103 protein-coding genes and 3 tRNA genes (1 of these 106 running past the window's edge) are annotated in these 112,634 nt (G+C 64.9%); 53 read left to right on the forward strand and 53 right to left on the reverse strand.

All coding sequences use genetic code 11. The annotated features are described in order from the left end of the window. The 8 genes from ACHWUQ_RS14770 to ACHWUQ_RS14805 all read right to left on the reverse strand — a co-directional run. On the reverse strand, positions 1–899 hold an 899-nt coding region (locus ACHWUQ_RS14770), incomplete at its 3' end, for an electron transfer flavoprotein subunit alpha/FixB family protein (protein WP_394681584.1). Between the two features lie 155 nt (positions 900–1,054). Next, positions 1,055–1,804 (reverse strand): electron transfer flavoprotein subunit beta/FixA family protein, encoded by a 750-nt coding sequence (locus ACHWUQ_RS14775; protein WP_239808951.1) that lies wholly within the window; start codon positions 1,802–1,804, stop codon positions 1,055–1,057. A 68-nt stretch (positions 1,805–1,872) separates the two neighbouring features. After that, complete coding sequence (locus ACHWUQ_RS14780) at positions 1,873–3,099, reverse strand: CaiB/BaiF CoA-transferase family protein (protein WP_312529638.1); 1,227 nt, start codon at positions 3,097–3,099, stop codon at positions 1,873–1,875. A 71-nt stretch (positions 3,100–3,170) separates the two neighbouring features. Further along, positions 3,171–3,980: an oxepin-CoA hydrolase, alternative type gene (locus ACHWUQ_RS14785; RefSeq protein ID WP_394681585.1), complete on the reverse strand. Its 810-nt coding sequence runs from the start codon at positions 3,978–3,980 to the stop codon at positions 3,171–3,173. Next, a complete protein-coding gene (locus ACHWUQ_RS14790) occupies positions 3,980–5,137 on the reverse strand; it encodes an acyl-CoA dehydrogenase (protein WP_312529636.1) in 1,158 nt (385 codons plus the stop codon). The genes ACHWUQ_RS14785 and ACHWUQ_RS14790 overlap by 1 nt, the downstream gene beginning before the upstream one ends. A gap of 11 nt (positions 5,138–5,148) precedes the next feature. After that, the gene (locus ACHWUQ_RS14795; protein ID WP_394681586.1) at positions 5,149–6,345 is read right to left on the reverse strand and encodes an acyl-CoA dehydrogenase family protein; all 1,197 of its coding nucleotides are present in this window, start codon (positions 6,343–6,345) and stop codon (positions 5,149–5,151) included. Positions 6,346–6,487: 142 nt separating this feature from the next. Next, a complete protein-coding gene (locus ACHWUQ_RS14800) occupies positions 6,488–7,684 on the reverse strand; it encodes an acetyl-CoA C-acyltransferase (protein ID WP_133858690.1) in 1,197 nt (398 codons plus the stop codon). 147 nt (positions 7,685–7,831) lie between these two features. Continuing rightward, the gene (locus ACHWUQ_RS14805) at positions 7,832–9,952 is read right to left on the reverse strand and encodes a 3-hydroxyacyl-CoA dehydrogenase NAD-binding domain-containing protein (protein WP_239810907.1); all 2,121 of its coding nucleotides are present in this window, start codon (positions 9,950–9,952) and stop codon (positions 7,832–7,834) included. A gap of 121 nt (positions 9,953–10,073) precedes the next feature. On the opposite strand from ACHWUQ_RS14805, the gene ACHWUQ_RS14810 reads away from it, so the two are divergent. The 5 genes from ACHWUQ_RS14810 to ACHWUQ_RS14830 all read left to right on the forward strand — a co-directional run bounded on the left by ACHWUQ_RS14810 (position 10,074) and on the right by ACHWUQ_RS14830 (position 15,398). After that, positions 10,074–10,985 carry a LysR family transcriptional regulator gene (locus tag ACHWUQ_RS14810; RefSeq protein ID WP_239810906.1) on the forward strand — a complete coding sequence of 304 codons (912 nt, stop codon included), beginning with the start codon at positions 10,074–10,076 and terminating at the stop codon, positions 10,983–10,985. A 177-nt stretch (positions 10,986–11,162) separates the two neighbouring features. Further along, a complete protein-coding gene (locus ACHWUQ_RS14815) occupies positions 11,163–11,600 on the forward strand; it encodes a tripartite tricarboxylate transporter TctB family protein (protein ID WP_394681587.1) in 438 nt (145 codons plus the stop codon). 24 nt (positions 11,601–11,624) lie between these two features. Then, a complete protein-coding gene (locus tag ACHWUQ_RS14820; RefSeq protein ID WP_394681588.1) occupies positions 11,625–13,169 on the forward strand; it encodes a tripartite tricarboxylate transporter permease in 1,545 nt (514 codons plus the stop codon). A 91-nt stretch (positions 13,170–13,260) separates the two neighbouring features. Beyond that, positions 13,261–13,962, forward strand: coding sequence for a response regulator transcription factor (locus ACHWUQ_RS14825; RefSeq protein ID WP_312833642.1), 702 nt, complete (start codon positions 13,261–13,263; stop codon positions 13,960–13,962). Next, entirely contained in the window at positions 13,959–15,398 is a 1,440-nt protein-coding gene (locus ACHWUQ_RS14830; RefSeq protein ID WP_394681589.1) for a sensor histidine kinase, read from the forward strand. Before ACHWUQ_RS14825 ends, ACHWUQ_RS14830 begins: the two co-directional genes overlap by 4 nt. Here the strand turns inward: ACHWUQ_RS14830 and ACHWUQ_RS14835 are convergent. Further along, positions 15,361–16,272 (reverse strand): bestrophin family protein, encoded by a 912-nt coding sequence (locus tag ACHWUQ_RS14835; protein WP_394681590.1) that lies wholly within the window; start codon positions 16,270–16,272, stop codon positions 15,361–15,363. The two genes, ACHWUQ_RS14830 and ACHWUQ_RS14835, sit on opposite strands and share 38 nt — an antisense overlap. 183 nt (positions 16,273–16,455) lie before the next feature. Next, the gene (locus tag ACHWUQ_RS14840) at positions 16,456–17,760 is read right to left on the reverse strand and encodes a replication-associated recombination protein A (RefSeq protein ID WP_394681591.1); all 1,305 of its coding nucleotides are present in this window, start codon (positions 17,758–17,760) and stop codon (positions 16,456–16,458) included. A 393-nt stretch (positions 17,761–18,153) separates the two neighbouring features. On the opposite strand from ACHWUQ_RS14840, the gene brnQ reads away from it, so the two are divergent. Both brnQ and mqo read left to right on the forward strand, forming a co-directional pair. Next, the gene (gene brnQ, locus ACHWUQ_RS14845; protein ID WP_394681592.1) at positions 18,154–19,473 is read left to right on the forward strand and encodes a branched-chain amino acid transport system II carrier protein; all 1,320 of its coding nucleotides are present in this window, start codon (positions 18,154–18,156) and stop codon (positions 19,471–19,473) included. Positions 19,474–19,698: 225 nt separating this feature from the next. Beyond that, positions 19,699–21,426: a malate dehydrogenase (quinone) gene (gene mqo, locus ACHWUQ_RS14850; protein ID WP_239810898.1), complete on the forward strand. Its 1,728-nt coding sequence runs from the start codon at positions 19,699–19,701 to the stop codon at positions 21,424–21,426. 113 nt (positions 21,427–21,539) lie between these two features. Here the strand turns inward: mqo and lolA are convergent, their stop codons facing one another. Beyond that, the gene (gene lolA, locus ACHWUQ_RS14855) at positions 21,540–22,172 is read right to left on the reverse strand and encodes an outer membrane lipoprotein chaperone LolA (RefSeq protein ID WP_239810897.1); all 633 of its coding nucleotides are present in this window, start codon (positions 22,170–22,172) and stop codon (positions 21,540–21,542) included. Positions 22,173–22,316: 144 nt separating this feature from the next. Continuing rightward, positions 22,317–24,725, reverse strand: coding sequence for a DNA translocase FtsK (locus ACHWUQ_RS14860; RefSeq protein ID WP_394681593.1), 2,409 nt, complete (start codon positions 24,723–24,725; stop codon positions 22,317–22,319). A gap of 511 nt (positions 24,726–25,236) precedes the next feature. Here ACHWUQ_RS14860 and trxB point away from each other — a divergent pair. The 3 genes from trxB to rpmG all read left to right on the forward strand — a co-directional run bounded on the left by trxB (position 25,237) and on the right by rpmG (position 26,869). Continuing rightward, positions 25,237–26,190: a thioredoxin-disulfide reductase gene (gene trxB / locus ACHWUQ_RS14865; RefSeq protein WP_312529604.1), complete on the forward strand. Its 954-nt coding sequence runs from the start codon at positions 25,237–25,239 to the stop codon at positions 26,188–26,190. 263 nt (positions 26,191–26,453) lie between these two features. Continuing rightward, the gene (gene rpmB / locus ACHWUQ_RS14870; RefSeq protein ID WP_021026859.1) at positions 26,454–26,687 is read left to right on the forward strand and encodes a 50S ribosomal protein L28; all 234 of its coding nucleotides are present in this window, start codon (positions 26,454–26,456) and stop codon (positions 26,685–26,687) included. Between the two features lie 11 nt (positions 26,688–26,698). Then, positions 26,699–26,869, forward strand: coding sequence for a 50S ribosomal protein L33 (rpmG, locus tag ACHWUQ_RS14875; RefSeq protein ID WP_021026858.1), 171 nt, complete (start codon positions 26,699–26,701; stop codon positions 26,867–26,869). An 86-nt stretch (positions 26,870–26,955) separates the two neighbouring features. Here the strand turns inward: rpmG and ACHWUQ_RS14880 are convergent, their stop codons facing one another. Then, positions 26,956–28,443: a PLP-dependent aminotransferase family protein gene (locus ACHWUQ_RS14880; protein WP_394681640.1), complete on the reverse strand. Its 1,488-nt coding sequence runs from the start codon at positions 28,441–28,443 to the stop codon at positions 26,956–26,958. A gap of 303 nt (positions 28,444–28,746) precedes the next feature. Here ACHWUQ_RS14880 and ACHWUQ_RS14885 point away from each other — a divergent pair, with 303 nt between their 5' ends. After that, entirely contained in the window at positions 28,747–29,136 is a 390-nt protein-coding gene (locus tag ACHWUQ_RS14885) for a hypothetical protein (protein WP_313335255.1), read from the forward strand. A 1-nt stretch (position 29,137) separates the two neighbouring features. On the opposite strand, the gene ACHWUQ_RS14890 is transcribed toward ACHWUQ_RS14885, so the two are convergent. Next, entirely contained in the window at positions 29,138–30,409 is a 1,272-nt protein-coding gene (locus tag ACHWUQ_RS14890) for an RsmB/NOP family class I SAM-dependent RNA methyltransferase (protein ID WP_394681594.1), read from the reverse strand. A 58-nt stretch (positions 30,410–30,467) separates the two neighbouring features. Next, positions 30,468–32,429: a hypothetical protein gene (locus ACHWUQ_RS14895; RefSeq protein ID WP_394681595.1), complete on the reverse strand. Its 1,962-nt coding sequence runs from the start codon at positions 32,427–32,429 to the stop codon at positions 30,468–30,470. An 84-nt stretch (positions 32,430–32,513) separates the two neighbouring features. Here ACHWUQ_RS14895 and ACHWUQ_RS14900 point away from each other — a divergent pair, with 84 nt between their 5' ends. Further along, entirely contained in the window at positions 32,514–32,759 is a 246-nt protein-coding gene (locus tag ACHWUQ_RS14900; protein ID WP_312529598.1) for a DUF1653 domain-containing protein, read from the forward strand. A 16-nt stretch (positions 32,760–32,775) separates the two neighbouring features. On the opposite strand, the gene purN is transcribed toward ACHWUQ_RS14900, so the two are convergent. Next, the gene (purN, locus tag ACHWUQ_RS14905; protein WP_369460532.1) at positions 32,776–33,357 is read right to left on the reverse strand and encodes a phosphoribosylglycinamide formyltransferase; all 582 of its coding nucleotides are present in this window, start codon (positions 33,355–33,357) and stop codon (positions 32,776–32,778) included. 120 nt (positions 33,358–33,477) lie between these two features. Between purN and ACHWUQ_RS14910 the strand changes: the two genes are divergently transcribed. Next, positions 33,478–34,797, forward strand: a complete 1,320-nt coding sequence (locus ACHWUQ_RS14910; RefSeq protein WP_394681596.1) for a methyltransferase domain-containing protein — start codon at positions 33,478–33,480, stop codon at positions 34,795–34,797. 82 nt (positions 34,798–34,879) lie between these two features. On the opposite strand, the gene ACHWUQ_RS14915 is transcribed toward ACHWUQ_RS14910, so the two are convergent. Then, a complete protein-coding gene (locus tag ACHWUQ_RS14915) occupies positions 34,880–35,437 on the reverse strand; it encodes an HNH endonuclease (RefSeq protein WP_239810888.1) in 558 nt (185 codons plus the stop codon). 202 nt (positions 35,438–35,639) lie between these two features. Here ACHWUQ_RS14915 and ACHWUQ_RS14920 point away from each other — a divergent pair, with 202 nt between their 5' ends. From ACHWUQ_RS14920 to ACHWUQ_RS14940, 5 genes are all read left to right on the forward strand, one after another. Then, positions 35,640–36,680 (forward strand): bifunctional riboflavin kinase/FAD synthetase, encoded by a 1,041-nt coding sequence (locus ACHWUQ_RS14920; RefSeq protein WP_239810887.1) that lies wholly within the window; start codon positions 35,640–35,642, stop codon positions 36,678–36,680. Positions 36,681–36,830: 150 nt separating this feature from the next. Next, positions 36,831–39,686: an isoleucine--tRNA ligase gene (gene ileS / locus ACHWUQ_RS14925; protein WP_394681597.1), complete on the forward strand. Its 2,856-nt coding sequence runs from the start codon at positions 36,831–36,833 to the stop codon at positions 39,684–39,686. Further along, positions 39,686–40,204 carry a signal peptidase II gene (lspA, locus tag ACHWUQ_RS14930; RefSeq protein ID WP_239810885.1) on the forward strand — a complete coding sequence of 173 codons (519 nt, stop codon included), beginning with the start codon at positions 39,686–39,688 and terminating at the stop codon, positions 40,202–40,204. Before ileS ends, lspA begins: the two co-directional genes overlap by 1 nt. A gap of 200 nt (positions 40,205–40,404) precedes the next feature. Continuing rightward, positions 40,405–42,063: a Na/Pi cotransporter family protein gene (locus ACHWUQ_RS14935; protein WP_239810884.1), complete on the forward strand. Its 1,659-nt coding sequence runs from the start codon at positions 40,405–40,407 to the stop codon at positions 42,061–42,063. Between the two features lie 68 nt (positions 42,064–42,131). Next, positions 42,132–42,219: transfer RNA gene (locus tag ACHWUQ_RS14940), tRNA-Ser, on the forward strand. Positions 42,220–42,283: 64 nt separating this feature from the next. Here the strand turns inward: ACHWUQ_RS14940 and ACHWUQ_RS14945 are convergent. The 4 genes from ACHWUQ_RS14945 to ACHWUQ_RS14960 all read right to left on the reverse strand — a co-directional run bounded on the left by ACHWUQ_RS14945 (position 42,284) and on the right by ACHWUQ_RS14960 (position 46,867). Continuing rightward, complete coding sequence (locus ACHWUQ_RS14945; RefSeq protein WP_394681598.1) at positions 42,284–44,842, reverse strand: TonB-dependent siderophore receptor; 2,559 nt, start codon at positions 44,840–44,842, stop codon at positions 42,284–42,286. A gap of 108 nt (positions 44,843–44,950) precedes the next feature. Continuing rightward, complete coding sequence (locus ACHWUQ_RS14950; protein WP_394681599.1) at positions 44,951–45,919, reverse strand: FecR domain-containing protein; 969 nt, start codon at positions 45,917–45,919, stop codon at positions 44,951–44,953. After that, entirely contained in the window at positions 45,916–46,431 is a 516-nt protein-coding gene (locus ACHWUQ_RS14955; RefSeq protein ID WP_239810881.1) for a sigma-70 family RNA polymerase sigma factor, read from the reverse strand. The genes ACHWUQ_RS14950 and ACHWUQ_RS14955 overlap by 4 nt, the downstream gene beginning before the upstream one ends. A 79-nt stretch (positions 46,432–46,510) precedes the next feature. After that, on the reverse strand, positions 46,511–46,867 hold the full coding sequence (locus tag ACHWUQ_RS14960; protein ID WP_394681600.1) for a hypothetical protein: 357 nt from the start codon (positions 46,865–46,867) through the stop codon (positions 46,511–46,513). Between ACHWUQ_RS14960 and ACHWUQ_RS14965 the strand changes: the two genes are divergently transcribed. From ACHWUQ_RS14965 to ACHWUQ_RS15000, 8 genes are all read left to right on the forward strand, one after another. Next, complete coding sequence (locus ACHWUQ_RS14965; protein WP_394681601.1) at positions 46,854–48,842, forward strand: IPTL-CTERM sorting domain-containing protein; 1,989 nt, start codon at positions 46,854–46,856, stop codon at positions 48,840–48,842. The genes ACHWUQ_RS14960 and ACHWUQ_RS14965 overlap by 14 nt on opposite strands. A 226-nt stretch (positions 48,843–49,068) precedes the next feature. Beyond that, the gene (locus ACHWUQ_RS14970) at positions 49,069–49,536 is read left to right on the forward strand and encodes a sigma-70 family RNA polymerase sigma factor (RefSeq protein ID WP_394681602.1); all 468 of its coding nucleotides are present in this window, start codon (positions 49,069–49,071) and stop codon (positions 49,534–49,536) included. Further along, a complete protein-coding gene (locus ACHWUQ_RS14975) occupies positions 49,536–50,531 on the forward strand; it encodes a FecR family protein (RefSeq protein ID WP_394681603.1) in 996 nt (331 codons plus the stop codon). The genes ACHWUQ_RS14970 and ACHWUQ_RS14975 overlap by 1 nt, the downstream gene beginning before the upstream one ends. A gap of 124 nt (positions 50,532–50,655) precedes the next feature. Then, positions 50,656–53,244 carry a TonB-dependent siderophore receptor gene (locus tag ACHWUQ_RS14980; protein WP_394681604.1) on the forward strand — a complete coding sequence of 863 codons (2,589 nt, stop codon included), beginning with the start codon at positions 50,656–50,658 and terminating at the stop codon, positions 53,242–53,244. After that, positions 53,245–54,885, forward strand: a complete 1,641-nt coding sequence (locus ACHWUQ_RS14985) for a PepSY-associated TM helix domain-containing protein (RefSeq protein WP_394681605.1) — start codon at positions 53,245–53,247, stop codon at positions 54,883–54,885. Further along, positions 54,882–55,205, forward strand: coding sequence for a hypothetical protein (locus ACHWUQ_RS14990; protein ID WP_239810874.1), 324 nt, complete (start codon positions 54,882–54,884; stop codon positions 55,203–55,205). Before ACHWUQ_RS14985 ends, ACHWUQ_RS14990 begins: the two co-directional genes overlap by 4 nt. After that, on the forward strand, positions 55,202–55,645 hold the full coding sequence (locus tag ACHWUQ_RS14995; protein WP_394681606.1) for a DUF3325 domain-containing protein: 444 nt from the start codon (positions 55,202–55,204) through the stop codon (positions 55,643–55,645). Before ACHWUQ_RS14990 ends, ACHWUQ_RS14995 begins: the two co-directional genes overlap by 4 nt. Continuing rightward, the gene (locus tag ACHWUQ_RS15000) at positions 55,638–55,943 is read left to right on the forward strand and encodes a hypothetical protein (protein WP_239810872.1); all 306 of its coding nucleotides are present in this window, start codon (positions 55,638–55,640) and stop codon (positions 55,941–55,943) included. The genes ACHWUQ_RS14995 and ACHWUQ_RS15000 overlap by 8 nt, the downstream gene beginning before the upstream one ends. Before the next feature lie 16 nt (positions 55,944–55,959). On the opposite strand, the gene ACHWUQ_RS15005 is transcribed toward ACHWUQ_RS15000, so the two are convergent. Next, a complete protein-coding gene (locus ACHWUQ_RS15005) occupies positions 55,960–56,907 on the reverse strand; it encodes a LysR family transcriptional regulator (RefSeq protein ID WP_394681607.1) in 948 nt (315 codons plus the stop codon). A gap of 142 nt (positions 56,908–57,049) precedes the next feature. Between ACHWUQ_RS15005 and ACHWUQ_RS15010 the strand changes: the two genes are divergently transcribed. From ACHWUQ_RS15010 to ACHWUQ_RS15020, 3 genes are read left to right on the forward strand one after another with little or no spacing between them, the layout of a single operon-like run. Beyond that, on the forward strand, positions 57,050–58,234 hold the full coding sequence (locus tag ACHWUQ_RS15010) for a CaiB/BaiF CoA transferase family protein (RefSeq protein WP_394681608.1): 1,185 nt from the start codon (positions 57,050–57,052) through the stop codon (positions 58,232–58,234). A gap of 14 nt (positions 58,235–58,248) precedes the next feature. Continuing rightward, positions 58,249–59,265: an NADPH:quinone oxidoreductase family protein gene (locus ACHWUQ_RS15015; RefSeq protein ID WP_394681609.1), complete on the forward strand. Its 1,017-nt coding sequence runs from the start codon at positions 58,249–58,251 to the stop codon at positions 59,263–59,265. Further along, the gene (locus ACHWUQ_RS15020; protein WP_312529565.1) at positions 59,262–60,275 is read left to right on the forward strand and encodes a tripartite tricarboxylate transporter substrate binding protein; all 1,014 of its coding nucleotides are present in this window, start codon (positions 59,262–59,264) and stop codon (positions 60,273–60,275) included. Before ACHWUQ_RS15015 ends, ACHWUQ_RS15020 begins: the two co-directional genes overlap by 4 nt. Here the strand turns inward: ACHWUQ_RS15020 and ACHWUQ_RS15025 are convergent. Then, a complete protein-coding gene (locus ACHWUQ_RS15025; protein ID WP_394681610.1) occupies positions 60,272–61,555 on the reverse strand; it encodes an MFS transporter in 1,284 nt (427 codons plus the stop codon). The genes ACHWUQ_RS15020 and ACHWUQ_RS15025 overlap by 4 nt on opposite strands. Positions 61,556–61,642: 87 nt before the next feature. Between ACHWUQ_RS15025 and ACHWUQ_RS15030 the strand changes: the two genes are divergently transcribed. Beyond that, positions 61,643–62,230 (forward strand): TetR/AcrR family transcriptional regulator, encoded by a 588-nt coding sequence (locus ACHWUQ_RS15030; protein ID WP_394681611.1) that lies wholly within the window; start codon positions 61,643–61,645, stop codon positions 62,228–62,230. 105 nt (positions 62,231–62,335) lie between these two features. Here ACHWUQ_RS15030 and aldA read toward each other — a convergent pair whose 3' ends face one another. The 4 genes from aldA to ACHWUQ_RS15050 are packed head-to-tail and all read right to left on the reverse strand — an operon-like array spanning position 62,336 to position 67,149. Then, positions 62,336–63,769 (reverse strand): aldehyde dehydrogenase, encoded by a 1,434-nt coding sequence (aldA, locus tag ACHWUQ_RS15035; protein ID WP_394681612.1) that lies wholly within the window; start codon positions 63,767–63,769, stop codon positions 62,336–62,338. A 10-nt stretch (positions 63,770–63,779) separates the two neighbouring features. Then, complete coding sequence (locus ACHWUQ_RS15040) at positions 63,780–64,580, reverse strand: HpcH/HpaI aldolase/citrate lyase family protein (RefSeq protein ID WP_394681613.1); 801 nt, start codon at positions 64,578–64,580, stop codon at positions 63,780–63,782. Positions 64,581–64,638: 58 nt separating this feature from the next. Continuing rightward, a complete protein-coding gene (gene rhmD, locus ACHWUQ_RS15045; RefSeq protein WP_312529556.1) occupies positions 64,639–65,826 on the reverse strand; it encodes an L-rhamnonate dehydratase in 1,188 nt (395 codons plus the stop codon). Between the two features lie 24 nt (positions 65,827–65,850). Next, the gene (locus ACHWUQ_RS15050; RefSeq protein WP_394681614.1) at positions 65,851–67,149 is read right to left on the reverse strand and encodes an MFS transporter; all 1,299 of its coding nucleotides are present in this window, start codon (positions 67,147–67,149) and stop codon (positions 65,851–65,853) included. A 273-nt stretch (positions 67,150–67,422) separates the two neighbouring features. On the opposite strand from ACHWUQ_RS15050, the gene ACHWUQ_RS15055 reads away from it, so the two are divergent. After that, a complete protein-coding gene (locus ACHWUQ_RS15055) occupies positions 67,423–68,391 on the forward strand; it encodes a LysR family transcriptional regulator (RefSeq protein WP_394681615.1) in 969 nt (322 codons plus the stop codon). Between the two features lie 13 nt (positions 68,392–68,404). Here the strand turns inward: ACHWUQ_RS15055 and ACHWUQ_RS15060 are convergent, their stop codons facing one another. After that, positions 68,405–69,298: a dihydrodipicolinate synthase family protein gene (locus ACHWUQ_RS15060; RefSeq protein ID WP_394681616.1), complete on the reverse strand. Its 894-nt coding sequence runs from the start codon at positions 69,296–69,298 to the stop codon at positions 68,405–68,407. Between the two features lie 125 nt (positions 69,299–69,423). Here ACHWUQ_RS15060 and ACHWUQ_RS15065 point away from each other — a divergent pair, with 125 nt between their 5' ends. Then, the gene (locus ACHWUQ_RS15065) at positions 69,424–70,902 is read left to right on the forward strand and encodes a PLP-dependent aminotransferase family protein (RefSeq protein WP_394681617.1); all 1,479 of its coding nucleotides are present in this window, start codon (positions 69,424–69,426) and stop codon (positions 70,900–70,902) included. On the opposite strand, the gene ygiD is transcribed toward ACHWUQ_RS15065, so the two are convergent. Next, positions 70,903–71,766 (reverse strand): 4,5-DOPA dioxygenase extradiol, encoded by an 864-nt coding sequence (gene ygiD, locus ACHWUQ_RS15070; protein ID WP_394681618.1) that lies wholly within the window; start codon positions 71,764–71,766, stop codon positions 70,903–70,905. A gap of 163 nt (positions 71,767–71,929) precedes the next feature. Next, complete coding sequence (locus tag ACHWUQ_RS15075) at positions 71,930–72,973, reverse strand: NAD(P)-dependent alcohol dehydrogenase (protein WP_394681619.1); 1,044 nt, start codon at positions 72,971–72,973, stop codon at positions 71,930–71,932. A 676-nt stretch (positions 72,974–73,649) separates the two neighbouring features. Between ACHWUQ_RS15075 and ACHWUQ_RS15080 the strand changes: the two genes are divergently transcribed. Next, on the forward strand, positions 73,650–74,456 hold the full coding sequence (locus ACHWUQ_RS15080) for an IPTL-CTERM sorting domain-containing protein (RefSeq protein WP_394681620.1): 807 nt from the start codon (positions 73,650–73,652) through the stop codon (positions 74,454–74,456). Here ACHWUQ_RS15080 and ACHWUQ_RS15085 read toward each other — a convergent pair. Continuing rightward, positions 74,453–74,935, reverse strand: coding sequence for a GreA/GreB family elongation factor (locus ACHWUQ_RS15085; protein WP_394681641.1), 483 nt, complete (start codon positions 74,933–74,935; stop codon positions 74,453–74,455). The genes ACHWUQ_RS15080 and ACHWUQ_RS15085 overlap by 4 nt on opposite strands. Before the next feature lie 129 nt (positions 74,936–75,064). Here ACHWUQ_RS15085 and ACHWUQ_RS15090 point away from each other — a divergent pair, with 129 nt between their 5' ends. Then, positions 75,065–75,364 carry an AbrB/MazE/SpoVT family DNA-binding domain-containing protein gene (locus ACHWUQ_RS15090; RefSeq protein ID WP_239810855.1) on the forward strand — a complete coding sequence of 100 codons (300 nt, stop codon included), beginning with the start codon at positions 75,065–75,067 and terminating at the stop codon, positions 75,362–75,364. Then, positions 75,358–75,693 carry a type II toxin-antitoxin system PemK/MazF family toxin gene (locus tag ACHWUQ_RS15095; RefSeq protein WP_312416308.1) on the forward strand — a complete coding sequence of 112 codons (336 nt, stop codon included), beginning with the start codon at positions 75,358–75,360 and terminating at the stop codon, positions 75,691–75,693. The genes ACHWUQ_RS15090 and ACHWUQ_RS15095 overlap by 7 nt, the downstream gene beginning before the upstream one ends. Positions 75,694–75,849: 156 nt before the next feature. On the opposite strand, the gene ACHWUQ_RS15100 is transcribed toward ACHWUQ_RS15095, so the two are convergent. Continuing rightward, a tRNA-Ile gene (locus tag ACHWUQ_RS15100) sits at positions 75,850–75,926 on the reverse strand. A 52-nt stretch (positions 75,927–75,978) separates the two neighbouring features. Then, positions 75,979–76,980 carry a heat-inducible transcriptional repressor HrcA gene (gene hrcA, locus ACHWUQ_RS15105; RefSeq protein ID WP_394681621.1) on the reverse strand — a complete coding sequence of 334 codons (1,002 nt, stop codon included), beginning with the start codon at positions 76,978–76,980 and terminating at the stop codon, positions 75,979–75,981. Positions 76,981–77,315: 335 nt separating this feature from the next. Here hrcA and ACHWUQ_RS15110 point away from each other — a divergent pair, with 335 nt between their 5' ends. The 3 genes from ACHWUQ_RS15110 to rapZ are packed head-to-tail and all read left to right on the forward strand — an operon-like array spanning position 77,316 to position 80,759. After that, positions 77,316–78,218, forward strand: a complete 903-nt coding sequence (locus ACHWUQ_RS15110) for an NAD kinase (RefSeq protein ID WP_239810852.1) — start codon at positions 77,316–77,318, stop codon at positions 78,216–78,218. Continuing rightward, positions 78,215–79,873 (forward strand): DNA repair protein RecN, encoded by a 1,659-nt coding sequence (gene recN, locus ACHWUQ_RS15115; protein ID WP_394681622.1) that lies wholly within the window; start codon positions 78,215–78,217, stop codon positions 79,871–79,873. The genes ACHWUQ_RS15110 and recN overlap by 4 nt, the downstream gene beginning before the upstream one ends. Further along, positions 79,863–80,759 carry an RNase adapter RapZ gene (gene rapZ, locus ACHWUQ_RS15120; protein WP_313330525.1) on the forward strand — a complete coding sequence of 299 codons (897 nt, stop codon included), beginning with the start codon at positions 79,863–79,865 and terminating at the stop codon, positions 80,757–80,759. Before recN ends, rapZ begins: the two co-directional genes overlap by 11 nt. Before the next feature lie 8 nt (positions 80,760–80,767). Here rapZ and ACHWUQ_RS15125 read toward each other — a convergent pair whose 3' ends face one another. From ACHWUQ_RS15125 to mutM, 3 genes are all read right to left on the reverse strand, one after another. Further along, on the reverse strand, positions 80,768–81,004 hold the full coding sequence (locus ACHWUQ_RS15125) for a DUF2789 domain-containing protein (RefSeq protein WP_239810849.1): 237 nt from the start codon (positions 81,002–81,004) through the stop codon (positions 80,768–80,770). A gap of 108 nt (positions 81,005–81,112) precedes the next feature. Beyond that, the gene (gene mutY, locus ACHWUQ_RS15130) at positions 81,113–82,153 is read right to left on the reverse strand and encodes an A/G-specific adenine glycosylase (RefSeq protein ID WP_394681642.1); all 1,041 of its coding nucleotides are present in this window, start codon (positions 82,151–82,153) and stop codon (positions 81,113–81,115) included. Between the two features lie 85 nt (positions 82,154–82,238). Further along, positions 82,239–83,051: a bifunctional DNA-formamidopyrimidine glycosylase/DNA-(apurinic or apyrimidinic site) lyase gene (mutM, locus tag ACHWUQ_RS15135; protein WP_394681623.1), complete on the reverse strand. Its 813-nt coding sequence runs from the start codon at positions 83,049–83,051 to the stop codon at positions 82,239–82,241. Positions 83,052–83,096: 45 nt separating this feature from the next. On the opposite strand from mutM, the gene ACHWUQ_RS15140 reads away from it, so the two are divergent. The 7 genes from ACHWUQ_RS15140 (at position 83,097) to pth (ending at position 88,828) form a co-directional block, all read left to right on the forward strand. Then, entirely contained in the window at positions 83,097–84,872 is a 1,776-nt protein-coding gene (locus tag ACHWUQ_RS15140) for a tetratricopeptide repeat protein (RefSeq protein ID WP_394681624.1), read from the forward strand. After that, positions 84,869–85,375 carry an outer membrane lipoprotein LolB gene (locus ACHWUQ_RS15145; protein WP_394681625.1) on the forward strand — a complete coding sequence of 169 codons (507 nt, stop codon included), beginning with the start codon at positions 84,869–84,871 and terminating at the stop codon, positions 85,373–85,375. The genes ACHWUQ_RS15140 and ACHWUQ_RS15145 overlap by 4 nt, the downstream gene beginning before the upstream one ends. Positions 85,376–85,397: 22 nt before the next feature. Further along, on the forward strand, positions 85,398–86,255 hold the full coding sequence (ispE, locus tag ACHWUQ_RS15150; RefSeq protein WP_312833694.1) for a 4-(cytidine 5'-diphospho)-2-C-methyl-D-erythritol kinase: 858 nt from the start codon (positions 85,398–85,400) through the stop codon (positions 86,253–86,255). Between the two features lie 40 nt (positions 86,256–86,295). Further along, a tRNA-Gln gene (locus ACHWUQ_RS15155) sits at positions 86,296–86,372 on the forward strand. Between the two features lie 56 nt (positions 86,373–86,428). Beyond that, a complete protein-coding gene (locus tag ACHWUQ_RS15160; RefSeq protein ID WP_239810844.1) occupies positions 86,429–87,394 on the forward strand; it encodes a ribose-phosphate pyrophosphokinase in 966 nt (321 codons plus the stop codon). A 129-nt stretch (positions 87,395–87,523) separates the two neighbouring features. After that, positions 87,524–88,114, forward strand: a complete 591-nt coding sequence (locus ACHWUQ_RS15165) for a 50S ribosomal protein L25/general stress protein Ctc (RefSeq protein WP_116927040.1) — start codon at positions 87,524–87,526, stop codon at positions 88,112–88,114. Between the two features lie 105 nt (positions 88,115–88,219). Continuing rightward, a complete protein-coding gene (pth, locus tag ACHWUQ_RS15170; protein ID WP_312451908.1) occupies positions 88,220–88,828 on the forward strand; it encodes an aminoacyl-tRNA hydrolase in 609 nt (202 codons plus the stop codon). A 69-nt stretch (positions 88,829–88,897) separates the two neighbouring features. Here the strand turns inward: pth and ACHWUQ_RS15175 are convergent, their stop codons facing one another. Beyond that, entirely contained in the window at positions 88,898–89,155 is a 258-nt protein-coding gene (locus ACHWUQ_RS15175) for a YfhL family 4Fe-4S dicluster ferredoxin (RefSeq protein WP_394681626.1), read from the reverse strand. Between the two features lie 199 nt (positions 89,156–89,354). Here ACHWUQ_RS15175 and ACHWUQ_RS15180 point away from each other — a divergent pair, with 199 nt between their 5' ends. The 7 genes from ACHWUQ_RS15180 (at position 89,355) to ACHWUQ_RS15210 (ending at position 97,595) form a co-directional block, all read left to right on the forward strand. After that, a complete protein-coding gene (locus ACHWUQ_RS15180) occupies positions 89,355–90,317 on the forward strand; it encodes an ABC transporter permease (protein WP_230770654.1) in 963 nt (320 codons plus the stop codon). 7 nt (positions 90,318–90,324) lie between these two features. Continuing rightward, positions 90,325–91,236 carry an ABC transporter permease gene (locus ACHWUQ_RS15185; RefSeq protein WP_394681627.1) on the forward strand — a complete coding sequence of 304 codons (912 nt, stop codon included), beginning with the start codon at positions 90,325–90,327 and terminating at the stop codon, positions 91,234–91,236. Between the two features lie 28 nt (positions 91,237–91,264). Further along, positions 91,265–92,290, forward strand: coding sequence for an ABC transporter ATP-binding protein (locus ACHWUQ_RS15190; RefSeq protein ID WP_312529499.1), 1,026 nt, complete (start codon positions 91,265–91,267; stop codon positions 92,288–92,290). Beyond that, positions 92,287–93,138, forward strand: coding sequence for an ATP-binding cassette domain-containing protein (locus ACHWUQ_RS15195; protein WP_394681628.1), 852 nt, complete (start codon positions 92,287–92,289; stop codon positions 93,136–93,138). Before ACHWUQ_RS15190 ends, ACHWUQ_RS15195 begins: the two co-directional genes overlap by 4 nt. 93 nt (positions 93,139–93,231) lie before the next feature. Beyond that, entirely contained in the window at positions 93,232–94,722 is a 1,491-nt protein-coding gene (locus ACHWUQ_RS15200; RefSeq protein WP_230770650.1) for an ABC transporter substrate-binding protein, read from the forward strand. Between the two features lie 108 nt (positions 94,723–94,830). Beyond that, complete coding sequence (locus ACHWUQ_RS15205) at positions 94,831–96,237, forward strand: amidase (RefSeq protein ID WP_394681629.1); 1,407 nt, start codon at positions 94,831–94,833, stop codon at positions 96,235–96,237. A 17-nt stretch (positions 96,238–96,254) separates the two neighbouring features. Continuing rightward, positions 96,255–97,595 carry a tetratricopeptide repeat protein gene (locus tag ACHWUQ_RS15210; protein WP_394681630.1) on the forward strand — a complete coding sequence of 447 codons (1,341 nt, stop codon included), beginning with the start codon at positions 96,255–96,257 and terminating at the stop codon, positions 97,593–97,595. A 4-nt stretch (positions 97,596–97,599) separates the two neighbouring features. On the opposite strand, the gene ACHWUQ_RS15215 is transcribed toward ACHWUQ_RS15210, so the two are convergent. Then, complete coding sequence (locus tag ACHWUQ_RS15215; protein ID WP_394681631.1) at positions 97,600–98,457, reverse strand: LysR substrate-binding domain-containing protein; 858 nt, start codon at positions 98,455–98,457, stop codon at positions 97,600–97,602. A gap of 104 nt (positions 98,458–98,561) precedes the next feature. On the opposite strand from ACHWUQ_RS15215, the gene ACHWUQ_RS15220 reads away from it, so the two are divergent. Further along, a complete protein-coding gene (locus tag ACHWUQ_RS15220; protein ID WP_394681632.1) occupies positions 98,562–98,954 on the forward strand; it encodes a 4-oxalocrotonate tautomerase family protein in 393 nt (130 codons plus the stop codon). Between the two features lie 33 nt (positions 98,955–98,987). Here ACHWUQ_RS15220 and ACHWUQ_RS15225 read toward each other — a convergent pair whose 3' ends face one another. The 15 genes from ACHWUQ_RS15225 to ubiE all read right to left on the reverse strand — a co-directional run. Then, positions 98,988–99,647, reverse strand: coding sequence for a LysE family translocator (locus tag ACHWUQ_RS15225; RefSeq protein WP_312416372.1), 660 nt, complete (start codon positions 99,645–99,647; stop codon positions 98,988–98,990). 87 nt (positions 99,648–99,734) lie between these two features. Beyond that, entirely contained in the window at positions 99,735–100,592 is an 858-nt protein-coding gene (locus ACHWUQ_RS15230; RefSeq protein WP_394681633.1) for a DUF429 domain-containing protein, read from the reverse strand. Positions 100,593–100,595: 3 nt separating this feature from the next. Then, on the reverse strand, positions 100,596–101,486 hold the full coding sequence (locus ACHWUQ_RS15235; RefSeq protein WP_239810831.1) for a DMT family transporter: 891 nt from the start codon (positions 101,484–101,486) through the stop codon (positions 100,596–100,598). A 78-nt stretch (positions 101,487–101,564) separates the two neighbouring features. Further along, positions 101,565–102,296 (reverse strand): GTP cyclohydrolase I, encoded by a 732-nt coding sequence (gene folE, locus ACHWUQ_RS15240; protein WP_239810830.1) that lies wholly within the window; start codon positions 102,294–102,296, stop codon positions 101,565–101,567. A gap of 133 nt (positions 102,297–102,429) precedes the next feature. After that, positions 102,430–103,185, reverse strand: coding sequence for an endonuclease/exonuclease/phosphatase family protein (locus ACHWUQ_RS15245; protein WP_239810829.1), 756 nt, complete (start codon positions 103,183–103,185; stop codon positions 102,430–102,432). Further along, positions 103,182–103,667, reverse strand: coding sequence for a dihydroneopterin triphosphate diphosphatase (gene nudB / locus ACHWUQ_RS15250; RefSeq protein WP_394681634.1), 486 nt, complete (start codon positions 103,665–103,667; stop codon positions 103,182–103,184). The genes ACHWUQ_RS15245 and nudB overlap by 4 nt, the downstream gene beginning before the upstream one ends. A gap of 2 nt (positions 103,668–103,669) precedes the next feature. After that, positions 103,670–104,503: a CsgG/HfaB family protein gene (locus ACHWUQ_RS15255; protein ID WP_394681635.1), complete on the reverse strand. Its 834-nt coding sequence runs from the start codon at positions 104,501–104,503 to the stop codon at positions 103,670–103,672. A gap of 141 nt (positions 104,504–104,644) precedes the next feature. Then, the gene (gene aspS, locus ACHWUQ_RS15260) at positions 104,645–106,453 is read right to left on the reverse strand and encodes an aspartate--tRNA ligase (RefSeq protein WP_312416388.1); all 1,809 of its coding nucleotides are present in this window, start codon (positions 106,451–106,453) and stop codon (positions 104,645–104,647) included. A 41-nt stretch (positions 106,454–106,494) separates the two neighbouring features. After that, positions 106,495–107,133 (reverse strand): DUF502 domain-containing protein, encoded by a 639-nt coding sequence (locus ACHWUQ_RS15265; protein ID WP_394681636.1) that lies wholly within the window; start codon positions 107,131–107,133, stop codon positions 106,495–106,497. A 15-nt stretch (positions 107,134–107,148) separates the two neighbouring features. Then, positions 107,149–107,445 (reverse strand): FmdB family zinc ribbon protein, encoded by a 297-nt coding sequence (locus ACHWUQ_RS15270; RefSeq protein WP_312451938.1) that lies wholly within the window; start codon positions 107,443–107,445, stop codon positions 107,149–107,151. Positions 107,446–107,548: 103 nt separating this feature from the next. After that, on the reverse strand, positions 107,549–109,027 hold the full coding sequence (locus tag ACHWUQ_RS15275) for a sodium:solute symporter family protein (RefSeq protein ID WP_312416397.1): 1,479 nt from the start codon (positions 109,025–109,027) through the stop codon (positions 107,549–107,551). 39 nt (positions 109,028–109,066) lie between these two features. Next, entirely contained in the window at positions 109,067–110,638 is a 1,572-nt protein-coding gene (gene ubiB / locus ACHWUQ_RS15280; protein ID WP_239810822.1) for a ubiquinone biosynthesis regulatory protein kinase UbiB, read from the reverse strand. Then, on the reverse strand, positions 110,635–111,276 hold the full coding sequence (locus tag ACHWUQ_RS15285; protein WP_239810821.1) for a hypothetical protein: 642 nt from the start codon (positions 111,274–111,276) through the stop codon (positions 110,635–110,637). Before ACHWUQ_RS15285 ends, ubiB begins: the two co-directional genes overlap by 4 nt. Before the next feature lie 75 nt (positions 111,277–111,351). Continuing rightward, the gene (locus tag ACHWUQ_RS15290; RefSeq protein WP_230770626.1) at positions 111,352–112,341 is read right to left on the reverse strand and encodes a Tim44 domain-containing protein; all 990 of its coding nucleotides are present in this window, start codon (positions 112,339–112,341) and stop codon (positions 111,352–111,354) included. Positions 112,342–112,488: 147 nt separating this feature from the next. Next, a protein-coding gene (gene ubiE, locus ACHWUQ_RS15295; protein ID WP_312416405.1) for a bifunctional demethylmenaquinone methyltransferase/2-methoxy-6-polyprenyl-1,4-benzoquinol methylase UbiE crosses the window boundary here: on the reverse strand, positions 112,489–112,634 show its 3' portion. It continues 586 nt past the right edge of the window; 146 of the gene's 732 nt are visible here — the last part of the coding sequence; its start codon lies beyond the right edge, outside the window; the stop codon is at positions 112,489–112,491.

The raw sequence follows: 112,634 nt of genomic DNA on the forward strand, positions 1-112,634 counted from the left end.
AACAGGTCAGCCACCAGGCCGTAGTCCGCCACGCTGAAGATCGGCGCTTCTTCGTCCTTGTTGATCGCCACGATCACCTTGGAGTCCTTCATGCCCGCCAAGTGCTGGATGGCGCCCGAGATGCCCGCTGCCACATACAGCTGGGGCGCGACGATCTTGCCGGTCTGGCCCACTTGCAGGTCGTTGGGCGCGTAGCCCGCGTCCACCGCTGCGCGGCTGGCGCCAATGGCCGCGCCCAGCTTGTCGGCCAGCGGGGTCATCACTTCGCTGAACTTCTCGGCGCTGCCCAGCGCGCGGCCACCGGAGACGATGATCTTGGCGGCCGTCAGCTCCGGGCGGTCGTTCTTGGTCACTTCGCGGCCCACAAAGCTGCTCTTGCCGCTGCCCTCAACCGCTGCGGCGTTCTCGACTGGCGCCGAGCCACCGGTGGCAGCGGCGGCATCAAAGCCGGTGCCGCGCACGGTGATGACCTTGGTGGCATCGACCGATTGCACGGTGGCAATGGCGTTGCCCGCGTAGATGGGGCGCTCGAACGTGTCGGCGCTCACCACCTTGGTAATGTCGCTGATCTGGGCGACGTCGAGCTTGGCGGCCACGCGCGGGGCGACGTTCTTGCCCGAGGCGGTGGCTGGCGCCAGGATGTGGCTGTAGTTGCCGGCAAGGGCCAGCACTTGCGCGGCCAGGTTCTCAGCCAGGCCATCCTTGAGCGCCGGGCCTTCGGCCAGGATGACTTTGGCTACGCCTGCGATCTGCGCTGCAGCTTGGGCTGCAGCTGCTGCGCCTTCGCCAGCGACCAGCACATGCACATCGCCGCCGCAAGCCAGCGCTGCGGTGACGGTGTTGAGCGTGGCGGTCTTGATCGTTTGGTTGTCGTGTTCTGCAATAACGAGAGCGGTCATGTCTATCGTCTTTCCATTCAATGTGTCAGGTGTCGTTCGCGGCCTTCAAAACTGGCGGTCCCGTGCGGCGGGACGACTAGCAAGGGCCGCCCCGCCGCGTGGTCGTCGTCCCCCTGGGGGGAAGGCGCCGCAGGCGACTCAGGGGGGGGTCAAGGTCAGATGACTTTTGCTTCGTTCTTGAGCTTGTCGATCAAGGTGGCCACATCGGGCACCTTCACGCCGGCGCCGCGCTTGGCGGGTTCTTGCACCTTCAGGGTCTTCAGGCGCGGGCTCACATCCACACCCAGCTCTTCTGGCTTGACGGTGTCGAGCTGCTTTTTCTTGGCCTTCATGATGTTGGGCAAGGTGACGTAGCGCGGCTCGTTCAGGCGCAGGTCGGTGGTGATGACGGCGGGCAGCGACAGAGACAGGGTCTCCAGGCCCCCGTCCACTTCGCGCGTCACGCTCACCTTGTCGCCAGCGAGTTCGATCTTGGAGGCGAAGGTGGCCTGGGGCAGGTCGCCCAGCGCGGCCAGCATCTGGCCGGTCTGGTTGGCGTCGTCGTCAATGGCTTGCTTGCCGCAGATCACGAGACCGGGCTGCTCCTTGTCGACCAGCGCCTTCAGCAGCTTGGCCACGGCCAGCGGCTGCAGCTCTTCGGCGGTTTCGACCAGGATGGCGCGGTCGGCTCCAATGGCCATCGCCGTGCGCAGGGTCTCCTGGCACTGGGTGACACCGCAGCTGACGGCGATGATCTCGGTCACGACGCCCTTTTCCTTCAATCGCACGGCCTCTTCCACCGCGATTTCATCAAAGGGGTTCATCGACATCTTCACATTCGCAATGTCCACACCCGAGCCATCGCTCTTGACGCGCACCTTGACGTTGTAGTCCACCACGCGTTTGACGGGTACCAGTACTTTCATAGTCTCAGCTTTCTAACAATAAACTCTGGGCCCGCTGCGGCGTCCTTCGCCATCGGCGGGCCTCGGTATCAATCGGGCAAGGTCAGCACACCTTGCGCCTGGAGGGACTGCAATTGCGAATCACTCAAACGCAGCAGATTTTGCAGCACTTCGCGTGTACCCTCACCGAGTGTGGGTGGCGCGCGGCGAATCGGCAGGCGCTCACCATCCATGCGGATGGGCGGCGCCAGCACGGCGGTCTGGCCGGCCACCGGGTGGGGCATGTTCTGCACCAGACCGGCTTGCTGCACGCGCTCGGAGGTCAGCGCCTCATGCAGGCCCAGCACCTCGCCGCAAGGCACACCACAGGCATTGAGCCGCTCGATCAGCAGCGCACGCGGGAAGCTGCGGATCGTCTCGATCATCAGCGGCAGCAGCAGCTTGCGGTCCTTGGCACGTTCCACATTGGTGGCGTACTTGGGGTTGTCGGCCAGGTCGGGGCGCTCGATCACATCGCGGCAGAAGCGCTCGAACTGCGCGTTGTTGCCCACTGCAATGATCAGCGGGCCATCAGCCGCCTCGAACATGCCGTAGGGCACGATCGACGGATGGGCATTGCCAAAGCGCTCGGGGTCCTTGCCCATGAACAGCGCATCGAGCCCGTAGTAGCCGGTGATGCTGACGCCGTTGTCGAACAGCGCCATGTCGATCTTGCGGCCCTGGCCCGTGCGCTCGCGGGCAAACAGCGCGGCCAGCACCGCCTGGGCGGCGCTCATGCCGGTCATCAGGTCGACGACGGCGACGCCAAACTTCAGCGGCGGCTGCGATGCCTCGCCGTTCATCGCCATCAAGCCGGCCTCGCCCTGCACCAGGATGTCATAGCCCGGGCGGGCCGCTTCATCGGTGTCGGTGGCATAGCCGGTCACGCTGCAGTAGATCAGGTCCTGCTTCAAGGCCTTCAGCGCCTCGTAGCCCAGGCCCAGCTTGTCGGCGCCACCATGCTTGAAGTTGTGGATCACCACATCGAACTGGGGCAACATCTCCAGGATCAGCGCCAGCCCCTCGGGCTTTTGCAGATCGACGGTGATGGACCGCTTGTTGCGGTTCATGCTGTTGTAATAGGTGGTCTCGGTCTTGCCAATGCGCAGGCCCCAGTCGCGGGTGTCGTCACCACGCTTGGGGTGCTCCACCTTGATCACCTCAGCACCCATGTCGCCCAGCACCTGGCCGCACAAGGGGCCGGCAAAAACACGGGACAGGTCCAGCACCTTGACACCCGCCAGCGGCAGGGCCGTGGCTTTCTCTTCCTCACGCATACTTGTCTCCTTGGATCACCTGGCCGGCCAGCTTGCAGGGCCGGCCCCGGTGCCATTTTTCTCAGTCCCTGTCAGCGGCGCAGCTGCAGGTAGTTGGCGGGGCGCTTTTCCAAAAACGCGGCAATGCCCTCGGCCGATTCCAGTGTGGCCTGCGCCCGCACCATCAGCTCGGCTTCCATGTCCAGCTGCGCTTCCAGGCCGTTGTCATAGGCCGCGCGGCACAGCGACTTGATGCTGGCCATGGCCTGCAACGGCCCATCGGCCAGCTGCGCAGCCAATGCGATGGCCTGGGCCAGTGCATCGCCCGGCTCGGCCAGGCGGTTGACCAGGCCCAGTTGCTGCATGCGCTCGCCGCTCACCCGGTCGCCGGTCAGGCACAACTCGGTCAGCAGCTGGCGCGACAGGTGCTCGGCCAGAAAGGCCGTGGCGCCACCGTCGGGCGACAGCCCCACCTTCACATAGGCGACCGAGAACGCGGCATTGCGCGCTGCCACCAACATGTCGCAGGCCAAGGCCAGCGACAGGCCGGCACCGGCGGCCGCGCCCTCCACCGCCGCCACCACGGGCTTGGGGCAGTCGCGCAGCGCACGCACCAGGTCATGCAGGCCTTCGAGCAGCTCACGGCGCTTTTCGAGCGGCTGGTCGCGGCGCGTCGCAATGCGGCGCAGGTCGCCACCGGAGCAGAAATGCCCACCCGCCCCGGTGAGCACAATCGCGCCCACGGCCGGGTCGGTCGCTGCGTCTTGGAGCGCTGCTGTCAGGCCCAGGTAGAACTCGGGCGACAGCGCATTGCGCGCCGCCTCGTTGTTGTTGGTCAGCACCAGCACGCCGCCTTCGCGGCGCGCCAGCAGCGCGGGGGATGTGTTGCTGGCGGCCGTCATCAGGCGGCCTTGGCTGCAGCGCGTTCCCGGGCCTGCAGCGCCATGTAGCGTGCCAGGTGGTGGTCCATGTCGCCCAATTGGTGGTCGATCATGATGATGCGCTTGGCATAGTGCGCCAGCGGCAGCTCCCAGGTCACGCCGATACCGCCATGCATCTGGATCGCCTCTTCGGCCATCAGGGTGCCAATCTGGCCCACGCTGTACTTGGCCGCCGACAGCGCTTTTTCACGTTCGACGTAGTCGGGGTTGTCGATGGCCGCTGCCGCGTTGATGACGGCCGAGCGCGCCTGCTCGGCTTCGAGCAGCAGATCGGCCATGCGGTGCTGCAGTGCCTGAAAGCTGCCGATCGGCACGCCAAACTGCTTGCGGGTGCGCAGGTACTCCAGGGTGTGGTTCTTGGCCACATCCATCGCGCCCAGCGATTCGGCCGCCAACGCCAGCAGGCCAAAGCCGCTGATGCGTTCGAGCAGCGCATGGCCCTCTCCGAGCTTGCCCAGCAAGGCATCGGCACCGACCTTGACGTTGGCCAGCACCAGCTCGGCGGCATGGCCGCCATCGATGCGGCCATAGCCCCGGCTGCTGATGCCGGCGGCATCGCCCGGCACCAGGAACAGCGAGATGCCGGCCTCATCGCCCACGGCGCCTGCCGTGCGGGCAGAGACCAGCAGCAGCTGCGCCTGGTCGCCGAACAGCACCACGGCCTTGCTGCCGTTCAGCACCCAGCCATCGCCCTCGGCTTGGGCGGTGGTCGCCACGCGGTTGAGCTCATAGTGGTTGGCCGGCTCGTCATGCGCCAGCGCGGCAATCGTCTCGCCGCCGATGATGCCTTCGAGCTGCGCCTTCTGGGCATCGCTGCCGGCCTCGGTTAGCGCACGGCCCACCAGCAAGGCGCCCAGCAGCGGCTCTGCGACCAGGTGCGTGCCCAGCGCCTCGAACACCACGCTGATATCGACGCCATCGCCACCAAAGCCGCCATCGGCCTCCTTGAACAGCGCGCCAATCGCCCCCAGTTCGGCCAGCTTGGCATAGGTCTCGGCGCTGAAGCCCTGGGCGCCATAGGCGGCCTTGTTGCGGTACTCGGTGCTGTACTGCTCGCTCAGGTAGCGGCCCAGCGCGTCCGCCAGCATGCGGCGGTCTTCATCCAGTTGAAAATCCATAAAAATTCTCCTTACAAGCCGAGGATCATCTTGGAGATGATGTTGCGCTGGATTTCGTTCGAACCGCCGAAGATCGACAGCTTGCGGTAGTTGAAATAGGCCGCAGCGGCGGTGGCCGCCTCCTTGGGGCCCACCGGCTCGTCGGCGTATTCGGCAAACTGGGCCTCTTCGATGAACGGCAGCGCATAGGGGCCCATCGCGCGGCGGATCAGTGACAGCAGCTCCTGGCGGATGACGGTGCCCTTGATCTTGAGCATCGAGCTCTCGGCGCCCGGCACACCGCCGCCCGCGACCGACGCGATCACGCGCAGGTTCGTGGTGGCCATGTTCAGCAGCTCGATCTCGACCTTGGCCATGCGGGTGGCAAACTGCGGGTCTTCGATCAGCGGCTTGCCATTGCGCTGCACGCGCTGGGCGATGACCTTGAGCTTTTCCAGCCCGGCCATCGAGAAGCCCACGCCGGCGATGCCGGTGCGTTCATAGGTCAGCAGGTACTTGGCATAGGTCCAGCCCTTGTTCTCCTCGCCCACCAGGTTTTCCAGCGGCACCTTCACATCGGTTAGAAAGACTTCGTTGACTTCCTTGTCGCCGTCCAGGGTGCGGATGGGGCGCACTTCGACGCCGGGCTGGTTCATATCGATCAGCACAAAGCTGATGCCCTGCTGCGACTTCACTTCCTTGTTGGTGCGCACCAGGCAGAACATCATGTTGGCGTGCTGGCCCTGGGTGGTCCAGGTCTTCTGGCCATTGACGATGTAGTGGTCGCCGTTGCGCACGGCCGTGGTCTTGAGCGAGGCCAAATCGGAGCCGGCGCCCGGCTCGGAGTAACCCTGGCACCACCAGTCATCGCCATTGAGGATGCGCGGCAGCCAGTGGCTCTTCTGCGCCTCGTTGCCGTACTTGATCAGCACCGGGCCGAGCATCGACAGACCAAAAGGCACCAGGCGCGGGCCACCGGCCAGGGCGCACTCGTCGTCAAAAATGAACTTCTGCACCGGCGTCCAGCCGGTGCCGCCAAACTCCTGCGGCCAGTGGTAGGCCAGCCAGCCCTTCTTGTTCAGGATGGCATGCCAGTTTTCCTGGTCAAAGCGCGTCAGGCGCTGGCCAGCCTTGACCTTGGCGGCCAGTTCCTGGGGCAGGTTGTCTTGCAGAAACGCACGTACTTCGGCGCGGAAGGCTTCTTCTTCGGGACTGAATTGCAAGTCCATGGCTATCTCCTCATTAACGTGGGCAGGCAAGGCCTGCGCATCTCAAACGCTGCGCTGCGCGATCTGGGTGACGCCCAGCAAGGGCCGCCCCGCAGCGGCGGCGTCGTCCCCTGGGGGAAGGCGCGCAGCGCCTCAGGGGGGGTCAGAAAATCTCAAAGAGGCCAGCGGCACCCATGCCGCCGCCCACACACATGGTCACCACGCCCCACTTCACTTTTTCGCCCCGGGCCTTGCGGCGCTGGCCTTCGAGCAGGATGTGACCGGTCAAGCGCGCGCCAGTCATGCCAAAGGGGTGGCCGATGGAGATCGCGCCGCCGTTGACGTTGAGACGGTCCATGGGGATGCCCAGCTTGCGCTGGCAGTACAGCGCCTGCGACGCAAAGGCCTCGTTCAGTTCCCAGAGGTCAATGTCCTGCACCGTCAGGCCGTGGCGCGCCAGCAGCTTGGGCACGGCAAATACCGGGCCGATGCCCATCTCGTCGGGCTCGCAACCGGCAATCGCCAGGCCACGGAAGGCGCCCAGCGGCGTCAAGCCCAGCTTGGCCGCTTCCTTGGCCTCCATCAGCACGCAGGCGGCCGAGCCATCGGACAGCTGCGAGGCATTGCCAGCCGTGACGAAGTTGCCCGCGCCCTTGACGGGTTCGAGCTTGGCCAGACCTTCGAGCGTGGTCGAGGGGCGGTTGCAGTTGTCCATGGTCGCGGTGACATCCTTGTAGCTGACCTCACCGGTTTCCTTGTTCTTCTCGGCCATGCGCGTGGCGCAGGGCACGATCTCGTTGTCGAAAGTGCCATTGGCCTGCGCCGCAGCGGTGCGCTGCTGGCTTTGCAGCGAGAAGGCATCCTGGTCCTCGCGGCTGATGCCGTAGCGCTTGGCCACCACATCGGCGGTGTCGATCATGGCCATGAACAGGTCGGGCTTGTGCTCCACCAGCCAGGGATCGGCATCCGAGGGGTTGGTATTGCTCGAGCGGATCAGCGAGATGCTCTCGACACCACCGGCCACCATCGCCGGTGCACCATCGACAATGATGCGGCCGGCCGCAAACGCAATCGCCTGCAGGCCCGAGGCGCAGAAGCGGTTGACCACGGTGCCACCCACGCTGATGGGCAGACCGGCACGCACAGCCGCCTGGCGGCCGATATTGCGGCCGGTCGTCCCTTCGGGGTAGCCGCAGCCCAGCACCACGTCTTCGATCAGCGCCGGATCGATGCCGGCGCGCTGCACCGCTGCGCTGATGGAAAAGGCCGCCAGCTGCGCACCGGGCGTGACATTGAACTCCCCACGGTGGGATTTGGCCAGCGGCGTACGCGCTGTCGAAACGATGACGGCTTCACGCATGCATGTCTCCTTGGGTCTGAGCGACCGTTGATTGTGATTTTTGGGGCCGGCCGCGCTTGTCGCCCAAGCGCTAACCGCCATTTTTGATCGTGCAACCCGGGCTTCGCCTGCATGGAAGCCATGGGTTGTCTCAAGCCTGACGCTGCGTCAGGCTGCCTTGTTCAGGCTCTCGAAGTTCTCGCCCTTCTCCACCAGCTCCACCAAGAGCGGCGATGGCGTCCAGAACAGCGCGTCTTCCTTCGCGAACTCGCGGATGTCGGCCAGGATCTTGTCCAGACCCACCATGTCGGCCCACTTCATCGGGCCGCCCCGGAAGCGCGGGAAGCCGTAGCCGTAGAGGAAGGTGACATCCACGTCCAGCGGACGCAGCGCAATGCCTTCGCGCACCACATTGGCGCCTTCGTTGACCATCGCGGCCATGTAGCGGCGCATGATCTCGGCATTGCTGAAGCTGCGCGGCGTCACGCCAGCGCGCTGGCGCTCGGCATCCACAATCGCCAGCACTTCGGGGTCTTGCTCGCCCACGCGTGCGCCTTGCGGGTACAGGTAGTAGCCGCGCTGGGTCTTCTGGCCGAACCAGCCCTTTTCGGCAATGCGGTCGGCAATCTGCACATAGCGGGCCTTGGGGTCGCGCGTGGCGGCCTTGCGCTTGCGCGTGGCCCAGCCAATGTCGCCACCGGCCAGGTCAGCCACCTGGAAGGGGCCCATCGGGTAGCCGAACTCGCGCACCGCCTCGTCGATCTGGTAGGGCGAGGCACCGTCTTCGAGCAGGTAGTTGGCGGCCTCGCGGTACACGGCCAGAATGCGGTTGCCGATAAAGCCATCACAGACACCGGCGCGCACGGGCACCTTCTTCATGCGGCGGGCCAGCTCGAAGGCAGTGGCCACCACATCGGCGCTCACCTTGGCGGGCACCACGATCTCCAGCAGCTTCATGATATTGGCGGGGCTGAAGAAGTGCAGACCGATGACGTCCTGCGGGCGCGAGATGCTCGCGGCAATCGCATCGATATCCAGGTAGGAGGTGTTGGTGGCAATCACGGCGCCGGGCTTGCAGACCTTGTCCAGCTCGGCAAACACGGCCTTCTTGACACCCATCTCTTCAAACACCGCCTCGATCACCAGGTCCACCTGGGCGAGCGCGGCGTAGTCGGTGCTGCCGCTGTAGCGCGCCATGATGGCGGCCTTTTTCTCGGCCGTCATGCGGCCCTTGGCGATCAGGCCGTCGTAGACCTTTTCCACATTGGCGCGGCCCCGGGCGATGGATTCCTCATCGCGCTCGACCATCACCACCGGCAGGCCGGCATCCAGCGCCGCCACGGTGATGCCGGCACCCATGGTGCCACCGCCGACCACGCCGATGCTGTTCAACGCACGCGGTGCGGCGGCCTTGGCTTCGGGGATCTTGGCGGTTTCACGCTCGGCAAAGAAGGCATGGATCAAGCCGGCGCGCTGCGGGCTCTCCAGGCACTGCACAAACAGCTTGCGCTCGTTTTGCATGCCCTGCTCGAACGGCAGGTCCAGCGCGCCCTGCACGCATTCAATGATCTTGCCGGGCGAGAACAGGCCCCGGCTTTTCTTGGCCGATTCGGCCTTGGCGGCATCGAGTTCGGCCTGCGACGCGGCCTTGTCGGCCAGCGCCGTGGCTTCGCGGGTACGGCGCACCGGCGCGTTCTGCGCCAGCAGTGCGTTGGCATAGGCCAGGCCCGCCGTGCGGGCATCGCTGCCTGCGGGCTCGACCTTGTCGACCAGGCCCATGGCCAGCGCTTCTTCGGCACTGGCGTGGCGGCCCGAGAGCATCAGGTCCAGCGCGGCCTTGACGCCGATCAGGCGCGGCGTGCGCTGCGTGCCACCGGCGCCGGGCAGCAGGCCCAGTTGCACCTCGGGCAGGCCCAGCTTCGCGCCGGAGACAGCCAGGCGGTAGTGGCAGGACAGCGCCACTTCCAGACCACCGCCCAGCGCCGGGCCATGGATCGCGGCCACGACGATCTTGTCGCTGTTTTCCAGCTGCACCAGCACATCGGGCAGGCTCGGCGGCATCGCGGGCTTGCCGAACTCACGGATATCGGCACCGGCAATAAAGGCCTTGCCGCTGCCCACCAGCAAGATGGCCTGGACCTGCGCATCGCTGCGCGCCTGGGCCACGGCATCGGCCAGGCCCTGGCGCACGGCCTGGCTCAAAGCATTGACGGGGGGGTTCTGGATCGTGACGACCAACACCTGCCCTTCGCGGGCAATATTCACCACAGCGGCGTTCTCAGCGCTCATGCATGTCTCCTGGTAGATCAATCGAAAGCTTGTTTCGAACCATTGTCAGTGCAACTAGGCTTATTTGACAATCACATAGAGGATTGACAGACTGTCAAAGGAATTTAGACAATCTCATCCCATGGACCACAACGCCCTCACCTTGCTGGTGGAAATCATCGATTCCGGCAACCTCAGCCGCGCCGCCGCCAAGCTGAAGATGAGCCGCGCCAATGTCAGCTACCACCTGGCCCAGCTGGAGAAATCGGTGGGCGTGCAGCTGGTGCGCCGCACCACGCGCCGGGTCGAACCGACCGAGGTGGGCCTGCGCCTGTATGAGCATGGCCGCAGCATCCGCAACGAGCTGGCCGCCGCCAGCGAAACCATCCGCAGCCTGGGCAAGGGCCTGCAGGGCCGGGTCGGGCTGGCAGTGCCCAGCGGCTATGGCCAGCTGGTGATGAGCGACTGGCTGATCGCCTTCAAGCGCCTCTACCCCGACATCGTGCTGGATGTGATCTTCGAGAACCGGGTCGACAACCTGGTGCGCGACGAAGTGGACATTGCGGTGCGTGTGCTGCCTACGCCGCCCGACAACCTGGTGGCCCGCCACATGGGGGAGATGAACTATGTCGCCTGCGCCAGCATCGACTACGCGGGCCAGAACATGCTGCCCCAGCAGCCCGAGGACCTGCGCCATGTGCCGCTGATCACCAGTGGCGTGGTCGGCAAGCAGCTGCTGGTGCGGGCCTACCAGGGCGATGTGCGCAAGGAGATCCGGCTGGAGCCCAGCCTCATTTCCGAGCATTTTCCATTCCTGCGCCAGGGCATCATGGCCGGCCTGGGCGTAGGCATCGTGCCGGACTATGTGATCCGCGCCGAGGTCGAGCGCGGCGAGGTCGTCACCACCTTGCGCGACTGGCGCCTGAGCATTTTCGGCAACCATATGTACCTGCTGTGGATGCCCAACCGCCACCAGACCAAGGCGGTGCGCACGATGATCAGCTTCCTGCTGGAGCAATCACAAAAGGCCGGCAGCCTGCCTGCGCTGAGCTGAGCAGCGCCCCTTCATTCGCATTCCAACGCCGAGTCGCCCGCAGCACGCCTGCCGGCGCCGCTTGTGCCCTGCAATCAGGTTCCCGTCAGGTAAGCGCCCTTAAGGTGGCGGCGCCTGCGTGCGTGCCCATCCTGGCCCAGATGCGCGCAGGCATGGAACCACACAGGATTGAACCGAATGAAAATGACAAGAGACATCCATGACATCGTCGGCGGCCTGCTGATGTCAGCAGCAGGCCTGTTCTTTGCGCTATATGGGCGCGAATACAACTTTGGCAGTGCAGACCGCATGGGGCCAGGCTACTTCCCCGTCGTACTGGGCTGGCTGCTGTTTGGCCTGGGCCTGCTGCTGGCGGTACCGGCCTGGTGGCGCCAGGGCAGCTCCATCGTGCTGCAGTGGGGCAACCTGTTCTGGTCCGTGGCCAGCCTGCTGGCCTTTGCGCTGCTGCTTTACCCGCTGGGCGTGGCTCTGGCGGCACTGGCCGCCAGCCTGGTCGCACTGATCGCCACCAAGATGCGCCTGCGCACGCGCCTGCTGGTCAGCCTGGCCGTGGCTGCGCTGACCACGGTCATCTTTCCCATTGGTCTGCGCATGACCCTGCCCATCTGGCCCTGAGCCCGGCACTGACAAAGGATCTCTATGGATTTGCTTGGAAACCTCTGGATGGGCCTCAATGTGGTGGCCGATCCCTCAACGCTCTGGTACTGCTTCCTGGGCGTATTTTTGGGCACCGTCGTCGGCGTGCTGCCCGGCATCGGTGCGCTGGCCGCCATCTCGCTGCTGCTGCCCTTTACCTACCATATGTCGCCCACGGCGGCCATCATCATGCTGGCCGGCGTCTATTACGGCGCGCAGTACGGCGGCTCCACCGCCTCCATCTTGCTGAACCTGCCGGGCTCACCGTCATCGGCGGTGACCTGTCTGGACGGCTACCCGATGGCGCGCAAAGGCAAGGCCGGCGTGGCGCTCTTTGTCACCACGATTGCCTCGCTGGTCGGCGCCATGTCGGGCCTGATCCTGCTGGTGCTGTTCTCGCCGGCGATCTCCAAGATCGGCCTGCAGTTCGGCCCCACCGAGTTCTTCTCGATGATGCTGCTGGGCCTGGTCGCCGCCTCGTCGATGAGCGCCGGCTCGGCCACCAAGGGCCTGTGCATGGTGGTGTTCGGCCTGCTGCTGGGCATGATCGGCACCGATGTGAATTCGGGCGTCGCGCGCTACTCGTTCGACATCCCCGAGCTGATGGACGGCATCAACCTGGTGGCGCTGGCAATGGGCCTGTTCGGGGTGGCCGAGGTGATCCGCTGCATCAACCTGGCCGATGCCAACCAGAAGCCCGGCAAGGTCACCCTGCGGTCGATGGTGCCCGAGCGCCAGGAGTTCCGCGACACGATCAAGCCGATGCTGCGTGGCTCGGCGCTGGGCTCTTTCCTCGGTGCGCTGCCGGGCGTGGGCCCATCGATTGCGTCCTTCATGTCCTACGCGATTGAAAAGCGCGTGGCCAAGGACCCGAGCCGCTTTGGCCATGGCGCCATCGAAGGCATCACCGCGCCCGAGTCGGCGAACAATGCCGCTGCGCAAACCGCCTTTGTGCCCTCGCTGTCCATCGGTATTCCGGGTGACGCGGTGATGGCCGTGATGCTGGGCGCGCTGATCATCCACGGTATCCAGCCCGGCCCGATGCTGATGACCGAGCAGCCCCAGCTGTTCTGGGGGCTGATCGTCAGTTTTGCGATCGGCAATATTTTCCTGGTGATTCTGAACCTGCCTACCATCGGGCTGTGGGTTGCGCTGCTGCGCATTCCCTTTGCCTGGATGTACCCGGCGATCCTGGTGTTTGTCGCGCTCGGCGTCTACAGCGTCAACAACAACCTGTTCGACATCTACATGGTGGCCGTGCTCGGCGTCATCGGCTATGTGCTGATGGTGCTGCGCTTTGAGGCCGCGCCGCTGCTGCTGGGCTACATCCTGGGGCCGATGCTCGAAGAGAACCTGCGCCGCGCGATGCTGCTGTCGCGGGGCGATGCGTCGGTGTTCTTCAACCGGCCGATCAGCGCTTCGTTGCTGGCGCTGACCGGTGCGATCCTGCTCTGGGCCATCTGGTCGGGCGTGCGCAAATCGCGCAAGGAAGCCCGCGCCTTTGCCCAGGCGCAAGAGAGCGCAGTGCCCGCTACGGCATCGCCCTGACCCCGTTGCACTCCAGTGCGCCTGTTCTCGCCACCCGGCCTGAACAGGCTTTTTTCTGGTGGCTGTGTTGTGCTTTTGCTAGGCTTGGGCCATGCGAATTCTTGTGATTGAAGACGATGCCGTGCTGCGCGATGTGGTGGTCAGCAGCCTGCGCGATGCAGGCCACCATGTGGACCAGGCGGCCGACCTCGGTGCGGCAGAGCACTGGTGGCGGGTGCAGCGCTTTGATGCCATCCTGCTCGACCTGAACCTGCCCTGCAGCGCCGTGCGCGGCAGTGCGATGGGCAGCGGCCTGGCCCTGCTGCAGCAGGCGCGCAGGCGGGGCGACAACACCCCGGTGCTGGTGCTCACCGCCCGCAACCAGACCCCCGACCGCATTGCCGGCCTGGACAGCGGCGCCGACGACTACCTGGGCAAGCCCTTTGCGCTGGCCGAGGTCGAGGCCCGGTTGCGCGCGCTGGTGCGCCGCGCCATTGGCACGCAGGATGTATCGACCGTGGGCCAGCTCAGCCTGGAGCGCAACAACCGGCGCTTTCGCATCGGCATGCAGCCGCTGGATCTGCCGGCGCGCGAATTCGAAGTGCTGTGGGAGCTGATGAGCCCGCCCGGCCGCGCAGTGAGCAAGCGCAGCCTGTCGGACAAGCTCTCGGGCTATGACGATGCACTGGGCGACAACGCGCTCGAAGCCTTTATCTCGCGGCTGCGCAAGAAGCTGCAGCACAGTGGCGCGGCGATCCGCACCCTGCGCGGCATTGGTTACCTGATCGAGGCCGACAGCGGCGATGCCGCATGAGCGCCGCCACTACCACCACCACCCGCCCCGGCCCGCTGCCCTCGCTGCGCATGCGCGTGCTGCGCCATGTGCGCGGGCCGCTGGTGTGGACCTGGTTGCTGGGCACCGTGTTCATGATGGCGCTGGCCAACCATTTCACCCAAAGCGCCTTCGACCGCGCACTGCTCGACGATGCCTATGCGATTGCCTCGCACCTGCGCGCCGATGACGAGGGCAAGGTGGCCCTGCAGCTGACCGACAGCGAGCTCAAGGCCGCCCTCTTCGACCAGGCCGAGTATGTGTACTATGCCGTCTACCGCAGCGATGGCAGCCAGCTGGCCGGCGAGCCGCTGCCGCTGCTGCCCTGGGACGAGAGCGAGCCGGTGAGCTACCGCGAAACCCTCTACAACGGCCAGCTGGTGCGGGCGGTGGCGCTGCGCAGCGCCGTGGGCGAGCAGCAGCTCAGCATCGTGATGATGCACACCACGCGGGTGCGAGACAGCCTGATCCAGCACCTGTTCCTCTATGCCGCGATCCCGCAGCTGACCTTGCTGGTGCTGCTGCTGTGGTGGCTGCACCACCGCATCGGCCAGGACATGGCACCGCTGGCCGCGCTGCAAAGATCGCTGTCGCGGCGCGATGCGCAGGATCTGGCGCCGATCCCGCCCAGCGCGCCGGCGACCACGCGCGAGATCGAGCAACTGCACCAGACCACCAATGCGCTGCTCGCCCGCATTGCCGATAACGTCGAGGCCCAGCGCGAGTTTGCCGGCAATGTGGCGCATGAGGTGCGCACGCCGCTGGCCGGCATCAAGGCGCTGGCCGACTATGGCCTGGGCCATGCCGACCCTGCGGTGCAGCAGCAGCAACTGCAGCGCATCTCCGACAGCGTGGCGCGTGCCAGCCACCTGGTGGACCAGTTGCTGCTATTGGCGCTGAGCGACGAGGCCAGCGCCGTGCAACTGGCGCCGGTGGCCGCTGCCGAGCAGGTGCAACAGGCGGTGCTGCGCCATTGGGATGCCGCCAGCCGCGCCCGGATCGACCTGGGTGCCGAGGGCCTGGACACGGCCGAGGCCGAGCAGCTGCGCATCGCCGCCGATGCCAACCTGCTCGCCGCCATGCTCGACAACCTGATCCTCAACGCGCTGCGCTATGGCGGCCAGTCGGTCACCGTGGCCCTGCAGGCCGCTAACGATGGCCGCAGCGTGGTGCTGGCCGTCATCGACGACGGCCCGGGCATGAGCGAGGCGCAATGCCAGGCCGCGATGCAGCGCTGGCAGCAAGGGCCCAGCGGCCAGTCACTGGGCCAGGGCGCCGGCCTGGGCCTGGCGATTGTGGCCAAGCTGGCCCATCTGCAGCAGGCGCGGTTTCAGCTGGCGCCGCGCTCAGAGGGCCCAGGATTGCGCGCCAGCCTGGTGTTCAGTGCAGTACAAAATCGCGCACCTGGGGGGCCTTAGCCAGCGGCGTCTCGCCCAGCATCTCCAGCACCGAGGACTCAATGCCGTAGACCATCGCATCGAGTGCCAGGTCATTGGCTTCCATGCCAAAAGGGTGCTCCAGCTCGGCGCCCAGCGCCTCCAGCGCGAAGAAGGTGTAGGCGACAAAGCAGACGATCACCGGCGTCATCGTGCCGATGGAGTCCAGCAGGCCAAAGGGCAGCAAAAAGCAGTAGATGTAGATGCTGCGGTGCAGGATCACCGAATAGGTGAACGGAATGGGCGTGCTGGCAATGCGCTCGCAGCCGCCCAGCGCACTGCCCAGCCGCGCCAGCGCTTGCTCGAACACGGGCACCACGGGCGCTGCAATGCGGCCCTGCTGGCATTGCTCACCCACCCAGCGCTGCACCAGCAGCATGGCCATGGCGGCAGGAAAGCGCGCCTCGCTGATCTGCTGCACCTCGGCCGGCGGCAGGAACAGCGCCAGATCGGCCCGCGCATCACTGCCGCGCAGCTGGTGCTTGAGCGCATAGGCAAAGGCGCACAGGCGCAGCACCAGCATGCGCGCCTGTGCGCGGTCCTGGGTCAACGTCAGCGCCTGGGCCGCCAGGTGCCGGCTCTCGACCAGCAACACGCCCCAGAGCGTGCGCGCCTCCCAGAAGCGCGCATACGAGGTGCTGTTGCGGAAGCCCAGAAAGATCGCCAGGGTCAGGCCGATCAGCGAAAACGGCACAAAGTTCAGCGGCACTTTCCAGCTCAGGATGGAGCCGTGCAGCATCGTGGCCACCACCGCGAGGATGGTGATGAGGACCAGCTGCGGCGTGATCGCCGGCAGGATGGAGCCACGCCACACAAACAGCATGCGCAGCCAATGCAAGGGAGGACGGACGATCATGGCCGGTATTGTGCGGCCAGGGGTATATCCGACGGGCTTGCTGGCCTCGCGATGCCAGCGTGCCGGAGCCTCCCGGCGGACGCCGCTCGGGAACGGGCTACCGCAGCGAGGGGCAGCAGGGGACGCAAACGCCTTGCCGGCGGCCGCAGGCATGCACAGCCGCCGCCCGGCCACCGGCCCGGATCAGTCCTGCCCGGCCTCGTCGTCCCAGCGCTTGAGCTGCGCCAGCTTCTCGCCAATCTTCAGCTCCAGGCCCCGGGGCACGGGCTGGTACCAGCCCGGAGGATCTATCCCTTCTGGGAGATAGGTTTCTCCCGCTGCGTAGGCATTCGGTTCGTCATGCGCATAGCGGTATTCATGCCCATAGCCCAGCTCCTTCATCAGCTTGGTCGGGGCGTTGCGCAGGTGTACAGGCACTTCGCGGCTCTTGTCCTGCTTCACAAAGGCCTTGGCCAGGTTGTAGGCGTTGTAACCGGCATTGCTCTTGGCGGCCATCGCCAGGTAGATGACGGCCTGGCCCAACGCCAGCTCGCCTTCGGGGCTGCCCAGGCGTTCATAGGTCAGCGCGGCATCGTTGGCGATCTGCATTGCGCGCGGGTCGGCCAGGCCAATGTCCTCCCAGGCCATGCGCACAATGCGCCGGGACAGGTAGCGCGCATCGGCGCCGCCGTCGAGCATGCGGGTGAGCCAGTAAAGCGCGGCATCCGGGTGCGAGCCGCGCACCGACTTGTGCAACGCGGATATCTGGTCGTAGAAGTTGTCGCCGCCCTTGTCAAAACGGCGGCTGTTCAGGGTCAGCGCGTTCTGCAGGAAGTCTGCGGTGATCTTGGTCATGCCCGAAGCCTGCGCTGCCGTGCTGGTCTGCTCGAGCAGGTTCAAAAAGCGCCGGGCATCGCCATCTGCATAGCCAATGATGGTGTCGGTGGCCAGGTCATCAAACGCAAGATGGCCCAGTGCGATCTCTTGGGCACGCTTCAAGAGCAGGCGCAGCTCCTCGTCTGTGAGCGACTTGAGCACATAGACCTGGGCGCGCGACAGCAAGGCCGAGTTCACCTCGAACGAGGGGTTTTCGGTCGTCGCGCCAATGAAGGTGACCAGGCCGCTTTCGGCATAAGGCAGCAAGGCATCCTGCTGCGATTTGTTGAAGCGGTGGATTTCATCGACAAACAGGATCGTGTGTTTGCCCATCGCCAGGTTCTGCTGGGCCTGCTCCATCGCTGCGCGGATGTCCTTGACGCCGGAGAACACGGCAGACAGCGCAATGAACTCGCACTTGAAAGCGGTGGCCGTCAGCCGCGCCAAGGTGGTCTTGCCGACACCGGGCGGGCCCCAGAAGATCATCGAATGGGGTTTGCCGGACTGGAAAGCGAGCCGCAACGGCTTGCCTTCTCCCAGCAAGTGGGACTGGCCCACCACCTCATCCAGCGTCTTGGGGCGCAGCGCCTCGGCCAGCGGCGCGGCCGGTTCCTGGCTAAACAAATCAGCCATGCAGGCCTCCGGAACTACGGTGGGCTGTCCCGGCGCACCGCAGCCATCGGTCCTCGGGGCAGGACGCTTGCCTACTACGTTTATGCATTGCAACCCTACTAATCCCTGGGGTGCATATGCCTTTGCTGATCTGGGTCACGATTTTTCGCAGAAAATAAGGGTTTATACGGATTCACGTCGCATCAGATATTACAGGGCTCTCATTGGCCCAGCCTATAACAACAGCCCCCGACATCGACGCCGCGCGCTCGAAGCCTTTGCGCCGAGCCAGCAGGAACGCTATTTGCCGCGCATGTACCCAGGAGGTTTTTTTCTGATGCCCGTTTCCGCGACTCCATGCGCTGATGGCCTCCCCTCCAAGTGGGCGCTAACCAGCAAGAACCAAGAGCCATTATGAAATCACTGAAAACCAGGGACATTATCGCCCTCGGCTTCATGACCTTTGCCCTGTTCCTGGGGGCCGGAAACATCATTTTCCCGCCGCTGGTCGGCCTGTCTGCAGGAGAGAACCTGCTGGGCGCGACAACCGGCTTCCTGCTGACGGGCGTGGGCCTGCCGCTGCTGGGTGTGGTTGCACTGGCCCGCGTGGGCGGTGGTCTGGACCAGCTGACCCACCCGATTGGCCGCATCGCCGGCCTGGTGCTGGCCACGACGATCTATTTGACGATCGGCCCCTTCTTTGCCACGCCACGCACCGCTACCGTGTCGTTCGAGATGGGTATTGCGCCGTTTGTCGGCAATACCTCGATTGCACTGCTGGTGTTCAGCATCGTCTATTTCTCGCTGGTGCTGCTGCTGTCGCTGTTCCCCGGCAAGCTGATGGACACCTTGGGCAAGCTCATCACCCCGCTGCTGATTGCTGCGCTGCTGGCGCTGGGCGGCATGGCGGTGCTGGCACCCGTAGGTGGCTACAGCACGGCCAGCCCGGACTATGGCACGCAACTGGCTGCCTTTGCCCAGGGCTTTGTACAGGGTTACCAGACCATGGATGCCCTCGCCTCGCTGGTGTTCGGCATCGTCATCGTCAACGCGATCAAGGACGCGGGCGTGACCGATACACGCCTGCACACCCGCTACGCCATCTATGCCGGGCTGATTGCCGCGGTGTGCCTGAGCCTGGTCTACATCTCGCTGTGCTACCTGGGCGCCACCAGTGGCGAGCTGGCGCAGAGCACCGTCACCGGCGTGCAGATCCTCACCGCCTTTGTGCAGCACCGCTTCGGCAGCGCCGGCATCTGGCTGATTGCCGCGGTGATTCTGCTGGCCTGCCTGACGACCGGCGTGGGCCTGGTCAGCGCCTGCAGCAGCTTTTTCAGCCAGCTCACCGGTTTCTCCTACCGCAGTGTGGCGCTGTCCTTGTGCATCTTCAGCGCCGCCGTGGCCAACCAGGGCTTGGCGCAGCTGATCGAGATTGCCGGCCCGGTGCTGGTCGCCCTCTACCCCCCTGCGATTGCGCTGGTGTCGCTCAGCCTGCTGCAGCGCTGGCAGCAACCCACACGGGTCTATATCCCGGTGATGCTGGTGGCGCTGGTATTTGGCCTGGTCGATGGCGCCAAGGCGCTGCAATGGACCAGCGCCCTGCCCGCCTGGCTGGACCACCTGCCTGGCGCCGCGCTGGGCCTGGGCTGGGTCACCCCGGTGGCTGCCACCATGGTCTGCGCTGGCCTGGCCGACTGGTTTTTGGCACGCCGCCAAATACCGGTGCGCCCGTGATCGCGTATGAACCACTTTCTGCCCAATGGATATTCAGTACCACCGTTAATATCGGCACTGGATATTCATTGGCAGCCTTATCTAGAACCGCCTAAGCCAAGCAGCTCAATACCGTCAGAACAGGCACCCAAGAATCGGAGAGACATTGAGCCTGCTTAAACCATGGTTATTCATGGTCCTTAATGACAATACTGTCAAAATCCAAAAATTTGTGGAGTTTCAGCAATGACGAATCCAACAGAAAATCCCCAAGCGGCCTCCGCTGCCAAAGCGCCCAAGAAGGGCTTCACCCGCCGCAAGTTCGTCGCCTCGGCGGCGGCCGTTGGTGCTGGCGTCGTGGGCTACCAGTATTTCTTCGGTAGCCAGTACCGTGCAGAAAAAGCAGACCGCCAAGTCGATGTACTGCTGATTGGCGGCGGCATCATGAGTGCCACCTTGGGCGTTTATCTGCAGGAGCTGGAACCCGGCTGGACCTATGAATTGTTCGAGCGCCTCGACCAGGTCGCCGAAGAAAGTTCGAACGGCTGGAATAATGCCGGCACCGGCCACTCGGCGCTGTGCGAGCTCAATTACACACCGATGGATAAAAATGGCAATGTGCAGATTTCCTCTGCCATTAACATTAATGAAAACTTCCAGGTGTCGCGCCAATTCTGGTCGCACCAAGTGCGTACCGGCGTATTGGGCAATCCCCGCGAGTTCATCAACTCCACGCCCCACATGAACCTGGTGTTCGGCGAAGAAAACCGCGCCTTCATCCAAAAGCGCCTCAAGGCCCTGGAAGCCTCGCCGCTGTTCACCGGCATGGAGTCGTCCACCGATCCGGAAAAGATCAAGGAATGGATTCCGCTGATGATGGAAGGCCGGGACCCGGCCGAAGTGGTAACGGCCACGCGCTCGCCGCTGGGCACCGATGTGAACCTGGGCGAGATCACGCGCCAGTTCTACAAGAACCTCTCGTCCAAGCCCAATTTCAAGCTCCACACGGGCCAGGAAGTGCGCTCCATCACGCGCAACAGCGATGGCTCCTGGCGCGTGTCGGCCTTCGACATGAAGGATGGCAGCAAGATCCAGACCGTGGATGCACGCTTCATCTTCATCGGCGCCGGTGGCGCGGCGCTGCCGCTGCTGCAGCTGTCGGGCATCCCCGAGTCCAAGGTCTACGGCGGTTTCCCGGTGGGCGGCGAGTTCCTGGTCACCGAGAACCCGGCGATCACCGAACGCCATCTGGCCAAGGTCTATGGCCTGGCCGACACCGGCTCGCCTCCGATGTCCGTGCCCCACCTTGACACCCGTGTGCTGGACGGCAAGCGCGTGCTGCTGTTCGGGCCATTCGCGACCTGGTCGAGCAAGTTCCTGAAGAACGGCTCCTACTTCGACCTGGCCAAGGCCACGACCTTTGCCAACGTGATCCCGCAGCTGCAAGTGGGCGTCAACGAGTTTGCGCTGGTCAAGTACCTGGCCCAGCAGCTGAGCCTGAACAAGGAGCAGAAGATGGATGCGCTGCGCCATTACATGCCCGAGGCCAAGGATGCCGACTGGCGCCTGTGGGAAGCCGGCCAGCGGGTGCAGATCATCAAGAATGACCCGGAAAAGGGCGGCATCCTCAAGCTCGGCACCGAAGTGGTCGTCGCCCAGGACCGTTCGCTGACCGCGCTGCTGGGTGCTTCGCCGGGCGGCTCGACCTCGCCAGCGATCATGCTGACCTTGCTGGAAAAGGCTTTCCCCGAGAAGGTCAAGAGCGCCGAATGGCAAGAGAAGATCCGCAAGATCGTGCCAAGCTACGGCGTCAAGCTCAACGAGAACCCTGCGCTGCTGCAGCAGGAATGGCAGGCCACCGAGCAGGCGCTGAACCTGGCGATTGCCTCGCCCAGCCTGCAAGGCGTCGAAGCCGGTGTGCAGCCCAATGAAAACATGAAGGACCTGAAGAAGGTGCCGGACATGGCACTGTAAGCCACAGCCGCAGCCGCCTACTGCGGCGGCCGCCCAGCAAAAAAGGTGTTCACCGCGATGGTGAACACCTTTTTTTATGGCCGCGCGGTGGGTCACCGCTCTTGAAGCACCGCTTACTGGCGAATCACTTCCGCGCCAGAAGGAATCGCAAACTCGAACGTCGCGCCGGGCAGCGAAGGCAAGGCCTTGAAGCCGACAAAGCGCAGCACCGAGCGCTGGCCAAAGCCGTCCTCGATCTCCAGGGTCTGCAGTTCATCGCCCTTGAAGCCGACCTTGACCTGCTTGATCTGGCCGTCCTTGTTCTTGGGGATGGCCTGGGCCCATTGCTGGCCATCGGCCTCGGGCAGGCTGCTGACATCGAATTCGGCCTTGAGCGCCTGCAGGCTTGAAGCGGACGCCAGCAGCGCGGCAGGCGTCTGGCCCAAGGCCTTGCTCTGCTGGCGCTGGGTGACCTGATTCAGGTCCGCGTCGTAGACAGTGAGCACCGAGCCATCGGCAACGATGGTCTGGTCAAACGGCTTTTGGTAGATGAACTTGAACTTGCCCGGCCGCTGGAATGCAAAGCTGCCGCTGGAGGTCTTGACGCGCCCTGCCTGGCCCTGCTTGGCAGGCGATGTCACCGTCTGCGTGAACTGGGCTTCGCCCGCCTGCGAGCTGGTCATGAACTTTTCCAGGCTTTGCAGGCCATCCGCCTGGGCCCAACCGGCCAGGCTGACCAGGGCTGCTGCTGCGATCCATTGCTTCATCGTGAATCCTTTCGGGCTTTGCGAACAAAGCCAATGCATGGGCCTTTTCAGGCCAACAAGGGGTTTGGAGTGCCGCAGCGGGCTACAAGTGCCCGCCGTTGGCCGCAAAGGCGTTGGCTTTGCGAATGTTTACCGGCGATGGCGCTATTCTTCACCGCCAGGGCGGTGGGCGACCAGCACTTCGCGCTGGCCGCTGCCGGTCAAGGCGCTCACCAGGCCGGCGCGCTCCATCTCTTCGAGCAGGTTGGCCGAGCGGTTGTAGCCGATGCGCAGCTTGCGCTGCACGTAGGAGATGCTGGCCTTGCGGTCCTTGAGCACGATCTCGACCGCCTGGTCGTACATCGGGTCCTTCTCGCCACTGCCGCCGCCTTCCTCATCGCCGAAGCCCGAATCACCGTCGCCCGTGCCGCCTTCGAGCACGCCGTCGATATAGTCGGGCTCGCCCTGCTCCTTGAGGTAGCTGACCACGCGGTGCACTTCCTCGTCAGACACAAAGGCGCCGTGCACCCGCACCGGGAAACCCGTGCCGCTGGCCATGTAGAGCATGTCGCCCATACCCAGCAGCGCCTCGGCGCCCATCTGGTCCAAAATGGTGCGGCTGTCGATCTTCGATCCCACCGAGAACGCGATCCGCGACGGGATATTGGCCTTGATCAGGCCGGTGATCACATCGACGCTGGGGCGCTGGGTGGCCAGGATCAGGTGGATACCGGCAGCACGCGCCTTTTGCGCCAGGCGCGCAATCAGCTCTTCGATCTTCTTGCCGACGACCATCATCAGGTCGGCCAGCTCGTCGATCACCACGACGATGTGCGGCAGGCGCTGCAAGGGTTCGGGCGATTCGGGCGTCAGGCTGAACGGGTTGGGGATGCTTTCCTCGCGGGCCTTGGCCTCGTCGATCTTGGTGTTGTAGCCCGCCAGGTTGCGCACGCCCAGCTTGCTCATCAGCTTGTAGCGGCGCTCCATCTCGGCCACGCACCAGTTCAGGCCATTGGCGGCCTGCTTCATGTCGGTCACCACCGGGCACAGCAGGTGCGGAATGCCTTCATAGACCGACATTTCCAGCATCTTGGGGTCGATCATCATCAGCCGCACATCCTTGGCCTCGGCCTTGTAGAGCAGCGACAGGATCATGGCATTGATACCCACCGACTTGCCCGAACCGGTGGTACCGGCAACCAGCACATGCGGCATCTTGGCCAGGTCGGCCACCACCGGCTTGCCGATGATGTCCTTGCCCAGGCCCATGGTCAGCAGGCTCTTGGCATCGTGGTACTCGTGCGAGCCCAGGATTTCGGTCAGGCGGATGGTCTGGCGCTTGGCATTGGGCAGCTCCAGCGCCATATAGGTCTTGCCGGGGATGGTCTCGACCACGCGGATCGACACCAGGGACAGCGAACGCGCCAGGTCCTTGGCCAGGTTGACGATCTGCGAGCCCTTGACGCCGGTGGCCGGCTCGATCTCGTAGCGGGTGATCACCGGGCCGGGCGCGGCCTCGACCACACGCACCTCGACGCCAAAGTCCTTGAGCTTTTTCTCGATCAGGCGGCTGGTCATCTCCAGGGTTTCATAGGAGACGCTCTCCTGCGTCTTGGGCGCAGCATCGAGCAGGTCCACCTGCGGCAGACGGGTGTCGCGCAGTTCGTTGAACAGCGGTTTCTGCCGCTCCTTGACCACACGGGCGCTGGGCTGCGCCTGGGGCTTGAGCGGCTGGGCGATGTGCAGGCCCGCATCGGCGGCCGCGCTGCGCGGCGCTGCGGGCAGCATGCTGTCCAGGCCATCGCCGGTCGGATCCATGCGCGAGGCCATCGGCGCGGGGGCTGCGCTGCTGACCTCGGCCTCACGCGCCTGCGCTGCCTTCTTGCCGACAGCCTTGTCGGCAGCGGCTTCACGCCGCAGCATCAGCTTTTGCAACGTGCGCTCGATCCCGGCGCCCACCTTCTCGGCAATCTGGCCCCAGGAGAAGCCCAGAATCCAGGACAGGCCCAGCAGCAGCAGCATGACCCCGACAATGCCCGAGCCGGTAAAACCCATCCAGCGCTCGGCCAACGGGCCCAGCAAAAAGCCCAGCACGCCGCCGGCAGCGCCGGGCAGGATGGGCTCAAAACGGTAGAGACGCGACCACTCCAGCGCCGCGCTGGCCAGCAGCAGCACCACCAGGCCACCCCAGAACACAATGCGGCGCAGCCACAGCGGGCGCGGGTCGTTGGGGGGAGCCTCGCCCGCGCGCAGCCAGCGCGCCAGCGAAGAGAACCAGGCGAGCACGGCGGCGACCACCAGCCACCAGACCGAAAAGCCGACCATGAAATAGCCGCCGTCAGACACCATCGCGCCCAGGCGCCCCATCCAGTTGCTGACGTCACCCGCGACCTGGGTGCCCGAGGTGGACCAGGCCGGATCCTTGGGTGAGTAGCTGACCATCGCCGCGACGCAAAATGCCATCAGCAGAAAACTGATGATGAGCACCAGCTCATGCCCAAAACGGCGAACCCCCATCACCAGCGAGTGGCCAGCATGGGGTGGTGTCTTTGATTTCTTTGAAGAGTAAGCCATAACCTAGGAGCCAGAGCTTACCCTAAGCGGATTGCAAATTCGATAGCAGACCAGGCGCCTGGAGCCGGGTGATGCCCTGCTGCGACGCGGTGGTTCAGGCAAAGGCGGGGCAGCTTGCAGCAGCCCACCGCCCGCCAGCGCCGTTGCAGCGCCTGGTGATTGGCAAAAATACACAATAAAAACATCGATCTCATGCGCGTGAAGCATGGGCTTGTACGGCCCTCGCACCCCTGCCACCCGGCAATACGCAACATTTTGTAATCTACCTATCTTCCTACAATCCCACCCCTTGCGCCAGCGCGCCGCAACGATTGTTGTCATTGAGGCGGGGCGGTGGTGCCAGCCGACGGCCGGCCCTGCGATGACTTGCAACAATCAAGGGCATTGACACAAGCCATCCCCAAGCGGGCCGCAGTGTTTGATACTCTTTCATGTTTTGCTGCGCACACGCCAGCCCTTGATTGATTCGCAGATGCCCTGCATCTGCCCCCATGAATGCGATAGGAGTTCTATGTCTGCCGTCCACCAACATGCCAAAGTACTGATTCTGGGCTCGGGCCCTGCGGGCTATACGGCCGCCATCTATGCGGCACGCGCCAACCTCGACCCCGTCCTGATCACCGGCATGGCCCAGGGCGGCCAGTTGACGACCACGACCGAAGTGGACAACTGGCCCGCCGACGTGATGGGCGTGCAGGGCCCCGCGTTGATGCAGCGCTTCCTGGAGCACGCAGAGCGCTTCAAGACCCAGATCATCTTCGACCACATCGACAAGGTGGATTTCAGCAAGCGCCCCTTCACACTGACCGGCGGCAGCGGCACCTACACCTGCGACAGCCTGATCATCGCCACCGGCGCATCGGCCAAGTACCTGGGTCTGCCCACCGAAGAGGCCTTCATGGGCCGTGGCGTGTCGGCCTGCGCCACCTGTGACGGCTTCTTCTACCGCGAGCAGCCGGTCTGTGTGATCGGCGGTGGCAACACGGCCGTCGAAGAGGCGCTGTACCTGTCCAACATCGCCAGCAAGGTCACCCTGGTGCACCGCCGCGACAAGTTCAAGGCCGAGCCCATCCTGGTCGACAAGCTGATGGAGAAGGTCCAGGAAGGCAAGATCGAGCTCAAGACCCACTTCACCCTCGATGAAGTGCTGGGCGACCAGTCGGGCGTCAACGGCATCCGCATCAAGAGCACGCAAGACGGCCACACCGAAGACATCGCGCTGCAAGGCTGCTTCATCGCCATTGGCCACCACCCCAATACCGATATCTTCCAAGGCCAGCTGGAGATGGAAAACGGCTACCTGGTGACCCAGATGGGCCGTGGCGGCTTCGCCACACAAACCAGCGTGCCCGGCATCTTTGCTGCCGGCGACGTGCAAGACCATGTCTACCGCCAAGCCATTACCAGCGCGGGTACAGGCTGCATGGCCGCGCTCGATGCGCAGCGCTTCCTGGAACAGGAATAAGCCGACCAGCGATGGGGATAGCCCGAATTTTGCTTTCGGGCTATAATCCTTGGCTTTGCTGCTTGCCGCCTTTTGCTATTTCGCAATCCCCGGCGCGTGAACAGGAAACTACGGCAGGTTGATCCAGGGTCTTGCACCGCGGGCAGACCTGCTGTGAACATGGGCTACCGCCACCCTTTGATTGGCGAGGTGAGGCTGCAAGCCGCGCTGCCTTTGACGAGGCAGACAGGGCAAGCAGCTGTTAAAACTTTCGGAGTGTCCTGATGGCACGCGTTTGCGAAGTAACGGGCAAGAAGCCCATGGTGGGAAACAACGTTTCCCACGCCAACAACAAAACCAAGCGCCGGTTCCTGCCGAACCTGCAATATCGCCGTTTCTGGGTGGAAACTGAAAACCGCTGGGTTCGCCTGCGTGTTTCCAGCGCCGCTCTGCGTCTGATCGACAAGAACGGTATTGATTCTGTGCTCGCAGACCTGCGCGCACGTGGCCAAGCTTAAGGAGTATCACCATGGCATCCAAAGGCGGACGCGAAAAAATCAAGCTGGAATCGACTGCCGGCACCGGTCACTTCTACACGACCACCAAGAACAAGAAGACAATGCCTGAAAAGATGTTGATCACGAAGTTCGATCCCAAGGCTCGCAAGCATGTGGATTACAAGGAAGTGAAGCTGAAGTAATCAGCCTGTACGCCGCCATTCATAGGGCGGCATGCAAACACCACAAAGGACACCTCGGTGTCCTTTGTGTTTTTCTGGGTCCCGCATCAGGCCCTGGGCGGCAGGCCCAGCTGCGCATGCATCATGCGCCCCAGGCTTCGGTAGGCCTCGTCCACGACATCGGTAAACGGCATGCCGCAGCTCAGGCGCAGAAAGTGGTCATAGTGACCGGTATTGCTGAACATGTCGCCAGGCGCCACGCGGATGCCGATGGCCAGCGCCTCGTCATAGAGGCGGCTGGACGAGATTTGCTCGGGCAGCTCCAGCCAGATGCTCAGGCCGCCGGCCGGCAGGCTCAGGCGCGTGCCAATCGGGAAATAGCGCGCAACCGCCTGCGCAGCGGCCTGGCGCTGCACGCGCAGCTGCTGGCGCAGGCGCACCAGGTGCCGCATGTACGACGGCGAGCCCACGGTGCGCGCACCCAGCAGCTGGGGCCAGACCGGCAGGTTGCGTGAGCGCGCGAACTTGATCATCTGCACGCGCTCCTGCCAGCGCCCGGCATTCATCCAGCCCAGGCGCAGGCCCGGCGCATAGCTTTTGGACAGCGAGGAGCAATAGATCACCGAGCCGTCGGTGTCCCAGGCCTTGCAAGGCTTGAGCACGTCGTCGGATTCGACAAATTCGCGGTAGATATCGTCCTCGATCAGGGCCACCCGGTACTCGCGGCACAAGGCCACCAGGCGTTTTTTGTGGCTGTCGGGCATCGTCGCGCCCTGGGGCATCTGCAAGTGGGGCACCACCACGACGGCCTTGAGGTTGGGATGGGTGCGCAGCGCCAGCTCCAGCGCCTCGATCGACATGCCGGTATGCGGGCTCGACGGGATCTCCAGCGCCTGCAGCTTCTTGGCTTCGATCGCCTGCAGGATGCCGTAGAAGGTGGGTGACTCAATCGCCACCATGTCGCCCGGCTGGGTCAGCGCATCCAGCGCCAGGTTCACCGCCTCGGAATTGCCAAAGGTGGCCGCAATGTCCATCGGCGCCAGGCGCACGCCGAACCCCAGCGCATAGCGCGCCATCGAGGCCTGAAAATCCGGATGGGTGAACGGCGCAGAAGGCCCGTGCACGAGGATCTGGGGTTGCTCGCGCAGCAAGGCCACGGCCAGCTGGTTGAGCAGCTTGGCATCAAAAAGCTCGGGCGCCGGCATCGCGCTGCCCAGGTCCACCTTCAGCGGCCCCTTGAGGCGCGCCTTGTTCAGGTACTCGGCCGCGCGCTCGCCGATGCCTTCAAAGCGGTGGTCCTGCATCGGGAAGGGGCCCAGCTGCTGGGGCTCGCGCGCGGCAGGCATCTGCAAGGCCGTATCGCTGACGAAATAGCCCACGCGGGGCCGCGCCTCGATCAGCCCGCGCGATTCGAGCACGCGCAGCACCTGCAGCGCGGTGCTGTGGCTTACGTGGTGCTGGCGCCGGATATCGCGCACCGAGGGCATGCGTGCGCCTACGCCCAAGGTCTGCTGGGCAATGGCCTGCTCAAAATGCGCTGCGATGCGCTCGTACAGAAACGCATCGTCGGCGGGCGGGCTGCCGGCCGCGTCCACAGCATGGCTTTCGGGGATCTCACACAGACTTTCTTCTAACAGCGGCACAGCAGGACTCCTGGTTCCGGAAACCTGTCCATGCCTTGTGCGCCACCGCAGTGGCAGGACCCGATTCCCCTACGCAGCGCTATGGTCTCAGGTTCAACCCTGACAGAACAGATACAGAAACTGCGATTTTGAACCAGAACAGCCGCTTTGTGCCTGCGCTGTTCTGCCCGACCCTGGCAGCGACTGTGTCTGTTGCGTTGGGCGGCGTTTTTTTACGCTAGAGCCCTGTTCTGAAACGCCCAGGAAAGCGCAACAATGACCACCAGCACCACCGCCCGCCTCGCCACGGCTCTGCCTGGCACCGCCACCACCCCGGCCCAGACCAGCGCCCCGGCTCAGCCCTGCACGCACAGCAGCAGCCTGGCCTTGCGGGCAGGCCAGGGCCAATGGCTGTATCTGGAGGCCGGCAGCAGCCTGTACTGCCGCGCCGGGCAGCTGCAGATCAGCTCGCCCTGGCACAGCGCACTGCGCTTGCAGGCGGAAGACGCCCCGCACTGCAATGGCGCGCATGCGGGCTGGTACTGGCTGCAGGCAGAAGGCCTGCAGCCCGCCCAATTGCTGGTGCAGGTGCAGGCCTATGCGGGCTGGCGCGCCGGTTGGCGCAGTGTGGCCGACTGGCTGGGCCTGCTGGGCTGGAAGGACTGACTTACTTGCGTTGCCAGACGGCGGCAAAGAAACCATCGGTCTGGTGCAGATGGGGCCACAGGCGCAGGTACAGGCTGCCGCTGTCGCCGCCGCTGCACAGGCTGGCGGCTTGCTCGACCTTCAGGCCTGCCAGCAGTTCGCCGGCATCGAGCGGCACAAAGTCCGGGTGGGCGGCAGCAAAGGCCTCGGCGATCGCCTCGTTCTCAGCGGGCAGGATGCTGCAGGTGGCATAGACCAGGCGGCCGCCGGATTTCACCATGCGGGCGCTGCTGGCCAGAATGGCGGTCTGCTTGGCCGTCAGCTCCTCGATCGCCTTGGGGCTCTGGCGCCATTTCAGATCGGGATTGCGGCGCAGGGTGCCCAGACCCGAGCAGGGGGCATCGACCAGCACGCGGTCCATCTTGCCGGCCAAGCGCTTGACCCGCTCATCGCGCTCATGCGCAATCGCAGCCGGATGCACGTTGGACAGGCCCGAGCGGGCCAGGCGCGGTTTGAGCGCCTCCAGGCGGTGGGCCGACACATCAAAGGCATAGAGACGCCCGGTGCTGCGCATCGTAGCGCCAATGGCCAGGGTCTTGCCGCCAGCGCCGGCGCAGAAGTCGGTCACCATCTCGCCGCGCTTGGCATCCAGCAACAAGGCCAGCAGCTGCGAGCCCTCGTCCTGCACTTCAACACGGCCTTTGACAAAGGCGTCCAGGCGCGACAGCGCAGGCTTGTCCGCCACGCGCAGGCCCCAGGGCGAGTACGGGGTGGGCTCGGCCTGGATGCCCGCCTGCTTGAGTTCTTTTTGCAGCTCGCTGCGCTTGGTCAACAAGGCATTGGCGCGCAGATCCAGCGGTGCCATCTCCAGCATGCTGGCGGCCAGCTGCTCGAACTGCTCACCCACCTGGGCCTGCAAAGGCTCCACCAGCCACTCGGGCAGGTTGTGGCGGTGCTGGGGCATGAGGCTGCCCGGCGCAATCGCGTCGCAGTCATCCAGCCATTGCACTTCCTGGTCGCTGAGCGCGCTTTTGACAAAGCTGCGCGGGCCGGCAAAGCCCAGAATGGCCAGGCGGCGCTCGCGCGCGCCGCTGCCCGAGCGTGCCAACGATTCAAACAGCGTTTTCTTGCGCAGCACGGTGTACACCGTTTCTGCCAGGGTGCCACGCTCGCGCGGCCCCAGGTTGCGGTGTTCACGGAAATAACGCGACACCACGGCGTCGGCCGGGTGTTCAAAAGTAAGGGCCTGCGCAACCAGCTCGGCGCAGGCATCTAAAAGGGCTTTGGGATGCATAGCCGCTATTGTCCCATTGCGCCAGTATCCGGGCACCAGGCCCGGCTTAGAAGCTGTTCTAGGTGCCGATGGGGGCAGCACCGCTGCGCGCGCCAGCAGGCTGCTCCGCACGGTCATGGACCAGGCCCCAGGGCATGGCCGCCAGCTGCCGCAGGCCTGTAGGACCCAGCGCATCGACATGGGTGATCCACAGCGGCATCAGCTTGCACAGCAGCAGCTCGCGCTCCAGGTAGCCGCGCCACTGCAGCTCCAGGCGCTTGTTGTCCTGGTAGTGCACGCCGGGCCGGTCGAGTACCAGCACCAGCGCATAGGCGCCTGCCAGGCTGCGCAGCGGCCGTGCCAGCAGCCAGGCGCGGCGCAAGCGCGGGCAGTGGTGCAGGTGGATTTGCAGCGCAGCCAGCTCGCTGGCCCACAGCGGATGCGGCAGCGTGGTGCAGGCGCGCGCGCCCAGCAGACTGCCGTGTGCCAGCCGCTCATCGCGCAAGGCCTGTAGCTGCGTGCGGGCGAGCACCTCGCGCTCGCGCCAGTCGCTGCGCAGCTGGCGCACCGAGGCCTCGTCAAAATCCTCGTCTTCGAGCACATCGAGCACGCCCATGGCCAGCCGGCACCAGGCCGCGCCCATGGCCGGCAGCTGTGCAAAGGCCTGTGCCAGGTACTGCAGTTGTGCCTCCCAGTCCATGCCCATGTGCAGGCTGGCGCAGGCGACCAGCGCGCGGGCATTTGCAGGCTCCAGCTCCAGCGCGCGCTGGTAGATGGGCAAGGGGGCATCGTGGTGCTGCAAGGCCGTGCTCTGCAGCTGCCAGCCCAGCTCCACCAGCTGGTCGGCATCGAGGTAGGGCTCGCGCGGCATCAGCGCAGCCACGCGTGCGGCCGAAGCGCTCAGGATCTTGCGGTAGGCCAGCCAGTCATGGCCATGGCGTACACACCAGCGCTGGTCGAGCAGCTCGATCCAGCGCTCCGAGCGCTTGCCCAGCCAGGCCAGGCAGTTGCTGCTGGACATCGGCGTGAGGCCGGGAGGCACATCGAGGCCCCGCAGCCGCTCGCGTAGGCTGGGGGGCGTGTCCTGGTAGCCGGCGGGCGCATGGTATTCCTGTTTCCAGCCCTGGTAGACCCAGTTGACATCCATGCGGTGGTTCATCACGCCCGCCATCAGGCTGAACGGCCCCATCGGCGAGGCCAGTTCGCGCGCGCGCAGCCAGTGCATGGTCCAGAACTGCTCGCGGAACCAGCGCCCGCGCACCGCCACTTCGGACAGCGCCTCGCCCATCAGCGGTTTGCTGACCCAGCGGGCCGCCATGCGGTCGGCCACCGCTTCGTCCTGCCGCGCCACGACAAAGCTGGCCGCCCACCAACGCGGTAGATACCAGCGCATGAAGCGTTCATTGGCCCAGCCCAGCCGCGTCATCTGGCGCGCATCGGCCAGCCGGTCATGCAGGCCTTGCAGGCGGCGGCGGGCGCGGTAGACCGCCGCCTGCAGCCATCCCTGGCGGCGGCGCAGATGGCTGTATTCCTGCGCAATCATCGCCACCAGACGGGGCCGGTCAATCGCCATCGCCAGCGGCAGGCCCAGCAGCAGGTGGTAGCGTGCCGGCAGCAGACCGCCCAGCCGCATCTGCTGCGCTATGCGCAGGCCGTAGTCCTCGGTGATCACCAGCTGGGAAATGTGCGGGCCGCGCACCTTCTGGCGGATGCGCTCCAGCGCCTCGAACAAGCGCGGGCATTCGGCAGCGGGCACGGCGATGCCCTCGGGGTCGACCCAGTCGGAACGGGTCAGGCGCAGCACACTGATCAGCAGCGCCACACCCGCGAAAAAACCAAAGATCTGCAGGCCGTAAAAGCCCTGGTAGACATAGGACAGTACTGACCAGGCCAGCAAGGCCAGGCCCAGCAGCAGACCGCCCCACACCCACAGTCCTGCCAGCAAGGCCATGCCCAGGACATGGCGGTCAAATCTGGCCGGGTCGTTCGCAGCGGCCTGCACATAGGCATCGACCCGCTGCACAAAATCGATCTGCTCCACCCCACCCTCCGAATAAGTTCTTGCCCAGCGATGCCATTCGGTCTGCTAGGCTTGTTTATTTTTCGGATTATGGAACAGCACCCTATGCCAGCACCAGCTATTTCGCCCGGGCTCTACCGCCACTACAAGGGCCGGCTCTACCAGGTCTGGCAACTGGCGCAGCACAGCGAGACACGCGAATGGCTGGTGGTCTACCAGGCCCTGTATGGCGATTACGGCTGGTGGGTGCGGCCGGCGGCCATGTTCAGCGAAGACGTGGAAGTGAACGGCCAGCGCCAGCCCCGGTTTGCGGCTTATACGCCACAGACCGAAACGCCTGACCCGATTTAACAGTGTTGGGCAGCGCTCAGCGCGCCTGCAGCAGCGCGCGCACGGCCTTGGGGTAGATCTGGTGCTCCTGCACCAGCACCCGTGCAGCCAGCAGCTCGGCCGTGTCACCCGGCAGCACGGGCACCAGGCCCTGCTCCAGGATGGGGCCGGCATCCAGATCGGCGGTGACCTGGTGCACCGAGCAACCGGCAAATTTGCAACCCGCATCAATCGCGCGCTGGTGGGTGTGCAGCCCGGCAAAGGCCGGCAGCAGCGAGGGGTGGATATTGATGAGCCGGCCGCTGTAGTGCGAGACAAAGCCAGGGGTCAGAATGCGCATGAACCCGGCCAGCACCACCAGCGAAGGCGCGTGGGCGTCGATGCACTGCACCAGTGCCGCGTCAAAGCTCTCGCGGCTGTCATAGGCCTGGTGGTCCACCACGGCGGTGGCAATGCCCTGCGCCTGGGCAAACTGCAGGCCGCCGGCCTGGGCCTTGTTGCTGATGACCGCCGCCACCCTCGCTCCCAAGGTCTCCTGCCAGCGCTCTTGCTGCGCGGTTCGCACGATGGCCGCCATGTTGGAGCCGCTGCCGGAAATCAGGATGACGATGTTTTTCATGGAGGCGGCATTATCGCAGGGCGCAGAACGTCCCGAAACACGTTGCACCGTCAAATGGCGGATAATCAAAGGCTTTACTGAATTCACAGCCACGTTTACGGGCTCGCCCGCAGTTACTCCATGAGCGCAAAAGCACCTGTCGATCCGATTCGCAAATTCCTCGAAACCGCCCGCCACCAGATTTCCGTGGGCAATCTCACCGGTGCAGCCCAAACGCTCAACGATGCGCGGCATCGCGCCCCGCGTGATCCGCGCCTGTTCATGCTTGCAGGCCTGATGGCCGAGAAGTCGGGCAACCTCCCAGGCGCATTCGATGCGATGCGGCGCAGCGAGACGCTTGCTCCTGACTGGGCGCCCGGCATTCTCGAGCAGGCGCTGCTGTATGCCCGCCACAACCGCGAGCACGAGGCCATGGCCGCGGCAGAGCGGGTGATTGCGCTGGAGCCCAATAATGCCCGCGTGATTGCCGGCGTCATCGATATCGCCCACCGCGTGGGCAATACCGAAATGGCTATCCGCCACCTGCGCCGCGTGCTGGAACTGACCCCTGAGGACCGCATCCTGCGCCGCTATCTGGCCATCGATCTGGGGGCCGTGCGCCAGTACGACGAGGCATTGGCGGTGTTTGGCCCGCTGATCGATGAAAAGCCGGACGACCACCTGGCACGCATTGGCCGCGTGCAGATGCTGCAAGCGCGTGGCACCATGCAGGACGCCTTGCCCGATACCGAAGCCTTGCTCGCCCTGCAGCCCGACGACAAGGTCTACCAGTACTACCACCAGCTGGCCCAGGGCCAGGTGCCCGCACATGTGCCGGTCGAGCTGACCACCCACATGTTCGATGACATGGCTTCGGTCTATGACATGCACATGGTGCGCCACCTGGCCTACAGCCTGCCCAAGCAGGTGGCTGACCAGCTGCTGCAGATCTACCCGAACCGCCGCTTCAACCTGCTGGACCTGGGCTGCGGCACCGGCCTGCTGGGTGCGTCGCTGGGCGCCATTGATGGCTATATCATGGGCGTCGATATGTCGGGCAAGATGCTCGAGCAAGCGGCCAAGCACAAGGTCTACTACAAGTTCCACCAGGTCAACCTGCTCGAGGCGCTGGCTGCCACACCGGCGAACACCTTCGAGGCCATCACCGCGCTGGACGTGCTGATCTATGTCGGCGACCTGCAGCAGACCCTGGCCGATGCCTACCGGGTGCTGACCCCTGGCGGCGTGCTGATCTTCTCCTGCGAGCACGGCGACGTCACCGGGCCTGATACCCAGCTGCAGCCGTTCGGCCGCTACACCCACACCCTGAGCAGCACCGTGCGCCTGGCCAAGGCGGCCGGCTTTGACCGTGTTGACACCCGCGACGTCGAACTGCGCATGGAAGCGGGCCAGGTCGTGGACGGCTTTGTGGTCACCGCCTACAAGCCCCAGGAAGCCTGATAGCCGCCTCCTGAAAGCTCGCCCAAAGAAAAAGGCCTTGTCGCACGACAAGGCCTTTTTACTGGGATGGCGAGAAGTGCCATCAAGCTGTCAACCTCGAACTCTTGGGCACATGGGCCATCAGGAACTCCATCTGGTCCGTCAGAATGCGCCGGTTGCGCAGGATGAAATCCTCCCAGAGGCTGGGCGTGTAAGGCGCATAGAGCAGCGGCATATGCGCCTGCTCGGGCGTGCGGCCAGCCTTGTGGTGGTTGCACGAGGCGCAGGCCGTCACCACATTCATCCAGGTATCGGGCCCCTTCTGGGACACCGGGATCACGTGCTCACGCGTCAGATGTTCTTCGTCGAAATGCTCGCCGCAGTAGGCGCAGATATGGCGGTCCCGGCCAAACAGCTTGCTGTTGGTGAGCGTCATGCGCATCGCAAAGGGGTCAATGCCGGGCTTGCCACGTGTGCCGATGATGCTGGCGACCTCGATGCGCGACTGCAGGCCGGTGATGGCGTTGTGGCCGCCACGGAAGCAGGCCACACTCGAGCCCGCCTCCCAGCGCACATCGCCTGCTGCGTAGTGCGTCACCGCCTCCTGCAGACTGATCCAGGATTGCGGAACGCCACTTGCCGATAACTTCAACACCTTCACAATGGGCCTCCTGCGCATTGGGAATTGAACCGAAATACCGTTGACCCGCGCGGCGCCTGGCCACGAAAAATGCCACTGCCCACGCACATGCCGCACGCAGACCCGGGCACCAAGTCATAATGGCCAATATACACTTTTATCGTGAAATTGCACACCAGCGCTCGGATCGAAAGCGCAAGCCGCTACAAAAAACAAAGCAAAGATGAAGATCTTCAGAGGACTTGACCACCCCGAGGTCACCAGGCATTGCGCGCTGACCATCGGCAATTTTGATGGGGTGCACCGGGGCCACCAGGCCATGCTGGCGCTGCTGCGCAGCGAAGCGCAGCGCCGGGGTCTGGCCAGTTGCGCACTCACCTTCGAGCCCCATCCGCGCGACTATTTTGCCCAGCTGCTGCACAAGCCCGATCTGGCGCCCGCCCGCATCTCCACGTTGCGCGACAAGCTCGACCAGTTGGCCCAATGCGGCATCGACCAGACGATTGTGCTGCCCTTCAACGCACGCCTGGCGGCGCAGGCCCCGCAGGCCTTCATCGACGATGTGCTGCTCCAGGGGCTGGGCACGGGCTACCTGCTGGTGGGCGACGACTTCCGTTTCGGCCACCAGCGCGCGGGCGACTACGCCAAGCTGGTCGACGCCGGCCGCAAGCAGGGCTTCGATGTGGCAAGAATGAACAGCTACGAGTCCGATGGCCTGCGCGTGTCCAGCACGGCGGTGCGGCATGCGCTCAGCCAGGGCGACATGCCGGCGGCGGCCAAGTTGCTGGGCTACCCCTATGCGATATCCGGCCATGTGGTGCATGGCCGCAAGCTCGGCCGCCAATTGGCCGAAAGCCGCGCGGGCGCAGGCGATGGCTTTCGCACGTTGAACCTGCGTTTTGACCATTGGAAACCGGCTGCCAGCGGCATTTTTGTCGTGCTGGTGCACGGCCTGTCGGCAGAGCCGCTGCCCGGCGTGGCCAATCTGGGCGTGCGCCCCTCGCTGGACCCCAATGACGTCAACGGTGGCCGCGTGCTGCTGGAGACCCATTGCCTGCAATGGCCCGCCGAACTGGGTGGTGACGGGGCATACGGTAAAATCATCCGAGTGGAACTCCTACACAAACTGCACGACGAGCTCAAATACGACAGTCTGGACGCCCTGACCACAGGGATTGCCAAGGACTGCGCGGATGCCCGTGCCTTCTTTCATACGGCCAGCCACGCCGAAACCCGTCGCCAGACCACACGCGACCGAATTTGACGCTGACCTGACTGCGCCGTGCCGCGCAGAAGTCAGCCGTCGCCTGCACGCCCGTGCACGTCAGACAACGCTTCTGCGCTATACATTTTTCCACTGACCGGCATGATCACCCCGCCCGGATCAGGACCATGTTTTGCTTTGAAGGTATTTATGTCCGACAAATCGTCTCCCGCAGAAAAGGCCTCTGCGTACCGCGCCACCTTGAACATGCCCGACACCCCGTTTCCAATGCGGGGCGATCTGCCCAAGCGCGAACCGGCCTGGGTGCAGGAATGGGAGGACAAGGGTATCTACAAGCGTCTGCGTGCTGCCCGCAGCGGCGCGCCCAAATTCATCCTGCACGATGGCCCGCCCTACGCCAACGGCAAGATCCACATCGGCCACGCCGTCAACAAGATCTTGAAGGACATGATCGTCAAGAGCCGCCAACTGGAAGGCTATGACGCGCTGTACGCGCCGGGCTGGGACTGTCACGGCCTGCCGATCGAGAACGCGATCGAAAAGCTCCATGGCCGCAACCTGCCCCGCGACGAGATGCAGGCCAAGAGCCGCGCCTTCGCCACCGAGCAGATCGGCCAGCAGATGGCGGATTTCAAGCGCCTGGGCGTGCTGGGCGACTGGGACCACCCCTACAAGACCATGAACTATGCCAATGAGGCGGGCGAGCTGCGCGCACTCAAGAAGGTCATGGAGCGTGGCTTTGTCTACCGGGGCCTGAAGCCGGTCTACTGGTGCTTTGACTGCGCCTCATCGCTGGCCGAGTTCGAAATCGAATACGCCGACAAGCAAAGCCAGACCCTGGATGTGATGTTCCCGGCGGCCGATCCGGCCCGGCTGGCGGCCGCCTTCGGCCTGGCCAAGCTGGACAAGGAAGCCTTCATCGTCATCTGGACGACCACCGCCTGGACCATCCCTGCCAACCAGGCCTTGAACGTCAACCCCGATCTGGAATACAGCCTGGTCGATACCGGGCGCGGCCTGCTGGTGCTGGCCAGCGCGCTGGTGGACAAGTGCATGGAGCGCTGGGGGATCGACGGCAAGGTGATCGCATCGGCGCCCGGCAAGGTGCTGGACCACATGCCCTTCAAACACCCGCTGGCCCATGTGGACAAGGGCTATGACCGCATTTCGCCTGTCTACCTGGCCGACTATGCGACGGCCGACGACGGTACCGGTATCGTGCACTCGGCGCCCGCCTACGGTCTGGATGACTTCAACTCCTGCGTCAGCAATGGCATGGACTACAAGGACATTCTCAACCCGGTGCAGGGCAACGGCGTCTATGCGCCCGAGCTGCCGCTGTTCGGTGGCCAACATATCTGGAAGGCTGTGCCGGTCATCCTGGACGCGCTCAAGGTCGCCGGCCGTCTGATGGACACCAAGACCATCACCCACAGCTACCCGCATTGCTGGCGCCACAAGACGCCGGTGATCTACCGCGCCGCCGCCCAGTGGTTCATCCGCATGGATGAAGGCGAAGGCGTGTTCACCGACCCGGCCCAAAAGCCGGCACAGACCCTGCGCCAGATCGCGCTGGACGCGATCGAGCACACCAGCTTCTACCCGGAAAACGGCCAGGAGCGCCTGCGCGCGATGATCGCCGGCCGTCCGGACTGGTGCATCTCGCGCCAGCGCAGCTGGGGTGTGCCCATCCCCTTCTTCCTGCATGTGGACACGGGCGCGCTGCACCCGCGCACGATGGAGATCCTGGACCAGGCGGTCGAGATCGTCGAAAAGGGCGGCATCGAGGCCTGGAGCCGTGTGACCAGCGAAGAGATCCTGGGTGCCGAAGAAGCCAAGCTCTACACGAAGAGCACCGACATCCTGGAAGTCTGGTTCGATTCGGGCTCGACCTTCTGGCATGTGCTGCGCGGCACCCACGCCGAGCACCACCACGACAGCGGACCTGAGGCCGACCTGTACCTCGAAGGCCATGACCAGCACCGGGGCTGGTTCCACAGCTCCCTGCTGCTGGCCTCGGCCATCTTTGGCCGCGCGCCCTACAAGGGGTTGCTGACCCACGGCTTCACCGTCGACGGCCAGGGCAAGAAGATGTCCAAATCGCTGGGCAACACCGTCGCGCCGCAGGATGTGAGCGGCAAGATGGGCGCCGAGATCATCCGCCTGTGGGTGGCTTCGACCGACTACTCGGGCGACCTGGGCATCGACGACAAGATCCTCGCCCGCGTGGTCGACGCCTACCGCCGCATCCGCAATACCCTGCGTTTTCTGATGGCCAACATCAGCGACTTCGACCTGGCCAAGGATGCGGTCGGCTACGACGACATGCTGGAGATCGACTGCTGGGCGCTGGCACGCTCGGCGCAGTTCCAGGCAGAGCTGCTGGCGCACTACAAGGTCTACGAGTTCCACCCGGTGGTGGCCAAGCTGCAGCTGTTCTGCTCCGAGGACCTGGGCGGCTTCTACCTGGATGTCCTCAAGGACCGCCTCTACACCAGCGCCGAAGGCAGCCTGGCACGCCGCTCGGCCCAGACCGCGCTGCACCAGATCACCCAGGCGATGCTGCGCTGGATGGCGCCTTTCCTGTCCTTCACCGCCGAAGAGGCCTGGAAGATCGTCGGCAACAGCGAAACCATCTTCCTGGAGAAATTCTGCGACCTGCCCGCTGGCGACGAAGCCCTGCTGGCCAAGTGGGCCCGCATCCGCGAGATCCGCGATGTGGTCAACAAGGACATCGAAACCCTGCGTGCCGATGGCAAGGTGGGGGCATCGCTGCAGGCCGAGGTGGCCATCAGCGCCCAGCCGGAAGACCTGGCGCTGCTGCAGACCCTGGCCGACGACCTGAAGTTTGTGCTGATCACCTCGGCCGCCACGGTGGCCGCCGGTGATGCGCTGAGCGTGGCCGTCAACCCATCGGACAAGGCCAAGTGCGAGCGCTGCTGGCACTACCGCGACGATGTGGGCCAGAACCCTGCCCACCCCACCTTGTGCGGCCGCTGCGACAGCAATCTTTATGGCGTGGGTGAAACCCGCCGGATGGCCTGATGAACGCCGCCGCCCCCGCTGCCGTGGGCAGCGCCGGCAAAGGCCGGTTCGTGCTGTGGCTGGTGATTGCTGCGGTGATCTTCTGGCTGGACCAGTGGAGCAAGGAATGGATCCTGGCCCACTACCAGCTGGGCGAATACACGACCATTACCGGCTTTTTCAACATCGTCCGGGCCCACAACCCTGGCGCGGCCTTCTCCTTCCTGGCCAGCGCCGGCGGCTGGCAGCGCTGGCTGTTCACTGGGATTGGGGTCGTCGTGACGGCGGTCATCGTCTGGCAGCTCTACCGCCATAGCCACAAAACCCTGTTCTGCCTGGCGCTCACCTGCATCATGGGCGGCGCCATCGGCAATGTAGTGGACCGCATGCGCCACGGCTATGTGGTCGACATGCTCGACTTCCACTGGATGGGCAGCCATTTCCCGGCCTTCAACCTGGCCGACTCGGCCATTTGCCTGGGCGCGTTTCTGCTGATCCTGGATGAGCTGCTGCGCATGCGCCGGGGCGAAAAAAGCTGATCAGGCAATTCAACGCCTCGATAGGCAACACGCAAACACCGCCCTCGCCCCGCGACGGCGGTGTTTTTTTCGGTGGTCCACACGCCACCAGGGCAGCGCGGCCAGGGGCGAAACACCGCTGGCCTGCATAAAAAGAGACACAATGGCATTCGCCCTACAGCGCGGCGCGCTTATCAGGGGTATAGTGTCCGGTTCGCCTTATGAAACACTTGCTCAATCTTCTTGCCGCCATTGCGCTGCTGGTTTGGGGCTCTCATATGGTGCGCACAGGGGTGCTGCGCGTCTTTGGCGCCAACCTTCGCAACCTGCTGGCGCGCAGTATGAGCAACCGTTTCACCGCGATGCTCTCGGGCATCGGGGTGACGGCCCTCGTCCAGTCCAGCAGTGCCACCTCCCTGATGACCGCCTCCTTCGTCGGCCAGGGCCTGATACCGCTTACGGCCGCGCTGTCGGTCATGCGTGGTGCCGACGTCGGCACCGCCTTGATGGCGGTGCTGTTCTCGACCGACCTGTCCTGGTTGTCGCCGCTGCTGATCTTCTCCGGCGTCGTGCTCTTCATCTCCAAGCAGGATTCCACGCCCGGGCGCGTGGGCCGCGTCTTCATCGGCCTGGGCCTGATGCTGCTGGCGCTGCGCCTGATCGTCGAGGCCACCGAGCCGCTGCTCGCATCGGAGGCCGTACGCACCTTGCTGGTCAGCGTCAAGAGCGACTTCTTCATGGAGCTGCTGCTGGGCGCCATCCTGGCCGTCATCGCCTATTCCAGCCTGGCCATCGTGCTGCTGATTGCGGCCATGGCCGCATCGGGCGCCATCACCGGCGACATGGCCCTGGGCCTGGTGCTGGGCGCCAACCTGGGCAGCGGTGTGCTGGCCGTGCTGCAAACGGCCAAATCCAGCATCGAAGTGCGCCAGGTCACCATCGGTAACCTCGTCTTCAAGATCATGGGCGTCGCCATCGTCGCGCCCTTCGTCGGTCTGTGGTCGACCTATGCGATGCCCTACATCAACGATGCGGGCCGCTCGGCGGTGCTGTTCCACCTGGCCTTCAACATCCTCAACACACTGGGCTTCATCTGGTTCACCGGCGTGATCGGCGACTGGATGCGCAAGCTGCTGCCCAAGGAAGAGGCGAACAAGGGCCCACAGCGCCCGCGCCACCTCGATGCTTCTGCGCTGTCCACCCCGTCGCTGGCCATTTCCTGCGCCGCACGTGAAGCGCTGCACCAGGCCGATGTGGTCGAGTCGATGCTGATCGGCCTGCACAACGTGGTGCAGACCGACAACCAGCAGTTGTCACAGGACCTGCGCAAGCTCGACGATACGGTCGATGAGCTGTACTCGGCCATCAAGTACTACATGACCAAGATCTCGCGCGCCGAACTGGACGAACGCGAGAGCCAGCGCTGGACTGAAGTGATCAACTTCACCATCAACATGGAGCAGATCGGCGACATCATCGAGCGCGTGCTCACCGATGTGGAAAACAAGAAGATCAAGAAGCGCCGCCAGTTCAGCAAGCAGGGCATGGAAGAGATCAACGAGCTGCATTCGCACCTGCTGGACAACCTGCGCCTGGCGATGAGCGTGTTCCTCTCGGGCAATGTGCGTGATGCACAAAAGCTGCTGGAAGAAAAGGCGCGCTTCCGCGACCTGGAACTGGCCTATTCCGCCTCGCACCTGGAGCGCCTGTCGCACAACACCGTCCCCAGCATCGAGACCAGCTCGCTGCACATCGACCTGATCAGCGACCTCAAGCGCATCAACTCGCTGCTGTGCTCGGTCGCCTACCCGATCCTGGAAGCGGCCGGCGCATTGGCCCACAGCCGCCTCAAGGACGATCCCGAACCCGCCCGCCACTGAGGCGGCGGGCCGGAATTCGCATACAATCCCTGATGCTGCCAGGCGAGCACTCCGCCCAGCAGCCTCCAGGAAGTTTGGCAGAGTGGTCGATTGCACCGGTCTTGAAAACCGGCAACCCGAAAGGGTTCCAGGGTTCGAATCCCTGAGCTTCCGCCAGAACAGCAAAAGCACCCCACCGAGGGTGCTTTTTCGTTGGCAGCTCCAGCCACTCCCGCCCAAATCACCAGTTGTGCGTATAGCTCGCCGTCAAGGTCGCACCGGCTGCCGGCAGGCGGCTGTCGTTCTTGCCGCTGCGCATCAGCTGGCTGTAGAGCGGCAGGTAGTAGCGGTTGAACAGGTTCTGCACCCCGATGGTCAGCTGGTTCTTGTTGTCGAACTGGTAGCGGCCCACCACATCGACGCTGTAGTAGCTTTTGACATCGGCCCGGGCGAACTGGGTCTTGCCATCGGCCAGGCGGTAATCGCGTGCGCCAAACCAGTTGAACTGGGTGCGCAGGCTCCAGCGGCCGCTGGGGTTGTACTGCACATAGCCGGTGATCTTCAGTGGCGGGATGCGGTAGCCCGTCATGCGCTGATCGCTGCTGGCGCCTGGGGGTGTCTCACGGCCCTGCATCCAGGTGACGGTGCCGCCGGTGGACCAGTGGTCGGCATAGTGGTCTGCGGTCAGCTCGACACCGCGAATGCGCTCGCGCGTGCGCGTCAGGTGCAGGCCGTTGTTGAAGGACTGCACGGCGCCCAGATCCGAGCGCGAATGGAACAGCGCCAATGTTGCCATGGTGTCGCCGAAGCTGCCGCGCCAGCCGATTTCATAGTTGTCGGTCTTGACCGGTTCCAGCTCGGAGGCATTGATATCGAACTTGGCCCCGGCATTGCGCAGCTGCAGGCCCACATCGGGCAGGTCAAAGCCCTGGCTGAACGAGGTGTAGAACTCATGGTTCTTCCAGGGCTTGAAGGCCAGACCGAGGTTGTAGAGCACCGCGTCGTAGGAGACCTTGCCGCCCGCCACCGTGGCCGGGTTGGGCAGGCGCGACTGCGACAGTGGCTGAAAATCGTCAAAACTGGCCTGCGATTTCTCATAGCGCAAGCCGCCTTCGGCGGACCACTGGTCGCTGAACTTGTGCTGCAGCTGACCAAAGGCGCCCGCGCTTTTGACGGTGACCCAGGGCATGTAGATGCGCTGACCGGTGGGCTGGAACACCAGACCGCCACTGGCGTCATAGACAGCGGCGTCAAACGTATCGAGCGGCATGTTGCTGCGCTCCTGGATATAGTCCGCGCCCCAGACCAGCTTGGTGGTCTTGTCTTCGCCGATCGGGGTGGTGATGGTCAGGCGGCTGCCGAACACCTTGTTGTTCTGCATCACCTGGTCGACAAAATTGCCCCGGTTGGTATTGCTGCGGGCATCAAAGGGCGCAAAGCGCACGTAGTTGTCACGGCCATAGACCATCGCACTCAAGGTGCTGCCCCCCAGGTCCTTGTGTTCGTAGCTGGCGCTCAGCAAGGTGTTTTCCACCTGGTTCTGGTCCGCCAGCTTCAGCCCCCGGATGGCGCGGGCCGCCACCGAACCCAATGGCGCCTGGTTGACGCTGGGGTCGTTGGCATAGTCCGACTTCTGGTGCGCACGCAGGTGGCTGGCCGCCAGCTGGATGCGCTGGTCCCCATCGATGCGAAAGCCGATCTTGCCGCCCAGGCTGTAGGTGTTCGAGTCGAACAGATCGCCCTGGCTGGCATCCGGGGCGATGCGGTCGCCGTGGCCGTCAAAGGCACCACCGATGCGGCGGGCCGAGATATCGACCTCGTAATCGACAACATCACCGGCCCCCGACAGATAGTGCTGCACCTGGCCGCCCAGGCCGTCACCACTCAGGCGCGAGAGCGAACTGTCAAAACCCACCGTGGTACGCGCCACCGGCTTGCCCCCCACCGGACGGGTGGTGACCGATATCACGCCCCCTGTCGCACCGCTGCCATAGATGGCATTGCTGCCGCGCAACACCTCGACCCGCTCGATGCGGCTCATCTCCACATTGACCAGGTTGCGCGCCGTGTCGCGGTTGGTGTTGAGCGGGATGCCATCGACCAGCACCAGCACATTTCTGCCGCGCAGGGTCATGCCGAAATCACTCAGATTGCGGCTGGAGTCCGCCATGCCCGGCACGCTCTTGGCCAGCAGGCTGTTCAGGTTGGCCGAGGTGGCGCGCAGGTCGTCCAGCTCCTCCCCCTCGATCACCGTGACCTGGCGGGTCGGCTGCATCAGCGAGCTGTCGGAGCGCTGGTCGGTCACCACCACGACGGGCAGCTGGTGGCTGGCCTCAGCGGCTGCCGCTACGGCGCCGGCTGGCGCAACAACCTCCGCTGCCGGTGCAGTGCCTGCCACCGGAGGCTGAGGGGCCGCTGGCTTGCGGACCTGCAGCGCCCCACCGGTCAGCGTCTGCACCTGCAGCGCCGATCCCTCCAGCGCCTTGCGCACCGCCTGCTCCGCCGTCCAACTGCCCTGGATAGCGGCACTGCGCTGGCCTTGCAGTACGGCGGGGTCGGCAACGATGCTGCGCCCGGTCTGCTGGCCAATGCGGGTCAGCGTATCGGCCAGGCTGCCCGCCGGAATGTCGAGCTGCACCGCAGCGGCCTGGGGTGCATCGTCCGCCCGGCTGGTGGCAGGCGCCAGCGTGCAGGCCAGCACGGCAGCCAGGGCCAGCGCATGGAGGGGCGAGTGTGCGGCGCAGCTTCGCACGGTCAATGGGGCGCCGTCATGGCGGCGCTGGAGAGGGGAAGTCGTCACGGCAGAAGTTCCTTTTCGCTGGGTACTGTTTAACCAGTGCGCCGAGACTAAAAAACCCCTCATCTATTTGCACCAGGCACCGCATCGGGGTTGGCCGCGATCTGCGCGTCAGACCTTCTCGCCAATGCGGATCAACGGCCCCCAGCGCTGGATCTGCAGCGGCAGCATCTGGCTGAGCGTGGTCAACAACCCATCGACATCCAGCCGGAAGATGCCAAACACCCGCAGCTCCGCCACCGCAGGGGCCACGCGGATATAGCCAGAAAAATAGGCCTGCAGCGCCTGGGCCACATCGGCCAGCGGCCAGTCATCGACGGCGAGCATGCCCTGCTGCCATGCGGCGCGCTGCACCGCATGGCCGCCCAGCGCCTGGAGCCGATGGGCAGTGAAACGCGCACCCTCCCCGGCATGCAGCAGCGTCTGCGCTGACTCACGGGGCCGCAGGGTCAGCCCCTGGTCCAGCGCCACCATTTCCGTCCGGTCCGCATACAACCTGCCCATCATGCGGCCGGCATCGAGCAGTGCCACGCCATCGCGGGTGTGGATCTGCAACGGGGACGCGCCTGCAACGGCGCGCGTGGCGATCAGGGCCCCGGCCCGCAGCTGCAGCACGGTCACGCCGGCCGCATCGTGCACATCGACGGCGGAGCGGGCATCCAGCAACACGCTGGTGCCATCGGCCAGCATGAATTCACGGCGCTCACCGGTGCCGGTGCGCCAATCGGCCATCAGCTCGCCCAACGGCGCCAGCCGGTCTGCGACCAGTGCGGTGGCCACGCCGAGCCCGCCCACCGCCAGCGCGCCGCGCAGGACCCGGCGGCGGCGGGTCCGGACCAGCGCCTGCATGGCCGCCTGTGCATGCAGGCCCTGGGTATGGGCCTGCAGATGGCGGACGGCGGTCAGCGGTTCGGCCAATGCCGCGCGCACACGCTCCCATGCGGCCTGGTGCTGCGCGTCCTGCTGCAGCCAGCGCGCAAAAGCCTGGTGGTCGGCCGCGCTCATCGTTTCGGCCTCGTGGCGCACCAGCCAGTCGACGGCGGCGTGCAGTGCGGGGCTGGGGAGTGGGGTGGCGCTCATGGCACGCTGCGTACGCATTGCAGCAGGGCCCGCCGCATATGGCGCTCGACAGTGGCCAGCGAGATGCCCATGTGCGCGGCAATGTCGGGGTAGCGCATGCCCTCCAGCCGCGACAGCAGAAACACCGTCTTGACCGGCAGCGGCAGCGCAGCCAGCGCCCGGTCGATCTGGCAGATGGCCTCGACCAGCATCGCATGGCTTTCGGGGGACAGCGCCACCGCCTCGGGCAGGTGGCGCAGCGTGTCCTCGTAAGCGGCTTCCAGATCCTGGCGCTGCCAGAGCTTGATGAGGATGCGTTTGGCCACCGTCGACAAAAAGGCACGCGGGTGGTGGATATCCAGCGTCTCGCCTTCAGCCGCGCTCCCTTTTTCCGTCAACTGCAAAAAGGTTTCCGACGCCACATCCTCGGCCTCGCTGTGGCTGGATGTGCGCAGCATCAAGCGCCCGCGCAGCCATGCGTGGTGCTGGCGAAAAATGGTTTCCACCTCGGTGTGGAGCGGAGGCTGTGGCATGGGCAACCCGGTGAGGAACGCGAACAACCGCAAGATCATAATTGATAATGATTCTTCTTTCCCCAAAGAGGCAGTGCCTTCAGTGGCAGCTGGCACCACCGCCTCCCCACACCTGCGCCCCGCGCTGCGGTGTAGCTGCGGTGTCGTTGCAGCCCGCACCTTGAGCGCCGTCAATCGCGTCAACTGAAGCAAGTCTTTTCATAAAAAATGTCAACCATGCGCCCGCATGAAGATGTTTGACATTGCCCTGTTTTCGCTGCGATTTCGCCCTACTACGATGCATATCCATATTGAATAAATTTATTTCAAATAGGAATGCAATGAACGGCTTCAGAATATCGATGGCCCATTCTCTGGGCCTGGGATGTGCGGTCGCAGCACTTCTCAACCCCTTGGCGGTCCAGGCCCAAACGGTGCCGGTTGTGTCATGCAGCACGGACCCCGCCATATTCAATACCGGGATTGACGGCAGCAACGGCTACAGCATCAACAGCCCCAAGCTCCCGCTGGGGAGTCTGGATGCGCACTGGTCCATCGCCCCGGCACCTGGCGATATCACCACACCTGCCGCCGCTGCAGCGCTGAGCTATGCCCAAGGCCCGGTCGACCGCCCCGGTGCCGGCAATGGCGCCTGGGTGCAATCGCCGTTTGGCAACGCCCAGTGGATCGGGGTGCAGTATGGCCGAAGCTACTACGTCTACCAATACCGCTTCACGATGGATCCAGCCGTGGACCCGGACAGTTTCAACCTGAGTTTGAGTCTGTATGTGGACAACCAGGTCAAACGCGTTTTGGTCAACGACACCGTCTTCGATTACACCAACAATGGCGCCATTCTGGGCGTCGGTGGTTTCACGGCTGCAGGCAATGTGCCGGTCGTTCTCAACAATGGCTGGAAGACCGGCACCAACACCATCTACGTCGTCGTCGGCAACCAGGGAGACCCCTCGGGTCTGCTGGTGCAGTCGAGCGGCACCGCCTCTTGCTCGCCGCCGCTGTCGGTGGCCAAAAAAGCGGTCAATAGCGACGGCAGCGCCTACACCGGCCTGGCCAGCGCCAATAGCCCGGTGTTCTACGACATCACAGTGACCAATGCCAGCACGCGCGACGCCAGTGGCACCCGCCTGCGCGATACCCTGCCCGCTGGACTCCAAACAGCGGGAAGCACCTGGAGCTGCAGCCGCCCTGCGGGCAGCGCTGCCGTGTGCCCCGTGCCTGCGAGCGGCGTCTTTCCGCTCGACACCGTCCTGCCGGCCCTGCCGGCAGGCAGCGCACTGGTGTTCCGCGTCAACTCGCGCTTCAGCAACCCGCTGCCCGCAGGCGCCACGGTCATCACCAACACCGCCACCATCGAGCCGCCTGCCACCAGCACCCTCAGCTGCGATGCCCGTGAAGGCTTTCCAACGCCTTGCAGCGCGTCGGCATCGGTGGCCACCAGCCCGCTGCTCAGTGTGACCAAGACGGTGGATGCCACCGGCCCGCTCTACCCGGGGCAAACGGCCACCTACACCGTGACGGTCAAGAACGAAGGAGCAGCCGAGCTGACCGGCGTTGCACTCAATGACACGTTGCCCGCCGGATTTGCGTCGGCCACTTGGAGCTGCCAGTCACCGGTCGGCAGCCTTGCGGTCTGCCCACAAGCCAGCGGCAGCCTCGCCGCAGGCGGTGTGCTGAGCCAGACCATCGCCAGCATGCGCGCCAACGCCAGCCTGGTCTACACCGTGGTCGCCACGGTGGACAGCATCGCCACCCGCATGGACCAGGTCCTCAACACTGCCGGCGTGGCAGCCAGCAATGCCGAGTGGCTGTGCTACAACCCGGCCAGCGCGCAGACCCAGGCCAAGCCCTGCAGCGCATCGGCAGCGGTGGATCTGTGGCCCAACCCGCTGCTGCAACTGAGCAAGACCGCGCAAACCACCGGCACCGTCTATGCCGGCCAGCCGGTGAACTACTCGATCACGGCACTCAATGCAGGCCAGGTGCCCGTCACGCAGGCCCATATCACCGACCCGCTGCCCGCAGGCCTGGACAACGCCAGCTGGACCTGTACCAGCAGCGGCGCCGCTCCTTGCGTGCCCGCCAGCGGCACCGGTGCAGTGGATGTGACGGTCGCATCGCTTGCCGCCGGTGACAGTGTCACGATCGAGCTGGCCACCACCGTCAGCGCGCAGCCCCCTGCCAGCCTGGTCAACACAGCCTCGTTGGCGGTGGGCGAAGCCAATGCGCAATGCACTGGCAGCACCGCGCAGCCTTGCATCGCCTCCGCCACCGTTGCCACCACCAACCCGCCTGTGCCCACCAGCGTGGAACCTGTGCCCAGCCTGCAGCAATGGAGCCTGGTACTGCTGACCTTGCTGACCGGCGGCCTCGGCGCCTGGCGCATGCGTTCGCGCGGCCAGCGCATCGGCTAAGCGCTTAACCGATGATCGGGGTGCGCAGGCGCAGCGCCCCCGCCTTCCCCCTTCTGGAACCTTTGGACCTGACCCACCACATCCTGGGTCGTCTTATTGGAAATGAGATTCATTTCTATTTTTTGATAAGATCGCGCCTTCGCTGCAAGCCAGCCCCTGTCCCGCACCATTGCCGGGCGCATTGTTGGGGCCCCTTTCTGCAGCCCCATGGCCAAGGTGTCCTCTCGTGCTTGCGAGCTATTACGCAGAACTGCTGAACTTCTTCTCCCGCTCGCTCAATGACCGGCAGGCGGCGGCCGATGTCGTGCAGGAAAGCTATGCCCGTGTTTTGGCACTGCAGGCGCGCGAAGTAGCCGTCAGAGACCTGCGGGCACTGCTGTTTCGCACCGGCAAGAACATCGTCATCGACGACGCCCGGCGCCGCCAGGTCGATGCCCAGCTGCTGCAAACCCTGGCGCTGGTGGCGGCTGACGACGCCCCGTCCACCGAGCGCGTCATCGCCAGCCGCCAGCAGCTGGAGCTGCTGGTACGCCGCCTCACTGCCATGCCGCGCAAGCGACGCGAGGTGTTTGTACTGGTGCGCATCTATGGCTTCAGCCATGCCGAAGCGGCCGCGCACATGGACATCAGCATCGCCTCGGTGGAAAAGCATGTGGTGCGCGCCGTCTGCGGCTGCATGGGGCTGGAGGCCTGATGGCAGCGGCCAGCACCGGGGCAGACCCCCACCGCAAACACCTGGAATACGCCTTGCTGCTGATCGCCCGCCAGCACGCGGGCGATGCCGCCACCGCCGAGACCGCCAGCCAGACCTTTGCACGCTGGCGGGCCCAGTCGGCCGAACACGAAGCCGCCGCCCAGCGCGCGCTGCAAGGCTGGGGCGCGACCGAAGCCCATGCGCTGCAAGCCGACTTTGCGCTGCCCGCCAGCCAGGCCGAGCGCAGCCGCCAACAGCGCCGCCGCAGCCTGTCGCTGCTGGGCACGGCAGGGCTGGCCAGCCTGCTGGGCCTGGGTGGGCGCTGGTACTGGCAGCAGCCGCTGGCACGCATGGCGCTGCACACCGGCCATGGCCAGATGCTGGCCCAGAACCTGCCCGATGGCTCGCACCTGGATCTGGCGCCCTCCACGTCCGTAGAGGCCGTGCTGTACCGCAACCGGCGCGTGCTGCAACTGGCGCGCGGTGAGATACGCCTGGATGTGGTCCACGATGCCCAGCGCCCCTTGGAAGTGCAAACACCGCTGGGCAGGGTGCGGGTGCTGGGCACCGTGTTCTCGGTGGCATTGCGCCCATCGGGCCTGCAGGTCAGCGTGGCCCAGGGCCGCGTCGCCGTCTGGGGCCTGGACAGCGATGCCAGCCAGGCCGCCGATGTGGTGCTGGCCGCTGGCGAGGCCGCGCGCCTGGATGCGCAAGGCGGCCTGCACACCAGCAGCGTCAACCGCCAGGATGTGGGCGCCTGGCGCGATGGCTGGCTGGTGTTTGACCACACGCCGCTGCCGGAGGTACTGAGCCGCTGGAACGACTACCTGGAGCGCCCGCTGCAGCTCGATGCTGCCGGCGGCCTGCAGTCGCTGCACCTGACCGGCAGCTTCCAGCTGCGCGACCCGGCCACCTTTGTCGCCAGCCTGCCGCGCTCGCTGCCCGTGCGGGTGGAGCGCCTGCCCGATGGCAGCAGTCTGATTCGCCGCCGCTAGTCGGGTTGCCATGCGCGTGGATGAACAGCGCCAAACAGCCTGCCACCCACCTCTCTCAAAATTTTTGTCCGGTATATCGCCGCTGCTACGTCTTCACTGGGACAACACCCTAGAAAGCATTCGCATGTACCGAGATCTGCCACTTCCCTGCAGCCCGTCCCGCCGCTCCGCAGCGCCAGCCACTGCCCAACGCCGCCAGCCTGTCATCGCGCTGGCCTGCAGCCTGGCCTGTGCCGGCTCGCTGGCCCTGCTGGCCTTGCCCGGCCCGGTGCAGGCGCAGCCGGCAGCCGCCCAGACGGCCATGGCAGCCACCCAGAGCTTGAACCTGCCGGCGCAGCCGCTGGGCCAGGCCCTCAATGCACTGGCGCGTACCTGGGGCGTGGCCATCTCGGTCGATGCCGCCTTGGTGCAAGGGCGCCAGGCACCAGCGCTGCAAGGCAGCCTCAGCCTGCAAGCGGCGCTGGCCCAGGTGCTGGCCGGCAGCGATCTGGAGGCCATGGCCGCCGGCGCGGCCATCACCGTGCAGCGGCGCAGCATCGCTTCCCACACCTTGCAGGAGGTGCTGGTTACCGCCCAGGCCGAGCGCACGGAGGCCACCGAAGGCAGTGGCTCCTACACCAGCGGGCGCGTGTCGCTGGGCAAGGGCCAGGATGTGCGCGAGACACCGCAGTCCATCACCGTGATGACCCACCAGCTGATCGAGGACCAGGCACTGAGCACGGTTGGCGAGGTGATGCAGCAGGCCACCGGCGTGACGGTGGACTACGCCGGTGCCGGCGGCCTGGGCGGTCAGGCCACGCGTTTTCTCTCGCGTGGCTTTGAGATTGGCAATGTGCAGATCGATGGCGCCAGCGTCGATGCCTTCAGCCAGCAGCTGTTTGACCCCAACCTGGCGATGTACGACAGCGTGCAGATCGTGCGCGGCGCCAATGGCCTGTTCAGCGGCAATGGCGAGCCCGGTGGCGCCATCAACCTGGTGCGCAAGCGCCCCACGGCCCAGCGCCAGATCCAGGCCTCGGCCAGCCTGGGCAGCTGGAACCGCAAGCAGCTGGAGCTGGATGTGGCCGGCCCCTTGAACAGCGATGGCAGCGTGCGCGGCCGTGCGGTGCTGGCCCATACCGACAAGGATTTTTTCTACCGCAGTGCCGATTCCAAGAACAGCCTGCTCTACGGCATTGTCGAAGCCGACCTCAGCCGAGACAGCAAGGTCACTTTGGGCGCCAGCTACGACAAGCTCAGTGCCACGCCCTGGCGCGAAGGCATTCCGCGCGCCCCCAATGGCGACGACCTGCACCTGCCGCGCAACACCGCACTGATGGCCGGCTGGAGCCACTACGACAAAAGCGCCAAGGAGCTGTTTGCCCAGCTCGACCAGCAGCTGGCCGGCGGCTGGAAAGCCAAGGCCCAGCTCAACTACCAGAAGGTGGACAGCGACAGCCGCCTGGCCAGCCTCAGTGGCGCCGTCGATCCCGCCACCGGCCTGGGTGCTAGCTGGACCGGCTTCTCCAACGACTTCCGCTCGGACAAGAAGAGCGTGGACCTGAATATCAGCGGACCCTTCTCGCTGCTGGGCCGCAGCCACCAGCTGCTGCTGGGCGCCGACTGGGCCAAGATCCGCGATGACCAGGACACCTACTACTCCGAGATGGAGACGGACGAGTCGCTCACCAATGTCTATGGCTTTGATCCCGACAAGATTCCGCATGCGGTCAGCGAGCGCAAGACCCGCAGCTACCCCGGCTATGGCGCCACGCAAAAAGGCCTGTATGGCCGCGTCAACCTGAGCCTGACCGACAAGCTCAGCGCCATCGTGGGCGGGCGCTATGCCAGCTACTCCAACGTCACGCCCTACTTCAACTACAACGCCGATGGCTCGCTGCGCTCCAGCGGCAAAAGCTACTACCAGGAAAGCGGCATCCTCACGCCCTATGCCGGCCTGGTCTATGACCTGGACAACCGCTGGACGGCGCATGGCAGCGTCTCCGAGATCCACAAATCCCAGGCCAGCAGCCTGCAAGGCCCGCTGCCGGGCACGCCGCTCGATCCCATCAAGGGGCGCAATTTCGAGCTGGGTGTCAAAGGCGAGCTGGCCGGCGGCAAGCTCAACACCGCCTTTGCGCTCTACCGCATCGAGCGCACCGGCGAGGCCGCGCGCGACCCGCGCTACCCCGACACCGATGTGGGCGACCTGGGTCTGAGCTGCTGCTACATCGCCCAGGGCAAGATCGTCAGCCAGGGAGTGGACATGGAGATCTCGGGCCAGCTGGCGCGCGGCTGGCAGCTGTTTGCCGGCTATACCTACAACCACAACCGCAACAAGAGTGATGCCGAGCAGCTGGTCTACAGCACCATCACCCCCAAGCACCTGCTCAAGCTCTGGAGCAGCTACCAGCTGCCCGGCGACTTCTCGCGCTGGACGGTGGGCAGTGGCGTGACCGTGCAAAGCACCACCTATGCCAGCGGCACCGCCTACCCTTACAACCCGGCCACCGGCAAGTTCGACAGCGAAGGCGTGCCCTACAAGTTCACCCAGGCCGGCTACGCGGTCTGGAACGCCAGCCTGCAGTACCGCATCGACCGCCACTGGTCGGCCACGCTCAACCTGAACAACCTGTTCGACAAGACCTACTACAAGACCGTGGGGAGCTCAGGCAGCGGCAACTGGTATGGCGAGCCCCGCAGCGTCAAGCTGACCTTGCGCGGCAGCTTCTAAATGCCCGGTACCGTCCCCGGTACGGCGCGCCAGCCAGGTTGGCGCCAGACCATGTCCTGGCTGCACACCTGGGGTGGCCTGGTCTGCGGCTGGCTGCTCTGCGCCATCTTTGTGACCGGCACCTTGAGCGTGTTCCGCGAGCCCATCACGCGCTGGATGCAGGCAGCGCCTGCCAACGGGCCACCTGACGCCGCGCTGGGCTTGCAGGACCGGCTGCAGGCCCTGCACACGGCTGAGGACTATCTGCAGCAAAGGGCGCCGCAAGCCCGGCAGTGGCAGATCGATCTGCCGGCCCGCGCGGGCGATGCCCTGCAGCTGTCCGCACGCGGGGCGGACGGCGTGCTGCAGGCTGCACTCGACCCGGCCAGCGGCGCACCCCAGGCGCTGCCACCCATCCGCCAGACCGAAGGTGGTCGGCACTTCATGTCCTTCCACTACTCGCTGCAAGGCGGCCTGGCGGGCTTTTGGGTGGTGGGTGTGGTGTCCATGGGCATGATGGCGGCGCTGGTCTCGGGCCTCATCGTGCACCGGCGCATTTTTCAGGATTTTTTCTGCTTTCGCCCCGGCAAGGGCCAGCGCTCCTGGCTGGATGCGCACAACGCCTCGGCGGTGCTAACCCTGCCCTTTCTGTTCATGATCGTCTACACCGGGCTGGCCTACTTCTACACCAGCTACATGCCGCATGCGCTGCAGTCGCTCTATGGCGAAGACCGCCAGGCCTACAGCCGCTACCAAACCGATCTGAACGCGGGCACACAGGCCGCGCGCCCGGATCTGCCGCCAGCCGGCCCCCAGCTGGCCCAGCAGCTGCAACTGGCGCAGTCGCTGCTGCGCCAGCCAGTGGCATCCATTGCGTTGCAGCACCCGCCGCAAGGCCCGGCCAGCCACCGCTTTACGGCACAGCTGGCGGATAGCGCCGATTCCAGGCGTATGCATAACCTTGCCGAGCATGTCAGCATCGCTGCCGACACCGGTGAGGTGCTGCAGGCGCCGCCTCGGTCCGAGCCAGCCGCCAGCGCCCGCGATGTGCACCCGGTCATCGAGGCGCTGCACATGGCCCGCTTTGGCGGCTGGACCATGAAATGGCTGTACTTTGTCTGCGGGCTGGCCGGCACCGCCATGGTGGCTACAGGCCTGCTGCTGTTTGCCAACAAACGCCGAACCCGCAGCGACCATGGCTGGGGCCGGGCCACACCTGCCGTCTACCGCTGCATCGATGCGCTGAACATCGCAGCGCTGGCCGGCACCTCGCTGGCCTCCATCGGCTACCTCTACGGCAACCGCCTGCTGCCACTGGCCATCGAGGCCCGGGCCAGTGCCGAGATACGGCTGTTTTTTGCGCTGTGGGCTCTTAGCCTCTTGCATGCGCTGCTGCGCCCCGCGCGCTCGGCCTGGCAGGAGCAGCTCTGCGCCCTGGCTTTGCTGTGCATGGCCCTGCCGCTGCTCAACGCCGCCACCACGGGCCAGCACTTGCTGCGCTACCTGGCCCAGGCCGATGGCCTACGCGCCGGGGTGGAGCTGACCAGCATCGCGCTGGGTCTGCTCGCCGCCTGGGGCGCCTGGCGCCACCGGCTTTCAACACACACCACGCCCCCCGCCCGCGCCGCCCGGCCCGGGCCCCGCCAAGGAGCACGCGCATGAACGCCCCCGCTAAAGTGGTCACCGCTCCACAGCCTTGGCGTCATGCCATGCGGCTGGGCTTGCGCATCAGCCTGGCGGCTGGTGGTGGCTACCTGCTCACCGGCCTGGGCTGCGCGGTGCTCGCGCAAGCCCTGGTGCTGGCGGGCCTGCTCGCGCCGGCGCATGCGGTACTGCTCAGCACCCTGCTGGGTTTTGTGCTGTACACCGGGCTGCTGCTCTGGGCCTTTCATGTGCAGCGACTGGCCCGGCTGGCGCTGCAGTTTGCCGCTGCCGCGCTGCTGCTGGCCAGCTTGCGCGCGCTGCTGGAGTGCTGCGGATGAACGCCTTCAGCCACATCAACCAGATCAGCACCATCGCCTTGCCGCTGGCACTGTGCCTGCCGGCGATGCTGCTGCTGAGCCAGGCCATGGACCGCCACTGCGAACAGATCCTGCGCCGGGGCGAACCTGGCGGACCCTTGCGCTGGGCCTTGCGCCTGGCGGCATGCGTGCTGTTGGCCCTGGCGCTGCAGCGCTGCATGGCGGCCTCGGGCGCAGCAGTGGGTGCGATCGCCTGGCTGGGCTGGCTCAGCGTGGCGGCGTGGTGCCTAGTGCTGATCTTGAGCTATGCGCCCCGGCGCGGCACGGCAGCAGCACTGCTGGCCTGCTGCGCGGTGCTGCTGTGTGGTAGCTGGACGGATCAGCAGCTGGGCATTGACACAAATTGCCACACTTCGACAAACCGCCTCCAAACTCCCATGCCAGTATGCGCCCATGAATGATGACCACGCACCCCGCAAGGCAGCGCCGGCCCTGCCTGCTGCCCACTGGTTCAAGCGCAGCCGCCATGTGCGCATACGGCCCACGCCGGCCCGGCTGCGGGTGCTGGAGGCCATCGTCCAGCTCGGCCGCTCACGGGTCAAGTGCGCCGATATCTCCTCCCACCTGGCCCTGAGCGGCGCGCCCCTGCCAGCGGCCACCATCTACTGCGTGGCCAAGGAGATGGCCCAGGCCGGCTTGCTGATGCGCGACCGCGAAGATGGCGGTTTGACGGTCTACAGCCTGGCGGCGGGCATCTAGAAACACCGCGCCAAGATCACAGCCTGGCGCCTGCCATCTCCGTGCCCAGGCGCCAGCCCGGCGCCATCTTCTGGATCGATGAGACCAGCAGCTCGATCAGCGCCAGGGTCGCCGCTGAGGGTTGGCGATTGGGCGCACGCACCACATAGAGCGCATCGCCGACACCCTTGACGCCAAAGCCGTCCAGCACCTGCACCAGGCTGCGCTGGGCCATGGCCTCACGCACCGCGTAGTAGGGCAGCAGCACCACACCAAGGTCCGCCATCGCAGCGTTGAACAGAAACTGGTAGTCGCCCGACTGGATCGACGGCGTGCTCTGCACCTGTTCATGCACACCATCGCTGTGCCGCCAAAACTCCAGCCGGTGGTGGATGTTGAGGGGCGCCAGCAGCCGGGCATGCTTGATGTCCTGCGGGGTTTGCAGCGCCAGGCCCAGGGTCTGCAGATAGGCCGGGGTGGCAAACAGCCCCCATTCGATGCCGCAGACGCGGGTGGCGACATGGTCTTCCAGCGGCGCCGAGGTGATGTGGATCGCCAGGTCCACCTTGGAGGCCACCAGGTCATGGATCTGGTCGTTGATCACCAGGCGCAGCAGCAGATCGGGATGCGCCTGGCAGAAGTCGAGGATCAGCGGCTTGAGGTGGAAATGCCCCAGGCCGGTGGGGATGCGCACGCGGATCTCGCCGCTGATGGTCTGGTGGATCTGGTCGATCTGCAGCTGGGCGCTTTGCAGCGCATTGAGGGCCTGCAGGCATTGGCCATGCAGGATGCGGCCGGCCTGGGTCAGCTCCATATGCCGGGTGGTACGGCGCAGCAGCTGCGCGCCAAACTGCTTTTCCAGCAGCGCCAGCCGGCGCGACACATTCGAGCGCGTCACGCCCGAGCGCTGGGCCGCATCGCTCAGGTTGCGCGACTCGGCAATCGCCACAAACAAACGCACCAGGTTCAGGTCCATGGCTGGCATACCCTTTTGATTGTTGATTCTGAATCACCACTGATGGCTGTGCTTTGGCAGTTCCCAAAGCGGCTTCGCGTTTTTAACATGGGTCTCACAACAAACGTCCGGGCGGGTGTCGCATAGCCCGGGCCATGCAAGGAGACAATACGTGACGCCAAAGTCAACACTGGGGTTTACCCCGCTCGCCGGTTTCAAGGTGCTGGATTTGAGCCAGGGCGTGGCCGGCCCCTACTGCGCCCAGCTGCTCGCCCACCAGGGCGCCGAAGTCATCAAGGTCGAGCCCGCCCAGGGCGACTGGGGCCGCCATGTGGGGGTGGCCCGCAACGGCCACAGCACCTTGTCCAGCACCTACAACGCCGGCAAGCAAAGCCTGGCGGTCGATGCGAAGCACCCCGACGGCAAGGCGCTGATCCTGCAGCTGGCGCGTGATGCCGATGTGGTGGTGCAGAACTTTCGCCCGCAGGTGGTGAAGCGCCTGGGCCTGGACTTTGCCGCGCTTCAGGCGCTGGGGCTGGAGCCTGTCTATGTATCGATCAGCGGCTATGGTGCGGAAGGCCCCTTTGCCGACAACCCGGCGACCGACTCGGTGATGCAGGCCGACACCGGACTGATGAACAGCAACCGCGATGCCCAAGGCGCGCCGCAGCGCATCGGCTTCTTGCTGGCCGACATTGCCACCGGCGTGTATGCCGCACAGGCCTGCACTGCCGCGCTGCTGCAACGCATGAAGACCGGCAAGGGCCAGCATGTGGAGCTGAACCTGTTCAACGTCTGCTGCGCGCTGCAATCGACCGCGCTGTCTGAAGAGGTGCTGGGCGGCCAGACCGTCAAGGCGGCGGTCAGCGCGCCCAATGGCATCTTTGATGCGGCCGATGGGCGCTTGACGATTCTGGCGCTGAACAACGAGCAGTTTCTGCGCATTGGCAAGGCGCTGGACCTGGCCGGCTGGGACAGCGACCCGCGTTTTGCCAGCAATGCGCTGCGGCTGCAGCACAAGGCGGTACTGCATGCCGACCTGGCCCGCGCCGTGGCAGACCGATCGCTGTCCGAGCTGCGCGCGCTGTTCAACCAGCACAGCGTGCTGCATGCCGTGGTGCATGGTGCGGCCGATGTGGTGCAGCACCCGCAGGCCCGGCACCTGGGCACGTTCAAGACCGTGCAGCAGCCCGGTTTTGGCGAGGTGCTGATGGCGGCCACCCCCTGGCCAGCCCAGCCCGGTGCACCGCTGCCCGCGCCGCGCATTGGCGCCGACAGCCAGCAGATTCTGCGCAGCCTGGGCCTGGCACCGGACGAGATCGACGCACTGGCGGCCCGCCAGGTCGTAGGCCTGTGAACGGAGCCGCACCCATGAAAGCCATTGTCTGCCGCAGCTTCGGCCTGCCCCGCGATGTGACCGCCGTCCAGACCACCGAGCCCCCCACCGCCCTGGCGGCCGACGAGGTGCTGATCGACGTGCGCCATGCCACCGTCAGCCACGCCACCGGCTTGCTGATCGAGGGCAAATACCAAAAGACCCCGCCGCTGCCCTTTGTGCCCGGCACCGAAGGCGTAGGCCAGGTGCTGCAATGCGGCAGCGCCGTGCGCCATGTCCAGGTGGGCGACCCGGTCGTGTTCATCTGCGACTGGGGCGCCTATGCGCAGCTGGCCAAGGTGCATGCCAGCACCGTGTATGCCGTGCCGGCGGGGCTGGATCCGCTGCGTGCGCTGGCGCTGCCGATCTCCTACGGCACGGCCTACACCGCCTTGCACTGGCGTGCGGCGCTGCAGGCGGGCGACAGCCTGCTGGTGCTGGGGGCCGGCTCCGGCGTGGGCGCGGCCGCCGTGGAGCTGGCCGCCCAGGTACCCGGCGTGCAGGTCATTGCCTGCGCCAGCAGCGAAGACAAGCGCCAGGCGGCCCTGCGCCATGGCGCGCAGCACGCCGTCGATCCGCAGCACCTGATCGAGCAGGTCAAGGCGGTGACCGGCGGCAAAGGCGCGACGCTGGTGTTTGACCCGGTGGGCGGCGACTTGCTGCTGCAGGCGCTGCGCTGCACCGCGCAGAACGGGCGCATCGTCATCATCGGCTTTGCCAGCGGCACGATCCCCAAGGTGCCGATGAATATTGCGCTGGTCAAGAACCTGACGATCCACGGCTTCTTTTATGGCCAGTACATCGGCTGGACGCCCGCCAACGAGCGCCAGCGCCATGCCGCTGCCATGCAGGCCATGATGGCCGCGCTGTTTGAGATGGCCCACCGCGACGCCATCCATCCCGACATCTCGCGGGTGTACGCCATGGACCAGCTCTGCGATGCGCTGGATGCGCTGCACAGCCGCGAGGTGCTGGGCAAGGTCGCGCTACAAATACAAGGAGACAAGACATGAGACAACGCCATTCAGCGCAGCGCCGCCAGGCCCTGCAATCACTGCTGCATTCCGGCCTGGGCCTGGCGCTGCTGGGCAGCGGCCTGCCCGCCGCCAACGCGGCATCGGCGGCCGACTACCCGGCCTCGACCATCCGCATGGTGATCCCCTACCCGCCCGGCGGACCCACCGACCTGGTCGGGCGCCTGGTCGCGATCTCGATGGGCGAAAGCCTGAAGCAGACCATCTTCATCGACAACAAGCCCGGTGCCAGCGGCATGGTGGGCGCGGCCCAGGTCGCCAAGGCCCAGCCCGATGGCTACACCTTGCTGGCCAATGCCTCGCTGCAGGTGATCAACCCCTCGGTCTACGACAAGGTGCCGTATGACTCCTTCAACGATTTTGCGCCGATCACGCAGATCGTCGATGTGCCGCTGGTGCTGGTGGTCAACAGCGAGCTGCCGGTGTCGAACGTGCAGGAGCTGGTGGCCTACCTGAAAAAGAGCAAGGGCACGGTCAACTTTGGCTCGGCCGGCAATGCCTCGTCGCAGCACCTGTCGGGCGAGCTGTTCAAGCTCAAGACCGGCATCGCGATGCAGCATGTGCCCTACAAGGGCAGCTCGCCGGCGCTCACCGATCTGATGGGCGGCCAGATCCAGCTGATGTTCGATTCGATGCCCTCGGCCATGCCCTTTATCACCTCGGGCAAGCTCAAGGCGCTGGCCGTCACCACCGCCAAGCGCTCCAGCTCGCTGCCGCAGATTCCGACGATGCAGGAGTCGGGCATTGCCGACTACGCCACCAGCACCTGGTACGGCCTCTGGGCCCCCAAAAACACGCCGCCGGAGATCGTCAATAAACTGGCCCAGGCTGCGCAGCAGGCCCTGCGCAAGCCCGAGGTGGCCGCGCAGTACCAGCGCATGGGCGCCGAGCCCGTCGGATCAAGCCCGCAGGAGTTTCTGGCCTATATGCGCAGCGAAGAAAAGAAATGGGCCGAGATCGTGAAACGCTCGGGCGCGCGGGCGGATTAACCCACGGCGCGCATCGCCATCGCTGGCTTGCGCACCCACAGCACCGCCGCTGCCGCCACCAGGCAGGCAGCGCCTGCGACAAACAATGCGGGCGAGTAAGACGACAGCAACGAGCGCGCCAGGCCTGCGCCATAGGCGGCCACCGCAGCACCGAGCTGGTGGGCGGCAAATACCCAGCCAAACACCAGCGCTGCGCGCTCGGGCCCGAACTCGCTGGCCACCAGCTTGACGGTGGGCGGCACGGTGGCAATCCAGTCCAGCCCATAGAACACCGCAAACAGCGACAGGCCGGCCACGGTGAACTCAGAGTACGGCAGCCAGAACAGCGACAGCCCGCGCAGGCCGTAGTACCAGAACAGCAGCTTGCGGCTGTCATAGCGGTCCGACAGATAGCCCGACAAGGTCGTACCCACCAGGTCAAAGATGCCCATCATCGCCAGCACCGAGGCGGCCGGCACCGGGCCCAGGCCATAGTCACCACAGAGCGAGACAAAGTGGGTCTGGATCAGCCCATTGGTGCTGAGCCCGCAAATGAAGAAGGTGCCCGCCAGAATCCAGAAGGCCGGCACGCGCGCGGCAGCGGCCAAGGTGCTGAACGGCAGGCCCCAGCTGGCGCGGGGTGCCGGGGCGGCGGGCGCTGCAGCCGGGTCAGCGCCGTACGCCGCCAGCTGCATCTGGGCCGGGCTGTCGCGCATGAACAGCAGCACCAGCACCAGCACGATGGCCGATGCCGCCACCACCGGCAGCAACGCCCAGCGCCAGCCGTACTGCGCAATCAGCCAGGCAGCAGCCGGCAAGAACAGCAGCTGGCCGGTGGCACTGCTGCCCGCCAGCAAACCCATGACCAGGCCCTTGCGCTGCACAAACCAGCGGTTGGCCACCGTGGCGCCCAGCACCATGGCCGTGAGGCCCGTGCCCAGGCCCAGCACCATGCCCCAAAGCACAAAGGCCTGGCCCAGGCTGTGCATGAACAGCCCCAGCAGCAAGGCGCTGGCAATCACCGCCGCAGCCAGCGCCACCACACGGGACACGCCATAACGCAGCAAAATGACGGCTGCGAAGGGCCCGAGCAGGCCATACAGCGCAAAGCGGGTGGCAAACACCGAGGACAGATCGCGCACGCTCCAGCCAAACTCGACAGCCAGCGGCTGCATCAGCACCCCCGGCAGGCCCAGCGCCGCCGAGGTGACCAGCATGGCCAGGAAGGTGATGGCGGCAATCACCCAGGCGTAATGGATGCCATGGCGCTGGAGCAGCACGGCGAGTCGGGAAGCGAGCATGTTATTGGACTTTATCGACGGAGGGGCTACAATGATAGCGATCACAATCAAAAACTGTCAAGCACAGGTTCAAGCAGGGTATTTGCGATGAAAGTCACCAAGGAACAAGCGCAACAGAACCGCCAGGCACTGCTGGATGCCGCCGCTGCGCTGTTCAAGGAGCGCGGCATTGATGGCACGGGTGTGGCCGATATCTGCCAACAGGCGGGCCTGACGCAGGGCGCCCTTTACAAGCATTTCAGCGACAAGCAGGACCTGGCTGCCCAGGCGCTGGCCTATGGGTTTGGGCAAGGCTTTGGCCGGGTCAGGCAGGCCAGTGAAAAAAGCGCGCATGCGATGGCCACCTACCTGGACAGCTATCTCAACCCCCAGGTGCGCGATGACATGACGCGGGGCTGCCCGCTGGTCTCCACCGCCTGCGATGCCGGCCGCCAGAGCGAGGCCGTGAGCCGCAGCTTCAGCGACGGCTTTGCCGAGCTGCGCGCCGGCATCGAGGCGGCCTTGCCACCCAGCGCCGACCCGCAGCAGCGCCAGGCACTGGCCAGCACCCTGGTGGCAGCCTTGGTGGGCGCGATGGCCATTTCGCGCGGCGTCGTCAAGGCCGATCCAGCGCTGGCCGACGAGGTGCTGCAGCAGGTGCGCGCGGTGGTGGAAGGGCTCAGCGCCAAGACCTGATCGCCGCAATGCCAACAACAAAAGGCCGCCAACCCGGCTCATCCGGGTTGGCGGCCTTCTTCATGGCGGCTAGCTGGGGCTCAACACCTCAGCGTCAGCGTTCCATCAGGACTGCAGGTACACCACATGGCTATGGGTGTACTCATAGAGCCCATGCTTGCCATCGGCACCGCCGACACCCGACTTGCGCACGCCGGCATGGAAGCCCTGCATCGCCTCGAAGTTCTCGCGGTTGATGTAAGTCTCGCCAAAGTCGATCTCGCGCATCGCCTGCATGGCCTTGGACAGGTCGCGGGTGTAGAGGGAGGACGTGAGCCCGTATTCGCAGTCGTTGGCCAGCGCAATCGCCTCGTCCAGGTCCTCGACCACCTGGATCGGCAGCACCGGGCCAAAGATTTCCTTGCGCATGATCTCCATGTCGGCGCGGCAGCCGGCCAGCACCGTCGGCTGGTAGTGGAAGCCGGCACCCAGATCGGCCACCTGCCCGCCAGTGACCAGCTGCGCGCCATCGGCCAGCGCACGGCGCACCTTGGCGTCCACACTGTCCAGGCCCTTCTGGTTGATCAGCGGGCCCATCTCCACATCGCTCTGCGCAATCGGGTCGCCATAGCGGGTGGCGGCCATCGCTTTGGCGATGCGTGCGGTGAATTCATCGGCCACCTGGCGCTGCACATAGACGCGCTCGGCACAGTTGCAGACCTGGCCGGTGTTGATGATGCGCGAATCGCGGATGGCCTTGACGGCCAGGTCCAGGTCGGCATCGGCCAGCACGATGGCGGGCGCCTTGCCACCCAGCTCCAGGTTGAGCTTGGTGATATGCGGCGCAGCCGCTGCGGCAATGCGCTCGCCGGTGCCCACGCTGCCGGTAAAGCTGATCATGTCCACCCCGGCATGGGCCGACAGTGCACCACCGGTGCCGCCCTGGCCATAGACCACGTTGAACACGCCGGCCGGCAGCTCGCACTGGGCCAGCAGCTCGGTAAAGGCGTGGCAGTTGATGGGGGTCTCTTCGCTGGGCTTGATGACGATGGTGTTGCCGGTGAGCAGCGCCGGCGCCATCTTGCGTGCGATCAGGAAGAAGGGGAAGTTCCAGGGCAGGATCCCGGCCACCACGCCCATCGGCTTGCGCAGCAGAAAGATTTGCTCGTTGGCCCGGTCGCTGCTGATGACTTCGCCTTCGATGCGGCGCGCCCATTCGGCCATGTAGTCCAGGTAGTCGGCCGTGAAGTTCACCTCCACCTCGGCCAGGCCCAGCACCTTGCCCTGCTCTTCGGTGATGGTGCGCGCAATGCGCGCGACGTTCTCGCGCAGGCGGGCGGCAATGCGGCGCAGGTACTGTGCACGCTCAATCGCGGGGCGGCGCGCCCAGGCCTTTTGCGCGCCGCGCGCCGCCGCAATCGCGCGGTCCACATCGGCCTGGGTGGACAGCGGCGACTGCGCCAGCAGCGCGCCGGTGGCAGGGTTGCGGACCTCGTGCAGCTCGGCGCTGTCGCTGAACGCACCGGCCATGTAGTTGCGCAAAACAGGGGTGGTGGGCATGGGTTCGTCCTCAGTAGGTGGTAGAGACAATGGCCGGCTGGCTGGGCGCACGGTAGCGCGCCAGGTTGGCCACGGCGGCCTGGCGCATCAGGCTGATATCGATGGCCACCGCCACAAAGCGGCAGCCCCATTCGGTGTAGCGGCGGGCATCTTCTTCGCGCGGCGCCAGAATGCCGCAGGCCTTGCCATGGGCCAAGGTGGTTTCGATGGTGCGGCGTATGCAGTCCTGCACTTCCTGCTGGCTGGCATCGCCGGCATGGCCCATGCCGGTCGAGAGGTCTGCCGGGCCGATAAAGACGGCATCAACACCGTCGACCGCCGCGATCTCGGCGGCGTTTTCCACGCCCAGGCGCGACTCGATCTGCACGACCAGGCAGAGCTGCTCATGCGCGGTGCGGATGTAGTCGGGCACCGCATCCCAGCGCGTGGCACGGGTCAGGCCGCCGCCCACACCCCGGATGCCATGCGGCGGGTAGCGCATGGCCTGCACCAGCGCGCGGGCCTGCTCGGCCGTCTCGACCATCGGCACCATCAGGGTCTGCACGCCGGCATCCAGCAGCTGCTTGATCAGCACTGCATCGCCGTGCACAGCGCGTACCACCGGGTGCGTGGCATAGGGCGCCACCGCCTGCAGCTGCGCGAGCAAGGTCGGCACGGTGTTGGGCGCATGCTCGCCATCCACCAGCATCCAGTCATAGCCGGTGGTGGCAATGATTTCGGCCGCATAGGGCGTGGCAAAGCCGGCCCAGATACCGTAGAGCGGCTCGCTGCGGCGCAGCGCGGCCTTGAAGGGGTTCAATGGCAAATCCATAGGGTGTCTCCTGGCTGGCCCGTCGGCGCGGGCCCATCAATGGCTGATCAATGGTTGATCAATGGGTATAGGGGCGGTGCAGTTCGCAGGCGGGGTTCAACTCCACACCAAAGCCGGGCTTGTCCAGCGCCGACAGGCGCATGCGGCCCTGCACCGGCACCGGTTCGCCCAGCAGCTGCGGGTGGAACATCGGCACGACCTCGTCGGCCTTGGGAGCCATCATCAGGAACTCGGCAAAGGGGCTGTTGTGGCGCGTGGCCACAAAGTGGTAGCTGTAGACGCTGGAGCCATGCGGAATCACCAGCGCCTGGTGGGCATCGGCCAGCGCCGAGATCTTCAGCAGCTCGGTGATGCCGCCGCACCAACCAACATCGGGCTGGATGATGTCGCAGCAGCCCATCTCCAGCAGCTGGCGAAAGCCCCAGCGCGTGGCCTCATGCTCGCCGGTGGTCACCAGCATGCCGGTGGGCACGTTCTTCTTCAGCGCGGCATAACCCCAGTAGTCATCGGGCGGCAGCGCTTCTTCGATCCACTTGAGGCCGAACTCCTGCGCACCCTGTGCCAGGCGCGTGGCGTAGTTCAGGTCCAGGCTCATCCAGCAGTCCAGCATCAGCCAGAAGTCCGGGCCCACCCTCTCGCGCATCGTGGCCAGCTCCTCCAGGTTGCGGCGCAGGCCTTCTTCGCCTTCGGCCGGCCCATGGTGCAGGGGCATCTTGCCGCCGATAAAGCCCATCTTCTGCGCCAGATCGGGGCGCGCACCGGTGGCGTAGAACTGCAGCTCATCGCGCACCGCGCCGCCCAGCAGCTGGTGCACCGGCTCGCCGCGCACCTTGCCCAGCAAATCCCACAGCGCCAGGTCCACCCCGGAGATGGTGTTGATCACGATGCCCTTGCGGCCGTAGTACAGGGTGGACCAGTACATCTGGTCCCAGATGCGTTCGATGTCGGTGACCTTGGCGCCTTCCAGAAAACGCGCCAGGTGCTTCTCGACGATATAGGCTGCGGGCTCGCCGCCGGTGGTGACGGCAAAGCCGACGTTGCCCGCGCTGTCTTCGATTTCCACGACCAGGGTGCCCAGCACATTGATGCCAAAGCTGCGGCGGCTCTGGCGGTACTCAGGGTACTTGGCCATCGGCGTGGCGATGTGGTCGTCGATCCAGTGGCCATCGGCCTGGTCGTGGTAGTCGGCGCCGCCCCCTTTCAGGGTATAGGCGCGCACTTGCTTGATGGTGGGGATCTGGCTCATGGTGGTGTTTGCTCCTTATGCAATTTAGGCAGTGGCATGGGGCTGCAGCGCAGCGGGCGCCAGGCGGGCCCGGATGCCCAGCACCAGCAGCGCTGCCAGTACCGTTGTGCCTGCCAGCAGGTACAGGCCTGCGGCGGGTGAGTGGAAATGGCCCTCGGCCCAGTTCTTGACGATGGGGGCGACAAAGCCGCCGACAGCGCCCAGTGAATTGATCAGCGCAATGCCACCCGCGGCGGCGGCGCCGGCCAGCGTGTTGGCAGGAAAGGTCCAGAACACCGGCTGCACCGCGATAAAACCTGCCGCCGCAAAGCACAGGGCTGCGACACCCAGCAGCGGGCTGGAGAAACTCACCGATGCGGCCATGCCGATCGCAGCAACGAGCAAGGTCATGCTGGCCACGCTGCGGGGCTTTTGGCTGCGCTGGGCAAGGCCGGGTACCCACCAGGCCGCCAGCAGCGCGCACAGCCAGGGGATGGCCGAGACCAGGCCCACCTGCAGACCCACCTTGGTGCCCAACAGACCCGCCACCTGGCTGGGCAGGTAGAACACCACGCCGTAGACGCTGGCCTGGATCAGCAGATAGACCAGCGCCAGATACAACACGCGTGGCTGGCACATGGCAGCGAGCAGGCTGTGCTGGTGGCCGCCCTTGGCGCGCTCCTCGCTGTCGATGATCTCCTGCACCTGGCGGCGCTCGTCGGCGGTCAGCCACTGGGCGTCGGCCGGGCGGTTGGTCAGGTAAAAGTACGACCAGATACCGACGGCCACGGCCATCAGGCCCTCAACTGCAAACAGCCATTGCCAGCCGTGCCAGCCGCCCATGCCATCGAGCTCCAGCAGCAGGCCCGACAAGGGGCTGCCAAAGATAAAGGCCAGCGGCGCGCCGAAGTAGAAAAAGCCCATCGCCTGCGCCCGGTGCGCAGCGGGGAACCAGTAGGTGAGGTACAGGATGACGCCGGGGAAGAAGCCCGCCTCGGCCACGCCCAGCAGGAAGCGCAGCACATAGAAGGTGGTTTCATTGTGGGCAAACATCATCGCGGCCGACACCAGGCCCCAGGTGACCATGATGCGGCACATCCAGATGCGTGCGCCGATGCGGTGCATGATCAGATTGCTGGGCACTTCCAGCAGCGCATAACCGACAAAGAACACGCCGGCACCAAACGCAAAGGCAGCGTCGCTGATGCCGGTATCGGCCTGGAAGGCCACCTTGGCAAAGCCCACATTGGCCCGGTCCAGAAAGGCCATGATGTACATCAGCAGCAGGAAGGGCAGCAGGCGCCAGGAGATCTTGGCGAGCAGGGGAGCGGGGAGTTTTTTCACGACAAATCCTTAAAGACAATGCGCGGCCAGCACGCCTGCGAAAGAGCAGGCGCTGCAGGAGCGAGAAAGGAGAAGCTGGCGTAGCGGTTGCTGCGCCGGTGGGGCGCGGCTAGCGCTAGCGCCGTCGTGAGGCGGGGGGTCTGAAAAAAGTGTGCGCGAAGGCGTTCATGTTTGTCTCCTGGAAGGGATATTCGTTCTTGTGTGGAGCTGAATGTACGCGCATGATTGATGCCTAACAAATCAAATTTCAGTCATATCCGATACCTTTTATTTATGTCTGCAAAACCCGCTTTACCGGCCAGCCCACTGCTGCAACGCAGCCTGCTCAACCGCCTGCGCTACAAGCATCTGCACATGCTGGTGGCGCTGGGATCGAGCCTGAATCTGCACCGCGCCTCGATCAGCCTGTCGATGTCGCAACCGGCTGCCACCCGCATGCTGCGCGAGATCGAAGACATGTTTGGCTGCCAGCTGTTTGAGCGGCTGCCGCGCGGCATGCGCCCTACCGCGCTGGGCTTGCAGCTGGTGCGCTTTGCCGAGGCCTCGCTCAACAGCCTGGACCGCTGCGCCGAGGACCTGGCGGTGCGCCGACAAGGCGGTTATGGCTACCTGGCGATTGGCACCATCATGGGTGCGGCGCCCGACCTCGTGATGACGGCCGTGGCCGAGATGAAAGCGCAGAACCCGCAGCTGCGCCTGCGCATCATGGGCGACACCAGCGACCAGGTGCTGCGCCTGCTGGACCAGCGCCGCATTGACCTGGCCATTGCGCGCCGCCGCATTGCCGGCGACAGCGAAGCCTATGACTTTGAAGCGCTGGGCAATGAGCGCCTGCTGGTGGTGGTGCGCAGCGGCCATGTGCTGGCGCGGCGCCGCAAGCTGAGCTGGGAAGAATTGGTGCGCGACTGGCCCTGGATACTGCAGCCGGCCAGCACCCCCGCGCGCATCGCGCTGGACCAGTTGCTACAGCACCTGGAACTGCCGGTGCCGGCCGACGTCACCGAGTGCAGCTCCGTGTATTCGATGCAGCAACTGGTGCAGCTGACCGATGCGGTCATGCTGCTGTCCGACTCGGCATTGAAGGACTATTTGCGCATGGGCCTGGTGAAGACCTTGCCGGTGCAGATCGATGTGCCGATGGCCCCGTTTGGCATGCTGACGCGCAAGGACCAGGAGGCCTCGCAGGAGCAGCAGCGCTTTATGGATCTGCTGCGCGAGCAGGCCCGGCACATGGCGGTTTGAGTGCGGCGCGGGCTCAGGCCAGATCGAGCGTTTTCAGCACCGCGGCCAAGGCCTCGCGGTCGGCCCCCTGCAAGGTGAGCAACGGCAGCGGCAGGCAGGGCGAGCGTACCAGGCCCATCAGCTCGGCCGCAGTCGCGACCGAGCGCAGGCTGCCGCCCTTTTGCTGGAACCAGGCCCACAGCGGCGCCAGGCGGTTGGACAGCTCCAGCGCCTGCTCTGCCTGGCCCGACAGCGCAGCGCGGGTGATGGCCAACGTGGTCTGGGGCCAGAGGCCACCGATGACCGAATACCAGGCATCGCAACCCGCCACCAGGCCCTTGGCGCCCAAGGCGTCGCCACTGACGCCAATGCTGACATGGGCCGGCACGACAGCGCGCAGGCGCTGCACGCGCGCTTTGGCTTCGGCCGCATCGGCCGGCACGCCGGGGATCTTGATCGAGGCGATATGGGGCAGCTGCGCGATGCGGCCATGCAGCGCGTCGCTGAATTCAAAGCGCGTGGTGCCCGGGTTGTCATACACCACGATGGGCACCGACACTGCACGCGACACCGCCTGGAAGAGGCCATAGACCTCGTCGTCGGTCAGCTTTTGGTACGAGACCGGGGCCAGCAGCAGGCCGCTCGCACCGGCCTTTTGCGCATCATCGGCCAAGGCCAGCACATCACGGGTACGCAGCGCGCCAATGCCCACCACCACCGGCACGCCCTGGGCCTGCTCGACCGCCAGCGCTGCGACCTGCGCGCGTTCCGCCCGCGAGAGATAGGCATAGCTGCCGGTGGAACCCAGCGCGCCGATGGAATCGACACCAGCGGCCACCAGGCGCTGCACCAGCTGCGCCAATGCCGGCATGTCGATGCCGCGCTCATCCATGGGGGTCAGCGCGAACGCACTCAAACCTTTGAACATTCTTTCATCCTGTCAAAACAGCTGCCGCACCCGAGCTGGGTCACGGCCAAGCCCGGATTGTGCGGCTCCAGCTTCTGGTTAAAAATAGCCAGTTTTCAACAAAATCACTGGTCCAGTTGCCCGCGATGCCAGCACCTTCGTCCACCCGCCCCAGCAGCCGCAGCCTGTACCGCGACATCCGCGCGCGCATTGGCGATGGCAGCTACGCGGCCGGCACCGCCCTGCCCTCGACCCGGGCGCTGGCCGCTGAGCGGGGGGTGTCGCGCGGCACCGTGAGCCTGGTCTATGAGCAGCTGGCCTCGGACGGCTTTGTCGATACCCGGCCCGGGGCAGCCACGCGTGTGGCCGCAGGGGCTGCTGACCGCATCCGCGCCCAGGGCCGGGGTGCCGCGGCCTCCGAGCCGCAGCGCACGCAGCCCGATAGCGGCCGCCTGTCCGCCTTTTCCCAGCGGCTGCAGGCCATGCCGCTGCGCCCGGCTGCGCCCGATCCAGCCGGGGTGATCGACTTTGTCTACGGGCCGCTGGCGGGCCGCGACTTCCCCACCCTGCCCTGGCTCAAGGCCTTGCGCCGGGCCGAAGGCCAGCGCAGCCAGCGGCTGGAGTACGCATCGCCGCTGGGTGCGCCCGAGCTGCGCCAGGCGCTGCAGCAGCACCTGCACCAGACGCGCGGCCTGGCCTGCTCGACCGCGCAGATCCTGGTCGTCAACGGCTCGCAGCATGCGCTGGATCTCTGCGCCCGGCTGCTGCTCAACCCGGGCGATCCGGTGGTCGTGGAGAACCCCGGCTACCGCATGGCGCACCAGGTGTTTGAGGCCTATGGCGCGCAGCTGCTCTGCGCCGATGTGGATGACGATGGCCTGCAGACCGCGCAACTGGCCGCGCTGACCGCGCAGGCGCCCGCCAGGCTGGCCTATGTGACGCCGGGCCACCAGTTTCCGCTGGGCGGCTACCTGCCGATGGCCCGCAGGCATGCGCTGCTCGACTGGGCACATGCGCAGCGCTGCTGGGTGATCGAGGATGACTACGACAGCGACTACCGCTACGGCGTGCGGCCCGAGCCCAGCCTCCTGTCGCTGGACAGCGCGGACTGCGTGATCCACGTGGGCACCTTCTCCAAAACCTTGTCGCCCCAGCTGCGCCTGGGCTATATGGTGCTGCCCCCGGCGCTGGCCAGCCTGTTTGCCCAGGCCAAGCTGCTGACCGACCGCCACACCGCCACCGGCCCCCAGCGCGCGCTGGCCCAGCTGATCGACGACGGCAGCTATGCCCGCCATGTGCGGCGCATGCGGCGCAAACAGCATGCGCGCCAGCAGGCCTTGCTGCAGGCGCTGGAGCGGCATCTGGGCACCCAGGTGCGCATCCAGGGTGCCGCCAGCGGCCTGCATCTGTCGGTATGGTTCCCTGGTCTGGCCGCCAGTCAGGAGGCGCAGCTGGTGCAAGCGGCAGCGCAGCGCGGCGTGCGCGTCTACCCGATCAGCCCGCTGTACCGGCAGCCTGCCGGGCACGCCCAAGCCGGCGTGGTGATGGGCTATGCGCTGCTGGACCTGCCCGAGATTGAGCGGGGCGTGCAGCGCCTGGCCGAAGCGCTGCAGAGCCTGCGCTGATCAGGCATCCCACTGCAGGCAGCGCATGCTGATGGTGCCCGACTGAAAGCCCTCGAACACCTGGCGCGCCGGACCACTGCCGTGGGCGGCGCCCAGCGCATACAACAAGGGCCAGTAGTGGTCCGGCGTGGGCACGGCCATCCGGGCGGAAGCATGCAGCTGCTGGTAGGCCACCAGGGCCTCCTGGTTGCCTGCCAGCAAGGCCTGCTTGGCCGCTTCGTCAAACTGCTGGGCCCAGTCGCGGGCGGCCATCAGCCCTTCGGGCGCGCCGCGCACCGTTGCCCGCAGGTTGTGCACGATATTGCCGCTGCCGATGATCAGCACGCCCTGTGCGCGCAACGCAGCCAGCTCCCTGCCCACCGCATAGTGGTAAGGGCCGGGCTGGTTGTAGTCGATCGAGACCTGGAACACCGGCACGTCAGCTTGGGGATAGAGGTGGTGCAGAACGGTCCAGGTGCCGTGGTCCAGCCCCCATTGGTCCGTCAGCTGCGCCTGGCCGCTGCGTACCAGCGCGGCCGCCTTCGCCGCAAGCGCCGGGTGGCCGGCGGCCGGGTACTGCATCGCATGCAGCTCGGCCGGAAAGCCGGAGAAATCATGGATCGTGGCGGGCTTGTCATTCACCGTCACCCCCGTGCTGCCGCGCGTGAGCCAGTGGGCCGACACCACCAGGATGGCGCTGGGCCTGGGCAGGCTGCTGCCCCAGCTTTGCAGGTGCTGGGTAAAGGGGTTGGCGCTGATGGCATTCATCGGGCTGCCATGGCCGATGAACAGCACCGGCATGTTGCGCGGCGGCTGTTGGCTGCGGGCCAGCGCTTCGCCCATCGGCAACAGCGCAGCCATCACCGCAGACAGACTGCCAGACATAACCAGGGAGCGACGTGACAACATAGCGGCCAATACCAAAAAACAAAAGGCCGCTGTCTGAGGCGGCCCCGGGGCACAAGTTCCGCCGCAACCCACAAGAAAAATGCAGTGCTTGCCGGTAGGCATGCACTGCATGGGCTTAGATCGTCAGGCTATCAACGGATCAGATCGTGGCGTTGTCAATCACAAAGCGGTAGGCCACATCGCCGCGCAGCATGCGCTCGTAGGCGTCGTTGATCTCCTCGGCCTTGATCAGCTCGATGTCCGCCACAATTCCGTGCTCGGCGCAGAAGTCGAGCATCTCCTGGGTCTCGGGGATACCACCGATCAATGAACCTGCCAGGCTACGCCGCTTCATGATCAGACCAAACACGCCGGGCGATGGATGCGGGGTCGACGGCGCACCCACCAGGGTCATCGTGCCATCGCGCTTGAGCAGATGGAAGAACGGGTCCAGGTCATGCGGCGCGGCGACGGTGTTCAGGATGAAGTCCAGGCTTTGCGCATGGGCGGCCATCTCATCGGCATAGCGTGAGACCACGACCTCGGCGGCGCCCAGCGCCCTGGCCGCATCGCGCTTGGATTCGGACGTGGTGAACGCCACCACATGCGCGCCCATCGCGTGCGCCAGCTTGATGCCCATATGGCCCAGCCCGCCAATGCCCACCACGCCCACCTTGTGGCCCGGCCCCACGCGCCAGTGGCGCAGAGGCGAATAGGTGGTGATGCCGGCGCACAGCAGCGGCGCCACAGCGGCCAGCTGTTCCGGTGGATGGCTGACCCGCAGCACATAGCGCTGGTGCACCACAATGCTTTGCGAATAGCCGCCCAGGGTATGGCCCGGCGCATCGGCGGTAGGCCCGTTGTAGGTGCCGACCATGTGGTTGCAGTAGTTCTCCAGCCCCATGCCGCAGTCCACACAGTGCTGGCAGCTGTCGACGATGCAGCCGACCCCGACCAGATCGCCCGGCTTGAACTCGGTGACGTCAGCCCCCACGGCCGCCACCTCGCCGACAATCTCATGCCCCGGCACACAGGGGTAGAGCGTGCCGGCCCATTCGGAGCGCACCTGGTGGATGTCGGAATGGCAGACACCGCAATAGGCAATGCGAATCTGCACATCCTGGGCGCCTGGCGTTCGCCGCTCGATATGCAGCGCTTCAAGAGGTTGGTCACCCGCGTGGGCGCCATAGGCTTTAACGGTCATGATGAAGGTCCTATTCCGTTCGAGGAGTACCTCGCATACCGCAGCGATGGCAGCACCAGCCGGCATATACACGGGGGCTGCCACGCTGCAGGGGCACCATCCGTGATGCGCACAGCGAGGCGCAGCCATCTTACGCCGCAAGCGTGGCAAATCGGTACGCAGTCCGGGAGCCATCGCCTCCGCCTTGATTTGGACCAACGCGCCCCAGCCGCCCGGTGGGTGCGACGGCGCGTGCCGCAGGTGCCGCGGCGCAGGATTGCCCTGGTGGGCAAGTGGTTATTTGAGAATAATTCTCATTTGCAAATATAATCGACCCCAAGGTTCAGCGATTGCCGCGGTTCCTTGTTTCATCGTGGGGCGACCTACTGGGTTTTCACTCCAGTGGTCGTTTTTGCTAGCCAGCGGTTTTCCATGTAGCCAGGCATTTTTTTCACGTTGAAGCGCTGCCTCCGTCTTTGCGACGCGCTCCGCACCAGCCCTTCCCATGGACCTTGCCAGGTCGGTGTTCCGGAAGCAGGCATCTGACCTCGCGGCATGGAGATACTCTCTCTCCCTTCTGATCCATCGCGCTGCTGATGTACTGGCAGGGCCGCTGCTGCTACCGCCATCGGGCTATACCCGATGATTCATAAAAGTAGGCAAGTGCTAACATCCAACCCAATTATCTGGACTTGGCATGAAAATATTCATTTCATGGATCACTAAGTCGCTGCTTGTTTTGATGGCCACGCTGGGCTTGCAGGCGGTGCAGGCGCAGGGCCTTAACTTCAGCAGAGGCAGCATCGATTTCGACAATACGGTGGCAGGCAGCGTATCGCCAGAGGAAACCGTGACGGTGCAATTCTTCGGCCCTATTCCGCCCTTATTGAACGTCAACAGCATCACGCCCCCTGCCAACCCCGCTTTTACGGTCGTTAACAACAGCTGTCTTGAAGGCCTCTACCCGCAATTTAAGCCTTGCACGATCACATTCACGTTCACCGCACCCGCCATGGCTGGCCCGGTCTCCGACACCTTCAGTTTTGAAAGTACGGAGTTGGGCGTCGAGTCCATCATCCTGCGGGGCTCATCAGACGGCGCCACCCCTCAGACCATTGCATTCACCTCTACCCCGCCCGATCCCGCCCCAGTGGGAGGCAGCTACGACATCGCGGCGACCGGCGGTGAGTCTGGCGAGCCGGTGGTCTTCTCGATTGACGCTTCGGCAGCTGAGATTTGCTCCGTCACGAACAGCACGGTGAGCTTCCTCAGCGTGGGCACCTGTATGGTCAATGCGAACCAGGCAGGCAATGGTGCTTATTTCGCTGCACCCCAAGAGCAGCAAAGCTTTGCGGTGACCGCAGCCCCGACCGCCAACCCTGGCACGCCCGAGCCAGTCCCCGCACTGGGCACCTGGGCAGCAATGCTGCTGTCAGCCTTGCTGGCTGGGGCCATGGCTGTGCTACAGCTGCGCCGCAAGGGCCGCAGGCCTTCAGGGTCCTAGGTCACCGACAGCACTTCCCACTGCTGCTTGGCCTGCCCCAGCTCCAAGGTCACCTCGTCCCCTTCGCCCTTGCCCATTAGCGCCTTGCCCAACGGGGCCTGGGTGCTGATGACCTGGATGGACTCAGAACCGATGACCAGCTTCATATTTCCCCCTTCAGGGCCGAGGAAGATCTGCTGCTGTTTCTCGTCCGCATCCAGCAGGCAGACCAGCGCGCCCAGCTGTATGCCTCTGCTGGCGCTATAGGGCTGCGGGCAGAAGAGCCGCCAATGCACCAGCGCCTGGCGGATGGCTTCTGCGCGGCGCGCCTGGCCCGTCGCCAGGTAGGCCGCCTCCAGACCCAGGGTGTCGTACTTGTTTTCGGCAATGTTTTCCTCATGCGTCGCCGCTTCATGCGCAACGCTCACTGCCTGTTCGACCTGCAACAGGTCCGCAGCAAGCCGCTCCAGCACCTGTTGCTGCAACCAGGATTTGTCCACCATGAGAAATGGGCCTCTCGAATATATTGGGGGCTGATTATGAACGGCTCCTTCCCATTGGATACCGACTCTACCGAGCTTGCGCTGAAATCGGGATTGTAATAACATAGTTATAACCAAGGAGTGACTATGCAGCTCACCATTCGCGCATTCGGCAACAGCAAGGGAGTCGTGTTACCGAAAGCCTTGCTGGCTCAGGCCGGCCTGGACACAGCACAGGTAGCTGACGTCGAAGTCATCGATGGATCGATCGTCATCAAGGCTCAGCCTGCTTTACGCAGCGGCTGGGCAGAGGCTGCGGCTGCCATAGCTCAATCGAATGATGACCGTCTTGTCATGGGCGAGTTCGGCAACGCAGCGGATGCAGATCTTGTTTGGGGAGAAGAAACCTCCAGCCCGCAACTTACCGGGGGACCTGTCGAATGGTGAGCGCAAGCCACTGTGTCAAGCGCGGTGAAATCTGGCTCATCAATCTTGATCCCACACAGGGCAAGGAAATCCAGAAGACGCGCCCTTGCGTGGTGCTGTCGCCCGATGAAATGAACCTCGCATTGGGCATCGTTACGGTCGCACCGATGACAACCGGCAGCCATGCTGCCCCATTCCGCATTCCGGTGACATTTCAAAGCAGCAAGGGACTGATTCTTTTGGACCAGATGCGAGCAGTAGACAAGTCACGCCTCATTGATAAACGGGGCGATCTGAAAACCCACGTAACGCAAGCTTGTCTCAAGGCACTGCAGGAGATGTATTCCTGACGCCCCCCCGCAATGGACCAGGTCCAGGGCGAGGCCTGAGCTCTACCAGGCAATCGGCGCCGCTTTGCCAGCAAGACAGTGCACAAGCTATGCACATAAGCCCCAATAAAAAAGCCGCACAGCATCAAAAATGATAGCTGTGCAGCCAATGAATTCTGGTAGGGCGTGAGGGACTTGAACCCGCGACCAAAGGATTATGAGTCCTCTGCTCTAACCAACTGAGCTAACGCCCCGGCACCACCACTTACCGGGATGCCCGGCGAGTGAAGCTTTGCATTCTAGCGTTTATTTCGGATGGCTCAGGGCGTTGGAGACGAGCTTTGAGGTGATTCCAACGATCTGGATCATCTTCTCGTAGGGCATGCGTTTGGGGCCGATGACGCCCAGGGTGCCGACCACTTTGCCGTTGACCTGGTAGGGGGTGCTGACGACGGACAGCTCCTCGACGGACAGCAGCTGGCTCTCGCCGCCGATGTAGATTTGCACGCCTTCGGCGCGGTTGGAGTTCTCCAGCAGGTGCAGGATCTGGGTCTTTTGCTCGAACAGGTCAAAGGCCCGGCGCAGGTTGGTCATGTCATTGCTGAAATCGCTGACGGCCAGCAGGTTGCGCTCGCCGGCAATCACCAGCTCATGCGGGGCTTCTTCGGCGTCTTCATCCACGTTCACCGCCGCCAGCATCAGCGCGGCAATCTCGTCGCGCAGGCTGTCCACTTCCTTGCGCAGCAGCTGGCGCACCTGCTCCATCGCCAGGCCGGCGTAATGGGCATTGAGGTAGTTGGCCGTCTCGATCAGCTGGCTCTGGGAGTAGTCCGATTCGGTGAAGATCACGCGGTTTTGCACATCGCCTTCGGGCGAGACCAGGATCAGCAGGATGCGCTTTTCCGACAGGCGCAAGAACTCGATATGCCGGAACGAGGAGCTTTTGCGCGGCGCCTGCACCACACCGACAAACTGCGACAGCTCCGACAGCACGCCTGCGGCGCTGGTGATGACCTTTTGCGGCTGCTCAGGCGCAATTTCGGCGGCGACGACCTGGTCCGCGTCCACCGTCAGCATCGTGTCGACAAACAGGCGGTAGCCCTTGGCGGTGGGAATGCGGCCGGCGGAGGTGTAGGGGCTGGCGATCAGGCCCAGGCTTTCAAGGTCGGCCATTACGTTGCGGATGGTGGCCGGCGAAAAATCCAGCCCGGGCTCCTGCGTGAGTGCACGGGATCCCACCGGATGGCCATCCGCAATATAGCGTTCCACCAGGGTTTTGAGCAGCAGCCGGGCACGGTCATCGAGCATGGGCGCATTTTATCCGTGTCCGCCGGTCCTGGCGGCAGGTATTGCGCGGACCAAGGGTAATGCAGGGGCCGGGGCAGTGCCGGATGCCCGAACGCCGAAGCGCCGCAACGCCGGAACGCCGGAACGCCGGAAGGGCTGCGCTGCTCTGGATTTTTGTAGCCATGCAACAATGGCGCTGTGGCTGCCCGGTGCGTCTGCCTGCACACGCCCGAGTGGCTTCAGGCCCAGCCCTGGCTACCGGCGCGGCATGCCTTCGCAGGGCAGGCGGCAGCTGCAACCTGGGGCTGCTTAAGAAATTCAAAAAGATTGCGTCACTTTGGTGATGTAATTTGCGTATGCAGTCTCGCTTTCAACATATTGCCCTGATCGGCAAACACCATGCGCCCCCCACTGCCGAGGTGCGCCAGCAGTCCTATGCGGCCTTCAGCCAGATCGCCTGCTATATCGAGGCACAGGGCGGCACTGCATTCCTGGAGAAGGAAACCGCCGCCTTCACCGGCATGGAACACTACCCCACGCTCAGCATGCAGCAGATCGGTGAGCGCTGCGACCTGGTCATCGTGCTGGGCGGTGACGGCACCATGCTCGGTGTGGGACGCGAGTTGGCCCAGTACAACACGCCGTTGGTCGGCATCAACCAGGGGCGCCTGGGCTTTGTGACCGACGTGCCGCTGCAGACCTTCATGGGCCCGCTGTCGGCCATTCTGGCCGGCGAATACGAAGAAGAAGTGCGCTCGATGATCCATGCCCGCGTGATGCGCGAAGGCCAATGCGTCTTCGAGGCCCTGGCCTTCAACGATGTGGTGGTGAACCGGGGTGGTACCTCGGGCATGGTCGAGCTGCGGGTCGAGGTCGATGGCCAGCTGGTCGCCAACCAGCGTGCGGACGGTCTGATCATTGCGACGCCGACGGGCTCGACCGCCTATGCGCTGTCGGTCGGCGGCCCCATCGTGCACCCGACGGTGCCTTGCTGGGTGATGGCGCCGATTGCGCCCCACATGCTGTCCAACCGGCCCAGCGTGATTCCGGATACGCAGGAAATTTCGATCGAGGTGATTGGCGGGCGCGATGTCGCTGCCAATTTCGACATGCAGTCGCTGGCCTCCATCCTGCGCGGCGACAAGATTCTGGTGCGCAGCGCGCCGCACAAGGCGCGCTTTCTGCACCCCCGGGGCTGGAACTACTACGCCACCTTGCGCAAAAAGCTGGGCTGGAACGAAGGGGGCATCACGCCATGAGCCTCAGACGCATTGGCTTGCGTGATTTCGTCATCGTCGAGCAGCTGGAGGTGGATTTCCAGACCGGCTTCACGGCCCTGACGGGCGAGACGGGCGCCGGTAAATCGATCCTGATCGATGCATTGCAGCTGGTGCTGGGGCACCGCGCCGACACCGGCTTTGTGCGCCAGGGCGCCAGCCGCGCCGAGTTGATGGCCGAGTTCGATACGCCCGCCACGCTGGAAGGCTTTCTCAGCGACAACGACATGCCGGGCGAAGAAACCCTGCTGCTGCGCCGCGTGATCGATGCGCAAGGCAAGAGCAAGTTCTGGATCAATGGCGTGCCCGCCACCGCCACGCAGCTGCGCAGCATTGCCGGCGCGCTGGTCGATATCCATGGCCAGCATGCCTGGCAGGGGCTGACCCAGCCCGAATCGGTGCGCCAGCTGCTCGATGCCTATGCCGGCGCCGACAGTACGCCCACCCAGCGCGCCTACGCGCTGTGGCGCAGTGCCGACAAGGCCTTGCAGCAGGCCCGCAGCATGGAAGAAACCCACCAGCGCGAGCGCGAACGCCTGCTCTGGCAGATTGCCGAAATCGACAAGCTCGCGCCCGGCCCCCAGGAATGGGAAGAGCTCAACACCCAGCACGGGCGCCTGTCCAATGCCCAGGCCTTGATGGATGCGGCCAACAACGCCATCGCCAGCCTGGAAGGCGAAGACGGTGGCGCCATCACGCAGGTCAACCGCAGCCTGCACGCGCTGCAGGACCAGGCCCATGTGGAGCCCGGTTTCTCCGCGATGGCCGAGTCGCTGGAGTCTTGCCTGGCGCAGCTCGAAGACGTGATGCGCTCGCTCAACGGCTACCTGCGCCATGCCGAGCTGGACCCGGACAAGCTCGAACAGCTGGACCAGCGTCTGGGCAGCTGGATATCGCTGGCGCGCCGCTACAAGCGTGCGCCCGAAGACCTGCCCGCGCTGCTGCAGGGCTGGCATGCCGAGCTGCTGGCGCTGGAGGCCTCGTCCGACATGGTGCAGCTCACCAAGAATGCCCAGCAGGCGCAGGAGGCCTACCAAAAGGTAGCCGCCACGCTGAGCCAGGCGCGCCAACAAGCGGCCAAGCGCCTGTCCAAGGCCATCACTGCGGCGATGCAGGACCTGGGCATGGCCGGCGGCCGTTTTGTGGCGCAGGTCAGCCCGGCGCGCGAACCGCGCAGCGATGGCATCGACGATGTGGAGCTGCTGGTGGCCGGCCACCCGGGCACCGACCCCAAGCCGATCGCCAAGGTGGCCTCGGGCGGCGAGCTCTCGCGCATCTCGTTGGCAATTGCGATCTCGACCAGCCAGCTCGGCCAGGCACCCACACTGATCTTTGACGAGATCGACTCGGGCATTGGCGGCGCCGTGGCCGATTCGGTCGGCCGCGTGATGCGGGCACTGGGGCGCGACCGGCAGGTGCTGGCCGTGACCCACCTGGCCCAGGTGGCCGCGCGCGGCGACCACCACCTGCTGGTGGCCAAGCAGCGCAGCAAGGGCGGCACCACCAGCCATATCCGCACCGTGGCCGATGACGAACGGGTCAATGAAATTGCCCGCATGCTCGGCGGAGAGAACCTGTCTGCGACGAGCCGGGCCCATGCCCAAGAGATGATTGCCGGAGGAATGAATGACCGTTAAGACATCCCTCTCACAGCCGCTCGAAGTGGTGGTCATTACCGGCATGGCCGGCTCGGGCAAGTCCGTGGCGCTGCACGCGCTTGAAGACGTGGGCTACTACTGTGTGGACAACTTTCCGCCCGAGCTGCTGCAGGCGCTGGTGTCGCTGGAGCATTGGCAGCATGGCAGCCGCGTGGCCATCGCCATCGACGCGCGCAGTGCCAAGGGCCTGTACCTGGTGCCTGCGCAACTCGACCGCCTGCGCGCCGCTGGCGCCCAGGTTCGGCTGATCTACATGGATGCACAGCGCGATACGCTGATGCGCCGCTTTTCCGAAACCCGCAGGCGCCATCCGCTGACCAACGAAAAACTGCAGGAAGGCCCGCGCGCGCTGGTGCAGATGATTGAGGAAGAGCGCGCGTTGCTGGCCGATCTGCGCGAACAGGCCCATGTCATCGACACCAGCAATATGCGCGGCTCGCAGCTGCAGGCGCAGATCAAGGATTGGATCCAGGCACCGCAATCGAGCCTGACCTTGCTGTTCCAGTCTTTTGGCTTCAAGCACGGCATCCCGATCGACAGCGATTACATGTTTGATGTGCGCATGCTGCCCAACCCCTACTACGAGCCCGAGCTGCGCCCGCACACGGGATTGGAAGCGCCGGTCGCCAACTTTCTGGCTCAGCAGCCCAAGGTGCTGCAGATGCAAAACGACATCATCCGCTTTCTGGACAACTGGCTGCCGGAGCTGGTGAAAAACCACCGCAGCTACGCCACGGTATCGGTCGGCTGCACCGGCGGCCAGCACCGCTCGGTCTACCTGGTCAATGCGCTGGCCCAACACTTTGGAGACCGCTGGACCACCTTGCAGCGCCACCGCGAACTGGGCGCCAAGCACAGCGGATAAAGCCTTGGCTATTCGGTGCGCAAAGCGACGCTGAGCTGGTCCACCACGTTCGCCCAATCGGCATCGGCGGTGATGCTCTCCCGCAAAAAGCGCGCCTGTGCCGGCGACCAGAACGGAGCGTCTGCCATCAGCAAGGTGTCGGGCAGCGGGCGGTGCGTTTCGATGAACGCGCGAATCGATGCATCGTCATCGGGCAGGCCCAGTTGCTGGAACAGGGACGAGAACGGATGGACAGTGGGTTCCATGGCGCACTTTCAAAGCAAAAAGATGGCTGCAGTCTAAGCGCCGCCCAGCGGTGCCCATTGCAGGACAAGCACTGCAATCGACGCCAGTGCCTGCTGCCCCGGCCCGCCTCAGAACCCGCGCTGCAGCAGACTGCGAACCGGTGCAGGCAGGCCCACATCGGGCCACTGTGCAGGCAGCACCCACTGGCCCGGTTGTGCCGGCACAAAATCGGCAGCAACGGGGACCCGCACTGGATGCAGATGCAGATCCTTGTGGGTGAGCACATGCAAAAAAGCGGCGCCATGCACTGGCGCTGACGTGGCACCGTGCCAGGCCGCCTGCTGGAGCAGTGCCTCTTCGCTGTCGCAGACCGGCATGCAGAACAGGCCGGCCCAGATGCCCGGTGCCGGGCGCTTTTCCAGCCAGATGGCGCCATCGGGCCGTTGCCAGCACAGCAGCCACCAACTGGCGGCGCTGCGCTTGAGTTTCTTGGTCTTGACGGGATAGCGCTCGGGCTGGCCCTGGCGGTGCGCCACGCAATCACCGTGCACCGGGCACAGCAGGCAACTGGGCTTTTTGGCGGTGCAGATCGTGGCACCCATGTCCATCATGCCCTGCGTGTAGCGCGGCATGTTGCGCGCCAGGTCGGTGGTGGGCAGCAGGTTTTCGGCCAGCGCCCAGAGCTTTTTCTCGGCAGCGCTGCTGGCCAGGTCGTCCTCAAAGCCCAGCACGCGGGTGAGCACCCGTTTGACATTGGCATCCAGAATGGCGGCCCGCTGCGCAAAGCAGAACGAGGCGATCGCGCCTGCGGTCGAGCGGCCAATGCCGGGCAAGGACGAGAGCTCCTCCACCGTGTGCGGGAACGCACCGCCAAAGCGGTCCATCACCTCTTTGGCGCAGCGGTGCAGGTTGCGTGCGCGGCTGTAGTAGCCCAGGCCGCTCCACAGCGCCATGACTTCTTCATCGCTGGCCGCAGCCAGATCGGCCACCGTGGGGCAGCGCTGCAAGAACCGCTCGTAGTAGCCCAGCACGGTGCTGACCTGGGTTTGCTGCAGCATGATCTCGGACAGCCAGACGCGGTAGGCATCCTGGGTGTTCTGCCAAGGCAAGTGGTGTCTTCCGTGGACTGTCTGCCAGGCCACGATCTGTTCGGAAAATCGGCTCACAATCGCTGTTCTCGGGGGATGGATAGTTATCGGGGGCTGTGGGGGCGGCCGCGCTGGAGCGGCCCGCCAGCCCTGTGTTTATCTGTGTTTATTTCTGGCAGCGCTTGCAGAAATAGGTGCTGCGCTGCCCTTGCTTGATGACCTGCACCGGCTGGCCGCATCGCGGGCAAGGCGCTCCGGCCCGGCCATAGACGCTGGCCTGCGCCTGGAAAGCACCGGCATAGCCATTGACCTGGACAAAGTCGCGCAAGGTGCTGCCGCCCAGTGCAATCGAGCGGGTCAGCACTTCGACAATCGCCGCATGCAGGCGCCGCGCCTGGGGCCGCGTGGTCTGGTTGGCCGGTTTGGTGGGCGCTATGCCGGCCAGGAACAGCACCTCACTGGCGTAGATATTGCCCACGCCGACGACCACCTGCCCGCCCAGCAGCAGCTGCTTGACCGGCATGCGCGATTTTTGCAGCCCGGCCCACAGGTGCTCAAAGCTGAAGCCGGCGCCCAAGGGCTCCACGCCCAGGTTGGCCAACAGCTTCGCGGCCATGCCCGATTCGGTGTCGGGCGACCACACCACCGCACCAAACCGGCGCGGATCATGCAGGCGCAGCAGGTGCTGGTCGGTGAACAGGTCGAAATGGTCATGCGGGCCGGCAGGCGCATCCATCTGGCTGACCTGCAGGCTGCCGGACATGCCCAGGTGTATCAGCACCACACCCTGGTCCAGCGCCAGCACGATGTACTTGCCCCGGCGCTGCACATCGGTGATGGTGCGGCCAGCCAACGCTGCGGTCTCGATGCCCAGCGGCCAGCGCAAAGGTTTTCCCATCCGCACGGACGCAATGCGCGCGCCTTGCAGCGGCGCAATCAGTCCTCGCCGCGTGACTTCCACTTCTGGTAACTCTGGCACTTTCTTCCTTCTGCAAGGCCCTTGGGCATCGTTTATTATGGGCCGATGACGCAAAAACTTCGTTTACTGGCTTATTTTCTGGCCTCCGGCCTGATGGCACCCGCGTTTGCAGCGCCTGCCCAAGCACCGCAGCCCAGCGCTGCCCAGCGGCAGTTGGCGCTGGCGGCAGCCCAGCGGGCCGACGACGCCAGAGTCGAGCTGGATGCGGAGCTTTTTTACGAACTGCTGCTGGGCGAAATGTACGCCTACCGTGGTGATGCGGCGACCAGCGTGGAATTGCTGCTCGACGCCGCCCGCCGCTCGGGCGACGAAAAGGTCTACCAGCGCAGCGCGCAGCTGGCGCTGCTGTCGCGCTCTGCCAGCCGCGCCACCGAGGTGGCCGAGGCCTGGAAAAGCGCCTTCCCGCAATCGCGCGCGGCCAGCCGCTACATGCTGCAGGTGATGCTCTCGACTAACCATGGCGAGGAAACCGGTCCGCTGCTCAAGCAGGAAATCGCGCTGGCCAAGCCCGATGAAAAGCTGGAATGGATTCGCGCCATTCCCAGCATCTACCGGCGCCTCAGTGACCAGGCCCTGGCCGCCCGCATCGTGCGCGAGGCACTGACCCCCGAACTCGAAAACCCGGCCACCGGCCCCGAGGCCTGGGCCGCCATCGGCCGCATGGAGCTGGCCGCAGACCAGAAGACCGAGGCACTGGCCTCTGCCCGCAGATCGCTGCAACTCAATCCCGACAACGAGAGCGCGGCCAAGCTGGCGGCCGACCTGGTCAACGCCGGTGTACCCGGCGCTGAATCGCTGGTGGTGGATTTTCTGAACAAATCCAAGAGCGGCGAGGCCCACCTGGCCTATGCGCGCAGCCTGATGAACGCCGAGCGCTTTGCCGAGGCCAAAACCCAGCTGGAAAACGCCACGCGCCTGAGCCCCGAATCTGCCGATGCCTGGATGCTGAAGGCGGCGCTGGAAGCCCAGCTCAAGCAGTACACCGAGGCCGATGTCTCGCTGCTCAAGCTCGACACCCTGATCGACAAATTCCCCTCGGCGGTGCTGCAGCGTGAAGTGCGCATCCAAAGCCTGATGCTGCGCGAGCAGATGGCCGAGGCCCAGCAGAAATGGGCCGAGGCCGACCGCTGGGCCGATGAGATCGCCAAGGCCGGCAACACCGCGCTGGCCACCTTGCGCAAGGCCTCCATTCAGATGCAGCAGGGCCACTACGATGCTGCGGCGGTCTTGCTGGACCAGCTGCCCGAAGGCAATGCCGGCGAAGCGCGCGCCAAGCTGGCCGCGCAGGTGCAGCTGCAAAAGACCGCGAAGAACTATGCACAGGCGCTGGAGCTGCAAGGCCGCCTGGTCGCACTGCAACCGCAGGACCCGGACGCGCTGTACGAGCAAGCGATGCTCGCCGAGCGCATGAACAACATGGAGCTGGCCGAGACCCAGCTGCGCAAGCTGATCGAGCTGCAGCCCGATTTTCACCATGCCTATAACGCGCTGGGCTACTCGCTGGCCGATCGCGGCCTCAAGCTCGACGAAGCCAAGCGCCTGATCGAGAAGGCGCTGAGCATGTCACCCGGCGACCCCTTCATCACCGACAGCCTGGGCTGGGTGGAGTTCAAGCTGGGCAACCTCGATCGCGCCGCCGAACTGCTGGAGCAGGCTTACACCAAGCAACCCGATGCCGAGATTGGTGCCCATCTGGCCGAAGTCTGGTGGAAACAGGGCAAGAACCGGCCCGCCGAAGAGCTGTTGCGCACCGTTCTGAAGACAGCGCCGAACAACGACATGGTCAAGAAGACCTTCGAGCGCCTGGGCATCCAACCATGAAGGTGCAGCGCAGACACCTCTGCATGGCCGCAGCAGGCGCTGCGCTGCTGCCCATGCTCTCGGCCTGCAGTACCGCAGCGCGCCAACTCGAGGCTGCACCGGGCGCGACCTACTGGTCGGGCCGCATGTCGGTGCAGGTGCTCGACAGCCCACCGCAGAGCACCAGTGGCAGCTTCGAGCTGTCCGGAAGCCCCGCATCGGGCGAACTGGTGCTGCTCAACCCGCTGGGCAATATCGTCGCGCGCGTGCAATGGTCGCCCGGCCAGGCCAGCGCGCAGCAAGGCACGCAGACGCGCCAGGCCAGCTCGCTCGACGAGTTGACCCAAAGCTTGCTGGGCACCAGCTTGCCGATTGCCGCGCTGTTTGACTGGCTGCAGGGCAAACCCACCGAGGCGGCCGGCTGGCAGGCCGACCTGGAGGCCCACAGCGAAGGGAAAATTCTGGCCCGCCGCATCGATCCACGGCCCGAGGCGAGCCTGCGCATCGTCCTCGACGCGCGATGACTTTTTTGTGAGACCGAGATCCATGCGTACGCTGTACGACGTTCCTGCGCCTGCCAAACTCAACCTGTTCCTGCATATCACCGGCAGACGTGCCGATGGCTACCATCTGCTGCAGTCGGTGTTCATGCTGATCGATTGGGCCGACACCCTGCACTTCGAGCTGCGCAGCGGCGGCCAGATCAGCCGCGAAGACCTGAACACGCCGCTGCCTGCCGATGACCTGATCACCCGCGCCGCCAGGGCTTTGCAGCAGGCCACTGGCTGCCGCCAGGGTGTGCACATCGGCGTGCACAAAAACCTGCCAGCCCAGGCTGGTATGGGCGGCGGCTCATCGGATGCGGCCAGCACCTTGCTGGCGCTCAACCAGCTGTGGGATCTGAAGCTCTCGCGCAGCGAACTGCAGCGCATCGGGCTGACCTTGGGCGCCGATGTTCCTTTTTTTATTTTTGGAAAGTCGGCTTGGGTCGAAGGAATCGGTGACATAATACGTCCACTCGAAAACGAGCAGCAACTAGCAGACACCGCGCTGGTAGTTGTGAAGCCGCAAGAGGGTCTGGATACGAAATTAATTTTTTCAAGTCCGAACCTAAAACGCGATTCAGAAGCTGCTACAATGACGAGCTTCGCTGCAGAGAACTTTGACTTCGGTCGAAACGACTTGCAGCCGGTCGCAGAAAGCCTGTGCCCTTCGATAAAAAAAGTTTCTGACTTTTTGAAATCACAAGGATTACATGCTAGAATGACGGGCTCAGGTAGCGCAGTTTTCGCAGTGAAGAAAGTGCAAGCTAATAGCTGCCAGAGCAGTTTTTCACAAGACTGGACAGTGAAAGATTGCACAAGTCTGATGGAACACCCTCTCAGAGGTTGGACCCAAGACTGAAAGTTTTAAAGGATTGGTGATGCTTAGCACCAATTCTTGTAGGGGAGTCGCCAAGCTGGTTAAGGCACCGGATTTTGATTCCGGCATGCGAAGGTTCGAATCCTTCTTCCCCTGCCATATTTCTTACCGCGTACAAGCAACGCACACAGCTAACCCATACCCACTGGGACGCTATGCAAGACCATCATCCAGACTTCATGGTTTTCACAGGCAACGCCAACCGCGAGCTTGCCTCTGAAATTGCACAACACCTCCATACCTCCCTGGGTAACGCCGACGTAGGCCGTTTCTCTGACGGTGAAGTCACCGTCGAGATCAAGCAAAACGTTCGTACCCGCGATGTGTTCGTGGTGCAGCCCACCTGCGCTCCCACCAACGACCACCTGATGGAACTGCTGGTGATGGTCGACGCGTTGAAGCGCGCATCGGCCGAGCACATCTGTGCCGTGATCCCCTATTTCGGCTATGCCCGCCAGGACCGCCGTGTCCGCTCGACCCGCGTGCCCATCACGGCCAAGGTCGTTGCCAACATGCTGCAAGCCGCTGGCGTCAGCCGCGTGCTGACCATGGACCTGCATGCCGACCAGATCCAGGGCTTTTTCGATATTCCTGTCGACAACATCTATGCATCGCCTGTGCTGCTGGGTGACCTGCGCCAGAAGAACTACGAAGACCTGATCGTCGTGTCGCCGGACGTGGGTGGTGTGGTGCGTGCACGCGCACTGGCCAAGCAACTCCATTGCGATCTGGCCATCATCGACAAGCGCCGCCCCAAGGCCAATGTCTCCGAAGTCATGCACGTGATCGGTGACATCGATGGCCGCAACTGCGTCATCATGGACGACATGATCGATACCGCAGGCACCTTGGTGAAGGCGGCTGAAGTGCTGAAGGAACGTGGCGCCAAAAAGGTCTACGCCTATTGCACGCACCCCATTTTTTCGGGCCCGGCCATCGAGCGTATCGGCAATGGCGCGGCTCTCGACGAAGTTGTCGTGACCAACACCATCCCGCTGTCGCCCAATGCCCGCAACTGCAGCAAGATCCGCCAGCTGTCGGTGGCGCCGCTGATCGGTGAGACGATGCACCGCATTGCCACCGGCGAATCGGTGATGAGCCTGTTCCAGGAAGCCGAGTGAACCAAGGGCCCGCAAGGCCCTTTTTCTGCTTTCTGCTAAAATAGATAGTTTTCGCTGGCCGCTGCAATTTGCAGCGGCCTTTTTAACCGGGTGAACTGGTCGCGGTTCATCCCCCATTGGAGTAATGAAATGAACGTTGTCGCTTTTGCGCGCGCTAAGCAAGGTACGGGTGCGAGCCGCCGCCTGCGTAATTCTGGCCGTACGCCTGGCATCATCTACGGTGCTGCTGCTGAGCCTCAGTTGATCGAAGTGGACCACAACAGCCTGTGGTACGCACTGAAGAAGGAAGCCTTCCACGCATCCGTGCTGGAACTGGACCTGGACGGCGCCAAGAGCCAAGTGCTGCTGCGCGACGTGCAATACCACCCCTACAAGCAGCTGGTGCTGCACATCGACTTCCAACGCGTCGATGCCAACACCGCGCTGACCATGAAGGTGCCCGTTCACTTCAGCGGTGCTGAAGAGTCCCCAGCTGTCAAGATCGACAAGTGCCTGGTGACCCCGGTTGTGACCGAAATCCAAGTGATCTGCATGCCCAAGGACCTGCCCGAATTCATCGCGGTGGACCTGAGCAAGCTGGAAAAGGGTTCGACCGTCCACCTGAAGGACATCGCTCTGCCCAAGGGCGTGAAGCTGGCTGCACAAACCAACCCTGCGCTGGTGTCCGTGGCCGCTCCTGCTGCTGCTGAACCCGCAGAAGGCGAAGCGCCTGCTGCTTAATTGCACGGCAAGCTGCTGACGCCTCTGGCGTCTGCAAGCCAGAGGCTGCATTGCTGGTCAATGCAGCCTTTTTTCATTCCTCCCCCCACTTCACTCCATCCGCCCATGATCAAGCTGTTTGTTGGCCTCGGCAATCCCGGCCCTGAATACGAAGGCACGCGCCACAACGCCGGCTTCTGGTGGATCGATGCACTGGCCCGCGACCTGCGCCTGCAGCTGGTACCCGACCGCAATTACTACGGCCTGGTCGCACGCACCTCGGTGCAAGGCGAGTCGGTCTGGCTGCTGGAGCCCCAGACCTTCATGAACCTGTCGGGCAAATCGGTCGGCGCGCTCGCACGCTTTTTCAAAATCAAGCCCGAAGAGATTCTGGTCGTACACGACGAACTCGATCTGCCGCCGGGCCAGGTCAAGCTCAAGCGAGGCGGAGGTCACGGCGGTCACAACGGCCTGCGCGACATCCATGCGCAGCTGGGATCATCCGATTACTGGCGCCTGCGCATCGGCATCGGCCACCCCGGTGACAAGCAGGAGGTGCCCCACTGGGTGCTGCGCAAACCAGCGCCAGACCAGCGCAGCTTGATGGAAGACAGCATCATCCATGCGCTGCAGGCCTCTCCTGAGCTGCTGGCGGGCGACATGGACAAGGCCACTCTCAAGATCCACACCACCAAGCCCCAGCGGCCCAAGCCGCCACGCCCTCCCGCTGCCTGAGTGCAGGCAAAGGTCAGCGCAGCGGCCAGGCCCCGCCCATCGCCTGGGGCAGCCAGGGCCGCTGACCTGTCACAACGCCTTGTCGGACTGCAAGCGCAGATAGCGCTGCATCAACGTGGGCTTGTCTTCCTGAAAATCGGGGTGCACCGGAATGCAGGCGACCGGGCAGATCTGCACACACTGGGGCTCATCGAAATGGCCCACACATTCGGTGCAGCGGTGCGGATCGATCTCGTAGTAGTCCTCCCCCATCGAGATGGCATCGTTGGGGCACTCGGGCTCGCAGACATCGCAGTTGATGCACTCGTCGGTAATCATCAAGGCCATGGCGGCGTCTCCAAGATTCCAGCACGGGGGAAGAAGTGTGACATGAGCGACATTATCCCGCGTGCGCCTTAGCCATACTCGTGGCACTGCGAGTAAGCATGTATGGTGTGTCGGAATTGTTCGCGTTATGCTTGCCGCTGCGAAAAAATACAACCAGCACCTGCAGTCTGCGCGCCTTTCCTAACCACGATGGCTATCCATGGGCTTATTCATTCTCAAGCGCACACTCACCTTGCTGCTCACGTTGCTGGGCACCTCGATTGTCGTCTTCCTCGTGCTGGAGATCCTGCCCGGCAACGCCGCCCAGATGCTGATGGGGCCCGATGCCGCTCCCGAAGCGGTGGCGGAACTGGCCGAGCAGCTCGGGCTCAACCAACCTGCGTGGGAGCGCTACGTGCATTGGATCTCGGGACTCGTGCACCTGGACCTGGGCAACAGCTACAGCTACGGCACCCCCGTCATTGAACTGATTGCCGAGCGCATGGCGCTCACCTTGCCACTGGCCTTGATGGCCATGGCCATCACCACCGTCGTCGCACTGGCCGCCGGCATCTATGCCGCCAGCCGCCACAACAAGATCGGTGATGTCAGCGTCATGGGCCTCGCCCAGCTGGGTATTGCGATTCCCAATTTCTGGTTCGCCATTTTGCTGATCCTGCTGTTTTCGGTGCAGCTCAAATGGTTCTCGGCGGGCGGCTTTCCGGGCTGGACCGAGGCTTCGGGCGGCTCGCCCTGGGCAGCGATCAAGTCGCTGTTGCTGCCAGCGCTGTCGTTGGCGGTGGTGCAGGCCGCCATCCTGGCGCGCATCACCCGCTCGTCGGTGCTCGAAGTGTTGCGCGAGGACTTTGTCCGCACTGCCCGGGCCAAGGGACTGTCGCAGCGTGCAGCGCTGTATGGCCATGTGCTGCGCAATGCACTGGTGCCGGTGGTCACCGTGATGGGCCTGCAGTTTGCCGAGCTGATGGCCGGCACGATCGTTGTCGAGAACGTGTTTTACCTGCCCGGCATGGGCCGCCTGATCTTTCAGGCCATTGCCAACCGGGACCTGATGGTGGTGCGCAACTGTGTGATGCTGTTGGCAGCCATGGTGGTGATCGTCAATTTCGTGGTGGACCTGCTCTATGCCTGGATCGACCCCCGCACCAAAGCCAGCGATATCTGAGCACGCCATGCAGCCACCTACCTCCGTCGCCACCACCCTGCCTACGCCCCCGGCCAGCACAGCACCGGGCCATACCGCGCCCCGCAACGCGCTGTGGCGCCGCGCCACACGCAATCCCAGCTTCATGATCGGACTGGTGCTCACAGCACTGCTCCTGCTCGCGGCTGGCCTGTCCTATGTCTGGACGCCCTACTCGGCCTTCGAGATGAACATGGAGGCCAAGCTGCAAGGGCCTTCGCTCGCCCACTGGCTGGGCACCGATGCCTATGGCCGCGATGTCGCATCGCAGCTGCTGCTGGGCGCCCGGGCCTCGATCCTGGTCGGCGTCATTGCCGTGGGCATCGGCGTCGTGGTCGGCACGGCGCTGGGCCTGCTGGCCGCTGCCAAACGCGGCTGGGTCGAAGAAGCCATCATGCGCCTGGCCGATTTCTCGCTGGCCTTCCCCGCGATTCTCTCGGCCATCATGCTGACTGCCGTCTTCGGCCCGGGCATCGTCAACGCGATCGTGGCCATCGGCATCTACAACATTCCCATGTTCGCCCGCATTGCACGCGGCTCGGCCAACACCATCTGGGGGCGCGAATACGTCACCGCTGCGCGCGCCTGCGGCAAGGGCGCCTGGGCCATCACCTGGCAGCATGTGCTGCCCAATATCTCGGCCACGTTGATCGTGCAATGCACCATCCGCTTTGCGATTGCGATCCTGGCAGAAGCCGCGCTGTCCTACCTGGGCCTGGGCACCCAGCCACCGCAGCCGTCCTGGGGCCGCATGCTGAGCGAGGCGCAGACCTTGATGTTCCAGGCGCCGCTGCTGGCCGTCTTCCCCGGCGTGGCAATTGCGCTGTCGGTGCTGGGCCTCAACCTGCTGGGCGACGGTCTGCGCGACCTGCTCGACCCCCGTCTCGCCCGCAAGCGCTAAGAACGTGTTGACGTTCTAAGGAGTGTCCATGGCATTGATTGATGTACAGCAGCTCGAGATCGTGCTGCAAACCCACCGGGGCCCTGCCCGCGCCGTGCGCGATGTGAGCTTCCAGATCGAGCGCGGCCAGGCGCTGGGCCTGATTGGCGAATCGGGTTGCGGCAAATCCATCACGGCCATGGCCTTGATGGGCCTGCTGCCGGAATCGGCCCAGGTCAATGGCAGCGCCACGCTGGATGGCCAAAGCCTGGTGCAGCAACCCGACCGCTGGTGGCGCAGTGTGCGCGGCAACCGCATTGCGATGATCTTCCAGGAGCCGATGACGGCACTGAACCCGGTGCACACCATCGGCCGCCAGATCAGCGAACCGCTGCGGCTGCACAAGGGCTGGAGCGCGCGCCAGGCCCGTGAAGAAGCAATTGCGCTGCTCGACCGCGTCGGCATTGCCCAGCCGGCGCAGCGCTTTGATGCCTATCCGCACCAGTTCTCGGGCGGACAGCGCCAGCGCATCACGATCGCGATGGCGCTGGCCTGCGGCCCGGATCTGCTGATCGCCGACGAACCCACGACGGCGCTGGACGTCACCATCCAGCAGCAGATCCTGGACCTGATCAATGGCCTGGTCGAAGAGCGCCAGATGGCCCTGCTGCTGATCTCGCACGACCTGGGTGTGATCTCGCAGAACGTCGACAAGATGGTCGTGATGTACGGCGGCACCGTCGTCGAATCGGGCAGCACGGAGGCCGTGTTCGAGCACATGGCCCACCCCTACACCCGGGGCCTGCTGGCCGCGCGCCCCAGCATGCAGCCGCGCCTGCAGGGCCAGCCCCAGCGCCTGCACACCATTGCCGGCTCGGTGCCCGAGCTGGTCGACCTGCCCGCTGGCTGCACTTTTGCCGGGCGCTGCAGCTTTACCCAGCCCCCCTGCTTTGTGCAAAAGCCGCCCCGTGTGGCCCTGCCATCGCCCCATCCGCACGAGACGCACCAGGTGCACTGCCTGCGGCCCGAGGCCTACGCCATCGCCACCGAGACCCCTGACGAGACCCCCGCATGACGGCAGCCTCCCACGACACCCCCTTGCTGCAAGTGCGCGACCTGGTGCGCACCTACACGCTGCCCCGCGAAAAGCTGTTTTCCGCGCCTCCGACGGTGCGCGCCCTCAAGGGCGTGAGCTTTGACCTGCATGCCGGCCAGAGCGTGGGCATCGTCGGCGAGTCGGGCTCGGGCAAGTCCACCCTGGCGCGCCTGGTGATGGCGCTGGACCAGCCGACCGCCGGCCAGGTGCTGCTGGAAGGCCAGGACCTGCACCGCATGGAAGCGGCGGCGCTGCAACGCGCGCGCAAGGATTTCCAGATGGTCTTCCAGGACCCCTACGGATCGCTCGACCCGCGCCAGACCGTCGAGCGCATCGTCAGCGAACCGCTGCAGGCCCAAAACACCAGCTCGCGTGCCGAGCAGCGCGAGCGCGCCAGCCAGGTGCTGCAGCAGGTGGGCCTGCGCGCGCAGGATGTGGACAAGTACCCACATGAGTTCTCCGGCGGCCAGCGCCAGCGCATCGCCATCGCCCGCGCACTGATCACCAAGCCCCGGCTGATCATCGCCGATGAACCCGTGAGTGCGCTGGACGTGTCGGTGCAGGCCCAGGTGCTCAACCTGATGCGGGACCTGCAGCGTGAGCACGGCATCACCTACCTGCTCATCAGCCACGACCTGGCCGTCATCAACCACCTCTGCGATGCGGTGGTGGTGCTCTACCAGGGCGAGATCGTCGAGCGCGGCACGCCCGCCCAGCTGTTCCAGCATGCCCAGCACCCCTATACACAAAAACTGGTGCAGGCCGTGCCCCAGGTCAGGCCCCGGCGTCACCGCATGCCAGCAGGGATTGGCGCAAGTCCTGTATAACCGTGCTTGAGCTTCCCGGCGCGCCCGGCAACGGCGGCGCCACTGCCCAGCTTTCCCCATAAATTGAATAAACCCCTATCCAAGGAGTACCGGATGCTGAACCGTAGACACCTGCTTGCTGCAGGCACCCTGGCACCGCTGCCGCTGTGGCTGCCTGGCATCGCCCAGGCGCAGGCCAAGAAAGACACCGTTGTGCTGGGCATGACCCTGGAGCCGCCAGGGCTGGACCCCACCGCCGGCGCCGCCTCGTCGATTGCCGAGATCACCCACTACAACCTCTACGAGACGCTGACCAAGATCAATTCGGACGGCAGCGTCTCGCCGCTGCTGGCCGAGAGCTGGGAGGTCTCGCCCGATCTGAAGACCTACACCTTCAAGCTGCGCAAAGGGGTGAGCTTCCACAATGGCGAGCCCTTCAACGCCAACAGCGTCAAGTTCTCCTTTGACCGCGCAGCTGGTGAGAAGAGCACCAACAAGGACAAGCGTACCTTCGCCAACCTCACGGCCCAGGTGGTGGACGACCACACGGTGGTGATTCTCAACAAGGAAATCGACCCGGACCTGCTGTTCGTGCTGGGCCAGGCCACCTCGATCATCGTGGAGCCCAAGAGCGCCGACAGCAACGCGACCAAGCCCATCGGCACCGGCCCCTACAAGCTGGGCAACTGGAGCAAAGGGGCATCGATCACCTTGGATGCCTGGCCGCAGTACCGCAACCCCGGCAGCATCCGCATTCGCCGCGCCACCTTCCGCTTCATCTCGGATGCCGCCGCGCAAGTGGCCGCCTTGCTGGCCGGTGATGTGGACATCTTCCCGCGTGTCTCGGCCCGTGGCATCGACCAGTTCAAGACCAACCCGCGCTACCAGGTGGTCATCTCCGGCTCGCGCGCCAAGACCATCGTCGCCATCAACGAGCGCCGCAAGCCGCTGGACGATGTGCGTGTGCGCCGCGCACTGTCTGCGGCCATCGACCGCAAGGCCGTCATTGCCGGTGCGGCCGAAGGCCTGGGCGTGCCGATTGGCAGCCACTACGTGCCCGGCGCCTATGGCTATGTGGACACTACCGGCATCAACCCCTTTGATGTGGAAAAGGCCAAGAAGCTGATGGCCGAGGCTGGCGTGAAGACGCCGCTGAGCCTGAGCATGACCCTACCGCCCACGCCGTATGCGCGCCAGGGCGGCGAGATCATTGCCGCGCAACTGGCCAAGATCGGCGTCGAGGTCAAGCTGCAGAACGTGGAATGGGCGCAGTGGCTCTCGGGCACCTACACCAACAAGAACTACGACCTGTCGCTGATCTCGCACGTCGAGCCTTTCGACCTGGAGAACTACACCCGGCCCGATTACTACTGGGGCTACAAGTCCGAGAAGTTCAACAAGCTGTTCGAACAGATCAAGCTCGAAGCCCGCCCGGCCGACCGCTCGCGCCTGCTGGGCGAGGCCCAGCGCCTGCTGGCCGAAGATGCCGCGAACGTCTACCTGTACCAGCCGCAGTGGGTGACCATTGCCGCGAAGAACGTGCGTGGCCTGTGGAAGGACATGCCGATCTTCATCAACGACCTGTCATCCATGTACTGGGCTTGAACCCGGTCTTGCGCTAGGCTTCAAACCAGCACACCGCCCATCTACGGCCTGCCGAGATGGGCGTTTTTTCTTTCCGCGTCCCTACCCTTTTCACACCCCCTGCCCGATATGACCGCGTTGCACGATTGGCCCGCCACAGCGCTGCTGGCCGCCTACCAAAAGCAAGAACTCTCCCCTGTCGATGTCATGCAATCCGTCATCGACCATGTCGGGCAGTGGGAGCCGCATCTGTGCGCCACCTACCTGTACCGGCCTGAAGAGGCGCTGGCGCAGGCCCGCGCCAGCGAAGCACGCTGGCACAAGGGCGCACCCGCCGGCCTGCTCGATGGCCTGCCGGTGACGATCAAGGAGAACATCGCCACCCAGGGCGACCCACTGCCCGCAGGCACAGCGGCCGTCACCCTCGTGCCCGCGGCTGCGGATGCGCCGCCCGCAGCCCGCCTGCGCGAGGCCCATGCCATCTGCTTCAGCAAGACCACGATGCCTGACTACGGCATGCTGTCGTCGGGCCTGTCGAGCTTCCACCCGCTGGCGCGCAACCCCTGGGACCTGAGCAAGGGCCCGGGCGGCTCCAGCGCCGGTGGCGGTGCGGCGGCAGCCGCAGGCTACGGGCCGCTGCATATCGGCACCGACATCGGTGGCTCCTTGCGCCTGCCGGCCAGCTGGTGCGGTATCTACAGCCTCAAGCCCAGCCTGGGCCGCATTCCCATCGACCCACCGTACCAAGGCCGCGCTGCGGGGCCGATGACCCGCAGCGTGGACGATTCGGCGCTGATGATGCAGGTGCTGTCGGCCCCCGATGTGCGCGACACCATGAGCCTGCCGCCGCAGGAGATGGCCTGGAGCAGCGTGGCCACCACCGGTGCGGACTTTATCCGGGGCAAACGCATTGGCCTCTTGCTCGATGCGGGCTGCGGCCTGCCGCTGCAGCCCGAGGTGCGCGCCGCCATCGAGCAGGCTGCTGCACTGCTGGAATCCGCTGGCGCCCGGATCACGCCGATGCCCGCCTTCATGACGCCCGCGATGCTCGACGGCATGGACCGCTTCTGGCGCATGCGCTCGCTGACCGACCTGCAGGCACTCAGCAGCGCGCAGCGCGACAAGGTGCTGCCCTATATCCGCAGCTGGGCCGAAAGCGCAGAGGGCATGAGCGGCAGCGCAGTCTTCCAGGCCAGCCAGCAGTTCCACCAGGTGCGCCTGGCCACCGTCAAGGCCTGCAGCGCGTTCGACTTTGTGATCTCGCCGGTGGCGCCCCACGTCGCCTTTGCGGCCGAATGGGCATCCCCGACCAATGACCCCTTGCGCCCGCTGGAGCACATCGGCTTTACCGTGCCCTACAACATGTCGGAGCAGCCGGCCGCCTCCATCAACTGCGGCTACACCACAGCCGGCCTGCCCATTGGCCTGCAGATTGCCGGCGCGCGTTTTGACGACCTGGGCGTGCTGCAGCTGTCGCGGGCTTTCGAGCAGATCCGTGGCCCGCAAAAGCCCTGGCCCCAGCCGCCCAAGGCCTGAGCCGAGGAGACAAACGCATGGGCATGCAGCACGATCTGTATGGCAACCCGGTGAGCAGCGATGCGGCCGCCCTGCCCTACCTGAACGATTTTGCAGAAGGCTTTGCCGCCTGCGAGATGCGCGTGCTGCGTATCCTGGACATCGCTGCGCAGGACCCCAGCCCGCTGGTGCAGACCTGGTGCGCGGCGCTCCATCTGTTTGCCGAAGACGCCCAGGCCGCCCAGCAGGCGCGGCCCTTTTTGCAGCGCGCCCGCACCCAGCTGGCGCAGGCCCATGACCGCGAAGCGCAGTGGCTGGCCGCCATCGAGGCCTGGGCCGATGGCGACACGCCCCTGGCCGCGCACAGGCTGGAAGCGCTGGTCCATCACTACCCCCGCGATCTCGCTGCGCTCAAGCTCGCGCACTACCATGCCTTCAACCTGGGCGATTCACCGGCCATGCTGCGCATGGCACTGAACGCCCTGCCGCACTGCGCCGATATCCCCTACTTCCACGGCATGCTGGCCTTTGCCTATGAGCAATGCCATCTGCTCGGGCCGGCCGAGCGCGCAGCGCGCCATGCGCTGCAGCTGCGTTTCAAAGAGCCCTGGGCCCACCATGCGCTGGCCCATGTGCTGCTGACCGAAGGCCGGGTGGACGAGGGCCTGGCCTTTATGCAAGGCGCCAGCAGCAGCTGGACGGGGCTGAACTCCTTCATGCAGACGCACAACTGGTGGCACCTGGCGCTGTTCCTGATGGAGGATGCGCGCCACGACGAGGCCCTGCAGCTGCATGACAGCCAGGTCTGGGGCGTGGTGCCTGCCTATTCGCAGGACCAGATCGGCTCCATCTCGCTGCTGGCGCGGCTGGAGCTGGAAGGCGTTGACGTCGGCCAGCGCTGGCAGCAGCTCAGCCCCTATCTGCTACAGCGCCAGCATGACCATGTGCTGCCGTTTCTGGATCTGCAGTACCTGTACGGTCTGGCACGCGCCGGGCAATGGCAGGCCGCGCAGCAGCTGCTGGCCAGCATGCAAAACCATGCCGATGCGCAGCTGCAGCCCCGGCTGCGCACCGTCTGGCAGGATGTCTGCCTGCCCGCCGCGCGGGGCCTGCTGGCCCATGCACAGGGCCGGTATCTGCAGGCTGCCCAGCTGCTGGGCCCGTTGATTGCACGCCTGGCCGAGATAGGCGGCAGCCATGCCCAGCGCGACCTGTTCAGCCAGCTCTACTGGAGCGCGCTGCGGCACAGCGGCCAGTGGACGGCCTTGCAAAACCTGGTGCAGCCCTGGCACAACCAGCAGCCGCAATCCAAACGGCTGGCGGCGCATATGCGGCGCATTTACCAGGGCCTGGGCTTGCCGCCCTCCCTGGCCTCGTGAAGGTTCAGGCGACCCAATCCGATTGCAGCAAGGCCCGCACCTGCTGCACCAGCGCAGGCTCGGCCCCCTGCACCGGCAGCAGGCCAAAACGCACACGGCTCAGGCGCGGCAAACCTGCAGCGGGCGGGACGGGCGCCATCGCCTCGGTCAGCACCGCCGCATTGATGCAGGCCACCCCCAGACCGGCCGCAATGGCCGACTGCAGGCCGGCAACGCCAGAGGCCTGGTGGGCCACCACATAGTCCACGCCCTGCTGGCGCAAACGCGTCTCGGCATAGTGGCGCAGCGCGCAGCTGTCGGGCAGCACCAGCAGCGGCAGCGGCTGGCCGGGCTCGGCCACCCATTGGCGGGCACGGGCCCAGACCAGCGGCTCCTCCGGCCCCAGCAACTGCAGGCGCTGTTTGAAAGGGGGCAGCGCCATCACCACGCCCAGGTCGCACTGCCCCTGGGCATAGGCGGCCTCCACCTCGGCGCTGCGCAGCACGCTGACCTCCAGCCGCACAGCAGGGTGGCGCTCGGCCAGGGCCTTGAGCATGCGCGCCAGCGCATCGGGTTTGAAGTAGTCGGTAACGGCGAGCTTGAGGGCCCCCTGCAGTGCCAGGCCGCGCATGTCACGCAAGGCATGGTCGGCCATGCCTACCAGCGCCCGTGCATGGCCCAGCAGCTGGGTGCCGGCCGCCGTGGGCAGCACGCCGGTCTTGCTGCGCAGCAGCAGCGGCTTGCCAATGCAGTCTTCCAGCTTCTTGACCTGCTCGCTCACCGCCGACTGCGACAGAAACAGCTGCGGCGCGGAGGCCGTGAGGCTGCCGGCCTCGACAACGGCGATCAGGGTGCGGAGCTGGGCGAGGTCCAGATGGGCCATGGTCTATCCAGCGGCATAACAGATGGATACGATCATATCTTCCCGTTTTTCAAATGCAAAGAGGACTCGCACAATCGCCCCATCGTCCCACCCAGGAGCCTTCCATGCCCCATATCGCCATCCAACTCTCCGGCCCCCGCCATGCGGAGCGCCAGCAACAGATCAGCCAGGCCATTGCCCGGCTGACGCAAGACATTCTGGGCAAGCGCCCCGAGGTGATTGCCATCGCCTTCAACCAGGTCGCAGCGCAGGACTGGTGGATTGCAGGCCAGACGCTGGAGGAGCTGGGGCAGTCGGCCTTTCAGCTGGATATCAGCATCACCGACGAGACCAATACCAAGGCGGAGAAAGCGCGCTACCTGCAAGCGGTGTATGACACGATGGCAAGCCTGATGCCGCAATTGCACCCGGTGTCCTATGTGCATGTGATCGATGCCCGCGCCGCCGCCTATGGCTATGGCGGCAAGACGCAGGAATACCGCTACCACCACAGCTGATGCGCCGCCAGCGCAGGCGCCCTTGGCAGCGCCTCAGCGCTGCGCGGTGGCCAGCTTGACCGCCAGGCCCACAAATACCACGGCGGTAATCTTGTTGAGCCAGAACTGTGCGCGCGGTGAGCGCAGCAGCAGATTGCCAAAGGCGCCCGAGAACAGCGCAATGGCGCCAAACACCAGGAAAGCCGCCAGGATGAACACGGCGCCAAACACAAAGATCTGCGGGCCGACCGGGCCGATGGCAGGGTCGGCAAACTGCGGCAAAAAGGCCAGGAAGAAGATCAGCACCTTGGGGTTGGTGAGGTTCATCACCACGCCACGGCGCACCATGACCAGCAGGTCCGTGCCTGCGATGTCCGTCCGACCGCTTCCGCTGGCGGCCGCTCCGCCAGCAGATGCATCTGCAGCCACCGGTGCCCGCCAGGCACCCCAGGCGAGGTAGGCCAGGTAGGCCGCGCCACACCACTTGAGCACCGTGAATGCAATGCTGGACGCGGCAAACACCGCTGCCAGCCCCAGCGCAACCGCCGTGGTGTGCACCACCACGCCCAAGCACAGGCCCACGACCACGGCAATGCCCACGCGCCAGCCGCGCTGTATCGATTGCATCAGCACAAACAGGTTGTCCGGCCCTGGCGACAGCGCCAGCAACACGGCAACACCAAAAAAGGCCAGCAGGGATTGGAAAGTGGGCATAGGAATGTCTCGGGAAAGGGCCGCAGACCAGCGGCGAAGAACCGGCACATTATGGCCTGCGGCCCAGCCGACCAGATCTGCCTGCGCTTACGGGCGTGACAGCGGCGCAGTGACGATCCAGCCTTCCAGCGGGTCAATGCCGGGCGGCAGGCCATACAGCGCATGGCCCGCCGCATGCTGGGCCAGCGCCCAGCCAGCCTGCAACATGCAGATGGCGGCATCGAGGTGGTCGCCACAGGCATCTGCCGCCATGGTCTGCAGTTGCGCGGTATCAGCCAGCAGACGCAGCCCCAAATGGTGCTGGCCTTGCTGCAAGGCATCCAGCAACTCTGCCCTGGCCTGGGCACGCTCGGGCGTCTGGCGCTGGCGGTCGTCGCTTTTGTAGCTGCGGCGGCCAATCAGCTCGCGCGCCAGCATGCCGGGGTAGGCCTCCAGCGCCACACGGGCGCTTTCTCGGCGCAGCAGACCTGGAAAATCCGCCCCCACATCCAGCAGCCGGGGCAGACCGGCGTGCAGCATCCAGGCCACCGGCGGATTGACCCATTTCATCGACGGGCTGGAGCCCGCGGGCCCATCGGTGGCGCGGTGGGCAAACTTGCCACCGGGGGGCCTGGCATCGCAAAAGGCCTTGAACAGGGTGCGGATCTCGCTGCGCTCCATGCCGGCGTAGTGCTGCATGCAGGCCTGCCAGTCGCTGGGCCAGCCCAGTTGGCTGACCAGTTCGCGCGGCAGTGCAAACGGCAGGTCAAAACCCCCGACCCAGGCAGGCTGCTGCTGCAAAAACTCCTGCCACTGGGCCAAGCTGGCAAAGCTATGAAAGCCCTGCAGTGCCACCGTGCCCGCCTCAGCATCCAGCTGGCCCCAGGCCAGCACCACGGGTTTGCGCCGGCTCGGGCTGCTGCTGAAATCGCAGCCCAGTACCGGTGGCAACGCAGCGCTGGGCATCGCTCAGCCCAGTCCCAGCGCGACCACGCCTACGCCAATCAGCAGCGCACCGGCAATGCGCAGCAGGCGGTCGCCCTCGCCCAGCAGCTTGCCGCCAATCAGCGCGGCAAACAGCATCGAGACCTCGCGCGCAGGCGCCACATGCGAGATGGGCGCAGTCTGCACCGCATACAGCACCAGCACATAGGCCATGGGGCTGAAGATGGCGACGACCAGCGCAAAGCGCCACTGCTGCAGCCACAGGCGCCGGGTCTCGCCCCAATCCATCACGCCCAGCGGCGCCAGCATCACGACACGCACCAGGTTGCCCATGTAGTCCAGCAAGATGGGCGACAGCAGCAGCACCTTGACGGCATAGCTGTCCACCACCGTATAGGCGGCAATGAACAGGCCTGTCAGCAGCCCGTAGTACAGGCCCTTGATGGTGCGGTCCCGCGCCTCGCCGGGGCCGGGCCGGGTGGCGGCGCGCAGCATGGCCGGGCCGCCTGCGATCAGGAACACGCCCGCGACAACAGCGGCAATGCCCACGGCACCCAGGCTCGACAGATGCTCGCCCAGAAACAGCACCGCCACCATCGACGAGATCAGTGGCCCGCTACCGCGCGCCAGCGGGTAGACCACGGTCAGATCGGCCACCCGGTAGCCGCGCAGCAAGGTGACAAAGTAGAAGATATGCAGCAAGGCGCTGGCCGAGACAAAGGCCCATTCGGTCGTACCCCACAGCGGCACCACATCCTTGCCCACCCACCAGCCCACCGGCAGCCACACCAGCGCATTGAGCACCGAAGTGAACAGCGAGAAGCGGGCATCGCCCCCGGCTTTTTTGGCAACGATGTTCCAGAAAGCGTGGATGATGCCGGCCGCGATGATGAGCGTGAAAGCATGGAGCGTCATGGCTGGCGAAACGGTAGAAACGGGGCAGGAAAAAAATAACCCGGGGCGGGCCCGGGTGTCACAAGGTCAGGGTGCAGATCAGTTGCCTGCGCGCTGTGGAATCAGCGACAGGAACTCGCGCCGCAGATTGGGGTTGGTCAGGAACTCGCCCCGCATGACGGAGTTGAGCATCTTGGAGTCCATCTCGCGCACACCGCGCCAGGACATGCAGAAGTGCGAGGCCTCCAGCACCACGGCCAAGCCGTCGGGCTGGGTTTTCTTCATGATCAGATCGGCCAGCTGCACGATGGCCTCTTCCTGGATCTGAGGACGGCCCAGCACCCAGTCGACCAGGCGGGCGTATTTGGACAGGCCGATCACATTCGTGTTCTTGTTGGGCAGCACGCCGATCCAGACCTTGCCGATGACCGGGCAGAGGTGGTGGCTGCAGGCGCTGCGCACGGTGATCGGGCCGACGATCATCAGCTCGTTGAGGTGCTCGGCATTGGGGAAGGCGGTGACCTCGGGCTGGGGCACATAGCGGCCCTTGAACACCTCGGTCAGGTACATCTTGGCGACACGGCGCGCAGTGTTGCGGGTGTTGTGGTCGTCCTTGGTGTTGATGACCATGCTGTCGAGCACGCCCTGCATCTTGCTCTCGACTTCGTCGAGCAGCTGCTCCAGCTCACCGGGCTCGATGAACTCGGAGATGTTGTCGTTGGCATGGAAGCGCTGCTGGGCTGCCACTATCCGCTCACGGATCTTGACGGACACCGGCGTGCCTTCGTCGCTGGCGGGTGCTTTATTCGGATCGGATAGTTCTGTAAACATAGCGGGGATGGTAGCAGCGATTGCAGACCCGCAAGCATAAGGTGTTTCTTGCCCTTCGGCCAGCGCAAGAAAAGGGCAAAAGCTATGGATTCGATAGCACGCGGCGCCCAAAAGCCGAAAAACGGCTTTTGCCTCAGTCGCGCAGGCGGAACTCGGCAATCAACGGCAAATGGTCGGACATGCGCCACCAGATACGGCCCCGGGGCACAAACAGGCCGCAGGGCGTCAAGCCCCGGGCGTAGACATGGTCCAGCTGTACGACGGGCAGGCGCGAAGGATAGGTCATCAGCGGCTGCTCGTCGTATTCAAACAAGCCAAACCCGGCCAGCATGCGCTTGACCTGAAAGCCCCAGTCGTTGAAGTCGCCGGCGACAATCACCGGCTCGTCATCGGGCACATGGGCCTTGATGAACTCATGGATCAGCGCCGTCTGGCGCAGGCGGCTGCCATGCACCAGGCCCAGGTGCACGACGATGGTGTGGATGCGCTGGCCGGCAATATCCATCGCCACATGCAACAGGCCACGCTGCTCGAAGCGGTGGTCGGAGATGTCACGGTGGTTGGATTCCAGAATCGGCCAGCGGGTGAGCAGCGCATTGCCATGCTCGCCCCAGCGCGTGGTGGCATTCGTGCGGTAGGCGGCGGTGTAGCCCAGCGGGGTCAGAAAATCCGCCTGGTTCTGCTCGGGCCAGTTGTTGAAGAAACTCTCTTCCTTGCGGTTGTCCTTGCGCACCTCCTGCAGGCAGATGATGTCGGCATCCATCTGCTCGACCGCCAGCCCTAGGTTGTGGATCTCCAACCTGCGCACGGGTCCCAGGCCCTGCACCCCTTTGTGGATGTTGTAGGTGGCCACCCGCAGTATCGGTAAATCGTCGTGAGTATCGGTCATGAAGCTATGAACCTCGGCAGCCAGAGAATGGCTTCGCTGTTCGATATGGAATAGCAGCGCTGTGCTGCCTCTTGCCAATCATGCCACGCATGGGCGGTGTGCTCACGGGGGCTGAGCACGATCTTGGTGTAGGACGGCACCTGCAGGCTGAACACATGCTCGGTGTTCATGCAGACATCGGGCGCATAGCGGTGGCGCCAGGCCGGGTAGATCGGGTAGGTGTTCTCCAGATGCCAGTCGCGCAGCACGCAGCCGGGCTGCCGGGCATCGATGCCGGTTTCCTCGAAGACCTCGCGGATGGCCGTCTCCTGCCAGCTCTCGCTATCGCTGTCCTGGCTGCCGGTCACCGGTTGCCAGTAGTCCTGGCCCTCCATCTGGCTGACGCGGCGCAGCAGCAGCACCTGCAGATCGGCCATGTGGATGATGACCAGTACCGAGCGCGGCAGTTTGTAGGGCAGGCTGGCGCCTGGGGCCGCTTGCATCGTCAACGCTTGGCCTCAGGCTTGCGGGTGGCCACCGCCGGTGGCAAGGCCTTGGCCTGCAGCAACCGCACCTGCTGCACCATCAGGTTGTGGGCGTTCAGGAACGCAGCGGCAATCACCTTGCCCTCATTGGTATTGCTCCAGCCCATGCCAGCGCCGCCACCCAGGCGGCCCAGCAGCACGCCGCCCACGCCCAGGTCGGTCGCACGGGCCGAGCCGGTAGCAGCGGCGACCTGCTCGGTGGTTTCGTTGTCGGTCAGGAACAGGGCCGTCTGCGCCTCCTTGAACTTGACCTGCTCGGCCACACCGGCCAGCCCTGCGATATCGCGCAGCACCGGGATCATCGCGATGATGCCCGCCAGGCCCCGGCCGGCATCCTGCTCGCTGAAGGTGAGGTTGGGCACCATCGTGTACTGGGCTTCGTAGCCCTTGCGCTTTTGCACTGTGCCATGGGGGCGCAGCACGCCGGCATCCTGCAGCTCGCCTTCGCGGATGGTGCCCTCCAGGCCACCGGCCCGGTCCACCACGCGAAAGCAGCCGCTTTGCTGCATCAGCAAGCGCACCAGCGGCACAGGGGTTGGCGGCAGGTTCACGCTGCTGGGCATCACGTAGCCGCGCGGGTTCTCCATCAAGGCCACGGTGGCAATCGGCGCATCGCAGCGCTCCAGGCTGGCATGCGCGCCCTGGCCGCCCGCCGGCCCGGCCGAGCCGGAGACTTCGGAGCCTCCCTGGCCCAGCTCGGTCTTTTTCTCGCCGCAGCCGGCCAAGGCCAGCGCGATGGCGGCCACGGCCATGCCGCGTGCCCAGCACCCGCTGCGGTTGGAATGTGCAGTCATCGCTTGCATGGCTACCTTTGCAATCTGTCAGTCAGGCCAGAGCATAGCGCCCCGGAATGACAAAAAAGGCCAAAGCCCGGAGGGCTTTGGCCTTGTGGCGGCGCCGTGCATCAAGGCAGGCCCATGCACGGCGCGGTACGCTTACTGCGCGCCCGCAGGGTTACGCAGCTTGATGTGCAGCTCGCGCAGCTGCTTTTCGTCCACTGGCGACGGGGCCTGGGTCAGCAGGTCCTGGGCGCGCTGGGTCTTGGGGAAGGCAATCACGTCGCGGATCGACTCGGAGCCGGTCATCAAGGTGATCAGACGGTCCAGACCGAAGGCCAGGCCGCCGTGAGGAGGCGCGCCGTACTGCAGCGCATCCAGCAGGTAGCCGAACTTGGCACGTGCATCTTCGGCGCTGATCTTCAGGGCCGTGAACACCTTGGACTGCACGTCGGCGCGGTGGATACGCACCGAGCCGCCGCCCAGTTCCCAGCCGTTGAGCACCATGTCGTAGGCCTTGGCAATGCACTTGCCGGGGTCGGTGTCCATCAGGTCCTCATGGCCGTCCTTGGGCGACGTGAAGGGGTGGTGCACGGCCGCCCAGCGGTCGTTTTCCTCGTCGTACTCGAACATCGGGAAGTCCACCACCCACAGCGGTGCCCAACGGTCTTCAAACAGGCCGGTGCTCTTGCCGAAGGCGCTGTGGCCGATCTTGATGCGCAGCGCGCCGATGGCGTCGTTGACCACCTTTTCCTTGTCGGCGCCAAAGAAGATCAGATCGCCGTCCTGCGCTTCGGTGCGCTTGAGGATCTCGGCAATCGCGGCGTCATGGATGTTCTTGACGATCGGCGACTGCAGGCCGTCACGGCCCTTGGCCAGCTCATTGACCTTGATGTAGGCCAGGCCCTTGGCGCCATAGATCTTGACGAAGTCGGTGTAGGCGTCGATGTCGCCACGCGACAGACCGCCCTGCTCGCGCGCGCCGCCTGGCACACGCAGACCCACCACGCGGCCGCCCTTCATGTTGGCAGCGCCGGAGAAGACCTTGAAGTCCACGTCCTTCATCACGTCGGTCAGCTCGGTGAACTCCAGCTTGACGCGCAGGTCCGGCTTGTCCGAGCCAAAGCGGAAGGCTGCGTCCTGGTAGGTCATGATCGGGAACTCGCCCAGATCCACATTCAGCTGGGTCTGGAACACTTCCTTGATCATGCGCTGGAAAATGGCGCGGATCTCTTCTTCGTTCAGGAACGAGGTTTCGCAGTCGATCTGCGTGAACTCGGGCTGGCGGTCAGCGCGCAGGTCTTCGTCGCGGAAGCACTTGGTGATCTGGTAGTAGCGGTCGTAGCCGGCCACCATCAGCATCTGCTTGTACAGCTGGGGCGACTGGGGCAGCGCGAAGAATTCGCCGTCGTGCACGCGGCTGGGCACCAGGTAGTCACGCGCGCCTTCGGGCGTGCTCTTGCCCAGCATCGGCGTTTCGATGTCGATGAAGCCTTCCTTGTCGAGAAAGTTGCGCACCTGAATGGCCGTCTTGTAGCGCAGCATCATGTTGCGCTGCATCGCGGGGCGGCGCAGGTCCAGCACGCGGTTGGTCAGGCGCACGGTCTCCGACAGGTTCTCGTCGTCGAGCTGGAACGGAGGCGTCACCGACGCATTGAGCACGTTCAGTTCGTGGCACAGCACCTCGATCTTGCCGCTCTTGATCGAATCGTTGGTGGTGCCGTCAGGACGGGCACGCACTAGACCCTTGACCTGCACGCAGAACTCATTGCGCACGCCCTCGGCGACCTTGAACATCTCGGCGCGGTCGGGATCGCAGACCACCTGCACATAGCCTTCGCGGTCACGCAGGTCGATGAAAATCACACCACCGTGGTCACGGCGGCGATTGACCCAGCCGCACAGGCTCACGGTTTCGCCCATCTGGGCTTCGGTCACTTGACCGCAGTATTGGGAACGCATTGCCATAGCCAATCTTCCTGCACCGACAAAGGTGCCTTAGTTCTCAGTTATTTAGACCCCGCCGGGGCATCGGGCGCAGCCACGACCCCCATCGAGACGATGTATTTAAGCGCAGCATCCACGCTCATATTCAATTCAATGCAATCGCGCTTGGGCACCATCACCAGGTAGCCGCCCGTCGGGTTGGGCGTGGTGGGCACATAGACGCTGACAAAAGCGGTATCGGCACTGTCCGGGTTCTGGTGCAGGTGGCTGTCCAGCTCACCGCTGGGAGCACCGGTCACAAAGCCGATGGTCCACATGCCGGGATGGGGCCACTGCACCATGACGGCGGTGCGGAAGGCATTGCCGCTCTCGGAAAACAAGGTGTCGGAGACCTGCTTGACGCTCGAGTAAATCGAGCGCACCACCGGAATGCGGCTGACCAGCGCATCGCCCCAGGCGACCAGCTTGCGGCCGACAAAATTGCTCGCAATGCCGCCGACGATCAGCAGGATCGCCAAGGTCAGCACCACACCAAAGCCGGGAATATGGTAGCCCAGGACCTCGTCTGGCTGCCAGTGTTGCGGCAGGATCAGCAAGGTCTGGTCGAGCGTGCCGATGATCCAGTTGAGCACCCAGACCGTGATGACCCCCGGCACAATGACCAGCAGCCCGGTCAGCAACCATTTACGCAGGGGCGCCATCACCGCACGCCGCTTTCAGACCGCCGAGCTGCTGCTGGCAGCCGGTGCGGGTGCAGACGCAGGTGCGGGTGCCGCTGCGGGCGCGGCCGCCTCAGCGGCAGGCGCACCCGCTGGCGCGGCACTGGCCGACTTGCCGCTGAAATCGGTGGCATACCAGCCCGTACCCTTGAGCTGGAACCCCGGGGCCGTCAGTTGCTTGGAAAAGCTGGCTTGCTTGCATTCGGGGCAGTCCGTCAGCGGCGCATCCGATATCTTTTGCAAAACATCCTTGGCATAGCCGCAGGCACTGCACTTGTAGGCGTAAATAGGCATCGCGCGTGTAAGAAAACGGAGGGAAACTCTTGATTATAGGCGGGTTGCAAAACCGATCCCGGGCGTAGGCTAAGCACTACGCCCGCCGTCCAGCCCCGCTCGCTCAGCGTCCCGCCACTGCTGCGCCGGCAGCAGGCGCGGTATCGGCCACAAAGGCCTGCACATCCGTCTTCTGGTTGCGGATGGCCTGCGGCAGCAGCGAGCCGGCCACCATGCCGGTGAAGGCAGCCAGCACGCCGGCCAGCTGGGCCGGGAACGCAGCGCCCCAGGCCATGTTCAAGCCTGACAGCCAGACGCCGATGCCCAGGAACACCGCCAGCAGCGCCCCCTGGGTGGTGGCACGCTTCCAGTACAGGCCCATCACCAGCGGCACAAAGGCGCCGACCAGCGGCACCTGGTAGGCGCCCGAGACCAGCTCATAGATGGGGGTGCCCTGCATGCGGATCGAATAGGCCAGCACGCAGGCGCTGAACACCAGCACGCTGATGCGCATCGTCTTGAGGTTCTCGCGGTCGCTCACCTGGGGGCGGAACTGGCGCCAGATGTTCTCGGTGAAGGTGACGCTCGGGGCCAGCAACGTGGCCGAGGCACAGGACTTGATGGCAGACAGCAGCGCGCCAAAGAACAGCACCTGCATCACAAACGGCATCTTCTCCATCACCAACGTGGGCAGCACCTTTTGCGGGTCGTCCTTGAGCAGGCTGGCCGTGGCCTCGGGCATGATGATCAGTGCGCTGGCTACCAGGAACATGGGCACAAAGGCGAACAAAATATAGGCCGAGCCGCCGATCACCGTGCCGCGCACGGCCGACTTCTCGGTGTTGGCCGACATCACGCGCTGGAACACGTCCTGCTGCGGAATCGAGCCCAGCATCATCGTGATGGCTGCGGCAAAGAAGAAGACGATGTCATGCCAGGTCGGCTCGGGCCAGAACTGGAACAGATCGCGGCTGGTGGCCAGGTCGATCACCTTGCCGGCGCCGCCGGCCATGTCCGAGGCGAAGAAGGCCAGCACCATCAGGCCCACCACGAGGATGATCATCTGCACAAAATCGGTGACGGCCACCGACCACATGCCGCCAAACAAGGTGTAGGCCAGGATGGACACCACGCCAATCACCATGCCCATGGAGATGCTGACCGCGCCGCCCGAGAGCAGGTTGAACACCAGGCCCAGGGCCGTGACCTGGGCGGAGACCCAGCCCAGGTAGCTCAGCATGATGATCAGCGAGCAGATGATCTCCACCGCGCTGCCATAGCGCTTGCGGTAGTAGTCGCTGATGGTCAGCAGGTTCATGCGGTAGAGCTTGGCCGCAAAGAACAGGCCCACCAGGATCAGGCAGGTGCCGGCACCAAACGGGTCTTCGACCACATTGCGCAGGCCGCCTTCGATGAACTTGGCCGGCACGCCCAGCACGATCTCCGACCCGAACCAGGTCGCAAACGTGGTGGTAATGATCATGAACAGCGGCAGGTTCCGGCCCGCGACCGCAAAGTCGGCGGTATTCTTCACCCGCTTGGCGGCCCACAGACCTACGCCAATGGTCACGAATAGGTAGGCGATCACCATGTAGAGCAGCACGTTGTCACTCCTGCAAAGGGTAAGGCTGGGGATTGAGGATTAGAAAATTCGGACGCGGATCAGCAGTTGCAGCACCACCAGCCCCAGCACGAAGCCAATACCACCGCAGATGATGATCTGCAGCAGCTTGTTCGTCAATTTCTGCTGCACCAGCAACTCCTTGAGCATCAGGTCGCTGTCCGGGCCCTGGCTGTTGCGCGCCAGGTACTGGTGCACCAGGCGCGGCATGTCGGGCAGCAGCTTGGCATAGCGCGGCGCCTGGGATTTGAGCTCGCGCCACAGGCGCTGGGGGCCCATCTGGTCGAGCATCCATTTCTCGAGAAAGGGCTTGGCGGTGCTCCACAGGTCCAGGTCCGGGTCGAGCTGGCGGCCCAGGCCTTCGATATTGAGCAGCGTCTTTTGCAGCAGCACCAGCTGGGGCTGGATCTCGACCTGAAAGCGCCGCGAGGTCTGGAACAGGCGCATCAGCACCATGCCCAACGAGATCTCCTTGAGCGGGCGGTCGAAATACGGCTCGCATACCGCGCGGATGGCTGCCTCCAGTTCATCGACCCGGGTGTCGGGCGGCACCCAGCCGCTTTCGATGTGCAGCTCGGCCACGCGCTTGTAGTCGCGGCGGAAAAAAGCGGTGAAGTTCTGCGCCAGATACTCTTTGTCGAACTCGGTCAGGGTGCCGACAATGCCGAAGTCCAGCGAAATATAGCGGCCGAAGCTCTCGGGCTCCAGGCTCACCTGGATATTGCCCGGGTGCATATCCGCATGGAAAAAGCCATCGCGGAACACCTGGGTGAAGAAAATGGTCACGCCATCGCGGGCGAGCTTGGGGATATCGACACCGGCAGCGCGCAAGGTATCGACCTGGTTGATGGGCACGCCATTCATGCGCTCCATCACCATCACTTCCTGGTGGCAGAAATCCCAGAACACCTCGGGGATCAGCACCAGGTCCAGACCTTCCATGTTGCGGCGCAGCTGGGCGGCGTTCGAGGCCTCGCGCATCAGATCGAGCTCGTCGTGCAGGTAGGTGTCGAACTCGGCCACCACCTGGCGCGGCTTGAGGCGCTTGCCGTCGGCAGAGAACTTCTCGACCAGCTCGGCCATCGTGCGCATCAGCGCCAGGTCGCTGTCGATCACCGGCAGCATGCCCGGGCGCAGCACCTTGACGGCGACATCGCGCAGCTCACCCGCACGCGTGCGGATGGTGGCAAAGTGCACCTGGGCAATCGAAGCGCTGGCAATGGGCTTTTCGTCAAAGCTGACAAAGACCTCGGCCAGCGGCTTGCGGAAGGCACGCTCGATGGTCTGCACCGCAATGCGCGGGTCGAACGAGGGCACGCGGTCCTGCAGCAGGGACAGCTCTTCGGCGATATCGGGGGGCAGCAGGTCGCGCCGGGTGGACAGCACCTGGCCGAACTTGACAAAGATGGGGCCCAGTTGCTCCAGCGCCTCACGCAGGCGCTGGCCGCGCGGCTCCGTCCACTTGCGGCCTATGCGCAGTACCCGGGTGATGCCCTTGAGCCAGGGATGGTTGAAGCTCGACAGCACCATGTCATGCAGACCATAGCGCCAGACCACCCACAATATGGTGAAGCCGCGTAGAAAGCGCGTCATGTCGGTTTGCGCTCGCTGGCCGTGTCGCTGCTGTCGGCACCATAGCCGGGAGGCGTCGGCGGCGCCGGCGGCTGGGCCTGTGCGCTGAAGCGGCCGGCACCAAAGCGGTCGGCCGTACGCACGCCCATGCTGACAAACTGGCGCAGCGCCGCCGCTACGCGCTGGCCCAGCTGGGCCAGCCAATGCGCGGGGGTGTCACCCACCAGGCGGGCCAGGTCTTCTTCCACATCCCAGCGCACATGGTCCACCAGCCACTGGATCTCGGCGGCAAACTGCACATCGCCATCGATGCGGATGGCGGGCTTTTCGCCCTGGATGACGCCGCGCGCCAAGGCCAGTGGCGAATCATCGACCACCTGCACGCGCAAGTCGGGGGTTTCCTGGGCGCCAGCCAGGTCCAGCAGGCCGGCGGGGGTGATCTTGAGCGCCAGCACGATACTGCGCCACTGCACCTGGACCACGCGTCCGCTTTGGCGCACCAGGCGCTCCATGGCCGCACTTTCCTGCATCAGCACATGGTTGAGGAACAGCACCACGCGGTGCTGCACCTCCGACACCAGCCACTGCGGGGGTTGGGCCGACTCCAGAATGCGCGCAAAAATGCCGCCCGGAAAAGAAAAAGGGGACTGTGTTGCCATAGTCCCCAATTATTCCCCAAGTCCGCCGCCTGTCGTAAGCATTAACAGGCAAAGCGGTGGAGTTTTACGGTTTGCTTACTGAAGAGCCTGAAGGCCTGCCACCAGCCAGCCGCTGGTGCCGTCCTTGGGCTTGGTCATGTTCCAGACTTCGCGGAAGGGGCTCGGGCCGGCATGGGCTTCTTCACGGATCATGCCCGAGAACTCGACGCTGGCCATGTAGGCATTGCCCACATCCTCGATACCCAGCAACTGGGCTTCGAGCATCACCACATCGGTCTGGTTGGGCTGCACGCCTTCACGGTGCTGCTCACGGTCCTGCAACTGGCCCTTGACTTCGCCGAGCATATCGTCGGTCATCATCGAGCGCAGGGTGTTGATGTCCGAGCGGTCCCAGGCAGATTGCAGGGTCACGAAATTGCGCTTGGCAGCTTCCAGGAAGCCATGGGTATCGAAGCCTTCCGGCACGCCCCAGGATTGCGCACCGGCCAGGCCGGATCCGATCATGCTGCCGCCAGCGGCGGCAGCCGGCGCTGCACCCTGCTCCCAGGGGCGGGCCGATGCATCGTTGCCGACCTTCTCGGGGTTGTACTGCGGGGCCACCGGTGCCGATACCGGCGCTTGCGGCGCGGCATTGCCTGCACCCTGGAACGCAAACGGCGACTGCGCAGGCTGGGCAGCAGCTGCACCCTTGCGGCGCATCACAAAGCCGACGATGGCCAGCACCGCCATGATGGCCAGGCCGATCAGCAGCATGTTGGCAAAGGCTTCACCAAAGCCCAGCGAATGGGCCAGCCAGGCCAGACCCAGGCCGGCGGCCAGGCCGCCGAGCATCGCGCCCCAAGGCTTCTTGGGGGCAGCAGGGGCGGCATTCGGGGTGGCGGGACGCTGGGCCTGCGCAGGTGCGGTGGCATTGTTGCCAGGCGCTTGCGCCGGCGTGGCCTGCCGCTGGGTCACATTACCGGACTGCTGGCCCATGGACTTGCCACCTCCCATGCGCTTGGCATCGGCATCGAGGTGCACAAATGCCAGCAGTACCACCAAGACCACTGACCACAGTTTTGTCATATTTGCTCCGTTTTGTTAGTGCCGGCACGCCTTGGCGCCGGCTATTGCGTTCACGCCCGCTTCTCAGCAACTCCGGTCTGTTGTGTTGTATTGCGCTGGGCGCTGGGCAGGCACCTGGCTTTGCGACCGGTATCGCGTCTTACTTTTTCAGCATTTGATCCCGACGTGCAAGGCGGTAATCCCTGCCGTCATGTTGTGGTAGTCCACATGGCCAAAGCCTGCTTTTTGCATCATGGCCTTGAGCTCAGCCTGGCCCGGATGCATGCGGATCGATTCGGCCAGGTAGCGGTAGC

This window comes from uncultured Comamonas sp. (assembly GCF_964277875.1).
GTDB lineage: Bacteria > Pseudomonadota > Gammaproteobacteria > Burkholderiales > Burkholderiaceae_C > Comamonas > Comamonas sediminis.

Bases quoted from the DNA above. Each gene is read 5' to 3' on its own strand.
- rpmB (WP_021026859.1), top strand. From the start codon at position 26,454: ATGGCACGCGTTTGCGAAGTAACGGGCAAGAAGCCCATGGTGGGAAAC.
- ACHWUQ_RS14990 (WP_239810874.1), top strand. From the start codon at position 54,882: ATGAACGCCCCCGCTAAAGTGGTCACCGCTCCACAGCCTTGGCGTCAT.
- pth (WP_312451908.1), top strand. From the start codon at position 88,220: ATGATCAAGCTGTTTGTTGGCCTCGGCAATCCCGGCCCTGAATACGAA.
- ACHWUQ_RS15160 (WP_239810844.1), top strand. From the start codon at position 86,429: ATGCAAGACCATCATCCAGACTTCATGGTTTTCACAGGCAACGCCAAC.
- ACHWUQ_RS14995 (WP_394681606.1), top strand. From the start codon at position 55,202: ATGAACGCCTTCAGCCACATCAACCAGATCAGCACCATCGCCTTGCCG.
- ACHWUQ_RS14975 (WP_394681603.1), top strand. From the start codon at position 49,536: ATGGCAGCGGCCAGCACCGGGGCAGACCCCCACCGCAAACACCTGGAA.
- ACHWUQ_RS14815 (WP_394681587.1), top strand. From the start codon at position 11,163: ATGAAAATGACAAGAGACATCCATGACATCGTCGGCGGCCTGCTGATG.
- ACHWUQ_RS15210 (WP_394681630.1), top strand. From the start codon at position 96,255: ATGGGCATGCAGCACGATCTGTATGGCAACCCGGTGAGCAGCGATGCG.
- ACHWUQ_RS15200 (WP_230770650.1), top strand. From the start codon at position 93,232: ATGCTGAACCGTAGACACCTGCTTGCTGCAGGCACCCTGGCACCGCTG.
- rapZ (WP_313330525.1), top strand. From the start codon at position 79,863: ATGACCGTTAAGACATCCCTCTCACAGCCGCTCGAAGTGGTGGTCATT.
- rhmD (WP_312529556.1), bottom strand. From the start codon at position 65,826: ATGAGCCAGATCCCCACCATCAAGCAAGTGCGCGCCTATACCCTGAAA.
- ACHWUQ_RS14830 (WP_394681589.1), top strand. From the start codon at position 13,959: ATGAGCGCCGCCACTACCACCACCACCCGCCCCGGCCCGCTGCCCTCG.
- ygiD (WP_394681618.1), bottom strand. From the start codon at position 71,766: ATGTCTGGCAGTCTGTCTGCGGTGATGGCTGCGCTGTTGCCGATGGGC.
- ACHWUQ_RS14835 (WP_394681590.1), bottom strand. From the start codon at position 16,272: ATGATCGTCCGTCCTCCCTTGCATTGGCTGCGCATGCTGTTTGTGTGG.
- ACHWUQ_RS15225 (WP_312416372.1), bottom strand. From the start codon at position 99,647: ATGCCCACTTTCCAATCCCTGCTGGCCTTTTTTGGTGTTGCCGTGTTG.
- ACHWUQ_RS15005 (WP_394681607.1), bottom strand. From the start codon at position 56,907: ATGCCAGCCATGGACCTGAACCTGGTGCGTTTGTTTGTGGCGATTGCC.
- ACHWUQ_RS14810 (WP_239810906.1), top strand. From the start codon at position 10,074: ATGGACCACAACGCCCTCACCTTGCTGGTGGAAATCATCGATTCCGGC.
- ACHWUQ_RS14790 (WP_312529636.1), bottom strand. From the start codon at position 5,137: ATGGATTTTCAACTGGATGAAGACCGCCGCATGCTGGCGGACGCGCTG.
- ACHWUQ_RS15235 (WP_239810831.1), bottom strand. From the start codon at position 101,486: ATGACGCTCCATGCTTTCACGCTCATCATCGCGGCCGGCATCATCCAC.
- ACHWUQ_RS15245 (WP_239810829.1), bottom strand. From the start codon at position 103,185: ATGACCGATACTCACGACGATTTACCGATACTGCGGGTGGCCACCTAC.
- ACHWUQ_RS14885 (WP_313335255.1), top strand. From the start codon at position 28,747: ATGACCACCAGCACCACCGCCCGCCTCGCCACGGCTCTGCCTGGCACC.
- folE (WP_239810830.1), bottom strand. From the start codon at position 102,296: ATGTTTACAGAACTATCCGATCCGAATAAAGCACCCGCCAGCGACGAA.
- ACHWUQ_RS15230 (WP_394681633.1), bottom strand. From the start codon at position 100,592: ATGCCCAGCGCTGCGTTGCCACCGGTACTGGGCTGCGATTTCAGCAGC.
- ACHWUQ_RS15180 (WP_230770654.1), top strand. From the start codon at position 89,355: ATGGGCTTATTCATTCTCAAGCGCACACTCACCTTGCTGCTCACGTTG.
- ACHWUQ_RS14775 (WP_239808951.1), bottom strand. From the start codon at position 1,804: ATGAAAGTACTGGTACCCGTCAAACGCGTGGTGGACTACAACGTCAAG.
- hrcA (WP_394681621.1), bottom strand. From the start codon at position 76,980: ATGCTCGATGACCGTGCCCGGCTGCTGCTCAAAACCCTGGTGGAACGC.
- ACHWUQ_RS14950 (WP_394681599.1), bottom strand. From the start codon at position 45,919: ATGAGCGCCACCCCACTCCCCAGCCCCGCACTGCACGCCGCCGTCGAC.
- ACHWUQ_RS15190 (WP_312529499.1), top strand. From the start codon at position 91,265: ATGGCATTGATTGATGTACAGCAGCTCGAGATCGTGCTGCAAACCCAC.
- ACHWUQ_RS14935 (WP_239810884.1), top strand. From the start codon at position 40,405: ATGAAACACTTGCTCAATCTTCTTGCCGCCATTGCGCTGCTGGTTTGG.
- ACHWUQ_RS14890 (WP_394681594.1), bottom strand. From the start codon at position 30,409: ATGCATCCCAAAGCCCTTTTAGATGCCTGCGCCGAGCTGGTTGCGCAG.
- ACHWUQ_RS14920 (WP_239810887.1), top strand. From the start codon at position 35,640: ATGAAGATCTTCAGAGGACTTGACCACCCCGAGGTCACCAGGCATTGC.
- ACHWUQ_RS14985 (WP_394681605.1), top strand. From the start codon at position 53,245: ATGCCCGGTACCGTCCCCGGTACGGCGCGCCAGCCAGGTTGGCGCCAG.
- mqo (WP_239810898.1), top strand. From the start codon at position 19,699: ATGACGAATCCAACAGAAAATCCCCAAGCGGCCTCCGCTGCCAAAGCG.
- ACHWUQ_RS15040 (WP_394681613.1), bottom strand. From the start codon at position 64,580: ATGGATTTGCCATTGAACCCCTTCAAGGCCGCGCTGCGCCGCAGCGAG.
- ACHWUQ_RS14800 (WP_133858690.1), bottom strand. From the start codon at position 7,684: ATGCGTGAAGCCGTCATCGTTTCGACAGCGCGTACGCCGCTGGCCAAA.
- ACHWUQ_RS14780 (WP_312529638.1), bottom strand. From the start codon at position 3,099: ATGCGTGAGGAAGAGAAAGCCACGGCCCTGCCGCTGGCGGGTGTCAAG.
- ACHWUQ_RS15285 (WP_239810821.1), bottom strand. From the start codon at position 111,276: ATGGCAACACAGTCCCCTTTTTCTTTTCCGGGCGGCATTTTTGCGCGC.
- lolA (WP_239810897.1), bottom strand. From the start codon at position 22,172: ATGAAGCAATGGATCGCAGCAGCAGCCCTGGTCAGCCTGGCCGGTTGG.
- ACHWUQ_RS15125 (WP_239810849.1), bottom strand. From the start codon at position 81,004: ATGGAACCCACTGTCCATCCGTTCTCGTCCCTGTTCCAGCAACTGGGC.
- ACHWUQ_RS14980 (WP_394681604.1), top strand. From the start codon at position 50,656: ATGTACCGAGATCTGCCACTTCCCTGCAGCCCGTCCCGCCGCTCCGCA.
- ACHWUQ_RS14825 (WP_312833642.1), top strand. From the start codon at position 13,261: ATGCGAATTCTTGTGATTGAAGACGATGCCGTGCTGCGCGATGTGGTG.
- ACHWUQ_RS15175 (WP_394681626.1), bottom strand. From the start codon at position 89,155: ATGGCCTTGATGATTACCGACGAGTGCATCAACTGCGATGTCTGCGAG.
- ACHWUQ_RS15080 (WP_394681620.1), top strand. From the start codon at position 73,650: ATGAAAATATTCATTTCATGGATCACTAAGTCGCTGCTTGTTTTGATG.
- lspA (WP_239810885.1), top strand. From the start codon at position 39,686: ATGAACGCCGCCGCCCCCGCTGCCGTGGGCAGCGCCGGCAAAGGCCGG.
- ACHWUQ_RS14795 (WP_394681586.1), bottom strand. From the start codon at position 6,345: ATGGACTTGCAATTCAGTCCCGAAGAAGAAGCCTTCCGCGCCGAAGTA.
- ACHWUQ_RS15060 (WP_394681616.1), bottom strand. From the start codon at position 69,298: ATGTTCAAAGGTTTGAGTGCGTTCGCGCTGACCCCCATGGATGAGCGC.
- aspS (WP_312416388.1), bottom strand. From the start codon at position 106,453: ATGGCAATGCGTTCCCAATACTGCGGTCAAGTGACCGAAGCCCAGATG.
- ACHWUQ_RS14820 (WP_394681588.1), top strand. From the start codon at position 11,625: ATGGATTTGCTTGGAAACCTCTGGATGGGCCTCAATGTGGTGGCCGAT.
- aldA (WP_394681612.1), bottom strand. From the start codon at position 63,769: ATGCCCACCACCCCTGTTTTGCGCAACTACATGGCCGGTGCGTTCAGC.
- ACHWUQ_RS15055 (WP_394681615.1), top strand. From the start codon at position 67,423: ATGTCTGCAAAACCCGCTTTACCGGCCAGCCCACTGCTGCAACGCAGC.
- ACHWUQ_RS15075 (WP_394681619.1), bottom strand. From the start codon at position 72,973: ATGACCGTTAAAGCCTATGGCGCCCACGCGGGTGACCAACCTCTTGAA.
- ACHWUQ_RS14955 (WP_239810881.1), bottom strand. From the start codon at position 46,431: ATGCCACAGCCTCCGCTCCACACCGAGGTGGAAACCATTTTTCGCCAG.
- ACHWUQ_RS15185 (WP_394681627.1), top strand. From the start codon at position 90,325: ATGCAGCCACCTACCTCCGTCGCCACCACCCTGCCTACGCCCCCGGCC.
- ACHWUQ_RS15270 (WP_312451938.1), bottom strand. From the start codon at position 107,445: ATGCCTATTTACGCCTACAAGTGCAGTGCCTGCGGCTATGCCAAGGAT.
- ACHWUQ_RS15220 (WP_394681632.1), top strand. From the start codon at position 98,562: ATGCCCCATATCGCCATCCAACTCTCCGGCCCCCGCCATGCGGAGCGC.
- ACHWUQ_RS14910 (WP_394681596.1), top strand. From the start codon at position 33,478: ATGAGCGCAAAAGCACCTGTCGATCCGATTCGCAAATTCCTCGAAACC.
- ACHWUQ_RS15110 (WP_239810852.1), top strand. From the start codon at position 77,316: ATGCAGTCTCGCTTTCAACATATTGCCCTGATCGGCAAACACCATGCG.
- brnQ (WP_394681592.1), top strand. From the start codon at position 18,154: ATGAAATCACTGAAAACCAGGGACATTATCGCCCTCGGCTTCATGACC.
- rpmG (WP_021026858.1), top strand. From the start codon at position 26,699: ATGGCATCCAAAGGCGGACGCGAAAAAATCAAGCTGGAATCGACTGCC.
- nudB (WP_394681634.1), bottom strand. From the start codon at position 103,667: ATGCAAGCGGCCCCAGGCGCCAGCCTGCCCTACAAACTGCCGCGCTCG.
- ACHWUQ_RS15095 (WP_312416308.1), top strand. From the start codon at position 75,358: ATGGTGAGCGCAAGCCACTGTGTCAAGCGCGGTGAAATCTGGCTCATC.
- ACHWUQ_RS15025 (WP_394681610.1), bottom strand. From the start codon at position 61,555: ATGCTCGCTTCCCGACTCGCCGTGCTGCTCCAGCGCCATGGCATCCAT.
- ACHWUQ_RS14785 (WP_394681585.1), bottom strand. From the start codon at position 3,980: ATGACGGCCGCCAGCAACACATCCCCCGCGCTGCTGGCGCGCCGCGAA.
- ACHWUQ_RS15195 (WP_394681628.1), top strand. From the start codon at position 92,287: ATGACGGCAGCCTCCCACGACACCCCCTTGCTGCAAGTGCGCGACCTG.
- ACHWUQ_RS15140 (WP_394681624.1), top strand. From the start codon at position 83,097: ATGACGCAAAAACTTCGTTTACTGGCTTATTTTCTGGCCTCCGGCCTG.
- ACHWUQ_RS15165 (WP_116927040.1), top strand. From the start codon at position 87,524: ATGAACGTTGTCGCTTTTGCGCGCGCTAAGCAAGGTACGGGTGCGAGC.
- ubiB (WP_239810822.1), bottom strand. From the start codon at position 110,638: ATGACGCGCTTTCTACGCGGCTTCACCATATTGTGGGTGGTCTGGCGC.
- ACHWUQ_RS15145 (WP_394681625.1), top strand. From the start codon at position 84,869: ATGAAGGTGCAGCGCAGACACCTCTGCATGGCCGCAGCAGGCGCTGCG.
- ACHWUQ_RS15020 (WP_312529565.1), top strand. From the start codon at position 59,262: ATGAGACAACGCCATTCAGCGCAGCGCCGCCAGGCCCTGCAATCACTG.
- ACHWUQ_RS15215 (WP_394681631.1), bottom strand. From the start codon at position 98,457: ATGGCCCATCTGGACCTCGCCCAGCTCCGCACCCTGATCGCCGTTGTC.
- ACHWUQ_RS15255 (WP_394681635.1), bottom strand. From the start codon at position 104,503: ATGACTGCACATTCCAACCGCAGCGGGTGCTGGGCACGCGGCATGGCC.
- trxB (WP_312529604.1), top strand. From the start codon at position 25,237: ATGTCTGCCGTCCACCAACATGCCAAAGTACTGATTCTGGGCTCGGGC.
- ACHWUQ_RS14840 (WP_394681591.1), bottom strand. From the start codon at position 17,760: ATGGCTGATTTGTTTAGCCAGGAACCGGCCGCGCCGCTGGCCGAGGCG.
- recN (WP_394681622.1), top strand. From the start codon at position 78,215: ATGAGCCTCAGACGCATTGGCTTGCGTGATTTCGTCATCGTCGAGCAG.
- ACHWUQ_RS14900 (WP_312529598.1), top strand. From the start codon at position 32,514: ATGCCAGCACCAGCTATTTCGCCCGGGCTCTACCGCCACTACAAGGGC.
- ACHWUQ_RS15030 (WP_394681611.1), top strand. From the start codon at position 61,643: ATGAAAGTCACCAAGGAACAAGCGCAACAGAACCGCCAGGCACTGCTG.
- ispE (WP_312833694.1), top strand. From the start codon at position 85,398: ATGCGTACGCTGTACGACGTTCCTGCGCCTGCCAAACTCAACCTGTTC.
- ACHWUQ_RS15290 (WP_230770626.1), bottom strand. From the start codon at position 112,341: ATGACAAAACTGTGGTCAGTGGTCTTGGTGGTACTGCTGGCATTTGTG.
- ACHWUQ_RS15000 (WP_239810872.1), top strand. From the start codon at position 55,638: ATGAATGATGACCACGCACCCCGCAAGGCAGCGCCGGCCCTGCCTGCT.
- ACHWUQ_RS15015 (WP_394681609.1), top strand. From the start codon at position 58,249: ATGAAAGCCATTGTCTGCCGCAGCTTCGGCCTGCCCCGCGATGTGACC.
- purN (WP_369460532.1), bottom strand. From the start codon at position 33,357: ATGAAAAACATCGTCATCCTGATTTCCGGCAGCGGCTCCAACATGGCG.
- ACHWUQ_RS14805 (WP_239810907.1), bottom strand. From the start codon at position 9,952: ATGAGCGCTGAGAACGCCGCTGTGGTGAATATTGCCCGCGAAGGGCAG.
- ACHWUQ_RS15090 (WP_239810855.1), top strand. From the start codon at position 75,065: ATGCAGCTCACCATTCGCGCATTCGGCAACAGCAAGGGAGTCGTGTTA.
- ACHWUQ_RS15065 (WP_394681617.1), top strand. From the start codon at position 69,424: ATGCCAGCACCTTCGTCCACCCGCCCCAGCAGCCGCAGCCTGTACCGC.
- ACHWUQ_RS15205 (WP_394681629.1), top strand. From the start codon at position 94,831: ATGACCGCGTTGCACGATTGGCCCGCCACAGCGCTGCTGGCCGCCTAC.
- ACHWUQ_RS15265 (WP_394681636.1), bottom strand. From the start codon at position 107,133: ATGGCGCCCCTGCGTAAATGGTTGCTGACCGGGCTGCTGGTCATTGTG.
- ileS (WP_394681597.1), top strand. From the start codon at position 36,831: ATGTCCGACAAATCGTCTCCCGCAGAAAAGGCCTCTGCGTACCGCGCC.
- ACHWUQ_RS14860 (WP_394681593.1), bottom strand. From the start codon at position 24,725: ATGGCTTACTCTTCAAAGAAATCAAAGACACCACCCCATGCTGGCCAC.